Below are 89068 nucleotides of genomic sequence, written 5' to 3'. Positions count from 1 at the left end.
ATCAGCGGATCAAGCAGAGACTAAAAGGCCTGAGCCCCGTGCAATACAGGACTCAGGCCATGGCCGCCGGTTAAGAGAACTAACCGTCCAACGATTGGGGGTCAGTTCAATCTCGTCGGGCTTGATCATCTCTTTTTCGTAAGCCTGGTTATCGCTGATCAGCAGCCAGGCTCCACCCGCGACGCGTGCTAGTTCCCCGATAGCTAAGCCCCAACACCCATCTACCACTATCTATCACTCAAAACACTTAGGGAACACTACCGAAAGCCAAGGTCGCTGTCATTCCTAAATGAGCGGATATGCGACCAAACGGGGATGGTGAAGACGAGGCTAGGAACCCAAGAAATGAGGCGCGGTTTTTCCAAAAGGCAGGCACAAAAAAGCCGCTGATGGCTCAGCGGCTTTTCTAAATTCTGGCGGAGGGGGAGGGATTCGAACCCTCGAAGCCTTTCGACTTACGCGCTTTCCAGGCGCGCTCCTTCGACCACTCGGACACCCCTCCGCAAATTGTCGTTCCGCCGGATGGCCTCGGCCTTGTCCGTCAGAACGGCGCACATACTATCGAGCTAAGTGCTGTTTTGCAAGCGATTTTCCGTCTCGGCGGGGAATCACTTGAGTACCGCGTAGCTGCCCTGGGCTTCCATGCATAGGGTGTCGCCGCAGTAGACGCGCTGCACGAGCTTGATGCGCCCTCGCCCTTTCTCGGTGAGCGCGGTATCGAGCCTGGCAATACCGTCGGCTTCGAGGGGAAAGCACTGCATGTGATAGTCGCTGGTGACAGGGGCGAGAAAACGCTGCTGGCCTTCAGCGATCACCACGTCTTGCGCCCTGCCCCGGGCCCTTAGCCAGAGCGTCGTCCAACACCAGCCAAGCAAGGTGGCTTCACCGGCAAGGGCGCCGCCGAAGCCGGTGCCCTTGTCGTTGAGGTTGTCGGCCAGCGCCACCCGCCAACTGAGTGTTGAATCATCCCAAATGGGCTGCTGGATACCGTAATGCGCGACTTGAGGGATCGCCTCGCGCAGCCAGACGAAGAAGGTCTCGAGGTCTTCCCCGCCGCCTGCCTCGGGCAACGGCAAGCGGGGGTGCATTACCCCCGGCTGACGCGGTGTCTCGTTCACGACCAGCGCTCGACGAACGCTTCGGGATCGCGCTCGGGCAACGGCTTGTGGCGCCCGCCCATCTGGCCGAGGTACAGAAAGCCGACCAGTTCGTCGTCATCGGCCAGGCCGAGGCCTTCACGCACGGTGGGGTCGAAGGCATAGTGACCAGTGCGCCACATGGCGCCCAGGCCTTGCGCCTGCGCCGCGAGCAGAATGCCATGCGCCGCGCAGCCGGCGGAAAGCAGCTGTTCGATACGCGGCACCTTGGGATGATCGGGCGTGACCTTGGCGATCACCGCGATGATCATCGGCGCACGCTTGGGCTTCTTGCGCGCGGCGTCGAGATGGCCATCGTCGATGTGCGGATTGAGACGTTGCTCGGCCTTGGCGTAAAGCTCGCCCAGCCGGTCGAGCCCTTCCCCGGAGAACTCGATGAACCGCCATGGCGTCAGGGCGTCGTGATCGGGCGCGCGCAAGGCGGCGCGATACAGCGCGTCCAGTTGATCGCGGTCGGGGGCGGGCGCGGCCAGTTTTCCCATCGAGCTGCGCTCGTGCAGTAACGTCATGGCATCCATGAGCATCTCCTTGGCCGTCTGAATAGGGTAATGATGTGCGGTCGACAGCGCGGGCGTTCAATGGCGCTGACGCTTGCCTTCCGCGAAAACCTGCTTACTGGCGCGCGAGACGCAGTGGCGTGGGCGGCCGCTCGCCGGGCGTACCCCGCCAGGGACTGATATCCAGCCCGCCCCGCCGCACGTAGCGCGCCATGACCAGCAGTCGCTCCGGCCTGGCCCGCGCCATGAGGTCAACGAACAGATGCTCGACGCAGTGCTCGTGAAAGTCCTGATGCTGCCGATAGGAGATCAGGTACTTGAGCAGCGCCTCGCGCACCAGTTTGGGGCCGCGATAGCGAATCAGCACGCTGCCCCAGTCGGGCTGGCCGGTCACCGGGCAGTTGGACTTGAGCAGGTGCGAGTGCAGCGTTTCTTCGACGATCTCTTCGCCCACTTCGAGCAGCTCAGGCGTCGGCGTGTAGTGCTCGATGCTCACGTCGAGGTCATCCAGGCACTCGCCGGGCAGCGCACGCGGGGCCAGCGCCTCGTCTTCGACGCCGAACAGTTCTACCGTTACCGGCGCGCCCGCCGTCTGGGCCAGATCACGCTCGAGCGTTTCGGCCACCGCCGCACGGCCATCGAAGCGCGTCTGATTGAAGCTGTTGAGATACAGCTTCCAGGATTTCGACTCAATCAGCGAGGGTGAATCGGCAGGCAACCGAAACCGCGCCACGGCCACGTGCGGTTTGCCCTTCGCGTCGAGCCAGGAAAGCTCGAAGGCGTGCCACTCGTCCTCGCCGACGAAAGGCAACGCGGCATCGTCGAGCCCCAGCGGCGCGCGATTGGCCTGCCGGGGAATGGGAAACAGCAGGCTGGCATCGTAGTGTTCGGGATACGCGGACTCGCGCCCTAGCGGTGCATGCTCGAGAGTATCGGCGCGTTCATTCATGTCAGCTACGAATCCCCTTGCCACGCTCGAGCATCCACAGACCCGCCATGAAGAACACCACGATGAATACGGCAATGGCCACCAGCGCCCCGCCGACCGGAATGTCCGAGACGCCGAGGATGCCGTAACGGAAGGCGTTCACCATGTACAGAATGGGGTTGATCATCGACACGCCTTGCCAGAAATTCGGCAACATGTGGATCGAATAGAACACCCCGCCCAGATACGTCAGCGGCGTCAGCACGAAGATCGGCACGATCGAGATATCATCGAACTTGTTCGCTACCAGCGCGTTGATGAAGCCGCCGATGGAGAACAGCAACGCCGTCATGATCACGACGGCAATAGTCACTAAGGGATGATGAATCGAAAGATCGGTGAAGAACATCGACACCACGGTGACGATCAAGCCCACGGCCAAGCCGCGCGATGCCCCGCCGACCACGAAACCGGCGAGGATCACCCAGTTGGGCATCGGCGAGACCATCATCTCCTCGACGCTGCGCTGAAACTTGTTGGAGAAGAAGCTCGAGGCCACGTTGGAATAGCTGTTGGTGATCACCGCCATCATGATCAGGCCGGGGACGATGTAATCAATGTAGGGAATATCGTCCATGGGCCCGATGCGCGAGCCGATCAGGTTGCCGAAAATGATGAAATACATGGTCATGGTGATCGACGGCGGCAGCAGCGTCTGCGGCCAGATACGCATGTAGCGGCGCACTTCCTTGGTCACCAGCGTCCACAGGGCGATCCAGGTCTGCCAGGCATTCATGAGCGCACCTCCACCTTGTCGGTGGATCGGCCGCTTTCGGCGTTGGCGTGTTCGACCATCGACACGAACATCTCCTCCAGACGGTTGGCACGGTTGCGCATCGAGACGATTTCGAAACCCTGCGCGGAGAGTTGCGAGAAGGCATCGTTGAGCCGCTGCCCGCGCTCGACGGAAAGCGCCAGTTGCGTGGCATCGACACGTTCCACGCTGAAGCCTTCAAGCGTCGGCGCGGCTTCAACCGGATGCGCCAGATCGAGCAGGAAGGTCTCGGTATTGAGCTGGGCCAGCAGGTCTCGCACGCTGGTATTCTGGACGATATCGCCATGATTGATGATGGCGATGTTACGGCACAGGCTCTCGGCCTCTTCCAGATAATGCGTGGTGAGGATGATGGTGGTGCCTTCACGATTGATGCGCTTCATGAATTCCCACATGCTGCGGCGCAGCTCGATATCCACCCCGGCCGTCGGCTCATCGAGAATTAAAAGCCGCGGGCGGTGAATCAACGCGCGCGCAATCATCAGGCGGCGCTTCATGCCCCCCGACAGCATCCGGGCACTGCCCTTGCGCTTGTCCCACAGGCCGAGATCGCGCAGCAATTGCTCGGCGCGGGGCTTGGCCTCGCGCATCGGCATGCCATAGTAGCCCGCCTGGGTCAGGACGATGTCCTCGACCTTCTCGAACTGATTGAAGTTGAATTCCTGCGGCACCACGCCGAGATGGTACTTGGCCTTGGCGAAGTCGCGATCGATGTCGATACCGAACACGCTCACGCTGCCACCGGTCTTCTGTACCAGGGATGATACGACCCCTAGCGTGGTGGACTTGCCCGCCCCGTTGGGGCCGAGCAACGCAAAAAAGTCGCCTTCAGCGACGTCGAGATCGATGCCCTTGAGGGCATGGAAACCATTACCGTAGACCTTGGTCAGCCCGCGGATGGACAGTGCTGGTTCTGCCATCTGGCGCACCCAATTCTTGATATTCGAAAGAAACCTTGCAAAGACAGCAGACAATGCGGGCAAATCGAGAAAAATCAATGTCTCGAACGCCGCACTAAATGGCAAGGCATATTATAAGCAAACGAAGTGGCGTCCCATAGGGGGTTTGAACCCCTGTTACTGCCGTGAAAGGGCAGTGTCCTAGACCACTAGACGAATGGGACGTATCGAGATAGGGGGAGGTGTTTTGGTTGGAGCGGGAAAGGAGATTCGAACTCCCGACCCTCGCCTTGGCAAGGCGATGCTCTACCGCTGAGCTATTCCCGCATCACAAAACACTGGTACTACGACCACAAGCTGGAAGTGGCGTCCCATAGGGGGTTTGAACCCCTGTTACTGCCGTGAAAGGGCAGTGTCCTAGACCGCTAGACGAATGGGACGCATTTTGGAGCGGGAAAGGAGATCGATCGGACTGGCGTTCCAGCTCCCGACCCATATTGCCTATCCAATACTACCAAATTTGGAGCGGGAAAGGAGATTCGAACTCCCGACCCTCGCCTTGGCAAGGCGATGCTCTACCGCTGAGCTATTCCCGCATTTCCAGCCACACGAGGTGAGTTGGCGTCCCATAGGGGGTTCGAACCCCTGTTACTGCCGTGAAAGGGCAGTGTCCTAGGCCACTAGACGAATGGGACGTGTCATCACTCGCCTCGTCGAGGTGCGGCGTATATTACTGGGCACCCCCGCGGGTGTCAACCCTCTGTCTGAACACCCTTTTCTTGCCGTTGCCATGCCCCCATATTGTGGACCAAGTGGCGCCCACTGCTAGTAAACGCCGTGACATCCCTCATGCGTTACAAGGGCTCTCGGCATCGGCATGGCGCATCACAGTATCCGCAACGTAGGAGGCAGCAATGAGCGACAAAACGCACAAAAGCGAGCAAGAATGGCGGCAGCAGTTAACGCCCGAGCAGTATCGCGTGACGCGCGAGAAAGGCACCGAACGCCCTTTCACCGGCGATCATCAGGTCTCCTCCGAACAAGGCATTTATCACTGCATCTGTTGCGGCGCACCGCTCTTCGAAAACGAGCATAAATTCGATTCCGGATGTGGCTGGCCGAGTTTCGACCGCCCGCTCGCGGATGCCGGCGTCCAGGAACACCTGGATACGACCCACGGCATGCGCCGTGTCGAGGTTACGTGCCGGCGCTGCGACGCACATCTGGGGCATGTCTTCCCCGACGGCCCGCAGGAGACCACCGGGCAGCGTTATTGCATCAACTCGGTATCGCTCGACTTTCACCCCGGCGAGTAATTCATCTGTAGAGTCCTTCATTTAGGGAGTCGTTCATCTACAAATAGATTCGTCACGGCCGCCGCTCTGCTAAGGGTCTTCGCTCTGCTACCATGGGCGGCCGTTTGTTCGAGCTGGAGTAAAGACGATGCTGGGTTGGTATCCCGGACACATGCACAAAGCCCGCCGTCAGATAACGGAGGCGCTACCGGAAATCGATGTGGTACTCGAAGTTCTCGATGCCCGCCTGCCCTACTCCAGCGCCAATCCCATGCTGGCCGAGTTGACCGAGCACAAACCGGTGCTCAAGGTGCTCTCGCGCGCCGATCTCGCCGACCCCGAGCAGACCGAGCGCTGGGTGGAACACTTCAACGCCCAGCCCGACATCCGCGCTCTGGCGGTGACTACTACCCAATCGCGTGAGTTGAAGCGCATCCCCGCGCTGTGCCACGAACTCGCTGGCCATGTGCGCGCCGACCGCGATGTGCGCGTGATGGTGATGGGCATTCCCAATGTCGGCAAGTCGACGCTGATCAACGGCCTGGCCGGCAAGAAGCTCGCCAAGACCGGCAACGAACCGGCGGTCACCAAGCGTCAGCAGAAGATACGCCTTGATGGTCGCGTCGCGCTGATCGACACCCCCGGCGTGCTATGGCCGAAGATCGAGGATCAGGCCAGCGCCTATCGCCTGGCGGCTAGCGGCGCGATCCGCGATACCGCGATGGAATATAGCGATGTCGCCATCGTCGCCGCCGCCGAGCTGGCCAAGCGCTACCCGGATGCTCTCAAGGCGCGTTACAAGCTAAAAACGTTGCCTGCCTACACGCCCAATCCGGATGCCGACAGCGTCGAGGCCGATGGCCCGCCGCATCGCGACCTGCTAGCGCTGGCCGGCTTCGATGGCCAGGCCATCGTCGAGGCCATCGCCGGCAAGCGGGGCGGCTTGCGCGCCGGCGGCGTCGTCGACATGCACCGCGGTGCCGAAGTGCTGCTGCACGAGCTGCGCGACGGCAAGCTCGGGCGTTTGACGCTAGAGACACCGGACGATATTCCTGCACCCGAGGAAAACGATCCCTCACTGGACGAGTCACCCTCCCCGGCCTAAACAGCCAGGTTTTTACCCTTCTAGTTCAATCGCCTATTCCGGTGCGGGCCATTTGCGTGGCCCGCGCGCCACGGTATGCTAGGAAGCGGCGCGGCAGCCCGCCCCGAACGGTACGGAAACACCGCCTCCACCCCACCGGCTGCGCAGCAAACGGAAGCCTCATGGATACCGACACGCCCATTCGGAAATCGCACAAGCTCGATAACGTCTGTTACGACATTCGCGGCCCGGTACTCGACCACGCCAAGCGGCTCGAAGACGAAGGTCAGCGCATCCTCAAGCTCAACATCGGCAACCCCGCATCCTTCGGTTTCGAAGCCCCTGAAGAAATACTTCAGGATGTGATGCGCAACCTGCCGACGGCCCAGGGCTACTGCGATTCCAAGGGGCTTTATTCGGCGCGCAAGGCGATCATGCAGGAATGCCAGCGCAAGAACATTCCCGATGTCAGCGTCGAAGATGTATTCGTCGGTAACGGCGTCTCCGAGTTGATCGCCATCGCCATGCAGGCGCTGCTCGACGACGGCGACGAGGTGCTGATTCCCGCGCCCGACTATCCACTGTGGACGGCATCGGCCAACCTCTCCGGCGGGCGACCGGTGCATTATCTGTGCGATGAACAGGCCGACTGGGCGCCGGACTTGAACGATGTGCGCGACAAGATCACCGCTCGCACCAAGGCCATCGTCATCATCAATCCCAACAACCCCACCGGCGCGGTCTATCCGCCGGAAGTGGTCAAGGAACTGCTGGCGATCGCGCGACGCCACGGCCTGGTGGTGTTCTCCGACGAGATCTACGACAAGATCCTCTACGACGAGGCCGAGCATGTTTCCACCGGCGCACTGGCCGACGACGACCAGCTCGTGGTGACGCTCAATGGACTGTCCAAGAGCTATCGCTGCGCCGGGTTTCGCAGCGGCTGGATGATTCTCTCCGGGAATCGCGGCAAGCAGCGCGCCGACGACTTCATTCAGGGGCTCAACATGCTGGCCTCGATGCGGCTGTGCGCCAACGTGCCCGCGCAACACGCCATCCAGACAGCGCTCGGTGGCTATCAGTCGATCAACGACCTGGTGCTGCCCGGTGGGCGTCTGCTCGCCCAACGCGACATTACCTATGACAAGCTCAACGCCATTCCCGGCGTCAGTTGCGTCAAGCCCAAGGGGGCGCTGTACGCCTTTCCGCGTCTCGACCCCGAGGTCTTCAACATTCAGGACGATCAGAAGTTGGTGCTCGACTTGCTCTTGCAGGAAAAGATCCTGCTGGTCCAGGGCACGGCTTTCAACTGGCCGGCGCCCGATCATGTGCGCATCGTCACCCTGCCCTGGGCCGACCAGCTCGACGACGCCCTCGACCGCTTCGCCAACTTCCTGACACGCTACCGCCAATGACCCGCTTCTCGCCCGAGCCATGCCGGCTCGGGTGAGAATCATCGAACTTTCAACGATTATCGATATTTGTCTTGAAACCCAGGGCAAGACGCCGTATCTAATGCCCAACAAGAATCGACATGACCATTGCTGTCTCACTGACTGAGGGAACTCATCGATGATGCGAATCCTGCTGTTTCTCGCGACCAACCTGGCCGTGGTGATCGTGGCCAGCATCACCCTGCGAATACTCGGGGTGGAGCCCTACCTCAACGCCAACGGGCTCAACATGAACAGCCTGTTGATCTTCTGTTTCGTGATCGGCATGGCCGGGTCGTTGGTATCGCTGTTCATTTCCAAATGGATGGCGAAGAGGAGTACCAGGGCCAAGGTGATCGAGCAGCCCAGTAATGCCACCGAACAATGGCTACTCGACACCGTCGGCGAGCTGGCCCGCGATGCGGGCATCAAGATGCCCGAGGTGGCGATCTTTCCCGCGCAGCAGTCCAATGCGTTCGCCACGGGCTGGAACAAGAACGATGCCTTGGTCGCCGTTTCCGCCGGGCTGCTCGAGCGCATGCGCCCCGAGGAAACGCGCGCAGTGCTGGCGCACGAGATCGGCCACGTTGCCAATGGCGACATGGTGACGCTGGCGCTCATTCAGGGCGTGCTCAACACCTTCGTGATGTTCTTCGCGCGCATCGTCGCACAACTGGTGGATAGCTTCCTGCGCCGCGACGATGATGGCGGCGGCCTGGGCTTCTTCGGTTACATGGCGGTAGTCATCGTTGCCGAGATCGTCTTCGGCCTGGTGGCCTCGATTGTCGTCGCCTGGTTCTCGCGCTTCCGCGAATACCGCGCCGACGCCGCCGGTGCCAAGCTCGCCGGGAGCGGTGCGATGATCAACGCCCTGGGGCGTCTCAAGGCCGAAACGCAGATGAAGGACCAGATGCCGGATACGCTGACAGCCTTCGCCATCACCTCCGGCCAGACACGCAAACTCATGGAGCGCCTGTTTTCCAGCCACCCGCCGCTGGATGACCGCATTCGCGCCCTCAAGGAAAGCGCCTACCGCGAATAACCGCGGCACATAGCGCGTAACGCAAAACACCCACCGGCCCTGAATTCATCAACAGGTCGGTGGGTGTTTTCGTCTCGGCACGCCGCATGATGCCACGCTACTTGCTACTTGCTACTTGCTACTTGCTACTTGTTAGACAGCTTGACCTTGAAACCGAAGCCTTCGAGGGCGTCACGCAAGCCACCCTTGTTCTGCTTGAGCTCGACTCGCAGGGTGGAAAACTCGCGCCGCAATGGATACTCAGCGCGGAAGGCATCGAAACCCGCCGCCATTCCCATGCGCCGACGGTAGCGATCGAACGCCAGCATGTCGCGGCGCACGTCATAGCAGGCCCGCGTGCATAGCGACAGCGCTTCCAGCGGCGGCGACCACGGCGTCAGGACGATCTTGCGCAGCCATGGGTCCGGCTTGAGCTGGCCGAGCTTCTTGCGCGCCGGCAAGCCGAAATGGCGCATCGCCGCCTGATAGACCAACTCGGTCCCGCGCATCTTGCCGTCGATGCTGTGCCCGGCTATATGTGGCGTGGCGATATCGACGAGATCGTAGAGGCCATGATCGATGCCCGGCTCATTTTCCCACACGTCGAGCACCACGCGTAGGTCATTGACGCGTTCGAGACGCTCGCGCAGCGCCTGATTGTCGAGACAGGCGCCACGTCCAGCGTTGATCAGCACGGTGCCCGGTGCCAGGGCCTCGATACGCGCGGCATCCAGCAGATGTCGGGTCGCGTGCTCACCATCCGACACCAGCGGCGTATGCAAGCAGACGATATCGGCACGCTCGAGCAGGCTATCCAGCGCCAGAAAGTCTTCGCGGCCTTCTGCCTCGGCACGTGGCGGATCGCAGATCAGACACGTCACGTCGAGATCGTCCAGACGCTCCACCAGACGGCTGCCCACGTTACCGGCCCCGACGATGCCGATGGTCTTGCCGGCTAGATGAAAGCCATCTTCCTCGGCCAGCAACAGGAGACTCGAGAGCACGTAGTCGACCACTGAGTCAGCATTGCAGCCTGGGGCATTGGCGAACCCGATGCCAGCTTCTCGCAGGTAATCGAGGTCGATATGGTCGGTACCGATGGTGCAGGTGCCCACGAAACGCACGCGGGAGCCATCGAGCAGCGCCGCATTCACCGGTGTAATCGAGCGCACGACCAACAGGTCCTGATCGCGGACCGCCGCCGCATCGATGTCGCGCCCGGGCAAGCGGGTGATATCGCCCAGCTCGCCGAAGAACTCGTCGGCCAGAGGAATGTTTTCATCGACCAGGATGCGCATGACCTTCTCTTTTCTCCCTTGTTCACGTCCGACGGCCGGTTACAATACGCACGGGGCGCACTTGCCTGTCCACGGCCACGCCGGAGACGGCGCTCGCCGGGATTCGATACCCGCCGGGAATGTCGATAGTAGGCCCGCGAAAGACACGTCACAAGCCCATTGCCAACCACAACGGCGCCACCAGGAGTTCTCGTGATCGTCCGCTGGGAAAGTGAACACGACTACGTTCTCGTGCATGTCCACCAGGATATGTTCGGTGACTGGATATTCAGCCGCGCCTGGGGCCAGATCGGCACCCAGTTCGGCGGCCTCAAGCATCAACTGGCCGACAGCTATGCGCAGGCCACGACATGGCTCGAAGATGTCGCGCATATCCAGTCCTCGCGCGGCTTCGCCAAGGTCTTCGAGGCCAGCGATGACAACAGCCCCGAGGCTCAGGAGGCGATGCGTCAGTTGTCGCTGCTCGACGGCGTCTGATCACACGCGCGCCTGCCGGTCTCAGCGGTGACGGATCAGGAAGCAATGATGCAGATCCGGGCGCCGCGCGAAGTCCGGATCGAACGTCCGCGCCGAAATGTCTTCCACCGCGAAACGCTCGCCAATCGCGGCGTCGAGCGTGAAGCGCCGCTGGTTGTTGGAGAATACCAAAGTACCGTCCGCCGACAGACGCGCCATCGCTAGCTCGATGAGCCGGGCGTGATCACGCTGCACGTCGAGTACATCATCCATCTTCTTGGAATTGGAAAACGTCGGCGGGTCCATGAAGATCAGGTCGAACTCGCTACCCGCGGTTTCCAGCCAACGCAGGCAGTCGTCACGGATCACCCGATGCCGGCTGGGATCGAGGCGGTTGAGCGCGAAGTTATCGCGCGCCCAAGTCAGGTAGGTATTGGAAAGATCGACGCTGACACTGTCGCTCGCGCCCCCCAGTGCCGCCTGAACCGTCGCCGTGCCCGTGTAACAGAAAAGATTGAGAAAGCGCTTGCCGGCGGCCATGTCGCGCAACATGCGGCGCACGGGGCGATGATCCAAGAACAAGCCGGTATCCAGGTAATCGCGCAGGTTGACCCACAACCGCGCCGGCCCTTCGCTGACCTCGAAACGTTCGCCGCTGGCCCCCTGCTTGGTGTATTGCGCCTTGCCCGATTGTCGCGTGCGCTGTTTGTAGTGCACGTCCTCCGGGCGCACGCCGAGCACCTGGGGAATGACTTCTAAGGCATCGAACAAGCGACGCTGCGCCTGGCGCGGGTCTACTGAGCGCGGTGGCGCGTATTCCTGCACGTGTACGTGGTCACCGTAGACATCCACCGCCAGGGCGTATTCCGGCATATCCGCATCGTAGAGCCGATAGCAACTCTCTCCGGATTGCTTGAGCCACTTCTTCAGCCGCTTGCGGTTCTTCTGCAACCGGTTGGCGAACATCTGCGCGCCGTCATTGCGCGGGGCATGGCCAGGCGCCGCCTGGGTATCCTGTTCGCCTGCCGAGGCGCTCTCGCCCGAGTCTTTGCCAGAAGCGTGCGAGGTGCGCGCCGCCTCCACCGGGATCAGCAGCAACTTGCAATCCAGCGGCCCGTTCTTGAACGCATACTGTTTGGTGGCCCGCAGCCCGGTACGATGGCCCAGGTCGGGGTTGCCGGTGAAAAGCGCCAGTTGCCAGCCCTCGAACTCGGCACGCAAGCGCTCACCGAGGGCGGTGTAAATGGGGACTACCTCAGGCAACTCGCCCAGACGCTCGCCATACGGCGGATTGGTGATGACCAGCCCCGGCCCGTCGATGCCTTCAGGGCGCGTCAGCTGTGCCACCTCGGCACCTTGCAGCTCGATCAAGGCGGGAATCCCCGCGCGCATGGCGTTGGCCTTGGCGGCGGCAATGGCCGGTGGGCTCAGGTCGCGACCGAACAGCTTTGACTTTACGCGACGACGTCCCACGCTGGCACGGGCATCCGCTTCACGCTTGAGCTCTTGCCATACGCCGGGATCGTGCTCCGCCCAGGCCTCGAAGGCGAAATAGTGCCGGGCCAACTGGGGGGCGATGTCCGCCGCCATCAACGCCGCCTCGATGAGCAGCGTACCTGCTCCGCACATAGGGTCGAGCAAGGGTTCCCCACGCCGTGCCCGCGCCGGCCAATCGGCACGCATCAACAAGGCGGCGGCGAGGTTCTCCTTGAGTGGCGCGTGGCCGGCATCGCGACGATAGCCACGCTGATGCAGGCTACCGCCGACCAGATCGAGCCCTAGCAGCAAGCGCCCACGATGCAGGTGCGCGTAAATACGTGTATCGGGGTTTTTGAGCTCGATCACCGGGCGTTCGTGGCCGGCCGCTCGCATTGAGTCGACGATGCCATCCTTGACGCTCTGAGCCCCGAAGCGGGTGTGGCGGATATGCTCGGATTGGCCATGAAAATCCACAGCCAGGCTGCTTCCAGTACGCAGGTGTGCGCGCCAGTCGACCCGGCGGGCGGCTTCGACCAGCGACTCGGGACGCTCGATCTCCTGCTCGCGCAGAAGGCAGAGCACCACGCGATTCGCCAGGCGCGACCACAGGCAGATGCGGTAGGCCATCGCGATATCGGCCTGAACGTGGACACCCGCCACGGTCGTCCCGGTCACCTCCGCGCCGAAGCCCGCGAGTTCGTCGGCCAGCAAGCCCTCAAGGCCCCGGGGACAGGTGACGTAGAGCGTCAAGGATGGGGATTGCACATCGGTCATAAAGTCGTCATCCCGGCGCCACGCACCGGTCATATTCCTGTGGTTTACATGGAACGTTTGGCTTATGCCAAATCGCTGGTCGACAAATCCGCCTCAAAGCACTAAATATTAAAAGTAGTAGCTACTGAAAACGCATGCGTTTCGTGTCCGGACGTTCCGGTTCATGGCGGTGATGGGTGCTCCATTGTCGGCATGTACTGTCAGATCTCAACAATCGGTTCTTGATAAGAGGCCATCCGATGAAACGACAGAAACGTGATCGCTTTCAGCGTGCATATGTCCACGGATACAAAGCCGGCATGACGGGGCGCTCTCGCGATGATTGCCCCAGCCAGGACATCAACCTCCGTGAGTACTGGATGAGCGGTTGGCGTGAAGGTCGTGGGGACCAATGGGCCGGCATGACGGGGATTTCCGGCATCCATCGAAACCCCATGGTACTGTGATGGTAGAATCCTTAATGGCACCTGGATCGACACCCCATTGACAGGTCCATGACAAGGCCCGCATCGCGGGCCTTTTTATGTCAAAGCACACTACTCATGTCAAAGCACGCTACTTATATAAAAACACACTACGCCAGAGCCCCAGCGCATTCGCCGACCAGCGCCGGCCCCCGGTAGATAAAGCCAGTATACAGCTGCACGAGGTCGGCCCCCGCCTCGCACTTGGCGCGTGCCGCATGCCCGCTATCGATGCCGCCAACGCCAATGATCGGCAGCGTCGGTAAATGGCGGCGCAATTCGTGAATCACCCGATTGGAAGGCTCGAACACCGGACGTCCGGAAAGCCCGCCCTGCTCCTCGGCGTGCTCAAGCCCCTCCACCGCATCGCGCATCACCGTGGTATTGGTAGCAATGACCGCATCGACACCATTGGCTGCCAGCGCTTGCGCCACCAAAGCAACTTCGTCGTCACTCATGTCGGGAGCGATCTTCACGGCCAGAGGCACGTTCCGGCCACTGGCGGTGTCGAGGCGATGCTTTTCCTCAACCAGCGTGCCTAGTAATGCCTCCAGATGCTCGCCGAACTGTAAGTTGCGCAGCCCCGGCGTGTTCGGCGACGACAGATTCACCGTGACGTAATGCGCATGCGCATGCACCTTGCGCAGACACGTCAGATAATCGTCTACTGCGTGCTCGACTGGTGTACTCAGATTCTTGCCGATGTTGATGCCGATCACGCCGTCGTAGTGACTCTTGCGTACATTGGCGACAAGCGCGTCGACACCGGCATTGTTAAACCCCATGCGATTGATGATCGCCCCCTTCGCCGGCAGCCTGAATAGGCGCGGCCTGGGGTTGCCCGGCTGGGGCTTGGGCGTCACCGTGCCCACTTCGACGAAGCCGAAGCCTAGCGCCCCGAGCGCATCGAGGTGCTCGGCATTCTTATCGAGCCCCGCCGCCAACCCCACACGATTGGGGAACGTCAGCCCCATCAGCGTGACTGGCGCCTCGATATGCGTGCCCATCCACCTGCCCAGCCCCAGACGATGGACGGCATCGAGTGACGTCAGTGCAGCGCCGTGGGCGGTTTCGGGGTCGAGTCGGAAAAGTAGCGAACGGGCCAGGGCGTACATGGATCCTCGGACAATGTAATGAGCGGCAAGACATGAAATGGGCGCGCAGTATAGCGTAGCCACGCCCAAAAGCGCAGAGCCCCGCATTCGCACATGGCGAAGCGGGGCTCGCGTCGGGGCGCGTCAGCCCCCGACACTGCACCAGGCCTTACGGCTGGGTATCGAGCTGCTGCACGCGTAGCGTGTAGTTGTTGACGCCGCTCATCGCACTGCCGAACTTCCGGCCCTTCACCCAGACGGTGTAGCGTCCCGGTTGCAGAATCGTTTCGATGTCGAAATCACTCTCGAAACCTTCACCTTTGTCACTGGCCACGACATCGCCGCTCTCGTCGAGGATCCGCGCTTCGAGGCTATAGGTACCCTCGTTGCCGGGGAAGGTCGAGCTGGTCACCGACACGGTACCCGCTTCCACCACATCGAAACTCAATACCTTGCCTTGCTCGCGAATGGCCAGGTCGGTCACGATTTCGTCGAACGCATCCGGCAAGGCGTCTTCATCGTCCTGCGTGGCTGAAGAAGCGCCGCTACTTGACGTGGAGTCCGACGATGCTTCGCCCGCTACCGACGACGTCGCGGCAGCACCCGAGGCCACTGCAGACGCCGACTCGGTCGTATCACGACGCGGTGCGGCGATGGTCGCCACCGCATCTTCATCATCGACGAAGGCCGTAGTATGACCGTCTTTACCCGGGCCACCGAACATGATGCCACCGCCGGCGTCGACACCGCTTTCATCGCTTGAAAGCCGGTTACCTTGTGCGTCCAGGCCATTGACGGTGACCACGAAGCTATTACCGCCCGTCTTGGTGGTACCGAACTTCTGACCATGAACACGCAGCACGTAATCGCCGGGCTCCAGGCGCTGCTCCATGGTCAAGCCACCATTCTGGCCCAGCCCTGATTCCGAGGCGATTTCATTGCCCTGCTCGTCGAGCAAGGTCGCTTCGACCCGGTAATCGTCGGAGTCGCCCGGCAAGGTCGAGCTCTGGAACTGATAACGTCCTGACTTTTCGACGCTAAAGGGATGCGTCTGCGTCCCGCCGAAGAAAAAGCTTTGGCTACGTGCATCGGAGCTCGACTGCAAGAAATCGGTAAGATCGATTTTAGCCGCCGCTTCGTGCGCCTTCTGCTGTGCAGCGCTCTGAGCCATGGCCAGCGATGACGTGCCGGCCAGTCCCAGGGCCACGAGCATTGTGGTAATCACGCGATGATTCATGGGGCTTCTCTACTTGGCTTCGAACCTGAGTCGGGCACAGCATATCAGAGACATCAGCGCCAATGCTTCACTTGAAAGCTCGAAGAGGAAGGAAAATCGACAATGCCCCGAGCACGAGGCTCGGAGCATTGTGTGCGGGTTTATCCCTCGCCATTGCTCTCGGCGAGATCAACCAGTTCACGAATGGCCACCGCGAATAGCGGGAAACCGCCCTGGGCGCCCGAACGCACCTCGTTGAGCAGGCCGCACCAGCGTTCGACCAAGCCGGCATGCCGTTCCAGCCACTGCTCGACACGCGGTTCCACACCACTCGGCGCGCCGTCCATCTTGAGTACGCTGACGGTCAGCGCCAGTTGCTGGCGATCGAGATCGTCGCGGAAGGTTTCGCGCGCCTGCGCCTGCCAGCTATCGCGTACTTTCAGTGCGTTGATCTGACCATTCATCCACGGCAGCTCCAGACGATGGCCGATGTCGTAATAGACCTCGGCGACACGCTGGATCTTCTCGTCGGTGGCACGCGCCGCTTCGATGATGCCCAGTCCGGCATATAGGCTGTTGGCCGCCGCGACAACGCTCGCCAGAGAGGTTGGCACGCCGGCTTTTTCTAGCTCATCGCGACGCGCATCCCACGTTTCGTGATCCTCTCCACGCAAGCGCTTGCCGACGCTCTCTTGCAGTTGGGTGATACGCGGTGCGAAATACTCCACCGCTTCCTGAATGCTCTGATTGGTGCGATGACGCAGGAACCAGCGCGTGGCGCGACGCAGCAGTCGCATCAGATCGAGCATCATGCCGTACTGAACGCGGCTTTCGACCTGATAATCGAGCGCCTCGATCTGCTCCCAGAGGCCTTCGAGGTTGAAGCAATCGCGCGCGATGAGATAAGCGCGCGTCACTTCCGCTCGTGTGGCACCGGTGGAGTCACGTAGACGCCGCACGAAGGTGACCCCCATATGATCGACCAGATCGTTGGCGATCTGCGTCGCGGTGATCTCGCGCTTCAAGCGATGCTGGTACATCTCGTCCGGGAAGCGCTCGACCAGCGTCTGCGGGAAGGCCCGTGCCATGTGCCGCTGGACATGCGGGTTGTCCGGCAGATCGGAGGCGATCATATCGGTCTTCAGCGCACTCTTGGCATAAGAGATCAGTACCGATAGCTCGGGCAAGGTCAGACCTTGTTCCGTATTGCCGCGTTCGACCAACATCTCGTCGGTGGGCAGGAATTCCAGTTCGCGATCCAGCCCCCCGGCGGCTTCCAGCTCATTGATGAAGCGGCGATAGGGACCCATGCCTTGCTGGCTGAGAATCTCCGACAAGGAGAGCGCCTGGGTCTGGCGATAGTTATCGCTCAGGACCAGTTCACTCACTTCCTCGGTCATGCTCGCCAGCAACTCATTGCGCTGCTTGTCGGTCATGTCGCCGGCTTTGACGATATCGTCGAGCAGGATCTTGATATTGACTTCATGGTCGGAGCAATTGACCCCGCCGGCATTGTCGATGAAGTCGGTAGTGACGCGTACACCCTGCTCTGCGGCTTCCATGCGCCCGAGTTGGGTAAAGCCGAGATTGCCGCCTTCACCGATCACCCGGCAGCGCAATTCATGCCCGTCGACACGCAAGGCGTCGTTGGCCTTGTCGCCCACCTCGGCATGCGTCTCGTCGGACGCCTTGACGTAGGTGCCGATGCCGCCATTCCAGAGCAGATCGCAACGCGAGGTCAGAATCGCGCGAATCAACTCGTTGGGCGACAGTTTGCCGGCCTTGATGTCGAAGGCCTTTTTCATCTGCGGCGTGATATTGATGGACTTGGCATCGCGCGAGAACACGCCCCCACCCTCGGAGATCAAGGCGGTGTCGTAGTCCTCCCAGCTCGAGCGCGCCAGCTCGAACATGCGCTTGCGTTCCTTGAACGAGGCCGCCGGATCCGGATCGGGGTCGACGAAGATATGCCGGTGGTTGAAGGCGGCGATGAGGCGAATCTTGTCCGACAACAGCATGCCGTTGCCGAACACGTCGCCCGCCATGTCGCCGACACCCACTACGCTGAACGGTGTCTCCTGGGTATTGAGACCCATTTCGCGGAAGTGACGCTTGACCGATTCCCAAGCACCCTTGGCGGTGATCCCCATCTTCTTGTGGTCATAGCCATGCTCACCGCCGGAGGCGAAGGCATCGCCCAGCCAATGGCCGTATTCCAGCGAAATGGCGTTGGCGATGTCCGAGAAAGTCGCGGTGCCCTTGTCGGCAGCCACCACCAGGTAGGGATCGGCCTCGTCGTGACGCACCACGCGCTCGGGGGGCACGGTCTCGCCACCTTCCAGGTTGTCCGTCACGTCAAGCAGCGCGCGGATGAATATCTGATAGCAGGCAATGCCTTCTTTCTGCACACTGTCGCGGTCGGCACCATCAGGCATGCGCTTGCAGATGAAGCCGCCCTTGGCGCCTACCGGAACGATGACCGCGTTCTTGACCTGCTGCGCCTTGGCCAGCCCCAGGATCTCGGTGCGGAAGTCCTCGTGACGATCGGACCAGCGCAGCCCGCCGCGCGCGACCTTGCCGCTGCGCAGGTGGACACCCTCGACGCGCGGCGAGTAGACGAAAATCTCGAACATCGGCCGCGGTTTGGGCATGTCCGGCACTTGCGTCGGCTCGAGCTTGAGGGCGATGTAATCCTTGGCCTCGCCATCTTCACGCCGTTGATAATAGTTGGTCCGCAATGTCGCCTGAATCAGCGCCATGTAGCGACGCAGCAACAGATCGTCATTGAGACTGGCGACCTCATCGAGCAAGCCCTCGATGCGCGTCACGCATTCCTCGATCTCGCTGTCGCCGGCGGCATCATCGGGATCGAAGCGTAGCTCGAACAACGTCACCAGTTCACGCGTGATCTCCGGGTGGCTGGCAAGCGTATTGGCGATATAGTCCTGAGAGAGCCCGAAGCGCAACTGCTTGAGATAACGCGCATAGGCACGCAGAACCGCCACTTCGCGCCAAGCCAGATTGGCACCGATGACCAGGCGGTTGAAGGCATCGCTTTCGGCATCGCCGGTCCAGATGCGCGTGAATGCCTCGATGAAGACATCGCGCATTTCCTGAAGATTGACGACCCCGTCGCCACGGTGCTCGAGCGTGAAGTCATGAATCCAGTAAGTCTGGTCGGGGCATTCGACTTCGTAGGGACGCTCGCTGATCACGCGGAGCCCCAGGTTTTCGAGCACCGGCAGCACATCGGAGAGCGGGATCGGCTGGTCGGCGTGGAACAGCTTGAGATTGACCCCGTCGATGTTCTCCTCGACCAGCCGATAAAGGCTCAGGCTGATCGGTGCGTTCCCGCCCAACTCACCGAGATGATGGATATCGTAAACGGCAGTGCGGGCCGAAAAGTCTTCGCGATAACTGTTGGGAAACGCCTCGCGATAGTCCTGCATCAGGCGGTTAGCCTGTTCTTCGCCGTAGCCCTCGACCATGGCGGTCTGCAGGTCATCCCGCCAGCTACGCGAGAGCGCCGTAATCTTCTTCTCCAGACGTCGTATATCGTATTCGGCCGGGCGCTCGCCGTTGAAACGCAGGATGAACTGGATTCTCGCCAGCACCGACTCGGATAGATACGTATTGAAATCACCGAAGGTAGCGTCAAGCTCTTCGCAGAGCAGGTTCTGGATACGCACGCGCAATTCGGTGGAGAACACATCGCGCGGCACGAACGCTAGGCACGAATAGAACTGACCGAAACGATCCTCGCGAATGAACAAGCGCACCTTGCGCCGTTCGCGGATATTGAGGATGCCAAAGGCAGTCTGCGCCAGCTCGTCGGTGTCGATCTGGAACAGATCGTCACGCGGATAGACCTCGAGGATCTGCGTCAGTTGTTTACCGTTATGCCCCTTGGGATTGACGCCCGCGGCCTTGATGACGGCTTCGATCTTCTTGCGCAGCACCGGTACGTTGCGCGGCGATTCGTTGTAGACCGTCGAGGTATAGAGCCCCAAAAAGCGCCGCTCGCCGATGACGCGACCGTCTTCATCGTAACGGTCGATGGAGATGTAATCCGGATAGGCAGGGCGATGCACGCGCGCGTGATAGGCACTCTTGGCAAAGGACAAAAGCTCCGGCACCAGCACATACTGATCGTCTTCGACGCCCTCGTCGGTACTGATGCGCTCGCGGTAACGCGGCTGGTCGAGCTTGAACACGCCCAGCTCGCTCTTGGATATCTGGCGTAGACGGTCCTGACCGTCTTCCTGCAACACCTCGTACTCGTCATAGCCCAGGAAGGTGAAGTGATCGTCGAGGAGCCATTCGAGGAAAGCGATGGCTTCTTTATGATCGTCGGCCTTGATCTGCTTCGGGCGCTGCGCCTTGAGTTCCTTGATCGACTCGCGCACCCGCTCACGCATGGGATCGAAGTCTTCCACCGCCGCACGCACGTCGCACAGTACTTCTTCGAGGCTGTCGTGAAGGTCATCCAGGGTCGCCGTATCGGAATGGCGGTCGACTTCCACCAGAATGATCGACTCGCGAGAGGGCGGGGCATTCTTGGCCTGAGTCGAGGTTGCACGCTTGAGATGATGCTTGGCATCGCGCTCCACCGCCAGAACGGAGTTATGAATCGCATGCACGGTCAGCCCGCGGCGATTGAGCTCGATACGCACCGAATCGACGAGAAACGGCATGTCTTCGTGCAGCACGGCCACTACGGTGTGCGGCGACTGCCAGCCATGTTCCTCGAAGTCGGCATTGAAGACGCGAACCTTCGCCTCGCTGGGGTCATGCGTCTGCATGAAGTGCCACGCCGACAACGTCGCGCCGTAGATATCATCCAGGCCGCGCTCGGCGGCCTCCTCGAACGGCGCCGACGCATACAGGTCCTCGGCGAAAGCAGCGATCCGCTCCACTTTTTCCTGGGGAAGCCGCTTGGCCAGTTGTTCTTTGAGCTGGGCGAGAAAATCTTCCTTGCCCTCGATCGCAACGTGTTGCATCAAGCACCTCGTCTACGACCGGCCGCCCTTCATGGCGACCGATGAATGATCCTTCGGCGGCACGCACGCATATCGCGTGAACCACCACGGTGACACGAGCTTACTCCCATCGCGCGTCAAGCCCCATCGATGTGACACACCCTCATGGCGTATGCCGGTTGTGCATGGGCTGGTCACGCACGTACTGGCGATTCCCGGCGTTCCAGTAGCACGCCACATTCGCAGTGATCGGTATACGGAAACTGGTCGAACAGTGCGAAACGGGTCACGGCATGGGTCGCGCTCAATGACTCGAGATTCGCCTCGAGCGTGTTCGGGTTACAGGAAATATAGACGATGCGCGAATAGGCTTTTAGTTGCTCGCAGCTATGCGCATCGAGTCCGGCTCGCGGCGGGTCGACCAGCGCCGTGGTGAAGGCATGCTCATCGAGCGCCAGCGCCGCCACGCGCCGCCCGCTTTTCTCGCCGGCCAGGGCTTCGCTGAACTCCTCGGCGGACATCCGCGCCACCACGGCGTTGGCCACGCCATTGGCCTCGAGATTGACGTTGGCCGAGGCCACCGAGGTCCGCGAGATCTCCGTGGCCACGACACGGCGGAAGTTCTCGGCCAACGCAATCGTGAAGTTGCCATTGCCGCAATAGAACTCCACCAGATCGCCGTCGTGGCTCTCGCGGGTCACGTCCCGCGCCCATCCCAGCATCGACCGGCAAATCGCCGCATTGGGCTGGGTAAAGCTATTCTCCACCTGCTGATAGACGAATTCGCGGCCTTCGACATTCAGACGCTCCCAGACATGATCGCGCTCGAGCACGAGACGCTGCTTACGCGCCCGGCCGATGATCGATACGTTCAAGGCTTCCTGTAACGCCCGTGCTTCTTGCTCCCATGCCTCGTCGAGTTGGTGGTGATAGATCAAGGTCACCAACGCCTCGCCACTCAGCGTGGTCAAGAACTCGACCTGGAACAACTTGCGCCGCAGGGTATCACTTGCCAATAGCGCGTCACGCAAGGCGGGCATGAGCGCGTTGATGCGCTCCCCCGCCACGGGATATTCATCCAGGCGAATGACCGCCTTGCGCTTGGGGTCGGCCGGGTCGACCTCGAACATGGCATAGAACAGATCGTCGCCGTCGTGCCAAATACGAAACTCGCAGCGCTGCCGGTAATGGCTTGGCGGCGAGGGAAAGACCTCCAGCGGCGGCGGAGAGAAGCGCGCGAATTGCGCCGTGATACGCTCGCGCTTGGCATCGAGCTGAGACTCGTAACGCTCGGGGTCGACGACGGGTACGGCCACGAAAACTCCTTTCAGCAAAAACTCACGATGTCGCCGCAACGACACCGTCTCATGGAAATCAAAAGGTTAAAACAGTGTCAGGCAATGCCAAAGCGCACGGCGCACTGAAGCCGTAGCCTGCCAGGGTGCGTGCCAGGCCCGTTTGTTGCGCCGCGCTGGCCCAGCTTGCATCGCTATCCGGCGCATCACGCGTGGCCTCTGATACGATCGGAGAAACGACCTGCGCCACGCGCCGTGCAATGGCGTCACCGGAATCGATCCACACAATCTCGCGCGGCGCATGCCGCTCGAGCGCCTCGCGCAGCAGCGGGAAGTGCGTGCATCCCAGCACCACGGTATCGAGACGCGACGCTTCCCATAACGGTGCCAGGCTCGCGGCGATGACCGCATCGTCCCACGGCATCCCGGTCAGGACGCGTTCGGCCTGCGCGACCAAGGGATCGGCCGCCAGCCTCACCACCATGCAATCCGGCGCGAACTCACCGATCAAGCGCTGCGTATAAGGGCGCGACACCGTCGCCGAGGTCGCCAGCAGTCCGAACACGCCACTGCGCGAGGCCTGGGCCGCCGGCTTTATCGCCGGCACGGTGCCAATCACCGGAATACTCAGGCTCTCGCGCAAGGCCTTTAGCGCCAACGTGCTGGCCGTATTGCAGGCCACCACCAGGGCGCGCGCGCCACTCGCCGCCACCGCCGCGCGACACACCGCGACGATCCGCGCGACCAACCAGGCATCGGGCTTGGTGCCGTATGGCAGCGCGGCGTTGTCACACACATACGCCAGCGGCGCGCCCGGCAGGCGCGTGCGCAAGGCACCGACCACCGAGAGCCCGCCAACGCCGGAGTCGAAGATCAGAATCGGCGCCGTCATGCGCGGGTCTCCGCGAAGTGTGCCAGTAGCGTGTCCACTAAGGCCCGCAGGCGCGCGGGAATGAACTCACGCTCGGCATACAACAGATGAACGCTGATCGGCGCCACGCTGAAATCGTCCAGCACGCGGACCAATCGCCCGGCCTCGACTTCCGGCTCGCCCAGAAATGCCGGCTTGTAGACCAGTCCCATGCCGCGTATCGCCGCCTCGGTGAGGGCACGTCCGTTGTTACAGGCCATGACCGGACGGATGCGCATCCGATACGGCGCCCCGTCGACCTGAAAGTGCCAGTAGTGCCCTTCGCGCGCCAGGCTATAGTGCAGACAACGATGCCCACGCAGCTCGGCGGGATGGGTGGGCGTTCCGTGCCGCGCCAGATACTCCGGTGCGGCATAAACGTGGCGCGGCATGTCCATCAGCGGCCGCGCGATCAAACTGGAGTCTTCCAGCTCGCCGATACGCACTACCAGGTCGAAATCCTCGGCCACCGGGTCGACGCGGCGATCCTCGAGCACGACATCAAGCATTACCGCCGGATGACGGCGCTCGAACGCCTGCAAGGCAGGTATCAGCGCACGTACGCCGAAATCCAGCGGCGCGGAAAGCCGTAGCCGGCCACGCACCTCGCCACGCTGCTCGCCGAGCCCGGTCTCCAGCTCCTGCAACTCATCGAGCAAGCGACTCGCCCCATTGAGATAGCGCTCGCCTTCGGCGGTTAGCTGCAAACGCCGCGTGGTGCGCGTCAACAACCGGACCCCCAGGCTGGCTTCCAGCTTGGAGATCTGCTTGCTGACCATGGCATTGGAGAATTCCAGCTTGCGCGCACCGCCAGCGAAACTGCCGGCCTCGACCACGGCGCGAAAGATGTGCATCGCCTGCAGGCGGTCCATACGACTTCCTCGAAAATACGTGCGCTCATTCTACCTTACCCGCCCACGCGATGAGATGGCTCGACTTGCCTCGAGGCAAAATACTGTTTATTTTTACAGTATTCGTCATTTCGTTTTCGAGGTTCCGCCATGTCCATGACGCCTATCGCTCTCGCCGCGTCCACCTCGGCGCCAGCATCGAGCGACACTCTGCCACGCGGCGCCAGCGGCTTTCCGTCTCCGGCCGACGACTACCGAGAAGCACCGCTGGATCTACATCACCATTTGGTGCGTCGCCCGGCCTCGACGTTCTTCATGCGCCTGGAAGGCGATGATCACCACCACGCCGGCCTGCACCACGGCGACTTGCTGGTGATCGACCGCGCCATTTCACCGCGTCCCGGGCATTGGCTGGTCGCCGCCATCGATGGCGAACTGAGCGTGTTGCACCTCGAACGTCGTGAGGCGCAACTGTACCTCGCACCGTCACGCCCCGGCCTGGCGACACTACCCTTCGAGGCCGATGATGACCGCTTGTGGGGGGTCATCTGCTACGCCATTCACGCCTTGCCCGCCACGGGCGAGGAACCCGCCGAGCCGTCATGTTTGCGCTGATCGACTGCAACAACTTCTATGCCGCCTGCGAGCGTCTGTTCGAACCGCGTCTGGAGGGCGTTCCGGTGGGCGTGCTGTCCAACAACGACGGCTGTGTCATCGCGCGTTCCGAGGAATTCAAGGCGCTCGATATTCCCATGGGCATCCCCACCCACAAGATCGATCCGGCACTGCGGCGTCGCGTGGTGCTGAAGTCCTCCAACTACACGCTTTATGGTGACCTCTCGGCACGCGTGCAACAGGTTCTGGCGCGCCAAGTACCGACGCTGGAGCCCTATTCCATCGACGAATGTTTTCTCGATCTACGCGGCTTGCAGGAAGACTGGCACGCCCTGGGCGCACGCCTGGTGCGTAGCGTGGTACGGGAAGTCGGACTCCCGGTATCCATCGGCATCGCCCCGACGCGCACCCTGGCCAAGCTCGCCAACCGCCAGGCCAAGGCGCAGTCGACGCGCCCTCAGGTGTGTGTCTGGACACATGCCGACGCGCCCGAGTTGAAGGCGCACCTGAGTCGGCTATCGCCGCGCGATGTGTGGGGCGTGGGCGAGCGACTCAACGCACGCCTGGCCGGCATGGGTGTGCTCACCGCCGCTGCGCTGCGCGAGACACCCGACAGCGAGCTACGACGGCGTTTCAGTGTGGTACTGGCGCGCACCGCCACCGAACTCAACGGCCATCCTTGCCTGTCGATGAGCGACCTGGAAACCCCGCGCCGTAGCATTCTCTGCTCGCGCTCGTTCGGGCGCCCCTTGCGCGACCACGCCGCCCTCGCCGGCGCCTTGCGCCATCACTGCCAACGCGCCGGCGAAAAGCTGCGACGCGACGCCATGCAGGCCTCGGCCATCGGCGTCTATCTGCGTACCAACCCGCACCACGCCGGCACGTTTCGTCATGCCTGCGAGTGGACCGCATTACCGTTTCCCAGTGCCGACACGCAGCAACTCAACCGCGCGGCGCAGCGCCTGCTCGCACGCTTATGGCAACCGGCAGCCTATCAGAAGCTCGGGATAATGCTCGCCGAACTGACGCCCCGCCAGCAGAGCCAAACGACGCTCTTCGATGGCGCCGAACCCGCCCGACGAGAGGCGCTGATGGAGGCTTGGGACGCAATCCGCGCCCGCTACGGACGTCAAGCACTGACCTTGGGCCCGCAACCCGTTGACGCCTCCTGGCAGATGAACAGCGCCTACCGCTCGGCCTGCTATACCACGCGCTGGGACGAACTGCCCCGCGCACGCGCCCGATAACTACTATGCCGTTCACGTGGCGACATGGCTCAACTCAACGGCGAAGGCGCCTCACGGAATTCGGCATAAAGCTCCGGGTAGCCTTCCTGGAGACGCGCCAGTTCAGCTTCGGCCCCTTCCGGCAGTGCCTTGGCCAGCCGATCCAGATCATCTTCGTCGAAGTGCTCGCGGATCAACGGGAACAACTCCTCACGCTCGCCGCGCAGATAGGCCCGATGCGCCTCGAGATAAGCCCTGAGGTCTTCGCTGAAGCGGTCCATGGGCACTACCGCATCCATCAGGATCATGTCGAGATCCTGGGAGAGTTTCGCCAGGCGTTCATTGAGCGCCCGATAGTCGTCGGACAACCGCTGACACAGCGCGTCGGCTTGCGGCGCCCGCACATTCAACTGCTCGGTACACATGCGTTCCAGCGGCTCGGTGAACCCACTCATGTAGTCGAGGATGTAATCCACGACCTCGCGTATCAATTGGAAGTTGGGTCGCTCACCTTCCGCCAGGGTTTTCTGCTTGAGCTGCAACACATGCAGCAGACGCGCCATGTTGGCGTGGTCTTGGCGCAGTTGAGTCAGCATGGGCATGTACAGGCCTCCTTTGCTGTCGAAGCGTGGCAGCGCGGGGTATCCGGCAGCCTATTTGCCAGTTTAGGCGAGAGTCTTCATTGACTCCCATTCTCCCGATGGGAAACACCCTACCGGGGCTCGAATGTTTTACCCTAGCGTGTATGACAAGATTACGCCTGTTGGCCGAAAGTCTAGAGACGGTTTTTGGCGACTCGACTCAGAGGGTCTTTACAAAACAGGCGAACGAAGACAAAACAAGGCAAAATTGGCCGAAAAACACGGAGTTTACATGGGGTAAATGAGTATTTTTAGGCCGATTTTAACGCCGGATTGTCGAGTGCAGCCCTTTTGTAAACACCCTCTCACCCACCGGTGGCATACACATGGACCTGTTCGCTTCTTCCCAACCCGATAACACACCACTCGCCTATCGCATGCGACCGCGCCGTCTCGACGACTACGTCGGCCAGGAGGCGCTGGTCGGTCCCGGTAAACCACTGAGTCGCATGGCGGAAAGCGGCGCGGTACGCTCGATGATTTTGTGGGGTCCGCCAGGCGTGGGCAAGACGACCCTGGCCGATATCCTCGCCGATGCATCGGGTGCCATGCTCGAACGTTTATCGGCGGTGATGGCCGGCGTCAAGGACATCCGTGCCGCCGTGGAACGCGCCCGCGAGGGGCAGGTGCGCGGGCAGCCGACGCTGTTATTCCTCGATGAGATCCATCGTCTCAACAAGAGTCAACAAGATGCCTTGCTGCCGCACGCCGAGTCCGGACTGCTGACGCTGATCGGCGCGACCACCGAGAATCCCTCCTTCGAGGTCAATTCGGCGCTGCTCTCGCGGGCTCGCGTCTATGTGCTGCGCAAGCTGGACGTCGACGACTTGCTGCGTGTACTGCATCAGGCCCTGACGGATACCCAACGCGGTCTGGGAGAGCGCCATATAGAGGCCGACGAGGACGTGCTGGAAACCCTCGCGCGCTCGGCCTCGGGCGATGCACGACGCGCACTGGGCCTGCTGGAGACAGCCTGCGACTTCGCCGAGCCTACCGAGAACGGCGAGCGCCTGACCCTGCAGGCGCTGCACGAAGTCTTGGGACACCAGGGCAGCGCCTTCGACAAGCAAGGCGATCATTATTACGACTTGCTCTCGGCGATCCATAAATCGATACGTTCGTCACGCAGTGATGCCGCGCTTTTGTACATCGCGCAATTCGTGCAAGGCGGCGGTGACCCGCTCGACGTGGTGCGCCGCCTTGCCGCCATCGCCTCGGAGGACGTCGGTAATGCCGAGCCCCGTGCCCTGCCGCTGGTGATGGCCGCCTGGGACGCGTACCTACGCCTGGGCGACTACGAAGGCCAACGCGCCATCGCGCATGCCGCACTGCATCTCGCCATCGCGCCCAAGAGTAACGCCATCGATCAGGCCTGGAACGCCGCCAAGCAATTCGTGGCCGCGAATCCCGACTTCGAGGTACCCACCTACTTGCGCAACGCCCCCACCAAGTTGATGGAATCCCTCGGCCATGGCGAGGGCTACCGCTACGCGCACAACGAACCCAACGGCTACCCCGCCGGGCGCGCGCACGACTGCTGGCCCTCGGAGCTCCCTGCAACCACGTTCTTCGCGCCCACCGAATACGGCCAGGAAAAACGCTTCAAGCAAATGCAGGCCTGGCGCGCCGAACTCGATGCCCAAGCCGACGGAACGTCATGAGAACCCGCCGCTTTCTCGGCCTTAACGACGTCGGCACATCTCGGCGGGGTGGCGTAGCTGAGTCAACAGATAGTGCTTGAGGTCGTCTGCCGCGCCGATTTCATCCAGTGCCGTCGCCATACATAAAAGCCAAGCATCTCGCTCCTCAGGGCCGATATCCAGGTGGCGATGCGCCGCAGGAATGGCGATCGGCCCGAAGCGCTCGCGGTAACGGCTCGGCCCGCCCATCCAGCCGATCAGAAACGTCGTCAGCTTGTCACGGGACTCGTCGAGATCGGCGGGGTGCAGGGCGCGAATCCCCCGCGCCTCGGGCAGGCGCTCCATGGCATCATAGAAGCGATCCACCAGCTCGCGTACCGCCGCCTCCCCGCCCACGGCGCGCAGCGTGCTGTCACCGACGCCGAATACCGGCATACTCAATTCGTCTCCTCTGCGCCCACGATACGCGCAATCCACTGCTGCTCCTGATCGAACTCGAGCGTTTCCCCCGCCAGCCGCTCGATATCACAATCACTTACCCACTCCTGATCGATACCCCGTGTCCAACCTTGCCCTTGACGCTGCCCTGCCTTACCCGTGGCCTGACTCAATGGGTGGCCGCCCCTTCCCTCCAACCGTTCCATCATCGGACCATAAAGTGCTGACAGGCGCATGGCCGGCAGATGCGTTTTCATGCGCAGATAAATCCGTAGCCCTTCGGGATCAAGGTCGCCCCAGTAGGTGATATTCGGTAGCTCCAGCAAATCCGCCAACACCATGGGGGACGGCATCTTGCCCACCAGACTAATATGCTGGGCATCCGAGAGCGCCTGACTCAGCGCGAGGCCATAACCAAACTCGCAGACCAGCGCAAAATGCATATCCAGTCCTACACGACAGGCAGCGGTAAAGCTTTGCGCATTTTCGATCAAGAGCACGCCCTGCGGCTCTACAGGAACATGCGCCAGTACCCGCGAATCCGATTGGGCAAAACGCGACGGCTCTATCCCGAAAGCACGTAACAGCTCATTGGGCAATACGGACAGCAATTTACTGCTTTCCAGTAAATAACGTGAACTGACCGTGTAACTCGTCAACGTATAGGCCGCGGGCAGAGCCCTCGCTAACGTCTTGAGCCCATCCACCAAACGCTGCTGGTCTTCACGTGACCATCCGGCCAAACATCCGTCCAGTGCCTGTCGCCAATGGCGCGCTTGTCTTTCGTTGAGTGCCAAACCAGCATCGACATTGGGCAATGTCTCCAACACCTGCTGAACATAGCGCTCCGCCAACCCCACACGTGGGTTCAAGCCGAGGCGAGGGTCGAGCATCGCCTCTCCACCCTCGCCTTTGACGCTAAGAATGCCCGCACGATAAAGCTCCAATAGCGTCCGCTGTGCATACAGTTCGGCTTCGCACCAGCCATTCTTGACCATACGCTTTCTCAGCGTTGCTGCCTGCTGACTCGGAGGATGGGCTTTTCCCTGAAGCGCCTGTCGACGCCAATCGGCACTCATCTTGTCAAAGACATGCCGAGCCGCCTCACTCAATTCAGTCATTTTCGAATGCATTCATGGGCTCCTTCACGTGAATGCCGAACAGGCTGGCCTCGCCGGGCGCACGGCCGAGTGCTTCGGGCGCAGTGACCTGGCCGTCGCGCACCATGACGTGCCCGCCCTGCCCCTGGACACCACCGATCACGCTCCCCACCAGATAGGTGGGGAAGATCGCCGGGTCGTTTTCGTAGTTGGGGTTGTGAATCAGGCCGATCATCTGGAAGCGCCCGCGGGTGTTGCGCAGCGACTCCAGGGAGTCCTGGATGAGCCGGCGATGGGAGAGCTTCGAGAACAGGCCATCGAGCAGGATCACGCTCTCGCGGCTGGCCCGCGCACGGCGCTTGTGATGGCCGGGCAGCTCGCGCAACTCGCGCTCGATGGCAAACTCGGAGAGCTTGACCAGCCACATCAGCGACACTGCCTCGCGCTGCCCTTCCGACATGTCCTCGTTGAGCGAGAACAGTCGCCCGTGCGGACGAATGGCGTCGTGCTTGAGGCGAATCGACACCTCATGGAACAGGCCACGATAGATGCGCCGACGAATCTGACGCACCAGGTCGTCGTCACGGCGTCGGCTATCGCCTTCGCTCATGCCGCCATCGCGCTCGGCACGGCGCTTGAGCGCGGCCTGATGCTCGTCGATATCGGCCAGCAGCGTGGTGATCAGTTCACGCAGCGACTCGCCGTCGATCAGCGCGGCCTTGACCTCGAAGTAGGCACCGCCCTCGCCATGGCTACGCGCCACGCGCTTGAGAATGTCCAGGTTGCCGGCAGCATCCGAGATGATCGAGCTCAGCCGCTCGACCAGCGTGCCTTCGATCTGCTCGCGCGAGGCATGCAGACGCGCCACGCGCTGGCGGTGCTCCTCGAGCTGCGTATCGAGCTGACCATGCAGTCCGGCCAGGTCGTCGAGGGCGTCGGCCGTCACGCCTTTCAGGGCCGCCAGACGAGCACGTTCGGTCTCGCTGAAGGCGCGACTTTCGGCGGCGGCTTCCAGCGCCTGGGCGAGGCGCCGCTCGAGACCGCGCACCGTCTTGTCCTGACGTTCGCGATTGCGCGCGCGCTCGCCCAGGTTGAGCTCCGCCAGGGCGTCGAGCAGAGTTTGCTGACAGGCCTCCAGGTCGGAAAGCGACAACGTCGCCGACATGCCCGCCTGGGCATGCCATGTCGCCAACGCGGCCTCGCGCGTCTCGTGCCGTGGGTCGTCGAGCGGCCAGTGACTCGCGGCGGCGAGATCGTCCAGAGCCGCCAGCCGCCGCGCCCATCCCTCGGGTAGTTCGCGCATCACGCCCAGCCAGGCGATGGCCAGCTGGTCGACCCACTCCATGGCCCGGCGCTGCTCGGCCAGCCGCGCTTCCACCTCATCACGTTCGCGGCGCTGTGCCTTGAGTCCCTCGCGGGCCTCGAGATATGCCCGTTTGGCCGCGGCGATGTCGCGCTCGAGCTTCTGGCTGCCGCCGCTGGCGTCGCGCACGTCGAGATAGGCACGCAGGCGCGAGAAATCGAAGCGCGCACGTCGGCTCGCCGTTTCCAGCGCGGCCTCGAGTTCTTCCTGCACCGCCTCGGCGGTGGCCATGAAGGCATCGCCGCCATCGGCCTCGAACTCGGCCAGGGCGCGCAATCGATCGCGTTCGCCATCGTCGAAGAGGCTGCGCCGCTCGGCATCGATCTCGTGCAGCCGGCGCGACACGGCCTCGTGATCGCGCTCTGCCTCGGCAAGCTGCTCGCGGATCTCGCCGAGTTGCGTCTCCAGCGTCTCCAGCCGCGCCTTCAAAGCTTCGAGACGCTCGATGCCACCGGCATCGGCGAAGCGCTCCGCGGCCAGCCAGGTCGCCCCGTGGGTCTCCAGCTCTTCCGCTGCTTGCTGCATCGCCGGACGGCAATCCGCGAGGTCGCGCTCGGCCTCCTCGAGTGCCGCCTCGGCCTGGGCCACGGCGGCCTGGCCGCCTGCCTGCAGATATCGCTGATAATCGTCGATGCAATTCAGTGCCGCCTCGGTCAAGCGCGGCGTCAGCTCCGCCTGACGGGCGTCGAGCTGCTGCTGGCGCTCGTCGAGCGTGGCCAGGGCCGTCTCGGCGTCCGCCTGTTGCGCCTCGCGGGCCTTGAGCGCCAGCGCGAAGACATCGCCATGCGGGTCGAGACGTTCGCATTCCGCCGCCAGGGCGGCCCGACGCTCGCGGTCGGCACTCAGGCGACGCTCGGTATCGCGACGCAACTCCTCGAGATAGCGTGGATCGAGCGCGGCCTTGACGGCCAGGGTTTCGCTGCCCTGCACCGCCCCCAGCGGTGGCTGATCGGCCTCGAGCAGAGCCGTCAGGCGTGCGCTCTCGAACACCGGCAACGCCAGCCCGGCGTCGATCAAGCAGCGCGCGGCACGCTCCGCTTCGTCGTCTCCCGCCACCACCGGCGAAAACAGCAGGCCGGCGGCCTGGCTCAGCCAGCCGCGACGCCGTTCGCGTTCGACCTCGGCGTCGTTGAGCACCGCATGCAGGGGCTGCCAGGCGATCTCCGCGGCATCCAGGCACTGCTGGGCCTCGGCTTCCACCGCCCGCCGCTCGAGCGGATCGCCCGCCAGGCTGTCGAGATAACGCCAGCGCTCCTCGATGGCGTCATCCAGGGCATCGGCCTCGCTGAGCAGGCGCGGGTAGCGCCGCTGGGCGTCACGCAGCCAGCGCTCGGGATCGGCCTCGAAACGCGAAGCGAAGTCACGCTGCGCCTGAGTCAACTCACGCAGACGCTGCTGCTCCTGCTCCAGGCGATGTCCTTCGTCATCCAGTGCGCGCGCACGCTCATACAGGGTTTGCCGCAGATGCACCGGCTCGTCGTCGCCATGATAGTCGGCGTAACGCTGCGCTGCGTCATGCAGGGGGGTCAGGCGCGCCTGCTCTCGGCGGGCATCCTCGGCGCGTTGCTCGGCTCCGTGACAGCGCGTTTCGAGTTCGGCCAACGCCGTCTTGCGGCGCGTCCAGAAGCCGGTGACGTCCTCCTCGGGCCAGCCGTCGACGAAGGCACGCCACGGTGCTTGCCCCTGCTCGAGCAAGCCCTGCTCGCCGGCCAGGCGTTGCTGTTCGTCGCGCAGCGCCTCGGCCTGATGGCGCAGCGTCTCGCAACGCGACGCCAACGGCTCACGCTGGGCCTCGGCCTCGGCATGCGCCTCTTCGAGCACCTCATCGCGCGCCTGTTTTTCGGCCAGCCGCTCGCCGGGCGATACCCCCGGGGCCTGTTGCTGGAACTCGGCATGCCAGGCGGCGACCTGCTTGAGCTCGCCGATGCGTCCCAGGTGGGCGTTCAAGGCTTGGCGTGCCGACTCGGCCTCGGCCTTCGCCGCCTCGGCGGTGGCTTCGGGTGCCTCCAGTTCGGCTTCGTCGAAGAGCCCCTCGCTCAGCGCCTGGGTATAGAAGCTCTGGTTGTCGACGAACTCGCGTTGCTGACCTTCCAGGCGTTCGCGTTGCTGCTCGAGCGTCTCGAGATGCCGCTCGGCGGCCTGAATGTCGGCGCCCAGCTCGTCGCGGTAGGTCTGATCGGCGATCACCTCCTCGCGGAAGCGGTTGCCGTCGCGTGCTTCGAAGACATCGGCGCCGGCATCCAGCGCCGCCAGGGCACGATGGCGCGCGGCATCGTCGTCGAAGTTCAGGGTCTCGGCCAGCCATTCACGCGCCGCGGTGAAGTCGACGTGACCGATTTCGCGACCGGCCGGCCAGGCGGCCTCGGGCAGATGCACCAGGCGCCGGTGGGCGTCGACCCGCGCGCCGCGCTCGGACAGCGCCTGACGAATGCTGCGCTCGCTGCCTCCCGAGAGACGCGCCAACAGCCATAGCGAGACTCGCGGCCGTCGTGTATCGCCACTGGCCCAGGCGAAACCACAGGGTATCGCGGCATCCAGCGTTTCGTCCTCGACCTCGGCGGGTGTCGCGGGAATCCCCGGCAAGCCCAGCAGTGCCTGTCCGCCGAGCAGACACTCGAGCCCCTGGAAGCCGGCATCGAGGCGCTCGAGCTCGTCGCGTGCCGCCAGCAGGGCTGCGCCGTCGTCGCTCAGCGTCGCCAGCCGCGCGACCTTGTCCTCGGCACGCCGCTGATCGTGCTCTGCCTCCTCGAGACGGTGACGCAACTCGGTGATGTTGGTACCGGAGTTGAGGATCACCTCCTCGATCAGTTCCTCGCTTTCGTCGGTCTCGCCCCGCGTCGCGCCGGAGAGGATCTCCGGGGCCAGCACCTCGAAGAAGAAGGCCTGGTCCGCCTTCTCACCGCCGCGCGGCTTGATGGCATTGAAGATCTGGCTCTTGTCGGCACCGCCCTCCTTCTGAAAGGCCGCCAACTGCGCCAGTTCCCGGCGCGAGACATGCGCGCCGACCGCGTCGAGCCATTCTTCGCGGTTGTGGGTCAGGCGCACGCCACGATTCGCCATGTCGGCCTTGACGTCGCTGTTGGCACTCAACGCCAGCTTGCCGTCGACGGTGTAATGATGAACGGGAATGTCTTCCAGGCGCCCGGCATAGTGATAAAAAGCGAGGCCGCTGCCGTCGCTGTAGCCGTAGAAGCCGAACACGAAGGTCTCGCCGGCGACTTCCTCGCCGGCGGCGGCGAGCATGTCGTCCTGGCGCTCGCTGCCGCTGCGGGTGCGGAATTCGACGCGCAAATGGCTCCAGCTACGCCCCTGGCCGGCCACCGTGGACGGCGAGCACTTGCGGCGCGTGCGCGAGATCAGGCTTCTGTCGCGGGACAGCAGACCGATCAGGGCTTCGGCCAGGGTGGTCTTGCCGAACCCGTTCTCCATGCTGATGGCGCTGGACTGACCGCGCAGATCGAGCAGCAGGTGACGCATCTTGGCGTCCCATGGCGAGGCGATATCGCCATGCTTGTTGAGCAGGTTGGCGACTTCGATGCGATTGATCACGCTCATGCCGTTTCCTCCGCGAGGCGTCCCTCGGCCAGCGCCTGAAGATGGCCCAATTGATGAATGCCGATTTGCTCGCACTCCAGGGCGCCAAGCAGGGTCTGCTGCCAGATATCGCCCGGCGAGGCGTCCTCGCCCGAGGCGCCGGACGCCTCGAGCAGGCCGGCGCGTACCTGCAGGTCGATGAAGGCCCGCACGCGGCGGTTGAGGTCCTCGCCGCGCTCCTCGAGCAGCGCGCGGTTGGTTTCCGGTGCCGCCTCGCCCAGCGCGCGCAACGCTTCGAGTTGATCGCGCAGCAGGTCGAGCAGCTCGTGACTGGCGAAGGTCGCCTCCTGGTAACGGCTGACGTCGGAAAGCGCGCGGTTGTACCGGGTGTACAGCAGGGTATTCATGAGCAGCCACAGTTGCAGATACCACTGCGCCAGCTCGCTGCGGCTTTCCTGACGCAACTTGAGGGCCTCGAACACCGGCTGACGGGTATACAACGGGGGCTGCTCGAGCTCCGGATCCGGCAACAGCGCGTAATACCGCGACCCCGGCGCGATACCCGGAAAGTCGCCCGCCTCGAACGTCTTGAGCCTCAGCCCCTGGCCGGCCAGAAAGTCACGCAGCGCCTCGCGCTCGAGATCGCTGGCATCGTCGATCAGCGCGCAGACATCGCGCTCGGAGAGCTGGCCCTCGCGCGCGGCGCGGCGCTTGCGGCCACCGCCCGGGACGCGTTCGGCGCTGCGGTAGCGCAGCAGGTAGGCGACGACCTCGCCCATTTCACTCATGTTCATCGTGATGCATCCTCGTTGACCGGGGACGTGCCCGCCGCCGGCGTGGCGACGCGCAAGGAAGGCGTGACGGCGGCCTGGACCACGCGGCCGTCGTCCAGTGTGACGTCGAAACTGCGGGCCTCGACCCCCACCCGCAGGTGGCTGTCGAGCAGCTCGGTGTCGACGAAGGTATTGAGCAACTGCGCCAGGCAGTCGTCTCCCTCGAACCGGTGCCAGCCCTCGGCCAGGGCCTCGGGCAGCGAGAGCGGCGCCTTTTGGATCCGGGCCCGTAGCGCCGGCCCGCGCGCCTCCAGAAAGCGTGCCAGCAGAGGGTCCTCGGGGGCCGCGTCCTGGGCTTCATCGAAGACCAGCGCGGCATGGCTGGTCTCGGCGCGACGGGTCTCGAGCAATGGGGTCAGCGGTGCCAGGCGCGGCATGGCGACGTCGACGTGAAACGGCATCAGGCGTGTCACCAGTGCTTCGCTCATGCGTGGCGCGGCGGGCGCGGCCAGCAGACCGCGCGCCACATCGGCGAAGTCGACCACGCCCATCGACTGAATGCGCCCCTCGGCGATATCGGCCAGCAACTCCGATAGCCGTCGCGAGAGGTTCTCGATCGCCGTGAGCACGCGGCCGATGGCACTCGACAGCATGCGCAGATCCCATTCCTCGCCGTGACGTGCCGCCTCGCGCTCGCGCCAGTCGGCGAAGCGCTCCATCAAGCGTGGCGTGGAAAGCTGCGCGCGTGCGTCGAGCAGCGTCTCCTGAATGCTCGACAAGGCATTGTGATAGTGGCGCTCGTTGTCGAGCAACGCCGCCAGCTTGCCCTCGCGGGTGGGGTTTTCGCGCACCCGGCGCAGTTCCTGGGTCAAGGCGCGGATCGCCAGCAGGATCTGGTTGGTGATGTCGGGAATGCGGGCGAAATCGCCCCGCGCCAGGGCGGCCAGCACCTTGGCGGCGTCGTATTCGGAATACAGGAGGTCCTCGACCTGACTGGCCAGCGTCACCGCCTGGCGGCCACTGGCGGTCAGGCGTACCTGGCCGGTCTGGCTCTGCTTCTCGATCAGGGCGGTCCGCTTGGTGCTGCGCATCGCGCGGCGCGCCTCGGCCGCCTCCCCGGCATCCGGTTCCGGCGGCGCGGATGCATCGCGCACCTCCGGTGTCGGAGGCGCATCGCGAAAGTGCACTTCACTGGGCGTGGCGAGCAGGTTGACGACGAAGCCGAGGTCATCATGCGCCAGTTCGGGATAGAACTCGCGCAGGTGCGCCAGGCAGCGCGTCTGCGACACGAAGGCGCTGTTGGTCGCGAAGTCCACATCGAGCAGATAGTCCAGCAGCAAGCAGCCGAGGTCCAGCCAGTAGCCGTCGCGCAGGCCACGCCGGCTTTCCTGGCTGACGTGCACGAACGGCGAGCCGGGCTCATGGCCACTGTCATGTAGGTCGAGCAGCCGCGTGGTGGCGACGAGAAGCTTGCTCCAGGCGGTCATGGGTCGTTTCCGTGGGCAAAAGACGCATTATGCCAACAGCGAGCGCCATGGGTCATGTCCGTGGCGGCATGTCGTGTCGATCACGCACGGCATCGGCGGTCTGCGCGCCATCCCGACGGCCACAGGGTGTAAGATGTCGCCTCAATCGTGGCAAGGAGCACCGCATGGCCGACATCGACGACACCCTGCAACGCGTCTTCGGCTATTCCGACTTTCGCCCCGGCCAGCGCCAGGTGGTCGAGGCCGTGACCCAGGGGCGTTCGGCAGCGGCCATTTTTCCCACCGGGTCCGGCAAGTCGCTGTGCTATCAGTTGCCGGCCCTGCATCTGCCGCACCTGACCCTGGTAGTGTCGCCGCTGCTGGCGCTGATGCAGGACCAGCTCGATTTCCTGGCTCGCCACGGCATCGCCGCGGCGAGCCTCGACTCCCGCCAGACCCGGGAGGAAGCCTCGGCGGTGATGGACGGCGTCAGGCGCGGCGATATCCGCATCCTGATGATCTCGGTGGAACGCCTCAAGAACGAGCGCTTCCGCGCCTTCCTGCAGCGGGTGCCGGTCTCGTTGCTGGTGGTCGACGAGGCGCATTGCTTGTCCGAGTGGGGCCACAATTTCCGTCCCGACTATCTCAAGCTACCTGCCTATCAGCGTGAATTCGCCATTCCGCAGGCGCTGTTGCTCACCGCCACGGCCACGCCGCGCGTCACCGACGACATGCGCGCCAGCTTCGCCATCGACGCCCAGGATGTTGCCGCCACGGGCTTCTATCGTCCCAATCTCGATCTGCAGGTGCAGCCCACCGCCACCGAGCGACGCCCCCGCGCCCTGGTCGAGTGGCTGGGGCCACGCCTGGCCGCCTCGCCGCCCCAGCCCAGCATCGTCTACGTCACCTTGCAGAAAACCGCCGAGCGCCTAGCCGCTTACCTCGGTAAGGCAGGCATCGACGCGCGTGCCTATCACGCCGGCCTCGACAGCGAGACCCGCGATACGCTGCAACAGGCGTTCATGAGCGGCGAGGTGAATTGCATCGTCGCCACCATCGCCTTCGGCATGGGCATCGACAAGGCCGATATCCGCAACGTCGTGCATTACGACCTGCCCAAGTCGATCGAGAACTACAGCCAGGAGATCGGTCGCGCCGGACGCGACGGACAACCGTCGAGCTGCTTGATGCTCGGCGGCCGCGACGCCCTGGGTGCGCTGGAGAACTTCGTCTACGGCGACACGCCCGAGCGCGACGGCATCGAGCGTGTCCTGCGAGACATCCGTGACGCCGCGCCCCAGGGTCAGTGGGAGGTACGCCTGAACGCCCTCTCCCAGCACAGCAACATACGGCCGTTGCCGCTCAAGACACTGCTGGTGAGGCTCGAGCTCGAGGCCGTCATCGCTCCGCGCTACGCCTATTTCGCCGAATATCGCTTCAAATATCTGATCGAGCCGGAGGCACTGATCGAGCGTTTCAACGGCGAACGCCGCGCTTTCGTCACCGCCCTGATCGAGGCCTCGCCCAGAGCCAAGACATGGTGCGCGCTGGACCATGAGGCGCTCGATGCCCTGGGTACCCAGCGCGGTCTCGATACCTCACGGCGTCGCGTCATCAGCGCCCTGGAGTATTTCAACGATCAGGGCTTCATCCAGCTCGAAAGCAAGCAGATGACCGAGGTGTACGGGGTGCTGCAGGCCGAGTTCGATATCGCCGCGCTCGCGACGCATCTGACCGAGTACTTCCAGCGCAAGGAAGCCGCCGAGATCGAACGGCTGCAGGCCATGCTCGCGCTATTCGAATCGACGACCTGTCTCAGCCGCCGCCTCGCCGACTATTTCGGCGACGCCAATGCGCCCAAGCACTGCGGGCATTGCTCGGTGTGCCGCGGCCATATCGCACAGTGGCCCACAGAAACGACACACGCACCGCTCGACCCACGCCAAGTGGCCACCCTATGTACGCCTTTGCGTGAACGGCTCACCGCGCTACCCGATGCGCCGCCACCCAGCGACGCGTTGTTCACACGCTTTCTAGCGGGGCTTACCTCCCCCTTGCTGACGCAACTCAAGGCACGCCAGCTCGACGGCTTCGCGGCGCTAGAAGACCGCCCCTACCCGGAGATCCACGCGGCCGTAAAGGCCGCATCTTTGAGCGAGGCATAAATCATGTCCCGTTGCGGTAGGTCCGCCCTGGCGTTGGCTTCTACACTGATATAAATCACCGAAAGGAGGCGAAGAACACCATGAGCGAGCTTGCCGAGTTGAAATGCGAAGCCTGCAGCGCCGACGCTCCTACCGTCAGTGAAGCGGAAATGCATAGCCTGGGCGCTGATGTTCCCGAGTGGCGGATCGTGGAGCGCGATGGCATCATGCAATTGGAGCGTGAGTTCACGTTCCGCAACTTCAAGCAGGCCCTAGCGTTCACCAACAAGGTGGGCGATCTCGCCGAGGCAGAAGGTCATCACCCGGCGCTGACCACCGAATGGGGCAAAGTCACCGTTACCTGGTGGTCACACAAGATCAAGGGCTTGCACAAAAACGATTTCATCATGGCCGCCAGAACCGACGAGGTAGCGCAGTCCAATGTTCGAGCAGATTGAACGCGTGCCCGGGGATGCCATCCTCGGGCTTATCGAAGCCTTCAAAAAAGATCCCAACCCCCAGAAAGTCGACCTGGGGGTCGGCGTTTACCGTGACGCTCACGGCAATACGCCCGTCATGCGGGCCGTCAAGGAGGCCGAGGCGCGGCTGCTGAAGAACGAGACGACCAAGAGCTATATCGGCTCGCACGGCGATCCGCGCTATGGCCAGGCGGTGCTCGAGCTGGTCCTCGGCGCGCAATCCCCGGTGCTGGCCGCCAACCGCGCCAGCGCGACCCAGTCACCCGGCGGTACCGGCGCGTTGCGTCTGGCGGCGGACTTCATCAAGTCGCAGCTGCCCGGCAAGGGCATCTGGGTCTCCGATCCGACCTGGCCCAACCACCTGGGTATCTTTCATGCGGCGGGCGTCGAGCTGAAGAAGTATCCGTACGTGGATGCCGATAACCGCCTCGACTTCGAGGGCATGTTGAGCGCCCTGCAGCAGATTCCCGAAGGGGATGTCGTGCTGCTGCACGCCTGCTGCCACAATCCGTCGGGCTTCGACCTGTCACGCGAGCAATGGCAGCGCGTGCTCGAGGTCGTGCGCGAGCGCCGCCTGCTGCCGCTGGTCGACTTCGCCTATCAAGGCTTCGGCGATGGGCTCGATGCCGACGCCTACGGGCCACGCCTGCTGGCCGAAAACCTCGACGAGGTCATGATCACCAGCTCCTGCTCCAAGAACTTCGGGGTCTATCGCGAGCGCACCGGCTGCATGATCATGATCGCCCGCGACAGCGAGCAAATGGAAAACGTCCGCTCGCAGATGGCCATCGTCGCCCGCGAGAATTACTCTAACCCGCCGGCCCATGGCGGCGCGGTCGTGGCCGAGATTCTCAACGACGATGCATTGGCCGGCGTATGGCGTGAGGAACTCACCGAGATGCGTGATCGCATCAACGGCTTGCGCCGTGACTTCGTCGAGGCGCTCAAGCCTTACGGGCTGGACGAACGCTTCGCGTTCATCGCCGAGCAACGTGGCATGTTCTCCTACACCGGGCTGAGCCCGGAACAGGTGGACCGCCTACGCGACGAATTCGGTATCTACATGGTGCGCTCCGGCCGCGCCAACGTCGCTGGCCTGGCGCAGGAAAACCTTCCCTATGTAGCCAAGGCCATCGCCACCGTCGTCGGCTGACAACGACGCCGATGACCGGCACGAAAACGCCCGCCACGCGCACGCATGGCGGGCGTTTTGTTGTACGTTTACTTATCCTGAGCTTCGGGTAGCGTGTCCGAGCCGACCTCATCCTGGAACGTCTCCCGCGTAACCTCGCCTTCGCCGTCATCGAGTCGCTGGAAGAGCTCGAGCTGGTCGGCCTGACGTGCCTCTTCTTCACTAAGCACGCCATCTTGGTCGACATCCATCTGCCCGAAGGTCACCGCGTTGCGGCGCTGGTCGAGCGGGGTTTGCGCGCCCCCCTGGCCGAAGCTGGCATCCTCGTCGCTGACACCGGTGGCCTTGTCGCTTACCTCGTCTGCCTCGGTCGCTGTCTGTTTTTGATCCTCGGACGACGCGGTATCTTCCTGGGCCAGTGCCGACCCACTCACCAGCACGGAACCGCTCAATAACAACGCCAACATGCCGGCGCTCCCGACACGCCAGCCAGCGCGAATGGTCATCGCTCCCTCCTCAATGGCTCTCATAACATTCCAGAGCACCCGCCGCCCACGGCGAACCGGGTCTGGTGCCAATATTGGACAAGCGAAGCACGCAGGGATTCCCCTCGCGACGAACTTACGCGGCGTAGCGAGCGACATCCAAGCCATTCGGGTCGATGGCGGGTCGACGTCCGGCCATCAGGTCAGCGAGCAGGTGAGCACTACCGCAGCTCATCGTCCACCCTAGGGTGCCATGCCCAGTGTTGAGCCAGAGATTGTCATAGCGCGTGGCGCCGATGATCGGCGTCGAATCAGGGGTCATCGGACGCAGGCCGGTCCAGAACTCGGCCTTGGCCGCGTCGCCGCCTTCGGGAAAGACATCGCGCACCACCATGCTGATGGTCGCGCGCCGCTTTTCCAGCAGGCTCAAGTCATAGGAGGCTAGCTCGGCGGTACCGCCGACACGAATCCGATCATCGAAACGCGAGATGGCCACCTTGAAGGTTTCATCCATCACCGTGGACTGCGGCGCGCCGCCGTCGTCGACCACCGGCAGCGTCAAGCTGTATCCCTTCACAGGATAAATCGGCAAGCGGATATCGAGATCTTTCATCAAAAGCGGCGAGAAACTGCCCAGGCACACCACGTACGCATCGGCACTCAAGGCGCCCGACGAGGTCATGACCCGTTCGACGCGACCGGCCTGACGTTCGATGCGCTGGATATCGACATTGAAGCGGAATTCGACGCCCAGCTGTTCGCGGCAGTGATCGGCCAAGCGCTGGGTGAACAAATGGCAATCGCCGGTCTGATCGTCCGGCAAGTGCAGCCCGCCCACGAACTTGCCCGGCACGCGCGCCAGTGCCGGCTCGGCCGTTGTCAGCTCCTCGGCCCCAAGCAACCGATGGCGTACCCCGCACTCGCTCAGCACGCGCATGTCCTTGGCCACCGCCTCGACCTGAGCTTCATGACGAAAGAGCTGCAGCAGGCCACGCTGGCGATCCTCATAGCGAATCCCCGTATCGCGGCGCAACGCATCGATACACTGTCGGCTGTACTCGGCGACACGCACCATGCGTTCCTTATTGACGGCATAGCGCTCGGGCGTGCAGTTGTTGAACATCGCCATCATGAAGCGTGCCATGGCAGGGTCACGCTTGGGCTGGATCTTCAGCGGCGCATGTTCCTGGAACATCCACTTGAGTGCCTTGCGCGGAATGCCCGGGGCCGCCCAGGGCGAGGAAAATCCGAAGGATACCTGGCCGGCATTGCCGTAACTCGTTTCCATGGCGGGCCCAGCCTGGCGATCCACCACCGTGACTTCGTGCCCCTGCGATGCCAGGTAATAGGCGCTGGTGACACCGACGACACCACTGCCGAGAATGAGTACGTGCATGGCTTGCCCCTGCTTGGCGCTGAGTGGATGCTGAATCGAAGCGCCAGTATAGGACGGAAAAGCCAGTAAATTATGAGGTAATCGAATTCATCACCAGATGATGAAATCGATTTTCACCCATATTCTGGTTTTTATAACTTAAAAAACGGCGTTTTCAAGTTTCTCCATTGACTGCCATGCGTTGCGTCAGAGAACGCCGGAAGATACTCCAGGCAAGACCGCCCGCCAGCACGTTGCCCAGTGCGGCTCCCCAGGCGACGCCAAAGATGCCCGACAACCAGGCGCCCACTGCCAGGCATGGCAAGTAACACACGAACAAGCGCATGAAGGACAGCAACATGGCGCGTACCGGCCAGCCCAGCGCATTGGAGGCGGAGACTACCAGCATGCAAAGGCCCAGCAGGCTATAGCTGGGTAGCAGCCAACGTATCAAGGTCGCGAGTTCATCGCGTATTTCCGGGTTGCCCGACAGAGCGACCGCCACCCAAGGCGCCGCCAGTGCCATGATACATCCCAGTCCTAACTGCCAGATCACTGCTGTACGCGCCGCTAGCCTCATCAAGGCATCGATGCGCGGCCAATCACCAGCGCCGTAACAACGTCCCAGCCAAGGCGGTAGCGACATGGTCAGCGCCAGTACCACCATCAACGAGAGCGTTTCCAGACGGCTGGCCAGTCCCCACGCCGCAACCGCTGTCTCACCCAATTTGGCGACAATGGAGGTTGCCAGCATCGCCGACAACGGCGGCATCAATTGGCTGATCATCGCGGGACCGGCAATCGCCATGAACGGCACGGCCGAGGCACGCAGTTCATCACGCAATCCATGGCGCGCCAACCAGTCGTGGGCACGTAGGCGCGCCACCAGTTGCCAAATACCGATGGCAAACGCCAACGCTGTCGCCCAGGCCGCGCCAGGCAATCCCCAACCCGACCAGTCGCCGACACCGAAAATCAACAGCGGATCGAGGCCCAAGTTGAGCAGGCTGGTCAGCACCATGAGCTTGCCGGGTAAACGCGTATCGCCGTGCGCTCGGAACAAGCTATAGCCGAAATACAGTACCGCCCCCAGCCAGTTGGCCACCAGCTGCGGCCCCCAATAGGCGCGAATCAGATCCCGCGTGGGGGCATCGGCTCCCAACAGCGTGAAGATCGGCGTCTGCGCGGCCCACATGAGCAGCATCAACAGTGCCATCAAGGCGCTGCCACCGACCAACACGAGGCTGCCCAGGCGCCTGGCACGCGCTGTATCACCGGCCCCTAAGGTTCGCGATATCAACGCCGCGATGGCAATGCCCAGCCCCACTTGCACGCCGATGATCAGAAACGACAGCGGAAAGGTAAAGGATTGTGCCGCAAGCGGCTGGGTACCCAAGCGGGCAATGAAAGCACTATCGACAAGCTGAAAGCCCAGCAGCGAGAGCACGCCGATGGCCATGGGCCAGGTCTGCTGCCATAGCTGGCGACGTAGCGAGGACATGGATTCCGTCACGGAAACCTCATTGCAAATCAACGATCAAGGTATCAAACAGGGCGCCCCCAGTATCGGTCGATACCGGGGGCGCCAAGTCTAACAGGCTGTCAGCAAAAAGCGCCTTCGTGAGTGATGACGATTCAGGCGTCCCACTCAGGGGCAAAATCCGGATTGGCGATACGTTCGCCCCTATCCAGCGCATCGATACGCGCGATCTGCGCCGGACTCACGCCGTGCGCCTCGCCAACGGCGCGCTCGTTGTCGTAGAACTGAGCGGTATCGATATGCCGATAACCGAGTGACAGCGCTGACGTGACCGAGTCGATGACGTCTTGATCCTTGAGACGAAAGGTACCGAGACCAATGCGGGGCAACGTACGTTGGTTAAGCATGGTGACTCCTTGTCAGATGGCAAAAGACAGTACAAAAAACGCTTGGTTACAATATGAAACATCGCGTCAGGGGGTCTGTCTGATCAGTACAACACGTGGGGACCGTTAAATTGACTTTCAACACCTTCCTCACGCTAGATCGCCATTGAGATTGGCTGCCGAGTCCCGTTATGATCAACCAAAACGTAACCAAATGTTACATTTTTAAGGAAATTCCACCTCATGCCTCATTCACTCTATGCGCGCATGATAATCGCCGCCATCGTGCCTTTCATGATCATGTTGATCGGCTGCCTCGCCCTCTACCAGGCGTCTCAAGTCGAGCAGCGCACGGCTCGCAGCGTCGCCCAGACCCTCGAGGTGATCGCCGATGCCAATCACTTGATGCGACTGTTCATGGACGCCGAAACTGCCCAGCGCGGTTACGCCCTGACCCGAGATGGCGATTATTTGGCGCCTTACCAGCGCGCCTTGAGCACTTTTCCGCGCACTCTGAGACGCTTGCAAGACGCCTCGAACGACGCGACACAGCACCGGCGCCTCGAGCAGGCCAACCAGCTCTTCCGGCAGTGGATAAAAAACGTCGCCACCGACAGCATTATCAAGACGCGTAACGCGAATGCCGCACTTCCCCCTATAGCCGACAAAGCCAGCAAGCGCATGGTCGATGAGTTCCGAACAGTCATGGGCAACTTCATCGATACCGAGCAGGAAGCTCTCCATACGCGCCAGGCCGATAGCCAGGGTGCCGCAAAACACGCGCAGTACATCATGGTATGGAGCATCTTGCTGGCACTGGCGAGCGCCCTGCTGACCTGGTGGCCGTTGTTTCGTCGCACCCGCCATGCTGTCTCGGAAATCACCCAGCGCTCGCAGCGTATGGTCGCGGGAGATCTCAGCCAACGCGTGGCGCTCCGGGGGCGCGATGAGTTCGCCTGGATGGCGCATGCTTTCAACGCCATGGCCGCGCGCCTCGAGACGCTGGTAGCCACCGAAAAACGCACTAATCGCGAACTCGCCGAACGCGTCAATGTGCTGGTACGCGATCGAACCCGCGATATGCGAGCGCGTCATGATCTTGTCGAAGCCCTGCAAGCCTGCCGCAGTACGCAGGAAGCGCAGTCGACGCTGCGTAACCAGTTACCCACGGTTTTTGCCAATACCCTCGGCGGTACGTTGTGGTGCCTCAACACACATACCGCCGCGCCCAATCGTATTTGTCAGTGGGGCGAGGACAGTGGCGATATCGAGCGGGACGAATGCCTAGCTCTGCGCGATGGTGGACTGCGCGATGTCACTCTGCCCATGGCGCACGATGCAAAGGCCTGCTCGCACCTGCGCGCCGCGCGCCCCGGACGCCATCTTTGCATACCCTTGAGGGGTACGGAGGAACCGATGGGGGTACTGCACCTTCACCTCACCAGCCCCCCTGACGAGACGGATAACGGCGATCCTCAAGCTGAATTCGCCCTGGGCGCCGCCGAGGATATGGCACTATCACTAAGCAATGTGCAACTGCGCGAGCAACTCGAGGAGGCCAGCATTCGCGATGCCTTGACCGGTCTCTACAACCGGCGCTTCCTGGACGATACCTTGACGCGCGAACTGGCACGTGCCGAACGCCAGTCAGCCCCCTTGTCGGTCCTCATGCTTGATATTGACCACTTCAAGCCAATCAACGATGACCACGGCCATGCTTTTGGCGACCGGGCATTGATCGAGGTCGCCGATCTCTTGAGCGATAACGTTCGGCGCGGCGATATCGTCTGTCGTTACGGTGGTGAGGAATTTGTCATCATCATGCCCGGCGCCGGCCTAGCCGCCGCACGGCAACGCGGCGAGCATCTTCGCCAACAGGTCGCCACGCTGGATATAGACCTGGACGATGGGACACCGCTGCACCTTACCGTCTCCTTGGGACTCGCCTGTTATCCCCAGCACGGCGAGTATGCCGAAACTCTGCTGCATCACGCCGACATGGCGCTTTACGGAGCCAAGCAAGGCGGACGTAACCGTCTGGCGATCGCCCACGACTGAGCCCTAACGTGAATCGCCCCACACAAGGCGGGGCGACTCAGACTCGATCATGCGTGGCGAATTACTGGCGGATACCTTCGACCACGAGATACATATCGACAGTGGACGCGGTCGGCCCCAACTTGCTGGTATCGATGCCGAAGTCGGACAGCGTCAGCGTCGTTTCACCCTCGAAGCCATTCCGGTATTCGCCCCAGGGATCGTCGCCCCCACCGATATGGTCGACATCGATGGTGATCGGCTGCGTTTCGCCATGCAGCGTCAGGTCGCCGGACAGCTTGCCCTCGCCTTCGCCAGTCGATTCGAAGCCGGTCGACTCGAACGTTGCGGTGGGATACTCCGACGCGTTCAGGAAATCGTCGCTCAGGATGTGCTTGTCACGCTCGGCGTGATTGCTGTCGAGGCTGGTCACGTCGATCTCGACATTGGCACTGGACGCTTCCGGCGCGTCGGGATCGTAAGAGAAGCTCCCCGAGAACTCGTCGAATGTACCCAGCACGTAGGAATAGCCCAAGTGGCTGATCTTGAACTGAATGAAGGCATGCTGCCCTTCGGTGTCGATCTGGTACTCGGCGGCACTGGCCTGGGTCATCGGCAATAGCGCGGCTGCGCCGAGGGCGGCACCGGTTACGGTCTTGAATAGCGATTTCGAGAACATTGTCATCTCCTAAGAGGAAGGTTTGCAGAACCAGAGTGGCGGCAACACCGCCACGTATATCGAACTCATTAACGTCGAGACCCACCGGGCCACCACATGCGGCGCAAGGTGTCCCGACGATCGAAAATATGATGTTTAAGCGCCGCCAGCGTATGGCCCACGGCCAGCACTATCAGTGCCCAAGCAGCGTACCAATGCACATCACCCGCCAGGGTCGCTTGATTCGGCAGCTCACTGATCAGCGCCGGTACCTCGAAGACGCCGAACACGCTGATGCCCTGGCCCTCGGCAGTGGAGATCAAATAGCCGCTCACCATTACCGTCAACAGCAAAACGTACAGCAGGCAATGGCCGGCATGCGCCAGCATTCGCTCCCAAGACAGGCCATGTGCTTTGGGCGTGGGCTGACCCAGGCGCCATGCCAACCGCAGCAGCGTCACACCCAGTAGCGTCAGACCCAGCGACTTGTGCCACCACGGTGCCAGTTGATACCAGCGATCATAATAACCAAGGCCGGTCATCCACCAGCCAAGCACGAAGAGCGACACGACCAGCACGGCACTCAGCCAATGCAAGAGAATGCTGGGCAAGCCCCAACCGTGTACCGAATTACGCCACATGCGTGTCTCTCCGCCGATTATGCCTTCAGCATAATGGCTATCGTGCGTCACGCCAGCACGCATCGAGGAAAGGCATTATTAACCAAAAAGAAATAATGACCCGCCAAGGCGAGCCATTATAAGAGAAGTATGTAAGGGTCGAGGGTCATTGTCAGCCTGTCAGAGCATCCAGCAGCAACTTGGCCGTCGGTGCGCTGGAGGCTGGATTCTGACCAGTGATCAACAGGCCATCGCGCAGTTGGAAGGCATCGAAATCCGCGCCGGAGCGCTCATAGTGGGCGCCCTTTTCTTTCAGGGCATCTTCCACCAGCAACGGCACGACATCGGTCAGCCCCACGGCGTCTTCCTCGCTGTTCGAGAACCCCGTTACACGATGCCCCTTGACCACTGACTGACCGTCGGAACCTTGGGCATGCACCAACACGGCGGGCGCATGGCAGACCGCCCCGACCGGCTTGTGAGCCACGAGGAAGTCGTGAATCAACTGCTGGGAATGGCGATCTTGCGTCAAATCCCACAGCGGGCCATGGCCACCGGGGTAGAAGACCGCATCGTAGTCATCGGCGCGCACCTCAGCCAGCTTGCGCGTATTGGCCAACTGCGCCTTGGCTTCGTCATCGCCATCAAAGCGGCGTGTCTCATCGGTCAGCGCATCGGATTGCGTGGACGTCGGGTCGATGGGAGGCTGCCCGCCCTTCGGCGAGGCCAGGGTCAACTCGGCGCCCGCATCCTTGAACACGTAGTACGGCGCAACGAACTCCTCGAGCCAGAAGCCGGTGGCGTGGCCGGTATCGCCCATGCGATCGTGCGACGTCAGCACCATCAGAATCTTCATGCGAGCCTCCTTGGGTAAAGCGACATTCATGTCGATACCCATGAAGTGGAGACATCCAAGCGGACTTCAAGGCATCGCCGCGCCAAGAGCCACATTACTCGATCGCCACTTCCACCTCGTAGCCACCGAATTTGCGCAGGTTGATGACGCCGGTATCGAAGATCAGGTACTGCCCCTTGAGCCCCATCAAGCGGCCGCTGACCTCCGGGGATTTATCGAAATTGTGCGACACTACTTTGCTGGGAAATTCCAGAACGGGATAGTGCAGCGCGACCGGGGCCGCCGCCAGCGTACCGATTGCTTGATCGCCGACACGTTGCCGTAACGCCGCCAGCTCCTGATCGAGCGCGGCCAGGAGCCGGTCTCGCTCGGCAAGCAAGTCAAGGGGCGCCACATCACCTTTCAACATTGCTCGCCAATTGGTGCGATCGCCCACCACCTGCTTGAACAAGGTTTCGACCAGCCCCGACTGCAGGCGATTGTCGACCTCGAGAATAGGCAGCGCCTGAATCGCCCCCTGATCGAGCCAGCGCGTGGGGAGTTGCGTCTTGCGGGTGATGCCGACCTTGAGCCCCGACGAATTGGCCAAGTAGACCACGTGCGGCTGAAAGCAATGCTGCTCGCCCCATGTCGGTTCGCGACACGTGCCCGCATGGTAGTGGCAGGTTTCCGGCTTGACGATGCAGGTATCGCACTGAGCAAGCGACTTGAAGCAAGGATAGCAATAGCCTTGGGCGAAACTCTTGCGCGTGGTGCGCCCGCAATGCACGCAGTGGATGGCGCCGGTGTGCACGAGCCGCAACGAGGCGCCCAGGTGCGCATTGAGACCGATGCGCTGTTCGCCGGCACGCAGGGTGTATTGCGCCGGCGTCTCCGCGTCGCCGGGCGCTATGTCCATCTTGCGCAGAGGCCCGCGCGCGGCGCTGACATCCGCCACGCTGAATAGATCGCTCATCAGTTCATCCACTTGATGGCATCGGACTCGCCGGTTTCATCGTTAGTCCCACAACCGCCGCGCTCTAGATAGCCCACACGCTCGTTCTCGGGAATATCGTGGGCGACTTCGTATTTCATCACCGCCTCGAGACACAGCTCGGTCTGCTCTTGGCTCAAGCGCTGTCCGTCCGGCCACTTACGCAGTGCGATCGCCTGTTTGAAGCTGTCGTACATGGCGGGTGTCATCTGCGCCACCATCTTGTCGAAGGTCATGTCACTCACTAATGCTCTCCTCTCGCGGCACGTCCACCGGCCCACCATCCGACGACCAGTCCGACCAACAGACCGCCCAGGTGCGCCTCGTTGGCGACGTTGCCGAATCCAAACAAGCCCGCCATGTCGGTCATCGTGAAGACCATCCAGGCAAGCATGAACACCACCAGCATCTGGGGCACGAAAAACCCGCTTCCCGGGGCCCGACGAGCCATCAGCCAGACATACCCCAGCAAGGCATAGTCGACCCCGGACATGCCGCCGAACAGCACGGTCCCCGTGGCGTATTGCGCCAGGTTGGAGACCAGCGCCGCCACGACGGCGAGTGAGATAAGGCGCACGGGGCCTTGCAGCGCCTCGACCTGGCGTCCGAAATACCATAGCCACAGCATGTTGAAGACCAGGTGCATCCAGCCGAAATGCATCAACGCCGGCGACACCAGGCGCCATACCTGACCGCTCGCCAGGGAATCGTCCAGGGTGCCGACCGTCAGGCGTCCAGACACAGCATCGACGGGCACGAAGGTCAGTGCGGCGACCACACGATCACCGAACAACGCCATCAAGGCGAAGACCGCCACACACAATGCCACCAAGGCAGCCGCCAGCGGTGCCTGAGTAAAGGCACTGCCGAGCATGCCAGACGAACGGCGTTTCGTGGCCTGGGCGGGACGCTCGGCCAACTCGCCACGATGCCATTGCTCGATCAAGTGCGCCGCCTCATCGCGCTGACGCGGATCGGCCAGCCATAGCACCTGAATCGCCTCCTCCTCGGTCACCTGATGGCCGATACGATGCGCCCACAAAGATCGACGCAGCGCGACGATATCCTGTTGAAGAGGCAATTCCAGCAGTTTGTACATGGGCGGGGTCCCTTTCAGTACTGCAAACGAACGCACAAAAGAAAAAGTCCGGCGGAGGGGGCCGCCGGACAAGAGCAAGGGATCATTCAAGGGAACACTTACTCTGACGACGCCCCACCGCGATGAGTTCCCGGCGCAACGAAATTTTTTTCAACTTTTTTCTGCCACTCACGCCAGCGCGATGTCAGGCGTCGGGGGCACCGATCCCTCACGCGCCACATCGACCCATACGAAGCGATTGGCATCCAGACGCTGTTCACCTTCCCAGCGATAGGCCACCAGACGCCCATATTTCACGGCACTGTAATCGAGACAGGCAATATTCGGCGCCGGCAACGCCGGCACCCCCTCGCACCAATAGTGGCCAATGAACAACGGCGGCTCCTCCGGTCCGTAATACGGCAGCCGCTGTCGCTCCTCCGCACTCAAGGGCTGATTCTCGAGATCGTCGGGAAGGTTATCGGGCTGGAAGACCACATCGCCATAGATCAGAGGATCGCGTGCCCAGAAATGGGCGCGGAAACTCGTGCGCGTGAAACCGTCACCGGAATAGATCCTTAGGCCCGCCGGCAGCGGCAGAGAGGGGCCCCGCGTCAGTCGATCCATGACACGAAAGGCGAAGGTACCCGGGCACGCCGAATCGTAAAAGAAATCCTCACTCATGCGCCCATCGGGACATTGCGCCAAAAATGGCGCGATGAGGTCACGGTCCCAGCAGGCATGCACAACCCGTAGCCCATCACGTTCGAGGCACAACGGCATCGTCATGAACCAGTCGAGATGGGACTGCCATTCTTGGGGGTGATCGCGAAACTGTGCCAACGTCTCATTGATGATGCGATTGTGGCGCGGCGAATGCTCACGCAGCCATTCCCCCGTCCAGTCCGGCGGCGACCGGCGACAATACGCCAAGGCATTGTATTCGTGATTGCCCATCACGATATCCGCCTCGCCCGCTTCGACCATGTCACGCGCGATATTCAGCGCCAGCCGAATGCGCGGGCCGCGATCGATCAAATCGCCCAGGAAGATCACTCGACGACGCGGATGACGATACACGCCCTCTCGATAGGAATACCCGAGCTTTTCCAGCAACACGGCCAGCGAGGCGCCACATCCGTGCACGTCGCCGATCAGATCGTAACCCTCGAGGTCTTTTCGAGCCAGCGTCATGTCACTCCCCCATCCGGCTGCTCCAGCCGAGCTTGGTGCGACAGGCCTCGAAATAGTTGTGACCATGCGGATGAAGGAGTGTCAGCCGTTCCCGTTTGCGGCGCACGACCAGGCGGTCGCCGGGCTTGGAAACCACCTGGGTCTGGCCGTCACAACTGACATGCGGATACGCGTGATTGGTTTCGCCGATATGCACCGTGATCTCGCTGGCCGCATCGATGACGATCGGCCGACTCGACAACGTATGCGGAAACATCGGCACCAGCGTGATGGCCTCGAGCCGTGGATGCACGATCGGGCCGCCTCCCGACAAGGCATAAGCAGTAGAGCCGGTCGGCGTGGCGATGATCAACCCATCGCTGCGTTGGCTGTAGACGAACTGACCGTCGATGAACAGCTCGAACTCGATCATCCGCGCAGCCTTGCCGGGATGGATGACCACATCGTTGAGTCCCGATGCCGTACCGACCTGTTCGCCAGCGCGGAACACTTCCGCCTCCAACAGAAAACGACGCTCGCTCTCGAAGTGCCCATCGAGCACTTCGCCGATTCGCTCTTCGACTTCATCCGGCGAGATATCGGTCAAAAACCCCAATCGCCCTCGATTGATGCCCAATACCGGCGTACCCGTAGCACACAACTCCCGCGCAGCGCTCAACAGACTGCCATCACCGCCTACCACGATCGCCAAATCACAGCGCTCACCCAGTTGGCGACGGCTCGCTTCGGGATAACCATGATTGAGCAATACCGTGGCGGTGCGTTCCTCGATGATCACATCGAGCTGGCGAGCGCCGAGAAAGCGGAGCAACCGCTTGAGCGTCTCTACCGCGTTGGGGCTGCCTAATCGCCCGATCAGGCCAATGGTCTTGAATGGCTGCATGAAAGCGTCTCGTTGCCGGCGTCGCGGCCCGTCATTATGCGGACTGGCGAGCAGCGGAGCAAACCGCGCCCGACCGAAACGCTTGCAATATTAGTGGTCTTCGTTCATTGCCTGGGGTCGTTGTACTGATCCGACTCGGGCGTCTGCACGGGGTGCAACTCCCACCAGTAGAGATACAACGCCACGGGCGACGCGAAGATCGTATTCAAGATCATGAAGGTCACCAATGCTGCCTGCCCCTGTCCATCGACCTCGCCGTAATAGAGCATCATGAAGGCGATGCCAGCGACGCCCACAATCACGTTGATCACCAAGATAGCCGCAAAGAATTTGAATATCGCTTTAAGTTTACGCGACATTGGCTTCTTACTCATGGTATCGCTCCTTGCTGGATTTCATCTGTCGAGTGGTCCCCGCACTCCAGCTGCTGGGCAATCAGGCGCCCGAGAATTTCCATGCCGGTCTGCAAGCGCTCATCCCAGGGATGGCCATAGTTCAAACGCAGACAGTGGTGAAAACGCTCGTGCGAAGAAAAGATACTACCCGGCGCGATACTGATACCTTCGGCCAGCGCCATCTGGTGTAGCCGCGAAGTGTCCACACACTTCGGCAACTCGACCCATAAAAAATATCCTCCAGCGGGATATGTAGTCCGGGTACCTTCAGGGAAATGCGCCGTGATCGCTTGCAGCATACAGTTACGCTGCCATTCAAACCTGTGCCTAAGCGTTCTCAAATGCCGATCAAACCCGCTTCGTGACAGGTAAGCCGATAGCGCTACCTGAGCCGGCGCTGATGCCGATAGAGAAAGTGAAAGTTTGTCGCGCATGATGTGTTGGGTATAGCGCCCCCCTGCCACCCAGCCAACACGCCAGCCAGGTGCCAGACTTTTGGAAAATGAGCTGCAGTGCATGATCAAACCTTCCTGGTCGAAGGCTTTGGCAGGCAGCGGCCGGCGGCTATCGAAATAAAGCTCACCATAGACATCATCCTCGATCATCGGCAAAGCATAGCGTTGCAGTAGCGCGACAAGATCACGTTTCTTGTCTTCTGGCATCAGGCTACCCAACGGGTTCTGGAAGTTGGTCATCAACCAGCATGCCGCCGGCTTATACCGCTGTATCGCCCGTTCCATCGCCTCCAGGTCAATACCATCGCGTGGATGTGTCGATACCTCGATTGCCCGTAGGTGATTCCGCTCCAGCGCTTGGAGCGCCGCATAAAAGGTAGGGGACTCTACAATGACCGCATCCCCCGGCTGGGTGACGACCCCCAGGCAGATATTGAGCGCTTCCAGTGCGCCATTGGTCACCACGAGATCATCCGCATACACTCGCATACCATCCGCGTGATAGCGCAGTGAAATAGCATGACGCAGTTGAGCACTACCCGGGCTCAAATCATCCACCGTATGCCAGACACTCAGCTTGGGTAGCGTGGATGCCATGACCTGAGAAAGCCTCGGGATAGGATAGAGCTCAGGACTCGGCAGTGCAGACCCCAAAGGCACCAGATCGCGGCGCATAGTGGCGCCTAGCACCTGGAGAACACGGTCGCTGACATCGACATTGAATACACGCTCGTCAGGCGCGCTGGTCATCTCGATTTCCGGCGGACGGGTGCCTTCCGGCCCAACGACATAGAACCCTGAGCGGTCACGCGCCCGGATAAGTCCTTTGGCTTCCAATAGATAATACGCCTTGAAAACAGTCGTGGGACTGACATTACGGCTGATGCTGGCAGCACGAATCGAAGGCAGACGATCCCCGGCATGCAACGCACCGGAGAGAATTGAAGACTCAAGTGCTTCAGCCAGATGTTGATAACGCTTCATGTCCACCTCCGACAACACTCACTACCTGTTTAAACGCAACGGCAACGGGTTCGCATTGTCTTGCAACTGGAGATATTGTCAGGGGAATACCATGGAGAGTACAGATTCAGATAAGTATGAAAAAAGCATATCAGTTGACGACAAGCGCCTTACACATGACGACGAAATGACACAAACACTGCTCGATGCTGTCACGCCCGCACCGGAAGACGAATGGGCATCGTTTGACCACCCCTGGGTGCGTGATCTCGCTTGGCTATTGCATGCACCGGATATCATCGACAGCGATTACCCGGGCCGACCGACCCTCGAGGAGCTCGGGCTTGAAGACGCTTCGTGCAGAAAGGCTTGGCTGCATGCGCTCGACGCCGAGCCGCAACGGCTCGTGCCTTATATCGGCGCGACGCTACCGCGACGTCTGGGGCATTATCATGAGCGTCTCTGGCACGCCCTACTCGACCTTGCCCCCGCGACACGCCTACTGGCCACTAACATCGCGATTCAAGAGGCCAACCGCACTCTCGGTGAGCTGGATGTGATCTATGCCGATAGCCAGGGACGCCCTATCCACCTTGAACTGGCCATCAAGTATTATCTGGGCCTGTGCGAAGGCCCCGGTGACGAACGCAGCCCGGCACGCTGGATCGGCCCTGGCTGCGCCGACTCGCTGGCGCGCAAGCATGCCCATACCCGGCATCACCAGCTGCCCCTGGCTCATCATCCGCGCTCGATGGAACGCTTGAATGCCCTGGGTATCGACCCCAGATCACTTCGACAACGTGCAGCCATGCTCGGGGTCCTCTTTTACCCTTGGTCCGCCACCATAGCGGCGCCGCATACGGCGCGCACCACCGATGCGCATGGCGATTGGCTGGCATGGCAAGACTGGCCGATACTGCGTGACCACTTGCCGACGGGAACCCTGGGCGCCCCACTTCACAAGCCGCATTGGCTCGCGCTCCCCGGATACGAGTCCTATCGCTCGCTAGAGAAGATAGACGCTGCACTCGAGGCACACTTCACGGGCACCGGCACTCCACAGCAATATCATCTGCAAGCGCCCGACGGCACCCAGCGACGTTTTTTCATCGTGCCCGATGACTGGCCGCGAAGCCTGCCACTGCCACCTATTACGCCTAACATAGGGAGGGAATCCCACCATGCTAAGAATCGGAGAACTGGCTGAGCGTAGCGGCGTCAGCGTCGACACGTTGCGCTACTACGAAAAGGAAGGATTACTCCCGGACGCCCAACGCGGCGACAATGGCTACCGCTACTACGCTGCGGACAACCTTGAGCGCCTGCACTTCATCCTGCGCGCCAAGCGCCTAGGCTTTACCCTGGCCGACATCCGCGAGCTGCTCTCGCTGCAGGTCGACGCCGATGCGCACACCTGCGAAGAGGTCAAGCGTGTTGCCGAGGACAAGCTCGCCGCCATCGACGCACGCCTGGCGGAGCTGCATCACATGCGCCATGCGTTAGCCCACCTGACCGATGCCTGCTGCGGCGGCCCGCACGCGGCCACGCAATGTACGATCCTAACCGCCTTCGCCCACGGCAAGGCCGCCCCCGAGCCGCACCAGCACCAGCATGACGCCTGAAAATGCCTCTACGCGGCCGTCGCCCCACTCGGCGCATCGGCCAACTGCATGGGGGCGAAGCTCTGGGCTTGCGCCATGCGCCAGATACGCCCATAGAACGGGCGCTGACCGGGGTCTCGCAACAACTCGCCCGGTTCCAAAAATGGGTGCAGGTGAGAGAACAGTTTCACCTCGTTTTCCGAGACCCGGTGCACGAGGTGGTCCGGGGTAATCTGCCACGGACGCGTCAGCCCCGCCGCGGCGATCATTTCCGCCAGGGCATGCAGGGTATTGTGATGGAAGTGATATACCTGCTCGGCCTTGTCGCCGACCACCAACGCCTTCTGACGTAGCGGGTCCTGGGTAGCCACTCCCGTCGGGCAGCGGTTGGTATGGCAGCTTTGCGATTGAATACAGCCCAACGCAAACATGTAGCCGCGTGCAGCATTGACCCAATCGGCCCCCATGGCCATGACCCGCGCGATATCGAAAGCGCTGATGACCTTGCCGCTCGCTCCAAGGCGAATCTGCTCACGCAGCCCCACGCCAACCAGCGTGTTATGCACGAACAAGAGCCCTTCACGCAGTGGCGCCCCCAGATGATCGGAAAACTCTACCGGCGCCGCGCCCGTTCCCCCTTCACTGCCATCGACGACGATGAAATCGGGCACGATCTCGGTTTCGAGCATGGCCTTGACGATGGCCATGAATTGCCAGGGTTGGCCAAGACACAGCTTGAAGCCGACCGGCTTGCCGCCAGAAAGCTCACGCAATTGCGCGATGAAGTCGAGCATCTCGAGCGGCGTCGAGAACGCCGGATGGCTGGCCGGGGAGAGACAATCCTCGCCTTGGGGAATCTCCCGCGTCTGGGCGATTTCCGGGGTAATCTTGTCCGCCGGGAGCAGCCCCCCGTGTCCGGGCTTGGCGCCCTGGCTAAGCTTGACCTCGATCATCTTTACCTGCGCATCGCTGGCCTGCTCGGCGAAGCGCTTCGGGTCGAATTCGCCTTCCGGCGTACGACAGCCGAAATAACCACTACCTAGCTCCCAGATCAGATCACCGCCATGTTCGCGATGATACGGACTGATGCCCCCTTCCCCAGTGTCATGCGCGAAGCGTCCAAGCCGGGCGCCCTTGTTGAGGGCGCGAATCGCATTGGCGCTCAGTGCACCGAAGCTCATCGCCGAGATATTGAATAGCGAAATCTCATAAGGCTGGGTGCACTGATCGTTACCGATGGTCAGACGAAAATCATCCGGCTCCGCCACAGGCGCCGTTTCCATCGAATGACCAATGTACTCATAGGCATTGGCGTAGACGTCGCGCAACGTCCCGAAGGGCTTGGCGTCGTTATGCTGGCGCGCTCGCTGATAAACTAAGCCACGCTGCACATGGGAAAACGGCAGCTGCTCGGTATCGGCCTCGAAGAGGTACTGACGCAACTCTGGACGTAACGCCTGAAAGACATAACGCAAGTTGCCAATGACAGGGTAATTGCGACGTACCGCATATCCGCGCTGCGAGAGATCGGCAATACCCAAGAGGACCAGCGCGCCACTCACCAACGGCACCGGCCACCCACCATGCCACCGTATGGCCATGAGCGTCGTCACCAGCGTGACCACGCAGCACGCTATGAAAAAACCGTAACGCGATAACAAAGAATGCTTCATGAAGATGTCCTGAACGAAAGGCGTCATCACCATGAAAACACGAAACGTCGTCCGGGTTTAGAGCCGCCTGGCCCAACAGACGGCTGCAACGCTATCAAGCAATGCCGAGTGACGCCTGATGGCGCCGGCGCCACCAAGTATTGATCAGCAACGAGGCCAGCAATATGCCGCCACCCAATGCCAGGCGCGGCACATCCGCGTCGCGGTTCCAGATCAGCAGATTGACCAGCAACCCCGCGGGCACCAGCGCATTGTTCATGATCGCCAGCGTCCCAGCATCGACTCGACAAGCCCCCTTGTTCCAGAGAAAGTAACCAAGCCCCGACGCGACGACGCCCAACCATATCAGGACGCCCCACTGCAGCGAGGTCGTCGGCAACGCCGTGATATCGCCAAACAGCCAGAACGCCGGTAGTGCCACACACAATGCTCCCAGGTAGAACCAGCCGAAGACATGGCGATGCGCTACCTCCCGCGGCAAGCGCGGCGCCAAATGACGATAAGCGACCTGCCCCACGGCGAAGCATAGGTTCGAGCTCTGTACGACCAGGAACCCGGCCCAATAGGTGTCGCTGATGTCAGCGTAACGAATGACCGCCGCTCCGAGTACGGCAAGCGTAGCGGTGAGCAGATAGAATGGCGTGAAGCGCCCCTTGAGTATGTCATCGATCAAGGTGATATAAAGTGGCGTGAAGATCGTGAACAGCAAGACTTCCGGCACGCTCAACAGCAGAAACGATTGATAGAAACCGATATACATCGCGCCCAGCTGCACGGCGCCAATGGCCATCAGTCCCAGTACGTGCCCGAGTGGCATACGTCGCGGACGTAACCAGAACAGAAAGACCAGCGCCGCCAGCCCAATACGGGTGAGCACCGCGAAATAACTATCGACTTGGCCGGAGAGGTAGACGCCGATCAGGCTGAAGGAAAATGCCCAGAGCGTCGTCACGCCAATCAAATATCCCATGTATAGTTAACCTACGGATTTACAGAAGTTGACTGCCATTATACGCCTGTCACGCTTGTTGCCTAGTATTCACCGATTGAGCTTCACGTCTCGCTCGGGACATGCCTCCGAAGTGGCCTGGTCCGGTCAGGGTGCAGGAACCGTAGCGCCCGAGACACATACCGACTGGGTACGCTTCGTCGAACAAGGCCATTTTCTGCCCCAAGGTCAATCCCGCGAGGTAGCGTTTCGCAATGTCTATCGCTGGGACCTTCACCCTGAACATATCGCGCTCTATCACGAGCGCCGGGGCCCCGACGCTGCGGTCTGGCTATTCGATCTCGTCGCCGACTCCGCAACCACATTGACCAGCAAGTCGCCTCATCTCTGCGGTGCTGATACCTACCAGGCCCGGCTCACTTTTGAACCTCATGGTTTTCGACTCGAATGGCATATCGTGGGGCCTCGCAAGGATGAGCGACTCGTCTACCATTATCGGCAGCCAGACGATTAACGCAGCGCAGTGACGCATCCTCGTCGACAGCACTGGCCGGCATCGTAACAACGCGCTAGAATAGTTTGAGAACGCTGTTTTCAAACAGCACGAAAAGTAACGGAGGTCGCATGAAAGCACTACTTCCTTTAGCACTTATCGGGTCATTGGCACTCGCCGGATGTGCCAACACATCGCCTTATTCGGGCGATGTGTATCGCAGCGGGCAAGCCGAAACCGCGCAGTCGGTGACTTACGGCACCATCACGTCGGTGCGTCAGGTGCAGATTCAGGCCGGCGATCAGAACGAAGGCATTCTGGGTGGCCTAGGCGGCGCCGTGCTGGGTGGCTTGCTCGGTAACCAAGTCGGTGGCGGGTCCGGGCGTACCATCGCCACCGCAGCCGGGGCCATCGGGGGCAGCGTCGCCGGCAGCAAGGTCGAAGATGCCGCCAATCGTACCAAAGCCTGGGAGATAGAAATCCGGCGCGATAGCGGCGACTCCGTCGTCGTGGTCCAGAAAGCTGACCGCAACTGGCAAGTAGGACAAAAAGTACGCATGGTGGGCAGTGGAGCCAACCTGAGTGTCGCACCTTATTGATCGCCCATAAGCGATAGCCAAGCAGGCAATGTGCCGCCCGAGTGTTTTTACGACCCGGGCGGCATTAGCAGGGCCAAATTTTCCTATCCGACGTCGCTTACATACGCTATCGTATGTGACGTGATACGCCACGGATAGGAAAATCGTCTCATGAACCCAGGACGCTCGCTCGCTTACCTCGCCTCGACCCTCGCCTTTGCGGCCTTTTCCAGTCCCGTACTGGCTGATGGAATGCTCACGCTCAAGAGCGAAAATGACCTGTTTGCCAGCGGTGACGACGGGCATTATACCAATGGGTTGGAAGTAGACTGGTCATTCACGCCCGACGAAAGACATTGGACACGACGCCTCGCCGACATCGTGCCCGGCTGGTCGGGCGCAGAACTCGATGGCGTGGCTTATCGCGCCGGTCAGCAGATCTACACACCCAACGACATCGACCGCTCGGACCTCGTCGAGAACGACCGCCCCTATGCGGGTCTGCTTTATGCCGGCGTATCACTCTTCGATGATCGGCAATACAACGGTTGGCGCCAGTCCGACGATCTTCACTTCGACGCCGGCATCGTGGGACCGGCATCGGGCGGGAAAGCCGTGCAGAAGAACTTTCACCACCTCATCGGCAGCGACGAACCCAACGGCTGGTCGCATCAGCTTCACAACGAACCAGTGCTGAACGTGACCTACAAGCGCAGCTGGTGGCTGCAAGACTCGCTCGGCAACCTGGACGTGGAGTACGGCCCCAACGCCGGCTTTGCCCTCGGCAACCTGTATACGTATGCCGCGAGCGGCGTAGGCCTGCGTATTGGCGATAACCTACAAAATAGCGCCGGCATGCCTGCCGTAGCCCCCGCCCAAAGCGGCAGAAGCCATTTCACACCCGGCCAGGGCTTCGGCTGGTATGCGTTTGCTAGCCTCGAGGGCCGCTTCATGGCTCATAACCTGCTGCTGGATGGCAATACCTTTGAGGACAGCCACTCAGTGGACAGCCGGCAATGGGTCGGCGATGCGCTAGCCGGTATCGCCTTGACGTGGGATAGCTGGCAGCTCACCTATACCAGCGTCTGGCGAACCGATGAATTCGAAGCCCAAGACGAAAATGACCAATTCGGTTCATTGACGCTTTCGCTATGGCTGTGACCTCCCCCAACGACAATGCCCCGCATCGGCGGGGCATTGATCTAGCGCAGAACAGCTTTCTGTCAATGTAACTTGACGCGGCGCATCAGCCAGCATCCTACGCGCTTGGCGATCCAGTAAAACAGCGCCAGGATGATCAACGTCAATAACATCGAGATCGGGTTGACGATGAAGGTGGCGCCCAACACCGCCAAGGCAATACTCCACACCCAACGATCGTCACCGCCCAGCTGCAACGCCGCCGGAATGCGGCGCATGATCATCTTTCCGAGAGAGCCGTCCCACGCACGAAGCGCCAGGAAAAGAATCACGGCGAAAGCGATCAGCCAGATCAGCGTTACGGTCATGTTGGCCTCCTGATAGGCAACGTCGGTAATCTTTCAATTGCACCAATGTCGGCAGGGTACCGTCACCCCCATCACCGCGCAACCGGCGCGACGCCCTGACGCAGGGCGCTGCTCAAGAGACCGTTCGGCGGTGAATTCGTTCCCGATGCACCTTGAAGTGTCGTCATGCAACTCAAGGGGGATATGAAAACCCCGAGAGGCCCCTGACACACTTGGGTGAGCGCGTTACCATGGGTGGCGACATACACCCAGAAAGGTCTTCAACATGCAGATTGCCCAGAATTCCGTGGTCTCCTTCCACTACACCCTTACCAATAACGAGGGTGAAGTGCTGGACAGCTCGGAAGGCCGCGATCCTCTGACTTACCTGCACGGCGCGGGCAACATCATTCCAGGGCTGGAAAAAGAACTGGAAGGCCGTCAGAGCGGCGAGAACCTCAAAGTCACCGTCGAGCCGGCAGAAGGCTACGGTGAAACACAGCCCGGCCTGATGCAAGAAGTGCCGCGCGATGCCTTCCAGGGCGTCGACGACATTCAACCGGGCATGCAGTTCCAAGCGCAGACCCAAGGCGGGCCGCTCATGGTCACGGTCACTCAGGTCGAAGGTGACACCGTCACCGTCGATGGTAACCATCCGCTGGCCGGTCAGACCTTGAACTTCGATGTCGAGATCGCTGAAGTGCGTGAAGCTTCCGAAGAAGAAGCCGAACACGGTCACGTACACGGTGAAGGCGAGCAAGAACAGGAGCACTAAGACGCTCCTTCGCAACACCTGACGTGAAAACGGGCGGCCTGCGGGCCGCCCGTTTCATGTCTAGGCCCCGCCTATTCTGGCTCGCCTTTCGATGAATCAGCGCCTTTCTCGAACAAGCCCTCGGATGCCCCTTCAGCCTTGACCAAGGCACGGTAGCCTCCCCCGACGCGCGTCGCTGTCGTGAGCAGGCAGGCCAACGCGAAGAAGACCGCCCACCAGGGAAAATAGGCCGGCCATAAGCAGAACACGACGAAAGCAATGATCGTCTCGGTGCCTTCGGTCAAGCCATCCAGGTAATAAAACGCCTTGTGCTCAAAGTGTGGACGCTCCAAACCATGACGTGTCGCGGCGATCGCAAAGGCCAGAAACGATGCGCCTGTCCCCATGAATGCAAAGAGCAAAAAGGCCGCGGGCAAGGCGTTTTGCACCGGGTCGGCAAGTGCGAACCCCAATACCACGGCGGCATAGAAAACGAAGTCTAAAACAATATCGAGAAAACCACCGGCATCGCTTTGACATTGCAGATGACGCGCCAAGGCGCCGTCCAGGCCGTCACACATGCGGTTGAGGACAATCGCCACCAACGCCAGACCATAGGCTTGATAAGCCAATAACGGCAACGCCAGCATGCCGATTGCAAAACCGCCCACCGTCAATTGTGTCGGTGTTACGCCGCGACGTCCCAAGCCGGTGGCACAGCGTGTCAGTACCGGCGCGACCCAGGCATTCGTCCATTTATCCAGCATTCGGGCTCCCGCTATTTTTCGAGTAGACTTGATGTATGTTCATCGTATCAGCGTGGCACATTAACCCGACGCTCAGGAGGTTCCCGATGCGCTTTCCCGTGCTGGCATTAGCCCTACTCGCAACGCTTGCATCCGCTCCCATCTCCCAGGCGCATGCAGCTCAGCGCGAGGCCATATTTGCCGGCGGCTGTTTCTGGTGCATGGAGCCGCCCTACGACAAACTCGAGGGCGTCGTCTCGACAACCTCCGGCTACATCGGCGGTGATAGTGAGCGCCCCACCTACGAGCAAGTCAGCAGCGGCGATACTGGCCATGCCGAGGCGGTCAAGGTCGTCTACGATGACGAGGTCGTCGGCTACGAGACTCTGCTCGACGTGTTCTGGCACAATATCGACCCCTTCGCCGAGGGGCGCCAATTCTGCGATGTCGGTAGCCAATACCGTAGCGCTATCTTCCCCCTCGACCAACGTCAGCGACGCCTCGCCGAAGCCTCCAAGGAAGCCGTGGAAACGCGCTTCGAGCGCGACGTCAAGACGCGTATCGAAGCGAAGGCGCCCTTCTGGGACGCCGAGGAATACCATCAGAATTTCTACAAGAAAAACCCCGTGCGCTACCGCTTCTACCGTGCCGGTTGCGGCCGTGACGACCGTCTCGAGGCCGTATGGGGCGATGACGCTGGCAAGCCTTGAGAGTACGCGCTCAGGTCGCCGTCGGCATGTCGACTATGTGGCGCTCGCGACGCCACAACCAAGCCGCCACGCTGAAGGTTCCCAGCAACACCAGCAGCGAAGCAGCGATCACGCCGCTCCATTGCCAGCGCGCCCAGAACGGCTCCAGATAGAAGCCGCCTAGGCTGGCGCCCAGGTAGTAGAACACTAGATAAAGCGACGACGCACTGCCCCGGGCGTGCTGTGCGTGCCGCCCCACCCAGCTCGAGGCCATCGAATGCGCCAGGAAGAATCCCACGGCATTGATCGTCAACCCCACGATGATCGTGACCAAGGAAGGCATCCAGGTGAGTAACGAGCCGCTCATCAAGATGCCGATACCCAGCATCATGCAGGCCGGCTGTGACAAAAGCTGCGCGATACGCCCGGACAGCGCCGAGCCCACAGTACCGCCGAGGTAGGTCAGGAAGATCAGGCCCAACCACTGCGAGGTGAGGGAAAACGGCGCCTCGCTGAGCCGAAACGTCACATAGCTGTATTGATTGATGAAGATGAAAAAGTTGAATCCGCCGATCAAGTAGGCGGCAATCAAGCGGGGATCGCGCAAATGCCCCTGCATGTCCCGCGCGGCCTGGCCCACGCGCAACGGCGAAGGACGGAACTGTCGGGCAGGCGGCAAGGCACGCCAGAAGACCCAGGTGCATGCCAGGCTCAGACACGCGATCGCCACGAAGCTACTATGCCACCCCCAATGCTCGGCAACCGTCCCGCCGATGACGCGCCCGCCGATCCCCCCCAGCGTGTTACCGCTGATATAGAGCCCCACGGCCAGCAAGAGCGCCGGCTTGTTGAATTCATCGCCCATCCAGGCGATTGCCACCGCAGGCAACCCGCCCAGCAAGAAACCTTGCAAGGCACGCAAGGCCAGTAGACTCGCGAAGTTGGGCGCAACTGCCATGACCAAGGTGCAGAGGCTGGCGAGCACCAGCGTGACACGCATGATGGCTGCTCGGCCGATGGCATCGGAAAGCGGTCCGTAGAACAGCAGCGACAGTGCCAGCGTCAACATGCTCACCGACATCGCACTCCCCGCCGCCAGCGTCGAGACATCGTAACTCTCGCGAATGGCCGGCAGTAATGGCTGCGCAACGTACAAATTGATGAAGACGGTAAAGGAGCCCAGACACAGTGCCAGGGTTGCGCGCCACCAAGCGCGGGTGCGCGGTTCTATCATGACGCCCTCCATGGATGCATCATGATTTCGCCGGACGCAGCGTTATACAAACGAGGCACGAGAAGCCTGTCGACCTGGCATGCCGAAACCTGCGAGCCGCTCACCCTTCGTGGGGCTGGCGATCGATACGCGCCGCCAGTTGAGTTCTGTCCATGGGCCGCCGTGACTGCCAGTAGTGACGATTCCAGTAGACATTGTCGAGACGTGACAACTTGACGCCCTGTGACGTCGAAGCATGCAGAAAATACCCGTCGTCGACATAGACGCCGACATGGTTATACGGGCCGGGAGAATGGAAGAAGACTAAGTCGCCGGCTTCAAGCTCGCTGCGCTGAACACGACGCCCCTCTTGCATTTGCTGCCCGGTGGTACGCGGCAAAGAAATATGGAACGCATCGCGATAGACATGCTGCATCAACGCCGAGCAATCGATGCCACGTTGCGTGGTGCCACCGAGACGATACGGAGTCCCCACCCAGCGCTGATGTTCGGATAGTAGTGCCTTGCGAATGCGCACCGGAGATACCAGCGCCCGCTGAACGTCGCTGGCGCGAAAGGTGGCCAACGGAGATCCGCGGCTTGCGCCAGACAGCGCGCCTTCACCAGCCTTGGCGGCCGCAGACAGGGAAGACGATTGTGGAGCGGTATATTGCGGGCTTTGCGTGGCACAGCCACCCAACAGAGCAGTCAATACCCATCCCAATGCCATGATTCGAAGCATCCAAGCGACCTCATCACACGTATTCAACCTCGCGGATGCCTCGGGGCGCTTGTATGAATGCAAGACGCTGCCCTGCCTTACTAGGCACTACCTGGCGAGGGGGTCGCTGTGGTGGTGGCGCGCATCGCAGGTGCCACCGCCAGAGCGGCCTAGACTCGACTCGTTAACATGCCATGTGCCCGCTGGAGGGCATCAAGACCGAAACGATGATAAAGAAACTCCCGCCTTTTGACGAGAGCTCTCGGAAACGGGATACGAAATGCTTCATCCCGGCGCCCTGCCCGATCAATGCAGCGTCCGCGCATCGCCCGGTAGGGTATCGATATGCAGAGGCGCCCAGTGACGTGCGGGGGCGCCCGGGAAATCGAGACTCGCCCAGCCACCGGCCAATGGCGGTGCGGCCGTCAACCAAGCGGTCAGTGCCTCGCCGAATCCCTGCAGGAACGTCTCACGCTCATCGGTCTCGCCCATGAAGAAGGAAAAGCCCGCATAAAGCCCACGGGCGTAATCGTACCAACTCGCATAGTGCGATTGCGCCAAATGAGCGGCGCGCTCCACCAGAGTGTCGAACTCCACCGCCGACAGCCAGTCCATCTGTCGCCCGGCGATGGCGAGATCGACGGCCTGCGCCACATCCCAGGCGGCCATGTCGTATTCGTTGCACCCCGAGGCATTGTTCTCGACGCGCCGCAGACGCAGTAGATGATTGCGATCATCCTCACTGCACTCGCCGGACTCGATGATCGCGACCTCCTCACGCAAGCGCGCGGCATTGAGCGTGTAAGGCGCATAGTTGATCTGATATTCCTGACGGTCACCCGCCTCGATCAAGAAGTCCAGGAACTCCTTGAGTGCCTCCGCCGACAACAGCCCATAATGACTATCAAGCCATTCGCGAAGCTCCTCACGCTCGCTGCCAACCTCAGGGCCCGGGGCACTCCAGACAGGGGCATTGAGAGGCCCAACCAACGCCAGAGCCGTAAAGCGTGGCAGCGACAAGCGCTCGCCCGGCTCAAGCCAGGTAGCATGGTGCCAGTCGAGCCAATGGAAGGGGCTTCCGGGGTCATCGCGATGCCAACGGATTTCCGCCACCAGGGACGGCTCTTCCGCCTCGGGCAACGCCGCCTCCCATGCCGCCCACGCCTCGATCAGCGCCTTGGGACCACTATAAAAACGGCTTAGCACGCCGCGCAGTGACTCCGCCAACGTCTCGAGCTCGCGCCGATCGTAATCACCGCTGTCGGCACACATCATCAGATAGAAGGCGTATTTTTCCGCCATGAAGATCGTCGCCGCATGGCGTGTGCAGTGTTTAAGACCGTTGCGCAGCCGCACGGCCTCCGACATCGCGTGCCCAAAGGGCGTTTTTGCCGCTGGCAATGCACCGTGGGCGGCATCGGCAGCCAGTTGATTGAGATGATGCACCTGCCCGGGCAACCACAAGCTGGCCAAGCCGGCCGTCCCCATGGAAGGCTCGAGACCCAGTGTGTCACGCAGATAGCGGCGCGCCTCGTCTCGCTGCTGCGTATCTGGGGCGCGATCGATGCCCTGTCGGTACAACAGATCGGGTTCACGCATCGCCGCCAACGCCAGGACCCAATGCCACGCCGGTGCGCGCCAGCCGCGTATCGTTTGCCGCGAGGCCTCGCGTTGCGTGTCGTTCAGCAGTGCCTCGAGTGTCACCTGCCAGGGGCTCGACCGTGAACGCAACAAGACGTCCCAATCACGCGCGAAATCTGCACGCCGATCGCCCCCCTCGAAAAGACTACGCCCACGCTGGTAGGCCTTGGCGACGGCCGTCCAGTCGCGATACCGGCGCATCAGCAGATCGCCCGCGTGTGCGGCAAATGCCTCAGCTTCCTGCGCGTCGAGCCAGCCCGCGTTCCAGCCCGCATAGGCTAGATCCGCCAGCCGTAGCCAATCCCACGCCGCCCATTCCAGAGGTTCTCCGCTGTCGAGGAATGTCAGCATCATATGGCCGTAGTCATGCGCGTCACCGAGCGATTCCCACCACTGACGTCGAATACTCCCATCCTGGGAGGTCAAGCGCGCGGCATCGAGATCCCACGTATAACGATGCCCTTGTCCGCCCAACCACAACAGCATGCGAATCAATTCATCGCGCCCGTCGATGCGCCAGACATCGGCCAACCATCGCTCCACCTCCGGCCAGTCCAAATGTGCATCGCACGTTGCGGTCAACACGGGGGCAAACACTGCACGCAGACGCCATACACCACTATTCTGATCGATCGGCCACGGTAGCTGGCGAGGCCGGTCGGACAACCACTCGGCGAGCGCCTCCCAGGTGACGCCGGCCGCTTCGCGCTCGAGTTGCGACAATGCTTCGCATGCCTCGAGAAAACCGTCATCGTCTTGTGTCCAGTCGATTTGTCCCCGCTCGTGACGCAACGCCGTCAACCATGCGTCCAGCGAGGCATGGTGCGCCTGGATGTCGGCGGCTACCCACTCCGCCCAGGCGTGGGCTCGGGGAGCGTCCAGCCAGCCGACCGCCCCCGACAACGCCAGCAGCTCGAGGGCCTGTAGCTGGCGCAAGGCCTCGCCTTGCCCCGGCATGCACGCTTCAGCCAAGCGCCAGCCGAGCTCACCCCGTTCGCGCACGTCCAACAACGCTAGGCGTGCCTGCGCCGTCTCGGGCGGCGCACTCAACGGTTCGGGATCAAACGCCCAGCCGCACAGCACCAATTGCTGTGCCCACCAGGCGTTAAGAGGATCGATCAAGACACACCTCACTCATGGACTCGGCATTCATACAACGGCGCCATAGTGTACCGGAAAGAGGCTGGTGTCGCCGATACGCAAGGCGCGATAACCTGCCCGTACGAGATGCGAAAAATCGCTGGACGCCACCCTGGCCAAGTGTTTTAAATAATGCACACACCGTCAAACAATAGGCGATGAATCACGCTTCACCCGGAGGCTTCCATGAGTCAACCAACACCCAACATCTTGATCGACCGCGCCTACATCGGCGGCGAATGGCGCGATAGCGAGCGCCGTTTCGCGGTCACCGACCCTGCCACGGGCGAATGCCTGGCACAGGTCCCCGACCTGGGCGCCGACGAGGCACACGATGCCATCGCCGCCGCCGAAGCCGCGTGGCCGCAATGGCGTCGACGCCCCGCCAAGGAGCGCGCGTCCTTGTTGCGTGCCTGGTTCGAGCTTGTCATGGCCCATCGCGAGGCCCTGGCGCAACTCATGACCTTGGAACAGGGTAAGCCACTCACCGAGTCGCGAGGCGAGGTCGCCTATGGGGCGAGCTTCATCGAATACTACGCCGAGGAAGCCAAACGCATCGCGGGCGAGACCTTGCCCGGTCACGGCGCCGACAAGCGTATTCTCGTCATGCGCGAGCCAATCGGCGTGGTTGCCGCCATTACGCCCTGGAACTTCCCGCTGGCGATGATCACCCGCAAATGCGCCCCGGCCTTGGCGGCCGGCTGTCCAGTCGTGATCAAGCCCGCAGAAGCCACACCGCTGACCGCCCTGGCGTTGGCCAAGCTCGCCGATGATGCCGGGCTTCCCGCGGGCGTCATCAACGTGCTCACCGCCGAGAAGCCCGCCGAGATCGGCCACGTGCTGACTACCGATCCCCGGGTGCGCAAGGTCTCATTCACCGGCTCGACACCGGTTGGTAAGCGCTTGCTGGCGCAGTGCGCGGAAACCGTCAAGAAAGTCTCTCTGGAACTAGGCGGCAATGCGCCCTTCGTGGTGTTCGACGACGCCGATCTGGATGCCGCCGTGGAGGGCGCCATCGCCTCCAAATTCCGTAACTCCGGGCAAACCTGCGTATGCACCAACCGCTTTCTGGTGCAAGACGGCATCTACGACGCCTTCATCGCCAGGTTCGCTGAACGCATCGCGGAACTCAAGGTCGGTAACGGTCTCGATGACGACGTGACCCAAGGCCCCTTGATCAACGCCGCAGCCATCGACAAGGTGCAGGCACACATTGCCGATGCTCGGTCCAAGGGCGCACGCTTGGTGTGTGGCGGCGAACCGCACGCGTTGGGCGGTACTTTCTTCCAACCGACCCTGCTCGCCGATGTCACCGACGACATGCATGTCGCCCGCGAAGAGACATTCGGCCCCGTGGCCCCGGTTTTTCGTTTCACCGACGAGGCCCAAGCCATCGCGATGGCCAACGCCACCGAATTCGGCCTTGCCGCTTATGTCTATGCGCGCGACTATCGACGTATATGGCAAGTGATGGAGGGCCTCGAATACGGCATGGTCGCCATCAATGAAGGGCTTCTATCGACCGAGCTGGCGCCCTTCGGTGGCATCAAGGAGTCCGGGCTGGGACGCGAAGGCTCTCACCACGGCCTCGAGGAATACACCGAGCTAAAATACGTCTGCATGGGCGGACTTTAACAAGGAGGCAAGCATGAACAACGCACAGCTCAATGAACTCAAGACACGTTACGTCGCCAGCGGCGCCGCGAGCCCGGCAACCCAGTTTGCCGAGCGTGCCGAGAACGCCCTGATCTGGGACGCCGACGGCAACCGTATCATCGACTTCGCCGGCGGTATCGGCGTACTCAACGTCGGTCACCGTCATCCCAAGGTGGTGCAAGCGGTCAAGGACCAGCTCGACAAGGTGATGCACACCTGTCAGACGGTGATGCCCTATGAGGGCTACGTGAAGGTCGCCGAGAAGCTCAGCCAACTCACTCCGGTACGCGGCCACGGCAAGGTGATGCTCGCCAACTCCGGGGCTGAGGCGTTGGAAAACGCCGTCAAGGTGGCCCGCGCGGCGACGGGACGCGACAACGTCATCTGCTTCACCGGCGGCTATCATGGCCGCACCTTCATGACCATGGCCATGAACGGCAAGGTCGCGCCCTACGCCACTGACTTCGGCAGCATGCCGGGCAACGTCTTCCGTGCCCCCTACCCGGTGCCCTATCACGGGGTCAGCGAGGAAGACGCGCTAAACGGCCTGAAGATGACGCTCAAGACCGACGCCAACCCGCGCGATACTGCAGCCATCGTGCTCGAGCCGGTACTCGGTGAAGGTGGCTTCTATGCAGCCTCGGCCAGCTTTCTCAAGGCGGTCCGCGAGATCTGCGACGAGCACGGCATGCTGTTGATCGTCGATGAGGTGCAATCTGGCTTTGGGCGCACCGGCAAGCTGTTCGCTATCGAGCACAGCGGCGTCGAGCCCGACATCATTACCATGGCCAAGAGCATGGCCGACGGCATGCCGATCTCCGCCGTGGTCGGCACCGACAAGGTCATGGACGCCTCTGGTGGCAATTCGCTGGGCGGCACCTATACCGGCAGCCCGGTCTCCTGCGCCGCGACCCTCGCCGTGCTCGAAGTCTTCGAGGAAGAGAAAATTCTCGAGAAGAGCCAGGCGCTGGGCGACAAGCTGGGTGAGCGTTTCGCAAAATGGCAGCAAGACTTCGCCTGCGTCGACAACGTCCGCCACCTGGGGGCCATGGCCGCTTTCGACGTGGTCGCCGACAAGGCCAATCACACGCCGGATGCTGAACTGACCGGGGCGCTGTGCAAGAAAGCGCGCGAGAAGGGACTGATCCTGCTGTCCTGCGGCCTGTACGGCAACACTCTGCGCTTCTTGATGCCGGTCACCATCGAGGACGAAGTACTCCAGGAAGGCCTGGACATCGTCGAGACCTGCCTCAAGGAGTTGAGCCACGCGTAAAGGACGCGCGCGTACTCATGACACGAAGGGGGCGCCATGCCGATGGCGCCCCCTTTGTCGTTCAGGCCGGTGTGTTGTTCAAGCGAGCAGCACCGTCAGCGCGCCACTTTCTCGGTATGCGACGACGGCGACCCCGCCCTCGGCAGCAGCCAACGTTGCATGGCATTGCGCACCCGCAGCACGAACTGTTCTTGGAACATCACGCAGAACAGCACCGTCAGCAAGAGAAACAACGGGTAGAACATCAGTGAGCTGTCACCGGCGGCATCGAAGCAAGCGCGAAATCCGCTCAGGCATAGAGTCGGATCGCCCGCGAACACGCGCTCGACTCGGGTGAAGATCACGAACAACGGAACATGCAGCGCAAACATCGGCAGCGATGCGCCACCCAGCCGACTCGCCAAGCGACGCACACGGCGACTCTCGGGTGTACGCCATTGTGTAGCGAGTAGAATCAATGCCAACTGCGCGGGCAGTAACAGGCCATTATGCAGTAGGTAATACCAGGCATGGCCCTGCCCCAACAACCAGACCGCCACCACGACACAGCTTGCCACGAATACCATCAGCATCAGACGCTGCATGACACTCAGCCAGCCACCCGCCGCGCGATAACGGGTATACCACACGCACAACAGTATTCCCGCCACGAACTCAGGCAAGCGAATCAAGGGGTTGCGGTGCAAGATACCCGTTTCGGGCATACCGAAGTCGGTCACGGCGATGACCATCAGCGGGGGGATCAGATACAACAAATTGGTCAACGCGAGCGCCCGGCCTACTCGACGGATACGGAACAGACGCGGCGCTATCCACGGGAAGACCAGATAAAAGCCCATCAGCGCCGAAATCGACCAGGACGGCGGATTGAAGGTCAGATAATACGGGTTCCAAGCATGCAGTAGCCCGACATTGAGCACCAGATTGAGCGCAAGCTCTGCGTTGCCCATGAAATGCTCCAGGGCACCCGGCGTCGCTTGTCCCAGATCATTGTTGACGTCGTAAATGACGAAACGAGGCGACATCCCGGCGTCTTCCGGTGAAATCGCCAAATACCCGATCAAAGCCGACATGCTGACCGCCAGCACCAACGACCCGATATGAATCGGATACAAGTTCGAGAAGCGTTTGATCCAGAAGCTGCGCGCGGGCTCTCGTAGTTGACGACGCCCATCGAGGTATACATGGGTCAGCAAGAAGCCCGACAACACGAAGAAAGTACTCGTCGAGAAGAAACCGATATCGGTCACGTAATGCGACCAGCCACTGATCGACGGGTAGGTATGCAGAGTATGGAAGATAACGATATAGAGCCCGAGCGCGAAGCGTAACCACTCCAGGCCAATAAAGCGTTCCTTCTGGCCTGGCTGTTGTGTCTTGTCCATAAGCACGAGCCTCACAGCAGTTCCGAGAACACTGCATCCATGAAAAACCCCGACCTCTCAAAGGGGCCGGGGCAAGGAATCATTCGTTTTCCATATTCAACGGACGCTCTTTAGCGGGTCTGTACCCACGGCGCGCTACGACTTCCGAACCTTGGCCACGATCCACAGCAGCAGCACGGCACCGATCACGGCCATGATCAACGAGCCGATGATATTGGTCTGCGCCAGTCCCAGTAGACTGAAGAGGAAGCCGCCGATAACCGCGCCCACGATGCCGACGCCGATGTTGCCGAGGATACCGAAGCCGCCACCGCGCATGATCTTGCCTGCGATCCAGCCGGCCAGGCCCCCGATGATCAACCACAAAATAATGCTCATTCCTTTATCTCCTTCTTTCCTTGAATGCGACGCTAAACGAAAGGCCACTCACAGACATCGTCTCCAGCATAGCAGCTAGGCTGGCGGCGATACTTCGTCGCCCGTCGTCTCATCCCGGCACCCGCCATGAGACAGGCGTCGGCGTACCGAGTTCGCGCCAGTCCGGGTGTGCGTCGGGTGATGTCCATACCCAGTGATGTAGCATCGACAGCAACACGGGGTCATCGAGAAAGTTCAATTGAGCCGCAGGCTCCACCTTGGTGGGGTTCTCGGTGACGACCGCCTTGACCCGTTCCTCTCGACGTTGCCGTAGAAGCGCCGATACGCCATGCCGGCTCGTGGCCAGCGCACACCCTAGCGCATTGGCCATGGGGTCGACGACCACCTGCACGAACGTCGGTGCCGCCGCCTGCTGAGCGCGCATGCGTTTCAGATGACGCACCATGCGCCGCAACACACGCGGGGGATGCGTTTCTTCGGGAATACGAAACAAGCGCGCATGCTGACACCAGCGCCCCAGCGACACACGGCTGGAAAATACCGAAACCGGGATCGACACCATCAAGGCGCCCACGATGGGTGCCAACCACCAGAGAAAGGTCGGTTCCATATAATACACGCCCATGGCCCACACCGCCCCGATGAGCGTCTGAACGCCATGGTGACGCACGGCATCGCCCCAGGGCGTATCGCTGTTGTCACGCGACGGAGAACGCCATTGTATGGCGCGCCCCAGAAGCGCCGTCAGTACGAAGCGTGTATGGAAAAGCATTCGTACCGGCGCCATCAGCATGGAGAACAGCGATTCCAAGACCATCCCCGCGCATAGCCGTAAGCCGCCGCCGAACTCCTTGGACCCTTGCGCGATGACCAGGATCACGCTGAGTACCTTGGGTAAGAACAAAAGCGTGGCCGTCGCCGCGAACAGTCCCACCGCCATGGTCGGATTCCACTGCGGCCAGACAGGAAACATCATACCCGGCTCGGGGAAATACTGCGGCGTACTCAACGTATGCACCGCCAGCAAGGCAGTCGACAAGATCAGGAACAAGCACCACAGCGGCGCCGATATATACGACATCACCCCGGTCAGGAAGACCGCGCGATGCACGGGATGAATGCCCTTGGCCAGAAACAGGCGAAAGTTCATCAAGTTGCCGTGACACCAGCGGCGATCGCGATTGAGCTCGTCGAGAAGGTTCGGCGGCATCTCTTCGTAACTGCCATCCAGATTGTAGGCGATCCACACGCCCCACCCTGCCCGACGCATCAACGCCGCTTCGACGAAATCGTGAGACAGGATTTCCCCGGAAAGGGAGCCTTTCCCAGGCAGCGGTGCCAGCATGCAGTGACGCATGAAGGGGGCCAGACGAATGATCGCGTTATGCCCCCAGTAATGCGACTCGCCCAACTGCCAGAAATGCAGCCCCGCCGTGAATAGCGGCCCATAGACGCGCGTGGCAAATTGCTGCATGCGGGCGTAGAGATTCAGGCGTCCGGAGGCGCGCGGCGCGGACTGGATAATCCCTGCCTTGGGATGCGCTTCCATCAACCGCACCAGACGCGTCAAGCAAGCACCGCTCATGACGCTGTCGGCATCCAGCACCACCATGTAGCGGTAATTGGCGCCCCAACGGCGGCAGAAGTCGTCGATATTGCCGCTCTTGCGCTTCATGCGGCGCTGGCGGCGGCGATAGAAGACTCGGTCGAAGGCATCCAGCTCACGACACAACGCCAGCCAAGCGTGCGTCTCCGCGATCGCAAGCTCGGGATCGAAGGTATCGCTCAGAATAAACAGGTCGAAGTGACGTTCCTGGCCGCTATCGCGCAGCGACTCGAGCGTGGCCCGCACACCGGCAAAAACGCGCGCCACATCCTCATTGCAGATGGGCACGACCAACGCCGTGCGCGCCGTTTCGTCGATCGGCGCATCTTCCTGCACATCGCGCGCATCGATCGCGTAGCGGTCGCGTCCGCGCAAAAGCTGAAAGAATCCCATGAGGGCCGTCCAGAATCCCGCCGAGACCCAGCAAAACAACAGCACGAACAGCGTCAGGATGGCGACTTCGAGCGCTTGCTTGCCTTGATAGGGCAACACCGAACGCATGTATTCCGCCGCCACCAGGCTCTGCCCTATCACCAGAAGCAACAGAATCTTGCGACGCAACCTGCCGACTTTCTGCCAACGCGGGGTCGGTATGGTGTCCGACCCGCCCTTTTGACGTCGACGAAAGCCACGCTCTACCCAGTTGCGCGTACGCTGGGCATAACGCACGAAAGGATTGGTCGCCCATGGCTCCGGTGCCAAGGGTGTGCGCACTATCGGCGGCGTAGTGCAAAGCCGCGTAATGCCTTGCGCGTCAGTCGTGAGCACGGTGGGCGGCGCCAACGGGCGGGCGCTATACGCCAGCGACAGGCGTGCGCCCACCGATGCCGCCGCCGGGTCATCCTCCGAGACAGCGCGCGCGCCGAGACTCGAGTGCAAGGCTTCCATGCCTTGGTCATCGAGGCGACTAGCGAGCAGCTCGCGGCGCGCCCCTCGGGAATCCGTTTCCTGTGCCAGGCGTTCGAGGTAATCGCCGGTCACTGTATCGGCTTGTGTATCAACCATTGGCGGGGAGCCGGTAATACCAGGTTTCCGAAAGTCGCTCGTCCCCATCCTTCAGGTAAGCGCGAATATCCAGAGGTTGATTGTCATCGCCACGCTTGACGCGCACGAACATCCGCCAACCACCTTCGGCGTCATTGGGAACGACACGACTTTCGACCAGTTCACCGTTGTCTCCGACGGAGGCATCGACTTGCATGCTGGCACCGTCCTTGATCGACTCCAGTCCCGGTCCCTTGAAGTCGACGATGAACGCCAGCGAACCATCGGTCTCACGCACCAAGTTGTCTTTACGTACCTCGCCTTGCGAGCGACGCGTCTGACCAGCCCAGGATAAATCGGGGCTATGGAACTTGGCTTCGTGCGTCGTCCAGTACATACGATAATTGAAGTCGAGTTCATCGCCCGCTTGCGGCGCTTCGTCGGGCTTCCACAAGGTGACGATATTATCGTTGGTTTCGTCTGGCGTGGGGATCTGGATCAGTTCGACTTGGCCCTTGCCCCAGTCGCCTTGAGGCTCGATCCACACGCTTGGACGACGATCATAGCGATCTTTGAGATCTTCATAATCATGAAAGTCGTGACTGCGCTGCAGCAGTCCGAACCCCTTGAGAGAATCGACATCTTGCTCGTCGACCATCAACTTGTCGGGATTGGCAAGTGGGCGCCAGACCCAGTCTTCCTTGCCCCCTTCCGCTTTTTTGCCTCCGTCGTGCACCAACAGGCCATTGGAATCGTGAATCGCCGGCCGATAGTTGAGTGAGTCCGTAGGCTGGCCAGGACCATACAAGTACATACTCGTCAGCGGTGCGACCCCCAGTTTTTCCACGGCGTTACGCATGAAGAGATGCGATGTCACATCGACGACGGTGTCTTCGCCAGGACGAAGAACGAAGCGATAAGCGCCGGCAAGGCTCGGCGAATCGAGCAGTGCGAACACCGTCAGATACTGGCTATCGTTGCTTGGCTTGACGACCCAGAACTCACGAAACGCGGGGAATTCCTCACCACTGGGTAACGCCGTGTCGATCGCCAGACCACGACCGGATGCACCATAAGTCTGATCACGCCCCAAGGTGCGGAAATAACTCGCTCCCTGAAAAGCCATGACTTCATTCATGTGATCGGGGTCATTGAGCGCATTGGTCACCTTGAATCCCGCAAACCCGAGGTTCTCGAGATCTTCCTCGGGAATATCCAGGTCACCGTAAGCGAAATCGTCGGGATCGAAGGCAATATCTTCCACTTCACCTTCCACCACGGTGTGTATCTTCACCGAGGTGTCGTAGTGCATCCCTTTATGAAAGAAAGCGAGATTGAAGGGTAGGTCTTCATCTTCCCACAGCGCGTGACCATCTTTGGTGTGGATCTTGGCGTAATCCGAGTACTCCAGGTTGCTCAGCGATTCCGGCAAGTTTGTTCCGGGTGCTTGGTACCCTTGCTCGGAAAGTTGTTCGGCTTTCTTGACCACATCCTCGAAGCCAAAGGCCACACATGCCTGCGCCGCGAAGGCTAACCATACGCCCAGCATGCCCGCGATAGGGCGACTACAACGACGCGAGGAAATTGCCGTCAAAAAATGTCGATTCGGTACACTCACATTACTACTCCCTTGCGGCTTTTCAGGGGCAAGTCACCCCTTTACGTCACATTCTTCGGCTGAGCACACTAGTGTATGCAATACACCCAACGAAGATGAAAGTTCCAGAGGCGACGCAGATTGATGAGACGAGAAGCCCTCCATGCTCCCGATACAAGAGCTTAGCATCACGCAGGGCATGAAGGGAGCCCACCGGCAGCGTTGTCGTCACATTGCGCTCATCCACGCTTTCTCTACACCACGCAGGGTACCTGATGTCGATACCGTCAATTACGCCCCCCTCTCGCACGCCGAGTGCCGATGTCTGGCGATGGGTGGGAATCTTCCTTGGTCTTGTGCTGGCCACTTATCCGATCGTGGCAGCCGATCGTCTCTATCTCGACGATATCTGGCGCAGCATGCATGGCGAGCCCGGCTGGACCTCGAATGCGCGTCCTCTTGCCGATGTCGTCATGCTCACGCTCAATCAGGGCGCGCGTGTCGTCGAGCTAGCCCCACTACCTTTATGGCTGGGATTGGCCAGCGTCGCGACAATGCTCGTTGCGCTACGTCAGGCCTTTGTAGAATTTAGTGACGGCCACGCCTGGCTTGCGATGGCGCTGTTGGTGCTGCAGCCCTTCTTCCTGCAGAACCTTTCCTATCAGTTCGATGCCTTGCCCATGGCACTTGCCGTCAGTTGCGCCGGACTGGCCCTCGCCGCCGGCATGAAAGCGTCACCGGGAAAGGGCATCATGCTATCGGTCATCGGCTTATTCGCCAGCCTATGCTTCTATCAGGCAGCGGTGAGCGTTTACTTCGTGTTGCTCGCGTTTCATGTTCTGCTCAGCCTGGCCACGCATGGCACACTCCAATGGCGGCGCCATGTCGGCTTGCTCGCCGCTGGCGCCGTCACGCTCCTAGGGTACAAGCTGATCTCAGGCTGGTGGCTGGCTGGCGGTTATAGCCTGTCACATAGCCAGATGGCCGCCCCAGCGACACTGCCTATGCATATCTTCGACAACACTCTGACCTTCTGGCGCTATGCGACCAGGGCACTCGCTGGCGCACCGCGGTGGGGCCTATCGGTCACGGCCCTAATCGCATTGATCGGTCTGATCCTTGGCACCCTTTGCCCTGCACAGGCCAAGCGTCCCCTTGCATGGCCCTGGCGGCTCTTGCTCATGTTGGTCATCTTGCTGCTACTACCGCTTGGTGCGCTGGGCATCATGGCGGCGCTTGAAGACCCTCTCTGGCGTCCGCGCACCTTCATCGGGTTCGGCGCCTTGTGTGCCGGCTCACTGTTCTGTGCGGTGGCTACTTGCGAGCATTACGGATGGCGCCGTCTAGGCGCGTCAATGCTCATTCTCGTGCTGGGAGGTGCCACTGTGATCGCTTATGCCTACGGCAATGCCCAGGGTAGCCAGAAGGCCTTCGAGGAAAGCGTATCCCGCCAGCTGGTCGACGACCTGCGACGACTCGAGGCGAACGGCCCCCTCGTCGTCGTCGGCACGCTTCCACTCAGTAAAAGCGCCGACAACACCGCGCATGCATTCCCCGTAGTCAAGAAGCTCATGGGAAGCTATCTCGACAACGGCTACTGGTGGGGCTATCAAAACCTTTACCGCCTGGGCTTGCCCCAACGTTACGAGTTCTATGGCGACCAGGCGCTGCGCGATGCCTTCGCCAACCACTGCACCATCCTCGAGCCTCTTCTGGAACGTGGCTGGTACACGCTGTACCAGTGGCAAGACGCAACCTTCGTCTCCTTGGAGGGGGCCTGTCGCCAGGGCACTAGCGATCCATAAATCGAGTTACACAGACATTACTTGAGCAATGTCAGACAAATGGGGAATGGTAGTTTACTGTTTGCCGGCTAAAATTCGTCCTCACGATGTAGTGTTATCGACACGCCCGTGCGCTTGAAGACTGACGATATGCCAAGGCCATGTCGCGGGCCTTCAATCGACACGGCCATGACCCATGAAAGTCCAAGGATGCCCATTCCATGCATGCCCTGACGCTGATCTCGTTTCTTTTCTTCACGGGGCTCGTCGCACTGATCACCTGGCTGATCACGCGCCGAGACGACCTGCGTAGCACCCGCGGCTACTTCTTGGCCGGCCGTAGCCTGACCTTTCCGCTGATCGCCGGCTCACTGTTGATGACCAACCTCTCCACCGAACAGATGGTGGGGCTCAACGGGGCCGCCTTCACCGATGGCTTGAGTGTCATGGCGTGGGAGGTCGTTGCGGTCGTTGCCCTGGTGCTGCTGGCGCTCTTCTTTTTGCCACGCTTCCTGCGTAGCGGGATTGCGACCGTACCGCAACTGCTGGAGATCCGCTTCGATCACGGCACGCAGTTGATATGTAACATCATCTTCCTGATCGCCTATGCGGTAATCCTGCTCCCGATCGTGCTGTACTCCGGGGCGATCGGTTTGCAAGGCATGCTCGATCTCCCGGGGCTGACAGGCATCGAATCGAGCAGCTTCCTGCTGTGGGCGACCGTATGGATCGTGGGCCTGATCGGCGCCGTGTATGCGCTCTTCGGGGGGCTGCGTACGGTGGCCGTGTCCGATACGCTCAATGGGGTCGGACTACTCATCGGCGGCCTCTTGATCGTGTTCTTCGCTCTCAATGCCGTTAGCGACGGCGGGGGCATCCTGGCCGGCTGGGATATCCTCAACGAACAGCACCCCGAGATGTTCAATTCGATGGGGCGCGAGGATCAGGCCGTACCGTTCGCCACGCTATTCACCGGCGTCTTCCTGATCAACCTGTTCTACTGGACCACCAACCAACAGATCATTCAGCGCACCTTCGCCGCAAAGACGCTCGCCGAAGGCCAGAAGGGTGTTCTGCTGACCGGTTTCTTCAAGCTTCTCGGCCCCCTGTACCTCGTACTTCCGGGCATCATCGCGTACCACATGTATGCCGACCAGGGCGTCCAGGCCGATGAAGCCTACGGCCACCTGGTGTTCGATATCCTGCCCCCTTACCTGACCGGCTTTTTCGCTGCCGTGATGGTCGGCGCCATCCTGTCGTCGTTCAACTCGGCTCTCAACAGCACCACGACGCTGTTCAGCCTGGGCATCTACAAAGGCGTCATCAAGAAAGATGCAACGGAAGCGCAAGTGGTTAAATCAGGCAAGATCTTCGGCTGGATCATGGCCATTGCCGCCATGGTCATCGCGCCGCTTCTCGCGGGCCAGGAAAGCCTGTTCAGCTACTTGCAGACGATGAACGCGATTTACTTCATTCCCATCCTGGCTGTGGTCCTAGTGGGGCTACTCACCAAGCGCGTTCCCGCGATTGCCGCCAAGATAGGCTTGGTCGCGGGCTGCTTATTGATAGCAGCAGGGTATTTCATACCGCCCTTCAACAAGATTCTCGACGTTACTAGTCAGTACCATTTCGTAGCAGGCGTCTTCGTGCTGCTGATCGCCATCATGCTGATCATCGGCAAGGTCTGCCCACGCGAAACCAAGTGGGTTCACCAGGATGCAGGCGAAGTCGATCTGACGCCCTGGAAAGGCGCTTGGCCCGTGGGCTTGGTGCTAGTCCTGTGCGTCATTGCCATTTATGCGGCGTTCGCCGGCTAGACGACCCAGCAGCACCACACATGACAAACACGCATGACAAAAAAAGGTCCGCGCCGATGCGGACCTTTTCACTGCCAAGGGGCAAAAGCATCGCCCTTACAAGCCGAGTGCCGTCATGAAAACGCCCGATCGGTATTGAAGCCGATCGGGCGTCACTCAAGTGCGGCAGACAAACGCCGCGAGACTAGTCAAAGAACGGGTTGCGCAGCACGATGGTCTCGTTGCGATCAGGCCCCGTGGAAATGATATCGATCGGCACCCCCGTCTGCTCCTCGAGAAAGCTGATATAGGCGCGTGCATTATTGGGCAGGTCCTCGATGCGCTTGATCCCCAGCGTCGACTCACTCCAGCCGGGCAGGTCCTGATAAAGCGGTTCGATGACCTCATAACCTTCGGAGTCGACGGGGTTATCGATAGTGGCGCCATCCTTGCTGCGATACCCCACGCAAACCCGAATGTTTTCCAGGCCATCGAGCACGTCCAGCTTGGTCAGGCAGAGCCCAGAGACCGAGTTGATCTGCACCGCGTGGCGTAGCGCCACGGCATCGAACCAGCCACAGCGCCGCGCGCGGCCCGTCGTGGCACCGAACTCATGACCTTTCTCCGCCAAGTGGCGGCCGAATTCGTCGAAGATCTCGGTGGGGAACGGCCCCGACCCGACACGCGTGGTGTAGGCCTTGGTAATCCCCAGCACGTAATCCAGATATAGCGGCCCCACGCCCGAGCCCGTCGCCGTGCCCCCTGCCGTGGTATTGGAGCTGGTCACATACGGGTAAGTGCCGTGGTCGATATCCAGCAACGAGCCCTGCGCCCCTTCGAACAGGATATTGTCGCCGGCCTTACGCATCTGATGCACCAGCGACACGGTATCGCAGACCATCGGGCGCAGTTCTTCGGCCATTTCCATCGCCTGGTCGAGTACCTGCTGAAAGTCGACCGGTGGCTCGTTGTGATACTGCGTCAACACAAAATTGTGGTAATCGAGCACCTCGCCCAGCTTCGACGCGAAACGCTCGCGATGCAGGATATCGCCGAGACGCAGGCCACGCCGCGCGACCTTGTCCTCGTAGGCCGGCCCGATTCCTCGACCGGTCGTGCCGATCTTGGCAACGCCACGCGCTTTTTCACGCGCCTGATCGAGGCGCACGTGATACGGCAGAATCAGAGGACAGGCCGGGGACAAACGAAGCCGTTCACGAACAGGCACGTCTTTCGCTTCCAGCTCGCGGATTTCTTCCATCAGCGCTTCCGGCGAAAGCACTACGCCATTGCCGATCACGCAGGTTTTATCGGCACGCAACACCCCGGAGGGGATCAGGTGCAGGACGGTTTTCTCGCCATCGATCACAAGCGTATGGCCGGCGTTGTGCCCTCCCTGAAAGCGGACCACCGTGGCGGCGGATTCCGTCAGCAGGTCGACGACCTTGCCCTTGCCTTCGTCACCCCACTGGGTGCCCAATACGACTACGTTCTTGCCCATTGCTTTCGTCTCTCGATCAAAGGATCCGCCGATTTACGCGAGCGGTTCGACCCGCCATTCGCCGTTGGTTTCCACTAATTGTCGATCGCAACGCTGTTCGCGAGGCCCCACACGCTGCCCTGGCAATGCTTGAATGACGCGCTCACCGGCAGCGCGCAGATGCGCAATGGCCTGGGTGAGCGTGGCACGATCATCGGCAGGCGCCCAGATGGCATCGCCACGCGGACCGCTCTCGATGAGCGAGGCCAACAGCTTGAGATCCATGGAAAATCCCGTCGCCGGGCGCGCCCGACCGAAGGCGCGTCCGGTGTCATCGTAGCGCCCTCCCTTGGCCAAGGCCTGACCGTAACCCGGCACATAAGCCGCAAACACCATACCCGTGTGGTATTGATACCCACGCAGTTCAGCCAGGTCGATATACACCTCGGCCTGTAGATGATTGGCCGTGACGGCACGGCACAACGCCTGCAGTTCATCCAGTGCCGCCGCAACTGCGGGAGGCGCGCCCGCAAAGACCTCGCGGGCCTGGTCAAGTATCTCCTGGCCCCCGTAAAGACGCGGCAATGTTTGCAGCATCTCGGCCAACGCGGGGTCACGCACATCCCGCGCGACCAGGGCATCGACGTCGTTGAAGGCCTTGCGCTCGATGGCTTCGAAAAGCGCATATTCGCTTTCCGCATTCAATGCCGCCGCGTGCACCAAGGCACGATAGATGCCGATATGACTGAGCGCCAGGTGAGTTTCATCCGCCCCGGCGACTTCCAGCCCCGTGAGTGCCAACCGCAAGACCTCGATGTCGGCATCCAACCCCGCATGGCCGAACAGTTCCACCCCCACCTGAGTCGGGCTGCGCCCTCCCTGATGTTGATCGGCTTTGGCACGCAACACGGTCGTGCAATAGCAAAGCCGTGCCGGCCCATTGCGCTGCAAGGAATGCGCATCCATACGCGCCACCTGCGGCGTCACATCCGCGCTGGCGCCCATCATCCGTCCGGAGAGCTGGTCGGTCAGCTTGAATGTCTGCAGATCGAGATCGGTCCCCGTGCCGGTCAAAAGCGAATCGAGAAACTCGACCGTCGGAGGAATCACCAGGTCATATCCCCAGCGATCATAGAGATCGAGCAACGCACGACGCAGTTGTTCCATGCGCGTCGCCTGAGGCGGAAGTACTTCATCCATGCCGTCGGGAAGCAGCCAGCGGTCAGCGATGGTCATTTTTCGGTCCTGCCAGAAATGAGTGGCGTATTGGCATCGTCGGCTGAGGGCGAGACGACACGAACGCTGACACGTCATGTCGGAGTCGCATACCGAACCCGTCGCGAATCGCCGTAGAGGCATCCATATCCGCTGACAGGCCACAAAAAAACCGGGCGACGCCCGGTGTCAAGAGTCTATCACGTTTGGCCTCCGGATGTACCCCGGACGGATGTACCCCGGACGGACGTACCCCGGAGGCCAGGTCGTGACTTATTCGTCGTTACTGCTTGCCTCGCCGTTCGGCGACCGGAAATAACGGAAGAACTCGCTATCCGGGCTCAACAACAGCATATCGTCGCCCTTGTCGAAGCTGTTCCGGTACGCCTGCAGGGAACGATAGAAATCAAAGAAGTCTTCATCCTGCTTATAAGCATTGGCGTAGATCTCCGCAGCCTTGGCATCGCCTTCACCACGCAGTGTCTCGGCCTTCTTGCGGGCGTTCGCCAGCGTCACCTGACGCTCACGATCAGCGCGGGCGCGAATACGCTCGGCCTGCTCCTGGCCCTGGGCGCGATACTGACGCGCTTCGGCATTACGCTCGGTGCGCATACGCTGGAAAACCGCCTGCTGAACTTCCTGAGGCAGCTCGACACGCTTGAGACGAATGTCCAGTATCGAGACACCTACTTCCTCGCGCAGTCGTTTATCCAACTGCTTCTGAGGCTCCTCGAGCATCTCGTTGCGTTCTTCGCTGATGATCTTGTCCACTTCGCGGCTACCGAAAGCGTTACGCAAGCTTTCATCGACGCGCGGCGCAATGAGGCCCTCGGCACGCGATACCTCGCCCCGTGTGGCCTGATAGAACAGGCTGGGATCGACGACCTGCCACTTGACGTAGGAGTCGACGATCAAGGCATTGCGACGCGCTGTCAGAAAGCGACTTTCGGTGCTTTCCAGCATCTGCACGCGCGCATCGAAGAAGCGCACGGTGTTGAGCACCGGCCATTTCACATGCAAGCCAGGTTCGATATCGGCCTGCACTACCTCACCGAAACGTAACTTGATGGCACGCTGCTTCTCCGTCACCACATACAGGCTGGAACTGGCGATCCAGGCCCCTACGGCCAGCAATGCGACGATACCCAAGGCACGATTGTTGACCATGATTAACGACCCTCCCGCGAAATTCCGCTCGACTGGCGCTGACCACTGCTGTTGTCGCTACCAGAAAGTGGTTCGTTTTGAACCTGCTGGGAGACCGACTCAAGTTGACGTATATCTTGCGAGTCAGCATCGCTACCGCTGCCACCGGCGCGAGGCTTACCTAGCTGATCGAGCGGTAGATAAATCATCGAGTTGTTCTGAGAGCCAACATCGATCAATGCCTTGCGGTTGTTACCCAATACCTCGCTCACCGTATCCAGATAGAGACGCTGGCGCGTCACGTCCGGCGCCTGCTGGTATTCGTCCAGTACCGCCAGGAAGCGGTTGGTTTGACCTTCAGCATCCGATACCACGGTATTACGGTAACCGGTAGCTTCTTCGATAAAGCGCTGCGCTTCCCCTTCAGTGCGGGGCTGCAGGGCGTTCTCGTAGGCCCGTGCTTCGTTGATCAAACGCTGGCGATCTTCACGTGAGCGAATCACATCGTCTACGGCATCTTGAACCTGTTCCGGCGCCTGAGTGCTCTCCAGATTGACGGTCTGCAAACGCAACCCTAGCCCGTAGGCATCCAGAGACTCCTGGAGCCGCTTGGCGACCTCGGGACCGAGCTCCTCACGGCCACTGAGCAACGAGTCCGGGACCGGCGGCGTCATGGTGACCACCGGCAATTCGCTGGGATCTTCCACGGTTTCCGGCATATCCGGCACCTTACCGCCTTCATCGATCTGCTTGACTTCTTCGACCTCAGTAGTACTGGTCAGCACATTCTGCATGCCACTCGCACCGACGACATGGCGTAACGTGGAATCGAGCGCGTTACGCAGACTCTGCTCAGGATCACGCACGTTAAGCACATAATCGCGAGGATTGGCGACCTGATACTGAGCAGAGAGACGCACCGTCACGATGTTGGTATCGCTCGTCAGCATGGAGGCATCCTGCCGGAACGAACGCACCTCGGTAACATTCACCCTCGTCACTTGGTCGACGAAGGTCGGGCTCCAATGCAGACCGGGATTCACCGTCTCGTGATACTTGCCGAAGCGCAGCACCACACCGCGTTCAGACTGATCGACCACGTAGAACCCAGACCCGGCCCAGACGGCCAATGCGATGATCACTAGCACACCCGGCAGTATGAAGGGATTCCCCTTGCCGCCCGAGCCACCTCCGTTGCCATCGCTGCCACGCTTACCGCGTTTCCCCATCAAGCGACTAAGCTTGTCCTGAAACTTCTTCAGCGCCTCGTCGAGATCCGGTGGGCCTTGGTTGTTGCCACCATTACCCCCACCGTTACCGCTGCCGCGGCGACCACCGCCGCCGCTCCACGGGTCCTGCTGATTTCCACCACCAGGCTCGTTCCAAGCCATACGTTTTCTCCACTGCATTGATTGCGATGCATCTCGCCAGGGACGCCAGTGACGGGCACTGTCAGTGGCGCTCCCACTCCGGGCGATCGAGGGCTCCCGGCGGCAAATAGTGTGCTGCGTTTTCGTCGAGACGGGCCATCAGCTGAAAGAAATCGCGTCTAGGCAGACGGATATCCAGCAGGATTCGGCCCTGCTCGTCAAATTGTTCTTGCTGCACGGCATTCAACGCATGCAGCGATGCCCGCAATCTTCCCTGTTCGGGCTCCAACGTCAAACTCGTCTCGAGCAGCTCTTCAGCCAGCAGCTCGCCGAGTGCTTGATGCAGCAATTCAAAGCCGCGTGCATCACGCGCCGATAGCCACACGACCTGTGGACGCCCGTGTCCGTCACGCTCAAGACGTGGGGCGCTGTCCAATATGTCGATCTTGTTCATGACCAGCAGCCGTGGCACCTCGGCGGCACCGATTTCCTCGAGCACCTCATCGACCTGTGCCACGTTGAAATCGCGATCCGGGTCCGCCGCATCGATGACATGCACCAACAACGAGGCCTCGGTCGCTTCTTGCAAGGTGGCACGAAACGCCTCCACCAGCTTGTGCGGCAGATGGCGGATGAAACCCACGGTATCAGCCATGACCACCGGCCCGACATCCTCCACGTCGATGCGACGCAGCGTCGGATCGAGCGTGGCGAACAGCTGGTCGGCGGCGTACACATCCGACTTGGTCAAGGCATTGAACAGCGTCGACTTACCGGCATTGGTATAGCCCACCAAGGAAACGCTGGGGATCTCGGCACGCGCCCGCGCACGGCGATTCTGGTCGCGCTGGGTGCGGACCTTCTCCAACCGCTTGTGAATCGCCTTGATACGCCCACCCAACAAGCGGCGGTCGGTCTCGAGCTGCGTTTCCCCCGGACCGCGCAAGCCGATCCCGCCTTTCTGGCGCTCCAGGTGGGTCCAGCCACGCACCAGGCGCGTCGACATGTACTCCAGCTGTGCCAACTCGACCTGAAGCTTGCCTTCGTGCGTACGCGCGCGCTGCGCGAATATATCCAGTATCAAACCCGTGCGATCCAGCACGCGACTTTTCAGGGCGCGCTCCAGATTGCGCTCCTGTGAAGGCGACAAGGCATGATTGAAAATGACGACTTCGGCGCCGTGAAGTTCGCGTATCTCGCGAATCTCCTCCAGCTTACCGCTGCCGATAAATGTCTTGGGGTCGGGACGACGCCGACTGCCCTCGATGAGGGTCGCCGGCGTCACACCCGAGGAACGCACCAACTCCAGGAATTCTCCCGGGTCTTCACGTTCCTGTTCGTCGTGGAAATCCACATGGACGAGAACCGCCGTTTCACCGGCGTCGGGACGTTCGAAAAACAATCAGCGCCTCTCGATCAAACGTCTTCTTCCGCCGGGGCATTCGGATCCTGGACGGGAAGACGCACGTTGCGGGATGGCACGACAGTGGAAATGGCGTGCTTGTACACCATCTGGCTGACGGTATTGCGCAGCAGGATGACGAATTGATCGAAAGACTCGACCTGTCCCTGCAATTTAATACCGTTCACCAAAAAGATGGAGACCGGAATGCGCTCCTTGCGCAGAATGTTCAAGTACGGATCTTGAAGGGACTGTCCTTTGGACATTTTGCTCTCCCTAACTTCTCGCTGTGGTTTATGGTCGTTTTCGAAGGGTCACAGCCGCCATTCGCGTCGCCACCGCCGTTCGCGGCGCTACTCGCCAAGCGTTGTCGTGACCGGTCATCTTACGCTAAGTGCCGCTTCCGCGCACGATTTTCAATACCTGCTCGTGCATATCGCTCGCCTCGCTATCGACCCACTGCACGCCTTGCCAATTGCGCAGCCAAGTCAACTGACGCTTGGCGAGTTGCCGCGTCGCTGCCATGCCTCGCTCGCGCATCGTGGCCTCATCGGTCTCGCCATCCAAATGCTCCCACATCTGACGATAGCCGACACAGCGAATCGCGGGGAACCCACGATGCAAATCGCCACGCGCCCTGAGCGTGGCGACTTCCTCGCGGAAGCCTCCCGCCAACATGCTTTCGAAGCGCTGCGCGATACGTGCATGCAACACCCGGCGTTCGGTAGGAGCCAGCGCTATGGACACGAGACGCCAAGGAAAGGTTTCACGGGGCTGTTCGGCCCAGAGCTCGCCTAGTGCCCGGCCAGTGAGGCGATACACTTCCAGTGCCCGCAACAGGCGCTGCCGATTGTGCGGATGGATGGTTCTCGCGGCGACTGGATCGACCTGCGCGAGCTCTGCATGCAGCGCCTCCAGTCCTTCGCGCTCGGCACGCAGGGCCAACTCATCGCGCAGCGCAGGGTCGCGGGCAGGCAATTCCGCCACACCATCGATCAAACGCTTGATGTACATCATGGTGCCACCCACGAGTATAGGGATACGCCCCTGCGACGAGATGTCGCGCATCTCAGTCAGAGCATCTTCGCGGAATTCAGCGGCGGAGTACGTTTCGGCGGGGTCGCGAATGTCGATCAGGCGATGTGGAGCCCGCGCCAACTCTTCCGCCGACGGTTTCGCGGTACCGATGTCCATGCCGCGATAGATCATCGCCGAGTCGACGCTGATTAGTTCGCCGCCCAGGCGCTCGCGCAGGGCGATGGCCGAATCGGTCTTGCCGGCCGCCGTTGGGCCCATCAAGAGGATGGCCAGTGGCCGCGTATCGTTCATCGAAAATCCTGAAAACGGTCAATGACCAGCCTTACTGGCCACGGAGAAACAGCTTATCCAGCTCGTGCATCGACATTTCGGTCCAAGTTGGCCGCCCGTGATTGCACTGCCCGCTGCGCTCGGTGCGCTCCATGTCGCGCAGCAAGGCATTCATCTCGGGCACTGTCAGCCGGCGGTTGGCCCGCACGCTGCCATGGCACGACATACTGGCAAGCAATTCATTGATATGCGCTTCGACTCTGTCCGACCGCCCGAAGCGCTCGAGATCGCCCAGCATGCCATGAATCAGCGATTCAACATCGGCATTGTCGAGCAGCACTGGCACTCGGCGTACGAGGAGTGTTTCCGGGCCGGCGACGTCCAGCTCGACCCCCAGACGCTCGAAAGTCTCGTGTTCGCGTTCGGCGGTTTCCACCTCGCGCGTGCTGACCGCCAGCGACATCGGCACCAGCAGCGGCTGTGTCTGCAACCGCCCCAAGGCCTGTCCGTCACCATGCACTTGCTGCTTCATGCGCTCGTAGGTGATGCGCTCGTGCGCGGCATGCATATCGACCACGACCAGCCCGCGTGCGGTCTGCGAGAGGATATAGACCCCATGCAACTGCGCCACCGCATAACCCAATGGCGG

76 protein-coding genes and 6 tRNA genes (1 of these 82 running past the window's edge) are annotated in these 89068 nt (G+C 61.4%); 24 read left to right on the top strand and 58 right to left on the bottom strand.

What is annotated here, in order from left to right:
- Positions 1-414 precede the first annotated feature (414 nt).
- The 11 genes from OP494_RS02700 to OP494_RS02650 all read right to left on the bottom strand — a co-directional run bounded on the left by OP494_RS02700 (position 415) and on the right by OP494_RS02650 (position 5011).
- Positions 415-502 (bottom strand) — tRNA-Ser (locus tag OP494_RS02700).
- 106 nt (positions 503-608) lie between these two features.
- Positions 609-1088 (bottom strand): YiiD C-terminal domain-containing protein, encoded by a 480-nt coding sequence (locus tag OP494_RS02695; RefSeq protein ID WP_280539188.1) that lies wholly within the window; start codon positions 1086-1088, stop codon positions 609-611.
- Positions 1089-1114: 26 nt separating this feature from the next.
- Positions 1115-1675 (bottom strand): nitroreductase family protein, encoded by a 561-nt coding sequence (locus OP494_RS02690; protein WP_280539167.1) that lies wholly within the window; start codon positions 1673-1675, stop codon positions 1115-1117.
- Positions 1676-1769: 94 nt separating this feature from the next.
- Positions 1770-2603, bottom strand: a complete 834-nt coding sequence (gene queF / locus OP494_RS02685) for an NADPH-dependent 7-cyano-7-deazaguanine reductase QueF (RefSeq protein WP_280539166.1) — start codon at positions 2601-2603, stop codon at positions 1770-1772.
- A 1-nt stretch (position 2604) separates the two neighbouring features.
- Positions 2605-3378, bottom strand: a complete 774-nt coding sequence (locus OP494_RS02680) for an ABC transporter permease (RefSeq protein ID WP_280539165.1) — start codon at positions 3376-3378, stop codon at positions 2605-2607.
- The gene (locus tag OP494_RS02675) at positions 3375-4337 is read right to left on the bottom strand and encodes an ABC transporter ATP-binding protein (protein ID WP_280539164.1); all 963 of its coding nucleotides are present in this window, start codon (positions 4335-4337) and stop codon (positions 3375-3377) included. Before OP494_RS02675 ends, OP494_RS02680 begins: the two co-directional genes overlap by 4 nt.
- Positions 4338-4464: 127 nt before the next feature.
- Positions 4465-4540, bottom strand: a tRNA-Glu gene (locus OP494_RS02670).
- A 28-nt stretch (positions 4541-4568) separates the two neighbouring features.
- Positions 4569-4643: transfer RNA gene (locus OP494_RS02665), tRNA-Gly, on the bottom strand.
- Positions 4644-4680: 37 nt separating this feature from the next.
- Positions 4681-4756, bottom strand: a tRNA-Glu gene (locus OP494_RS02660).
- Between the two features lie 81 nt (positions 4757-4837).
- Positions 4838-4912, bottom strand: a tRNA-Gly gene (locus tag OP494_RS02655).
- A 23-nt stretch (positions 4913-4935) separates the two neighbouring features.
- Positions 4936-5011 (bottom strand) — tRNA-Glu (locus OP494_RS02650).
- A gap of 219 nt (positions 5012-5230) precedes the next feature.
- Between OP494_RS02650 and msrB the strand changes: the two genes are divergently transcribed.
- The 4 genes from msrB to htpX all read left to right on the top strand — a co-directional run bounded on the left by msrB (position 5231) and on the right by htpX (position 9170).
- Positions 5231-5632 carry a peptide-methionine (R)-S-oxide reductase MsrB gene (msrB, locus tag OP494_RS02645; protein ID WP_280539163.1) on the top strand — a complete coding sequence of 134 codons (402 nt, stop codon included), beginning with the start codon at positions 5231-5233 and terminating at the stop codon, positions 5630-5632.
- A 127-nt stretch (positions 5633-5759) separates the two neighbouring features.
- Positions 5760-6716, top strand: coding sequence for a ribosome biogenesis GTPase YlqF (ylqF, locus tag OP494_RS02640; RefSeq protein WP_280539162.1), 957 nt, complete (start codon positions 5760-5762; stop codon positions 6714-6716).
- A gap of 161 nt (positions 6717-6877) precedes the next feature.
- On the top strand, positions 6878-8110 hold the full coding sequence (locus OP494_RS02635) for a pyridoxal phosphate-dependent aminotransferase (RefSeq protein ID WP_280539161.1): 1233 nt from the start codon (positions 6878-6880) through the stop codon (positions 8108-8110).
- 157 nt (positions 8111-8267) lie between these two features.
- A complete protein-coding gene (htpX, locus tag OP494_RS02630; protein WP_280539160.1) occupies positions 8268-9170 on the top strand; it encodes a protease HtpX in 903 nt (300 codons plus the stop codon).
- 125 nt (positions 9171-9295) lie between these two features.
- Here htpX and pdxB read toward each other — a convergent pair whose 3' ends face one another.
- Positions 9296-10447, bottom strand: coding sequence for a 4-phosphoerythronate dehydrogenase PdxB (gene pdxB, locus OP494_RS02625; RefSeq protein WP_280539159.1), 1152 nt, complete (start codon positions 10445-10447; stop codon positions 9296-9298).
- 192 nt (positions 10448-10639) lie between these two features.
- Between pdxB and OP494_RS02620 the strand changes: the two genes are divergently transcribed.
- Complete coding sequence (locus OP494_RS02620) at positions 10640-10924, top strand: hypothetical protein (RefSeq protein ID WP_280539158.1); 285 nt, start codon at positions 10640-10642, stop codon at positions 10922-10924.
- Positions 10925-10945: 21 nt separating this feature from the next.
- Here the strand turns inward: OP494_RS02620 and rlmKL are convergent, their stop codons facing one another.
- Positions 10946-13156, bottom strand: coding sequence for a bifunctional 23S rRNA (guanine(2069)-N(7))-methyltransferase RlmK/23S rRNA (guanine(2445)-N(2))-methyltransferase RlmL (gene rlmKL, locus OP494_RS02615; protein ID WP_280539157.1), 2211 nt, complete (start codon positions 13154-13156; stop codon positions 10946-10948).
- Positions 13157-13395: 239 nt separating this feature from the next.
- On the opposite strand from rlmKL, the gene rmf reads away from it, so the two are divergent.
- Positions 13396-13602, top strand: coding sequence for a ribosome modulation factor (gene rmf, locus OP494_RS02610; protein WP_040243900.1), 207 nt, complete (start codon positions 13396-13398; stop codon positions 13600-13602).
- Between the two features lie 128 nt (positions 13603-13730).
- Here rmf and OP494_RS02605 read toward each other — a convergent pair whose 3' ends face one another.
- The 6 genes from OP494_RS02605 to OP494_RS02580 form a co-directional block, all read right to left on the bottom strand.
- The gene (locus OP494_RS02605) at positions 13731-14735 is read right to left on the bottom strand and encodes a quinone-dependent dihydroorotate dehydrogenase (protein WP_280539156.1); all 1005 of its coding nucleotides are present in this window, start codon (positions 14733-14735) and stop codon (positions 13731-13733) included.
- A 148-nt stretch (positions 14736-14883) separates the two neighbouring features.
- The gene (locus tag OP494_RS02600) at positions 14884-15951 is read right to left on the bottom strand and encodes a hypothetical protein (protein WP_280539155.1); all 1068 of its coding nucleotides are present in this window, start codon (positions 15949-15951) and stop codon (positions 14884-14886) included.
- Between the two features lie 140 nt (positions 15952-16091).
- The gene (locus tag OP494_RS02595) at positions 16092-20930 is read right to left on the bottom strand and encodes an NAD-glutamate dehydrogenase (RefSeq protein ID WP_280539154.1); all 4839 of its coding nucleotides are present in this window, start codon (positions 20928-20930) and stop codon (positions 16092-16094) included.
- Between the two features lie 173 nt (positions 20931-21103).
- Complete coding sequence (gene trmA / locus OP494_RS02590) at positions 21104-22225, bottom strand: tRNA (uridine(54)-C5)-methyltransferase TrmA (protein WP_280539153.1); 1122 nt, start codon at positions 22223-22225, stop codon at positions 21104-21106.
- A 58-nt stretch (positions 22226-22283) separates the two neighbouring features.
- Positions 22284-23096, bottom strand: a complete 813-nt coding sequence (gene murI / locus OP494_RS02585) for a glutamate racemase (protein ID WP_280539152.1) — start codon at positions 23094-23096, stop codon at positions 22284-22286.
- On the bottom strand, positions 23093-23986 hold the full coding sequence (locus OP494_RS02580) for a LysR family transcriptional regulator (RefSeq protein ID WP_280539151.1): 894 nt from the start codon (positions 23984-23986) through the stop codon (positions 23093-23095). Before OP494_RS02580 ends, murI begins: the two co-directional genes overlap by 4 nt.
- A gap of 129 nt (positions 23987-24115) precedes the next feature.
- Between OP494_RS02580 and OP494_RS02575 the strand changes: the two genes are divergently transcribed.
- Entirely contained in the window at positions 24116-24580 is a 465-nt protein-coding gene (locus OP494_RS02575) for a S24 family peptidase (RefSeq protein ID WP_280539150.1), read from the top strand.
- Positions 24568-25827: a Y-family DNA polymerase gene (locus OP494_RS02570; protein WP_280539149.1), complete on the top strand. Its 1260-nt coding sequence runs from the start codon at positions 24568-24570 to the stop codon at positions 25825-25827. Before OP494_RS02575 ends, OP494_RS02570 begins: the two co-directional genes overlap by 13 nt.
- 29 nt (positions 25828-25856) lie before the next feature.
- Here OP494_RS02570 and OP494_RS02565 read toward each other — a convergent pair whose 3' ends face one another.
- A complete protein-coding gene (locus OP494_RS02565; RefSeq protein WP_280539187.1) occupies positions 25857-26402 on the bottom strand; it encodes a hemerythrin domain-containing protein in 546 nt (181 codons plus the stop codon).
- Positions 26403-26773: 371 nt separating this feature from the next.
- Here OP494_RS02565 and OP494_RS02560 point away from each other — a divergent pair, with 371 nt between their 5' ends.
- Positions 26774-28108 (top strand): replication-associated recombination protein A, encoded by a 1335-nt coding sequence (locus tag OP494_RS02560; protein ID WP_280539148.1) that lies wholly within the window; start codon positions 26774-26776, stop codon positions 28106-28108.
- 21 nt (positions 28109-28129) lie between these two features.
- Here OP494_RS02560 and OP494_RS02555 read toward each other — a convergent pair whose 3' ends face one another.
- From OP494_RS02555 to OP494_RS02535, 5 genes are read right to left on the bottom strand one after another with little or no spacing between them, the layout of a single operon-like run.
- Entirely contained in the window at positions 28130-28522 is a 393-nt protein-coding gene (locus OP494_RS02555) for a group II truncated hemoglobin (RefSeq protein WP_280539186.1), read from the bottom strand.
- Between the two features lie 2 nt (positions 28523-28524).
- Positions 28525-29658: a Wadjet anti-phage system protein JetD domain-containing protein gene (locus OP494_RS02550; protein ID WP_083632609.1), complete on the bottom strand. Its 1134-nt coding sequence runs from the start codon at positions 29656-29658 to the stop codon at positions 28525-28527.
- A complete protein-coding gene (locus OP494_RS02545; protein WP_075367844.1) occupies positions 29639-34543 on the bottom strand; it encodes a hypothetical protein in 4905 nt (1634 codons plus the stop codon). The genes OP494_RS02550 and OP494_RS02545 overlap by 20 nt, the downstream gene beginning before the upstream one ends.
- On the bottom strand, positions 34540-35316 hold the full coding sequence (locus tag OP494_RS02540; RefSeq protein ID WP_075367843.1) for a hypothetical protein: 777 nt from the start codon (positions 35314-35316) through the stop codon (positions 34540-34542). Before OP494_RS02540 ends, OP494_RS02545 begins: the two co-directional genes overlap by 4 nt.
- Positions 35313-36782: a hypothetical protein gene (locus OP494_RS02535; protein WP_040243928.1), complete on the bottom strand. Its 1470-nt coding sequence runs from the start codon at positions 36780-36782 to the stop codon at positions 35313-35315. Before OP494_RS02535 ends, OP494_RS02540 begins: the two co-directional genes overlap by 4 nt.
- 164 nt (positions 36783-36946) lie before the next feature.
- Here OP494_RS02535 and OP494_RS02530 point away from each other — a divergent pair, with 164 nt between their 5' ends.
- From OP494_RS02530 to OP494_RS02520, 3 genes are all read left to right on the top strand, one after another.
- The gene (locus OP494_RS02530; RefSeq protein ID WP_280539147.1) at positions 36947-38926 is read left to right on the top strand and encodes a RecQ family ATP-dependent DNA helicase; all 1980 of its coding nucleotides are present in this window, start codon (positions 36947-36949) and stop codon (positions 38924-38926) included.
- Between the two features lie 80 nt (positions 38927-39006).
- Entirely contained in the window at positions 39007-39363 is a 357-nt protein-coding gene (locus tag OP494_RS02525) for a 4a-hydroxytetrahydrobiopterin dehydratase (RefSeq protein ID WP_040243932.1), read from the top strand.
- Positions 39347-40537, top strand: coding sequence for an amino acid aminotransferase (locus OP494_RS02520; protein ID WP_179000065.1), 1191 nt, complete (start codon positions 39347-39349; stop codon positions 40535-40537). The genes OP494_RS02525 and OP494_RS02520 overlap by 17 nt, the downstream gene beginning before the upstream one ends.
- Before the next feature lie 68 nt (positions 40538-40605).
- Here the strand turns inward: OP494_RS02520 and OP494_RS02515 are convergent, their stop codons facing one another.
- The 4 genes from OP494_RS02515 to OP494_RS02500 form a co-directional block, all read right to left on the bottom strand.
- Positions 40606-41022 (bottom strand): hypothetical protein, encoded by a 417-nt coding sequence (locus OP494_RS02515; RefSeq protein WP_280539146.1) that lies wholly within the window; start codon positions 41020-41022, stop codon positions 40606-40608.
- Between the two features lie 115 nt (positions 41023-41137).
- Complete coding sequence (locus OP494_RS02510; RefSeq protein ID WP_280539145.1) at positions 41138-42397, bottom strand: D-amino acid dehydrogenase; 1260 nt, start codon at positions 42395-42397, stop codon at positions 41138-41140.
- Between the two features lie 154 nt (positions 42398-42551).
- Positions 42552-43877 (bottom strand): MATE family efflux transporter, encoded by a 1326-nt coding sequence (locus OP494_RS02505; protein ID WP_075367859.1) that lies wholly within the window; start codon positions 43875-43877, stop codon positions 42552-42554.
- Positions 43878-44011: 134 nt separating this feature from the next.
- Positions 44012-44263 (bottom strand): aldo/keto reductase, encoded by a 252-nt coding sequence (locus OP494_RS02500; protein WP_040243940.1) that lies wholly within the window; start codon positions 44261-44263, stop codon positions 44012-44014.
- A gap of 222 nt (positions 44264-44485) precedes the next feature.
- On the opposite strand from OP494_RS02500, the gene OP494_RS02495 reads away from it, so the two are divergent.
- Positions 44486-46300: a diguanylate cyclase gene (locus OP494_RS02495; RefSeq protein WP_280539144.1), complete on the top strand. Its 1815-nt coding sequence runs from the start codon at positions 44486-44488 to the stop codon at positions 46298-46300.
- A gap of 61 nt (positions 46301-46361) precedes the next feature.
- Here the strand turns inward: OP494_RS02495 and OP494_RS02490 are convergent, their stop codons facing one another.
- The 10 genes from OP494_RS02490 to OP494_RS02445 form a co-directional block, all read right to left on the bottom strand.
- Entirely contained in the window at positions 46362-46958 is a 597-nt protein-coding gene (locus tag OP494_RS02490; protein ID WP_075367836.1) for a YceI family protein, read from the bottom strand.
- A 68-nt stretch (positions 46959-47026) separates the two neighbouring features.
- Positions 47027-47578: a cytochrome b gene (locus tag OP494_RS02485; RefSeq protein ID WP_075367858.1), complete on the bottom strand. Its 552-nt coding sequence runs from the start codon at positions 47576-47578 to the stop codon at positions 47027-47029.
- Between the two features lie 151 nt (positions 47579-47729).
- Positions 47730-48413, bottom strand: coding sequence for a type 1 glutamine amidotransferase domain-containing protein (locus OP494_RS02480; RefSeq protein ID WP_280539142.1), 684 nt, complete (start codon positions 48411-48413; stop codon positions 47730-47732).
- A gap of 94 nt (positions 48414-48507) precedes the next feature.
- Positions 48508-49311, bottom strand: coding sequence for a DUF2797 domain-containing protein (locus tag OP494_RS02475; RefSeq protein WP_245798005.1), 804 nt, complete (start codon positions 49309-49311; stop codon positions 48508-48510).
- Between the two features lie 56 nt (positions 49312-49367).
- Positions 49368-49631, bottom strand: a complete 264-nt coding sequence (locus OP494_RS02470; RefSeq protein WP_075367834.1) for a DUF1315 family protein — start codon at positions 49629-49631, stop codon at positions 49368-49370.
- Positions 49631-50485, bottom strand: coding sequence for a rhomboid family intramembrane serine protease (locus tag OP494_RS02465; RefSeq protein ID WP_075367833.1), 855 nt, complete (start codon positions 50483-50485; stop codon positions 49631-49633). The genes OP494_RS02470 and OP494_RS02465 overlap by 1 nt, the downstream gene beginning before the upstream one ends.
- 168 nt (positions 50486-50653) lie before the next feature.
- Positions 50654-51658, bottom strand: coding sequence for a metallophosphoesterase (locus OP494_RS02460; protein ID WP_040243951.1), 1005 nt, complete (start codon positions 51656-51658; stop codon positions 50654-50656).
- A 1-nt stretch (position 51659) separates the two neighbouring features.
- A complete protein-coding gene (locus OP494_RS02455) occupies positions 51660-52541 on the bottom strand; it encodes an NAD(+) kinase (RefSeq protein ID WP_246939352.1) in 882 nt (293 codons plus the stop codon).
- 104 nt (positions 52542-52645) lie between these two features.
- The gene (locus OP494_RS02450; protein WP_075367830.1) at positions 52646-52915 is read right to left on the bottom strand and encodes a hypothetical protein; all 270 of its coding nucleotides are present in this window, start codon (positions 52913-52915) and stop codon (positions 52646-52648) included.
- On the bottom strand, positions 52912-54375 hold the full coding sequence (locus OP494_RS02445; protein ID WP_280539141.1) for a PLP-dependent aminotransferase family protein: 1464 nt from the start codon (positions 54373-54375) through the stop codon (positions 52912-52914). The genes OP494_RS02450 and OP494_RS02445 overlap by 4 nt, the downstream gene beginning before the upstream one ends.
- 166 nt (positions 54376-54541) lie before the next feature.
- Here OP494_RS02445 and OP494_RS02440 point away from each other — a divergent pair, with 166 nt between their 5' ends.
- Both OP494_RS02440 and zntR read left to right on the top strand, forming a co-directional pair.
- Positions 54542-55561, top strand: a complete 1020-nt coding sequence (locus tag OP494_RS02440; protein ID WP_280539140.1) for a DUF1853 family protein — start codon at positions 54542-54544, stop codon at positions 55559-55561.
- Positions 55536-55976, top strand: coding sequence for a Zn(2+)-responsive transcriptional regulator (gene zntR / locus OP494_RS02435; protein ID WP_246893757.1), 441 nt, complete (start codon positions 55536-55538; stop codon positions 55974-55976). Before OP494_RS02440 ends, zntR begins: the two co-directional genes overlap by 26 nt.
- Positions 55977-55984: 8 nt before the next feature.
- On the opposite strand, the gene OP494_RS02430 is transcribed toward zntR, so the two are convergent.
- Positions 55985-57628: an FMN-binding glutamate synthase family protein gene (locus OP494_RS02430; protein WP_075367856.1), complete on the bottom strand. Its 1644-nt coding sequence runs from the start codon at positions 57626-57628 to the stop codon at positions 55985-55987.
- A gap of 94 nt (positions 57629-57722) precedes the next feature.
- Entirely contained in the window at positions 57723-58598 is an 876-nt protein-coding gene (locus OP494_RS02425) for a carboxylate/amino acid/amine transporter (protein WP_040243958.1), read from the bottom strand.
- Positions 58599-58626: 28 nt separating this feature from the next.
- Between OP494_RS02425 and OP494_RS02420 the strand changes: the two genes are divergently transcribed.
- From OP494_RS02420 to OP494_RS02410, 3 genes are all read left to right on the top strand, one after another.
- Positions 58627-59091, top strand: coding sequence for a DUF6314 family protein (locus OP494_RS02420; protein WP_040243959.1), 465 nt, complete (start codon positions 58627-58629; stop codon positions 59089-59091).
- A 110-nt stretch (positions 59092-59201) separates the two neighbouring features.
- Positions 59202-59669 carry a glycine zipper 2TM domain-containing protein gene (locus OP494_RS02415; protein WP_040243961.1) on the top strand — a complete coding sequence of 156 codons (468 nt, stop codon included), beginning with the start codon at positions 59202-59204 and terminating at the stop codon, positions 59667-59669.
- A 150-nt stretch (positions 59670-59819) separates the two neighbouring features.
- Positions 59820-60809, top strand: a complete 990-nt coding sequence (locus OP494_RS02410; protein ID WP_040243963.1) for a lipid A deacylase LpxR family protein — start codon at positions 59820-59822, stop codon at positions 60807-60809.
- A 62-nt stretch (positions 60810-60871) separates the two neighbouring features.
- Here OP494_RS02410 and OP494_RS02405 read toward each other — a convergent pair whose 3' ends face one another.
- Positions 60872-61156 (bottom strand): hypothetical protein, encoded by a 285-nt coding sequence (locus OP494_RS02405; RefSeq protein ID WP_247619819.1) that lies wholly within the window; start codon positions 61154-61156, stop codon positions 60872-60874.
- 265 nt (positions 61157-61421) lie between these two features.
- On the opposite strand from OP494_RS02405, the gene OP494_RS02400 reads away from it, so the two are divergent.
- A complete protein-coding gene (locus OP494_RS02400; protein ID WP_178999494.1) occupies positions 61422-61910 on the top strand; it encodes a peptidylprolyl isomerase in 489 nt (162 codons plus the stop codon).
- Between the two features lie 71 nt (positions 61911-61981).
- Here OP494_RS02400 and OP494_RS02395 read toward each other — a convergent pair whose 3' ends face one another.
- A complete protein-coding gene (locus OP494_RS02395) occupies positions 61982-62656 on the bottom strand; it encodes a CDP-alcohol phosphatidyltransferase family protein (protein WP_280539138.1) in 675 nt (224 codons plus the stop codon).
- A gap of 86 nt (positions 62657-62742) precedes the next feature.
- On the opposite strand from OP494_RS02395, the gene msrA reads away from it, so the two are divergent.
- Positions 62743-63345, top strand: a complete 603-nt coding sequence (gene msrA, locus OP494_RS02390; protein WP_280539137.1) for a peptide-methionine (S)-S-oxide reductase MsrA — start codon at positions 62743-62745, stop codon at positions 63343-63345.
- Between the two features lie 10 nt (positions 63346-63355).
- Here msrA and OP494_RS02385 read toward each other — a convergent pair whose 3' ends face one another.
- The 3 genes from OP494_RS02385 to OP494_RS02375 all read right to left on the bottom strand — a co-directional run bounded on the left by OP494_RS02385 (position 63356) and on the right by OP494_RS02375 (position 68021).
- Complete coding sequence (locus OP494_RS02385) at positions 63356-64558, bottom strand: MFS transporter (RefSeq protein WP_280539136.1); 1203 nt, start codon at positions 64556-64558, stop codon at positions 63356-63358.
- A gap of 100 nt (positions 64559-64658) precedes the next feature.
- On the bottom strand, positions 64659-65123 hold the full coding sequence (locus tag OP494_RS02380; protein ID WP_348521691.1) for an NlpC/P60 family protein: 465 nt from the start codon (positions 65121-65123) through the stop codon (positions 64659-64661).
- Between the two features lie 441 nt (positions 65124-65564).
- Positions 65565-68021 carry a YbeU/YbeR family protein gene (locus OP494_RS02375; RefSeq protein ID WP_280539134.1) on the bottom strand — a complete coding sequence of 819 codons (2457 nt, stop codon included), beginning with the start codon at positions 68019-68021 and terminating at the stop codon, positions 65565-65567.
- Between the two features lie 204 nt (positions 68022-68225).
- Between OP494_RS02375 and OP494_RS02370 the strand changes: the two genes are divergently transcribed.
- Both OP494_RS02370 and gabT read left to right on the top strand, forming a co-directional pair.
- Positions 68226-69674, top strand: a complete 1449-nt coding sequence (locus OP494_RS02370) for an NAD-dependent succinate-semialdehyde dehydrogenase (protein WP_280539132.1) — start codon at positions 68226-68228, stop codon at positions 69672-69674.
- A gap of 13 nt (positions 69675-69687) precedes the next feature.
- Complete coding sequence (gene gabT / locus OP494_RS02365) at positions 69688-70968, top strand: 4-aminobutyrate--2-oxoglutarate transaminase (RefSeq protein ID WP_280539131.1); 1281 nt, start codon at positions 69688-69690, stop codon at positions 70966-70968.
- Positions 70969-71063: 95 nt separating this feature from the next.
- Here gabT and OP494_RS02360 read toward each other — a convergent pair whose 3' ends face one another.
- From OP494_RS02360 to OP494_RS02345, 4 genes are all read right to left on the bottom strand, one after another.
- Positions 71064-72353 carry an acyltransferase gene (locus tag OP494_RS02360; protein ID WP_280539130.1) on the bottom strand — a complete coding sequence of 430 codons (1290 nt, stop codon included), beginning with the start codon at positions 72351-72353 and terminating at the stop codon, positions 71064-71066.
- A 135-nt stretch (positions 72354-72488) separates the two neighbouring features.
- Positions 72489-72731, bottom strand: a complete 243-nt coding sequence (locus OP494_RS02355) for a GlsB/YeaQ/YmgE family stress response membrane protein (RefSeq protein WP_040243976.1) — start codon at positions 72729-72731, stop codon at positions 72489-72491.
- 109 nt (positions 72732-72840) lie between these two features.
- Positions 72841-75342 carry a glucans biosynthesis glucosyltransferase MdoH gene (gene mdoH, locus OP494_RS02350; protein WP_280539129.1) on the bottom strand — a complete coding sequence of 834 codons (2502 nt, stop codon included), beginning with the start codon at positions 75340-75342 and terminating at the stop codon, positions 72841-72843.
- Complete coding sequence (locus OP494_RS02345; protein WP_280539128.1) at positions 75335-76939, bottom strand: glucan biosynthesis protein G; 1605 nt, start codon at positions 76937-76939, stop codon at positions 75335-75337. Before OP494_RS02345 ends, mdoH begins: the two co-directional genes overlap by 8 nt.
- A gap of 254 nt (positions 76940-77193) precedes the next feature.
- On the opposite strand from OP494_RS02345, the gene OP494_RS02340 reads away from it, so the two are divergent.
- Positions 77194-78723, top strand: coding sequence for a glucosyltransferase domain-containing protein (locus tag OP494_RS02340; protein ID WP_280539127.1), 1530 nt, complete (start codon positions 77194-77196; stop codon positions 78721-78723).
- A 200-nt stretch (positions 78724-78923) separates the two neighbouring features.
- The gene (locus OP494_RS02335; protein WP_247639420.1) at positions 78924-80519 is read left to right on the top strand and encodes a solute:sodium symporter family transporter; all 1596 of its coding nucleotides are present in this window, start codon (positions 78924-78926) and stop codon (positions 80517-80519) included.
- Positions 80520-80703: 184 nt separating this feature from the next.
- Here the strand turns inward: OP494_RS02335 and OP494_RS02330 are convergent, their stop codons facing one another.
- The 8 genes from OP494_RS02330 to mutL form a co-directional block, all read right to left on the bottom strand.
- Entirely contained in the window at positions 80704-81999 is a 1296-nt protein-coding gene (locus OP494_RS02330; RefSeq protein ID WP_280539126.1) for an adenylosuccinate synthase, read from the bottom strand.
- A 33-nt stretch (positions 82000-82032) separates the two neighbouring features.
- Complete coding sequence (locus OP494_RS02325) at positions 82033-83214, bottom strand: ATP phosphoribosyltransferase regulatory subunit (protein WP_280539125.1); 1182 nt, start codon at positions 83212-83214, stop codon at positions 82033-82035.
- A gap of 252 nt (positions 83215-83466) precedes the next feature.
- Entirely contained in the window at positions 83467-84360 is an 894-nt protein-coding gene (hflC, locus tag OP494_RS02320; protein ID WP_178999481.1) for a protease modulator HflC, read from the bottom strand.
- 2 nt (positions 84361-84362) lie between these two features.
- Positions 84363-85730, bottom strand: coding sequence for an FtsH protease activity modulator HflK (gene hflK, locus OP494_RS02315; RefSeq protein WP_280539124.1), 1368 nt, complete (start codon positions 85728-85730; stop codon positions 84363-84365).
- Between the two features lie 61 nt (positions 85731-85791).
- Positions 85792-87111 carry a ribosome rescue GTPase HflX gene (gene hflX, locus OP494_RS02310; RefSeq protein ID WP_280539122.1) on the bottom strand — a complete coding sequence of 440 codons (1320 nt, stop codon included), beginning with the start codon at positions 87109-87111 and terminating at the stop codon, positions 85792-85794.
- A 14-nt stretch (positions 87112-87125) separates the two neighbouring features.
- Entirely contained in the window at positions 87126-87377 is a 252-nt protein-coding gene (hfq, locus tag OP494_RS02305) for an RNA chaperone Hfq (RefSeq protein ID WP_040243993.1), read from the bottom strand.
- A gap of 124 nt (positions 87378-87501) precedes the next feature.
- Complete coding sequence (miaA, locus tag OP494_RS02300; protein WP_280539121.1) at positions 87502-88440, bottom strand: tRNA (adenosine(37)-N6)-dimethylallyltransferase MiaA; 939 nt, start codon at positions 88438-88440, stop codon at positions 87502-87504.
- 31 nt (positions 88441-88471) lie between these two features.
- On the bottom strand, positions 88472-89068 hold the end of the coding sequence (gene mutL, locus OP494_RS02295; protein WP_280539184.1) for a DNA mismatch repair endonuclease MutL. Its footprint extends 1335 nt past the window's final position; only the last 597 of its 1932 coding nucleotides appear in the window; its start codon lies off the right edge, out of view; it ends in the stop codon at positions 88472-88474.

It is taken from the genome of Chromohalobacter sp. 11-W (assembly GCF_029889905.1).
Lineage (GTDB): Bacteria > Pseudomonadota > Gammaproteobacteria > Pseudomonadales > Halomonadaceae > Chromohalobacter.
This window is presented reverse-complemented; position numbering and strand designations above follow the sequence as displayed.

Excerpts from the sequence above, each read along its gene's own strand:
- OP494_RS02695 (WP_280539188.1), bottom strand. The coding sequence starts at position 1,088 with ATGCACCCCCGCTTGCCGTTGCCCGAGGCAGGCGGCGGGGAAGACCTC.
- OP494_RS02690 (WP_280539167.1), bottom strand. The coding sequence starts at position 1,675 with ATGGATGCCATGACGTTACTGCACGAGCGCAGCTCGATGGGAAAACTG.
- queF (WP_280539166.1), bottom strand. The coding sequence starts at position 2,603 with ATGAATGAACGCGCCGATACTCTCGAGCATGCACCGCTAGGGCGCGAG.
- OP494_RS02680 (WP_280539165.1), bottom strand. The coding sequence starts at position 3,378 with ATGAATGCCTGGCAGACCTGGATCGCCCTGTGGACGCTGGTGACCAAG.
- OP494_RS02675 (WP_280539164.1), bottom strand. The coding sequence starts at position 4,337 with ATGGCAGAACCAGCACTGTCCATCCGCGGGCTGACCAAGGTCTACGGT.
- msrB (WP_280539163.1), top strand. The coding sequence starts at position 5,231 with ATGAGCGACAAAACGCACAAAAGCGAGCAAGAATGGCGGCAGCAGTTA.
- ylqF (WP_280539162.1), top strand. The coding sequence starts at position 5,760 with ATGCTGGGTTGGTATCCCGGACACATGCACAAAGCCCGCCGTCAGATA.
- OP494_RS02635 (WP_280539161.1), top strand. The coding sequence starts at position 6,878 with ATGGATACCGACACGCCCATTCGGAAATCGCACAAGCTCGATAACGTC.
- htpX (WP_280539160.1), top strand. The coding sequence starts at position 8,268 with ATGATGCGAATCCTGCTGTTTCTCGCGACCAACCTGGCCGTGGTGATC.
- pdxB (WP_280539159.1), bottom strand. The coding sequence starts at position 10,447 with ATGCGCATCCTGGTCGATGAAAACATTCCTCTGGCCGACGAGTTCTTC.
- rlmKL (WP_280539157.1), bottom strand. The coding sequence starts at position 13,156 with ATGACCGATGTGCAATCCCCATCCTTGACGCTCTACGTCACCTGTCCC.
- rmf (WP_040243900.1), top strand. The coding sequence starts at position 13,396 with ATGAAACGACAGAAACGTGATCGCTTTCAGCGTGCATATGTCCACGGA.
- OP494_RS02605 (WP_280539156.1), bottom strand. The coding sequence starts at position 14,735 with ATGTACGCCCTGGCCCGTTCGCTACTTTTCCGACTCGACCCCGAAACC.
- OP494_RS02600 (WP_280539155.1), bottom strand. The coding sequence starts at position 15,951 with ATGAATCATCGCGTGATTACCACAATGCTCGTGGCCCTGGGACTGGCC.
- OP494_RS02595 (WP_280539154.1), bottom strand. The coding sequence starts at position 20,930 with ATGCAACACGTTGCGATCGAGGGCAAGGAAGATTTTCTCGCCCAGCTC.
- murI (WP_280539152.1), bottom strand. The coding sequence starts at position 23,096 with ATGACGGCGCCGATTCTGATCTTCGACTCCGGCGTTGGCGGGCTCTCG.
- OP494_RS02580 (WP_280539151.1), bottom strand. The coding sequence starts at position 23,986 with ATGGACCGCCTGCAGGCGATGCACATCTTTCGCGCCGTGGTCGAGGCC.
- OP494_RS02575 (WP_280539150.1), top strand. The coding sequence starts at position 24,116 with ATGTCCATGACGCCTATCGCTCTCGCCGCGTCCACCTCGGCGCCAGCA.
- OP494_RS02570 (WP_280539149.1), top strand. The coding sequence starts at position 24,568 with ATGTTTGCGCTGATCGACTGCAACAACTTCTATGCCGCCTGCGAGCGT.
- OP494_RS02565 (WP_280539187.1), bottom strand. The coding sequence starts at position 26,402 with ATGCTGACTCAACTGCGCCAAGACCACGCCAACATGGCGCGTCTGCTG.
- OP494_RS02560 (WP_280539148.1), top strand. The coding sequence starts at position 26,774 with ATGGACCTGTTCGCTTCTTCCCAACCCGATAACACACCACTCGCCTAT.
- OP494_RS02555 (WP_280539186.1), bottom strand. The coding sequence starts at position 28,522 with ATGCCGGTATTCGGCGTCGGTGACAGCACGCTGCGCGCCGTGGGCGGG.
- OP494_RS02550 (WP_083632609.1), bottom strand. The coding sequence starts at position 29,658 with ATGCATTCGAAAATGACTGAATTGAGTGAGGCGGCTCGGCATGTCTTT.
- OP494_RS02545 (WP_075367844.1), bottom strand. The coding sequence starts at position 34,543 with ATGAGCGTGATCAATCGCATCGAAGTCGCCAACCTGCTCAACAAGCAT.
- OP494_RS02540 (WP_075367843.1), bottom strand. The coding sequence starts at position 35,316 with ATGAACATGAGTGAAATGGGCGAGGTCGTCGCCTACCTGCTGCGCTAC.
- OP494_RS02535 (WP_040243928.1), bottom strand. The coding sequence starts at position 36,782 with ATGACCGCCTGGAGCAAGCTTCTCGTCGCCACCACGCGGCTGCTCGAC.
- OP494_RS02530 (WP_280539147.1), top strand. The coding sequence starts at position 36,947 with ATGGCCGACATCGACGACACCCTGCAACGCGTCTTCGGCTATTCCGAC.
- OP494_RS02525 (WP_040243932.1), top strand. The coding sequence starts at position 39,007 with ATGAGCGAGCTTGCCGAGTTGAAATGCGAAGCCTGCAGCGCCGACGCT.
- OP494_RS02520 (WP_179000065.1), top strand. The coding sequence starts at position 39,347 with ATGTTCGAGCAGATTGAACGCGTGCCCGGGGATGCCATCCTCGGGCTT.
- OP494_RS02515 (WP_280539146.1), bottom strand. The coding sequence starts at position 41,022 with ATGACCATTCGCGCTGGCTGGCGTGTCGGGAGCGCCGGCATGTTGGCG.
- OP494_RS02510 (WP_280539145.1), bottom strand. The coding sequence starts at position 42,397 with ATGCACGTACTCATTCTCGGCAGTGGTGTCGTCGGTGTCACCAGCGCC.
- OP494_RS02505 (WP_075367859.1), bottom strand. The coding sequence starts at position 43,877 with ATGTCCTCGCTACGTCGCCAGCTATGGCAGCAGACCTGGCCCATGGCC.
- OP494_RS02500 (WP_040243940.1), bottom strand. The coding sequence starts at position 44,263 with ATGCTTAACCAACGTACGTTGCCCCGCATTGGTCTCGGTACCTTTCGT.
- OP494_RS02495 (WP_280539144.1), top strand. The coding sequence starts at position 44,486 with ATGCCTCATTCACTCTATGCGCGCATGATAATCGCCGCCATCGTGCCT.
- OP494_RS02490 (WP_075367836.1), bottom strand. The coding sequence starts at position 46,958 with ATGTTCTCGAAATCGCTATTCAAGACCGTAACCGGTGCCGCCCTCGGC.
- OP494_RS02485 (WP_075367858.1), bottom strand. The coding sequence starts at position 47,578 with ATGTGGCGTAATTCGGTACACGGTTGGGGCTTGCCCAGCATTCTCTTG.
- OP494_RS02480 (WP_280539142.1), bottom strand. The coding sequence starts at position 48,413 with ATGAAGATTCTGATGGTGCTGACGTCGCACGATCGCATGGGCGATACC.
- OP494_RS02475 (WP_245798005.1), bottom strand. The coding sequence starts at position 49,311 with ATGGACATAGCGCCCGGCGACGCGGAGACGCCGGCGCAATACACCCTG.
- OP494_RS02465 (WP_075367833.1), bottom strand. The coding sequence starts at position 50,485 with ATGTACAAACTGCTGGAATTGCCTCTTCAACAGGATATCGTCGCGCTG.
- OP494_RS02460 (WP_040243951.1), bottom strand. The coding sequence starts at position 51,658 with ATGACGCTGGCTCGAAAAGACCTCGAGGGTTACGATCTGATCGGCGAC.
- OP494_RS02455 (WP_246939352.1), bottom strand. The coding sequence starts at position 52,541 with ATGCAGCCATTCAAGACCATTGGCCTGATCGGGCGATTAGGCAGCCCC.
- OP494_RS02450 (WP_075367830.1), bottom strand. The coding sequence starts at position 52,915 with ATGAGTAAGAAGCCAATGTCGCGTAAACTTAAAGCGATATTCAAATTC.
- OP494_RS02445 (WP_280539141.1), bottom strand. The coding sequence starts at position 54,375 with ATGAAGCGTTATCAACATCTGGCTGAAGCACTTGAGTCTTCAATTCTC.
- OP494_RS02440 (WP_280539140.1), top strand. The coding sequence starts at position 54,542 with ATGACACAAACACTGCTCGATGCTGTCACGCCCGCACCGGAAGACGAA.
- zntR (WP_246893757.1), top strand. The coding sequence starts at position 55,536 with ATGCTAAGAATCGGAGAACTGGCTGAGCGTAGCGGCGTCAGCGTCGAC.
- OP494_RS02430 (WP_075367856.1), bottom strand. The coding sequence starts at position 57,628 with ATGAAGCATTCTTTGTTATCGCGTTACGGTTTTTTCATAGCGTGCTGC.
- OP494_RS02425 (WP_040243958.1), bottom strand. The coding sequence starts at position 58,598 with ATGGGATATTTGATTGGCGTGACGACGCTCTGGGCATTTTCCTTCAGC.
- OP494_RS02415 (WP_040243961.1), top strand. The coding sequence starts at position 59,202 with ATGAAAGCACTACTTCCTTTAGCACTTATCGGGTCATTGGCACTCGCC.
- OP494_RS02410 (WP_040243963.1), top strand. The coding sequence starts at position 59,820 with ATGAACCCAGGACGCTCGCTCGCTTACCTCGCCTCGACCCTCGCCTTT.
- OP494_RS02405 (WP_247619819.1), bottom strand. The coding sequence starts at position 61,156 with ATGACCGTAACGCTGATCTGGCTGATCGCTTTCGCCGTGATTCTTTTC.
- OP494_RS02400 (WP_178999494.1), top strand. The coding sequence starts at position 61,422 with ATGCAGATTGCCCAGAATTCCGTGGTCTCCTTCCACTACACCCTTACC.
- OP494_RS02395 (WP_280539138.1), bottom strand. The coding sequence starts at position 62,656 with ATGCTGGATAAATGGACGAATGCCTGGGTCGCGCCGGTACTGACACGC.
- msrA (WP_280539137.1), top strand. The coding sequence starts at position 62,743 with ATGCGCTTTCCCGTGCTGGCATTAGCCCTACTCGCAACGCTTGCATCC.
- OP494_RS02385 (WP_280539136.1), bottom strand. The coding sequence starts at position 64,558 with ATGATAGAACCGCGCACCCGCGCTTGGTGGCGCGCAACCCTGGCACTG.
- OP494_RS02370 (WP_280539132.1), top strand. The coding sequence starts at position 68,226 with ATGAGTCAACCAACACCCAACATCTTGATCGACCGCGCCTACATCGGC.
- gabT (WP_280539131.1), top strand. The coding sequence starts at position 69,688 with ATGAACAACGCACAGCTCAATGAACTCAAGACACGTTACGTCGCCAGC.
- OP494_RS02360 (WP_280539130.1), bottom strand. The coding sequence starts at position 72,353 with ATGGACAAGACACAACAGCCAGGCCAGAAGGAACGCTTTATTGGCCTG.
- OP494_RS02355 (WP_040243976.1), bottom strand. The coding sequence starts at position 72,731 with ATGAGCATTATTTTGTGGTTGATCATCGGGGGCCTGGCCGGCTGGATC.
- mdoH (WP_280539129.1), bottom strand. The coding sequence starts at position 75,342 with ATGGTTGATACACAAGCCGATACAGTGACCGGCGATTACCTCGAACGC.
- OP494_RS02340 (WP_280539127.1), top strand. The coding sequence starts at position 77,194 with ATGTCGATACCGTCAATTACGCCCCCCTCTCGCACGCCGAGTGCCGAT.
- OP494_RS02335 (WP_247639420.1), top strand. The coding sequence starts at position 78,924 with ATGCATGCCCTGACGCTGATCTCGTTTCTTTTCTTCACGGGGCTCGTC.
- OP494_RS02330 (WP_280539126.1), bottom strand. The coding sequence starts at position 81,999 with ATGGGCAAGAACGTAGTCGTATTGGGCACCCAGTGGGGTGACGAAGGC.
- OP494_RS02325 (WP_280539125.1), bottom strand. The coding sequence starts at position 83,214 with ATGACCATCGCTGACCGCTGGCTGCTTCCCGACGGCATGGATGAAGTA.
- hflC (WP_178999481.1), bottom strand. The coding sequence starts at position 84,360 with ATGGTCAACAATCGTGCCTTGGGTATCGTCGCATTGCTGGCCGTAGGG.
- hflK (WP_280539124.1), bottom strand. The coding sequence starts at position 85,730 with ATGGCTTGGAACGAGCCTGGTGGTGGAAATCAGCAGGACCCGTGGAGC.
- hfq (WP_040243993.1), bottom strand. The coding sequence starts at position 87,377 with ATGTCCAAAGGACAGTCCCTTCAAGATCCGTACTTGAACATTCTGCGC.
- miaA (WP_280539121.1), bottom strand. The coding sequence starts at position 88,440 with ATGAACGATACGCGGCCACTGGCCATCCTCTTGATGGGCCCAACGGCG.